We start from the raw sequence: 115,343 nt of genomic DNA, 5'->3' as shown, positions 1-115,343 counted from the left end.
GAGGGGCTCATCCTCGATCTGCGCACGGCCGTGTTCGATCATGTGCAGCGCATGCCCGTCGCGTTCTTCACACGTACTCGTACGGGCGCGCTGGTCTCCCGGCTCAACAACGACGTCATCGGCGCCCAGCGCGCCTTCAGCAACACCCTGTCCGGCGTCGTCAGCAACCTCGTCACCCTCGTGCTCACCCTCGCCGTGATGCTCACCCTGTCCTGGCAGATCACCCTGCTCGCCCTCGCGCTGCTCCCCGTGTTCGTGCTCCCCGCCCGGCGGATGGGACGCCGCATGGCCCGCATGCAGCACGAGGCCGCCGCCCTCAACGCCGCGATGGGCACCCGGATGACCGAGCGGTTCTCGGCACCCGGCGCCACCCTGATCAAACTCTTCGGCCGCCCCGAGGACGAGTCCGCCGAATTCGCCGACCGGGCCCGCCGCGTCGCCGACATCGGAGTGCGCACCGCCACCGCACAGGCGGCCTTCATCACCGCGCTCACCCTCGTCTCCGCCCTGGCCCTCGCCCTCGTCTACGGCCTCGGCGGCTTCCTCGCCCTGCGCGGCAGCCTGGACCCCGGCGCCGTCGTCGCCCTGGCCCTGCTGCTCACCCGCCTCTACGCGCCGCTCACCGCGCTCGCCGGGGCCCGCGTGGAGGTCATGAGCGCCCTCGTCAGCTTCGAGCGGGTCTTCGAGGTGCTGGACCTGACCCCGCTCATCGACGAGAAGCCCGACGCCCGCCCGGTCCCCGACGGCCCGGTCGCCGTCGAGTTCGACGACGTCCGCTTCGGCTACCCGGCCGCCGACAAGGTCTCCCTCGCCTCCCTCGAAGAGGTCGCGTCCCTGGACACCCGCGGCGGCGACGAGGTCCTGCACGGCCTCTCCTTCCGCGCCGAACCCGGACAGACCATCGCCCTCGTCGGCTCCTCCGGCGCCGGCAAGTCCACCATCGCCGCACTGCTGCCGCGCCTGTACGACACCGACGGCGGCACCGTGCGCGTCGGCGGCGTCGACGTCCGCGACCTGAGCGCCCGTTCGCTGCGCGACACCGTCGGCATGGTCACCCAGGACGGCCACCTCTTCCACGACACGGTCCGCGCCAACCTCCTGCTGGCCCGCCCCGGGGCGAGCGACACCGAACTGTGGGACGCGCTGCGCCGCGCCCGCCTCACCGACCTCGTCCGGTCCCTGCCCGACGGTCTCGACACCGTGGTCGGCGAGCGCGGCTACCGGCTCTCCGGCGGTGAACGCCAGCGCATGACCATCGCCCGGCTGCTGCTCGCCCGACAGCGCGTCGTCATCCTCGACGAGGCCACCGCCCACCTCGACAACACCTCCGAGGCGGCCGTCCAGGAGGCCCTCACCGAAGCCCTGGCGGACCGGACCGCCCTGGTGATCGCGCACCGGCTGTCCACCGTCCGCGCGGCCGACCGGATCCTGGTCGTCGAGGCCGGCCGCATCGTGGAGAGCGGCACCCACGAGGAACTCCTGGCCGCACAGGGCCGCTACGCCCAGCTGCACCGCACCCAGTTCGCCCGCCGGACGATGGACAAGGCCGCGTAGCCGCTACCGCGGGCCGGACACCCCGGCCCGCACCGGCAGGTCCTGCTCCGCCCAGACCACCTTGCCGTCAGGGGTGCGGCACGAACCCCAGCGCCGGCACAGCATGTTGATCAGCTGCAGACCCCGCCCGCTCTCGTCGCTCACGTCCGCGTGCTGGATCTGCGGCAGGTCGGGGCCGGAGTCGGAGACCTCCACCGACAGCCGCTCGTGCCGCAGCAGCCGCAGTTCACCCGGGGCGTTCCCGTACCGCAGGGCGTTGCCGACCAACTCGCTGACCACCAGCTCCGTCGTGTCGACCAGTTCCTCCAGACCCCACCGCTCCAACTGCTCGCGCACCGCCGCACGGGCCTGTCCCGCGGCCTTGCCGTCCGGCGGCAGCGGGCGCACGTACACGTCGCACTCCGGACCGAGCGGAAGGGCGAGGGCCGCCAGGACGATCGCGTCGTCCGACCGGTCACCGCCGATCCGCTCGGCGACCGCCCGGCATTCGGTGCCGTCGGCGGGCAGGCCCTCGCCCACCGCCACGCGCAGCCGCTCCAACTGGGTGCCCAGATCGGCCGTGCGCGATCTGACCAGCCCGTCCGTGAACAGCGTCAGCCGGGTCCGCTCGGGCACCCGCCGCTCGACCACGTCGTACGGGATCACCCCCGCCCCCAGCGGCGCCCCCGCGGGTACCTCCAGGAACGCGGAGGCACCGTCGGGCCCGGTCAGCAGCGGCGGCGGGTGACCGGCGCTGGAGACGCGGAAGGTGCCGCCGTACGGGTCGTACACCGCGCACAGACAGGTGGCGACCTGGTCCTCCTCCAGGTCGCGGGCGGCCAGGTCGAGGCGGGCCAGCAGCCGCTCGGGCGCGATGTCCAGCGCCATCAGGGTCCGGGCCACCGTCCGCAGCCGGCCCATGGTCGCGGCGGCGGCCAGACCACGCCCCATCACGTCGCCCACCATCAGGGCGGTTCGCCCGCTGGGCAGCGCGACCACGTCGAACCAGTCGCCGCCCACCGCGGCCGGGTCCGTCGCCGGGTCGTAGCACGAGGTCACGTCGAGCCCGGGAGTGCTCGGGCTGGACCGCGGGAGCAGGGCCCGCTGCAGCGTCACCACGTGCTCGCGCTCGCGCCCGTAGAGCCGGGCGTTGTCGATGTACACGGCGGCCTTGGACGCCAGCTCCATGGCCAGGGCCACGTCGGTCCGGCTGAACGGCGCCCGGCGGCCCGCCCGTACGAAGTCGGCGAGCCCCAGCAGCACCCCGCGGGCGATCAGCGGCACCGCCAGGTAGGAGTGGACGCCCGCCCGGCGCATGATGTCCGACGACTCGCGCGAGGGCGCGATCACGGCGAAGTCCGCCCGCGTCATCCGGGTCACCAGCACCGGCCGGCGGGTGGTGAGGCACCGCTGCCCCAGCCGGTCGGCGGTGTGCACCGACAGCTCGCCCACGGGGTCGGGCGCGAGGTTCAGGCCCTCGACCTCCGACACCGCCATGGCCCTGAGCCGCGGCGCACCCCCTCCGGGGACCCGGTCGCCCTCCTGGAACCGCAGGACCGAGTCCAGCAGGTCCACCGCGGCGCCGTCGGCAAGCTCCGGCACGGCGAAGTCGGCCAGTTCCTCCGCCGTCCGCCGCACGTCGAGCGTGGTGCCGATGCTCAGGTCCGCCGCGTTCAGCCAGGCCAGCCGGCGTCGCGCGCCCAGTGCCTCCGTCATCGACCGCAGCGCCCCCCGCGCCGCCCGGTGCCCGCTGACGAGGGGATTCGGGGGGCGCCGCACCCCGCTCAGCCACGGTCGCTCCCGCACGCCTCGCCTCCTCCCACGGCCTCCTGCCCCGATTCTGCCTCGCCCCGGACCGAGGGGCGACGGCGAGGCCCCGATCGGCGGGGGAGCGCCGACCGGGGGACCGGCCCGGGACGGCTCAGCCGCGCAGCCACACCGCCGTGTCGACGGGCAGCCGGCCGTCCTCGTCCAGCGGCCGGCTGGCGAGCAGCAGGGAGCGGTGCGCGGGCAGCTCGACCGGGGCGGCCGACAGGTTGACCACGCACACCAGACCGCCGGGGCGACGGAACGCGAGGACGCCGTCGGGGGCGGGCAGCCAGTCCAGCGGACCGTCACCGAAGCCCTCGGTGGAGCGCCGCAGACGCAGCGCCTCGCGGTAGAGCGCCAGCATCGACCCCGGGTCCGCGGCCTGCCGGTCCGCCGCGTACCGCGCCCAGCCCTCCGGCTGCGGCAGCCAGGGCTCGTTCTCGGAGCCGAAACCGCAGTACGGGGCGTCGGCCGCCCAGGGCAGCGGTACCCGGCAGCCGTCCCGGCCCGGATCGGTGCCGCCGGAGCGGAAGTGCATCGGGTCCTGGATGCTCCCGCGCGGGACGTCGGCCTCGGGCAGGCCGAGTTCCTCCCCCTGGTACAGGTAGACGGATCCCGGCAGGGCCAGCGTGAGCAGGGCGGCCGCGCGGGCGCGCCGGGTGCCGAGGGCCGGGTCGGTCGGGGTCCCGAACGCCTTCTTGGCGAAGTCGAATCCGGTGTCCTCGCGGCCGTACCGGGTCACCGTCCGGGTCACGTCGTGATTGCACAGCACCCAGGTGGCGGGGGCGCCGACCGGAGCGTGCTCGGCCAGCGTGTCGTCGATGGTGCGCCGCAGCTGTCCCGCGTCCCAGGGGCAGGACAGGAAGTTGAAGTTGAAGGCCGTGTGCAGTTCGTCGGGCCGCAGATAGCGCGCGAAGCGTTCGGCGTCGGGCAGCCACACCTCGCCCACGAAGACGCCCCCGTACTCGTCGGCGACGGTCCGCCAGGAGCGGTAGATGTCGTGCAGCTCGTCCTGGTCGATGTACGGGTGCGGGTCGACGCCCTCCACGAAGTCCGCCAGCGCGGGGTCCTTGGCGAGCAGCGCGGCGGAGTCGATGCGGACGCCGGCCACCCCGCGCTCGAACCAGAACCGCAGGATCTCCTCGTGCTCCCGGCGCACCTCCGGATGGGCCCAGTTGAGGTCGGGCTGCTCCGGCGTGAACAGGTGCAGGTACCACTCGCCGTCCGGCACCCGGGTCCAGGTGCGGCCGGAGAACTGGGAGGGCCAGTCGTTGGGGGGCAGTTCACCGTTCTCGCCGCGGCCCGGCCGGAAGTGGAACCGCTCCCGCTCCGCGCTGCCCGGACCGGCGGCCAGCGCCGCCCGGAACCACGCGTGCTGGTCGGAGACGTGGTTGGGCACGATGTCGACGATGGTGCGGATGCCCATCTCCCGTGCCTCGGCGATGAGTTTCTCGGCCTCGCCGAGGGTGCCGAAGGCCGGGTCGATGGTGCGGTAGTCGGCGACGTCGTAGCCGCCGTCGACGAGCGGGGAGACGTACCAGGGCGTGAACCAGACGGCGTCGACCCCGAGTTCGGCGAGGTAGGGCAGTCGCGCTCGGACGCCCGCGAGGTCACCGGTGCCGTCGCCGTCGCCGTCGGCGAAACTGCGGGGGTACACCTGGTAGATGACGGCGTCGCGCCACCAGTCTTCGGTGCGGTGCGAGGTGGGGGCTGCCACGTGACGGTCCTTTCGGGCAGGGTGGATCTTCGCCGCCGGCCCGGACAGTGCGGGGCGTCGGACGGGCCGGCGGCGAAGGCTGACGGGACGAGCCGGCGGGTCGGAAGAGGAGGAGGGCGGGGCGCGGTGCCTCAGCCCTTGAGCCCTCCGGCGGTGAGTCCGCTCATGATGTTGCGCTGGAAGATCAGGAAGATGATGAGCGTGGGCAGTGAGGCCATGGTCAGCGCGGCGATCAGCACGTTGACGGGCACACCGTTGGACAGCGAGTAGATCCCCACGTTCAGGGTCTGCCTGGCCGGGTCGGGCAGGGTCAGCATGGGCCACAGGAAGTCCTTCCAGACGCCCACGATCGCGAAGATGGACACCACGCCGAGGATCGGCCGCGAGATCGGCAGGACGATCGACCGGAGGGTGCGCATCGGGGAGGCGCCGTCCATCGAGGCGGCGTCGAGCAGTTCCCTGGGGATCGAGTCGAAGAACCGCTTCAGGAGGAAGATGTTGAAGGCGTTGGTCACCGAGGGCAGCCAGATCGCCCACGGCGTGTTCAGCAGGTTGCGTTCGAAGATCGGCACGTCGAGCACCGTCAGGTACTGCGGCACGACCAGGACGGTCGCCGGGATCATCAGCGTCGCCAGCATCATGCCGAGGATGGCCTTGCCGAAGACCGGCCGGAGCTTGGACAGCGAGTAGGCCGCCGCAACGTCGAGCACCAGCTGGAAGGCGAGCGCGCCGAACGCGTAGTACAGCGTGTTCCCCAGCAGGCCGGCCAGGTCCATGACGTTCCAGGCCTGCGAGTAGTTGTCCGGTTCGAAGGACTCGGGGACCAGCGTCGGCGGCGTCCGGACGACCTCCTGGGTGTCCTTGAACCCGCTGGAGACCATCCAGTACATGGGGCCCAGGAAGACCACGGTGAACAGCGTGATCACACCGCCGAACGTCACCCAGTAGAGGACCTTGCCGCGGGGCCGGGCGAGCTGGGCCGGCGAGATGAGCGTGCGTGTGGACATCGGTGGATTCCCCCGGCCTACTCGTCCTCGGCGCGGTTGAGCTTCACGTACGCCGCCGAGAAACCGGCCAGCAGCACGAGGAGCAGCAGGCCGAGGGCCGCCGCGGCGCCGTAGTTGTTGAAGTTGAAGGCGTACTGGTAGATGAGGTAGACGACGGTGGTGGTCGAGCCCTCCGGCCCGGCCCCTCCGGTGAGCAGGAAGGGCTCCACGAAGACCTGCATGGTGGCGATGATCTGCATCAGCAGCATCAGCGAGAGGATGAGCCGCGTCTGCGGGATCGTCACGTGCCAGACCTTGCGCAGCAGTCCGGCCCCGTCCAGCTCCGCCGCCTCGTACAGCTCGCCCGGGATGCCCTGGAGCGCGGCGAGGTAGATGAGCGCCGCGCCGCCCATGTTCATCCACGTCGACGCGATGACCACGGACAGCATGGAGAGGCCGGGGTCCTGGAGCCACTGCTGCTCGGGCAGCCCGACGGAGCCGAGCAGTTCGTTGAGCAGCCCGTAGCCGGGGTCGTACAGGTACTTGAAGAGCAGGACCGCGGCGACCGGCGGGAGCATCACCGGCAGGTAGACCAGCAGCCGCAGGTACCCCTTGCCGTGCCTGAGTTCGTTGATGACGAGCGCGACGACGAACGGCACCGCGAAGCCGAGGACCAGGGCCAGCACGGTGAACAGCAGCGTGTTGCGCCACGCCTGCCAGAAGGCCGGGTCGTTGAAGACCGTTCGCAGGTTGTCCAGGCCGACCCAGGAGACCTCGCCCTGGTCCGTCTTCTGGAAGGCGAGGAGGAACTCCCGGACCATCGGATACCAGGAGAAGAACGCGAAGCAGAGGACCGCTCCGATCAGGAAGCCGTGCGCGGCGAGGTTGCGCTTCAGGCTCCTGCCGAAGGACCCGCCGCGCGGGGGCGGGCCGTCCACCGGCGGCTGGGCGTGGCGGGCTCTCGCCGCCTTGCTCGGGGTCAGGCTGGGGGCCGACATCGTCGCTCCTTGGGGCTGATCTCATGGGCCCCGGGGGGCGGTGCGGCCCGCCCCCCGAGGGAGCCGGTCACTGCGTGGCCAGAACCTGGTCGACCTGCTTCTCCGCGCTGGAGAGCAGCTTGTCGATGTCGGCGTCCTCGTTGGTGAGGATGCCGGACATCACGTTGTCCAGGACCTTGTAGACCTCCTGCGCCTTCGGCGGCTCGGCCATGCCCGGCACCGGGTTGTCCATGAAGGTCTTGAAGTTCTCGACCGGCATCGTGGCGTGCTCGATCCGGGCCGCGTCGTCCTTCGTCTTGGACTCGTTCAGCCAGAAGTTGGGCTGCGGGAGGCCGACCGGGAGCTTGTCGGTCTTCTTGCGGGCCCAGTTGAACTGCCCCTCACCGACGGTGAGGTTCTGGAAGTTCAGCCAGGCGACGGCCGCCTTGATCTTGTCGGCGGAGATCCCCTTCTTGATCATGTAGCTGTTGCCGCCGGCCAGGGTGTTCTTCTCACCCGGGATCGGGCCCATGCCGAAGTTCTCGTAGTCCGCGCCGAGTTGCTGGACCATGTAGGTGATGTCGTCCGGCGCGGCGAGGAACATGCCGAGCTTGTCGGTGGCGATCTGCTTCTGGAGGTCGCCCCACTTGAGCAGCTGGGTCTTGCCCATGCTCTCGTCCTCCCAGCGCATGGCGTGGAGGTTCTCGGCGACCTGCTTGCCCGTCTCGTTGTTGAACGCGGCCTTCTTGCCGCTCTCGTCGACGACCTGGGCGCCACGGCTGTACATCTGGGCGGTGAAGTGCCAGCCACCGGTGTTGCCCGCGCTGTACTCGCCGAAGCCGGCGATGCCGTCGCCCAGACCGGCGATCCTCTTCGCGGCGGTGCGGACCTCGTCCCAGGTGCGCGGCGGGTTGTCCGGGTCGAGTCCGGCCTTCTCGAAGAGCTTGCGGTTGATCAGCAGGCCCATGGTGTAGTTGCTGGTGGGCAGCCCGTAGAGCTTGTTCTCGTGCTTCAGCGAGCCCAGGACGTTCGGGTCGATGTCCTTGAGGGCGGGGACGGTCTTGTCGTTGACGTACGCCGTGATGTCCTCGGCGCCGTCGTTGTCCAGCACCTGCGGCAGGTCGGTGAAGTACGTGTAGAAGACGTCGGGCTGCGACTTGGCCTTGAGCATCGCGGTGAAGCGCGGCGGCTCCAGGCACTGGCCGGGGGTGGAGCGGCCCTCGATGGTGACGTTGGGGTAGGTCTTGTTGAACTCCTTGACGTCCTCCTTCCACTCCTTCAGCTCGGCCGCCTTCGCCGTCGGCGGCATGCAGTCGATGGTGATCGTGACCTTGGTCTTCGGGTCCAGCGGAGCAGCCGGGTCGGAGGACCCGCTGCCGCCTTCGGAACCGCCGCCGTCGTCACTGCTGCTCGTGCCGCAGGCGGCCAGAGCGGTCAGGGTGAGAGCGGAGACGAGCGTGATGGCGCCGGCACGGCGAGTACGGCGGAACCGAGCACTTCTCATGGGTGGTCCCCTTCGGGCATGAACGTGGAAGGCGCCCCACCGCCGATGCGTTGTGGGGCGCCGCTCACTCAACCACCGCGAACAAGTGAACGCAATATCTCGCGCTGATTTCGTAATTGCTTGACAGTCGACCGAAGAAGTTGAGGATCCGCTACCGGGCCCCAACCTGCGCGGTGGAGCCCCGAACCACGAGTTCCGGTTCGAAGAGCAGCTCCCTGTGCGGGACTTCGGTGCCTTGGATCTGGGCGCAGAGGAGGTCGACGGCGGCGCGTCCCATGGCTTCGATGGGTTGGCGGACGGTGGTGAGGGGTGGTTCGGTGCAGGTCATGAAGGCGGAGTCGTCGTAGCCGATGACGGAGACGTCGTGGGGGACGTGGAGTGCGCGTCGTCGGGCGGCGCGGACGGCGCCGAGGGCGAGGGGGTCGCTGGCGCAGATGATGCCGGTGACGCCGCGCTCCAGGAGGCGGGTGGCGGCGGCCTGGCCGCCTTCCAGGGAGAACATGGCGCGTTCCACGAACTCGTCCGGCAGTTCGGCGTGCGCGGCCGCGGCCGCTTCCCGGGCCGCGGCGAGTTTCCTGCGGGACGGGATGTGGTCGGACGGGCCGAGTACCAGGCCGATGCGCTCGTGGCCCAGGGATGCAAGGTGCCGCCAGGACTGCTCCACGGCCACCGCGTCGTCGCACGCGATGCACGGGAAGTCCAGATCCGGGATGGAGGCGTTGATGAGCACGACGGGGATGTTGCGCTCGGCGAGCAGCCGGTAGTGGTCGTGCGGGGCGTCCGCCTGCGCGAACAGACCGCCGCCGGCGAAGACGACGCCGGAGACCTGCTGCTGGAGCAGCAGCTCGACGTAGTCGGCCTCGGAGACGCCGCCCTTGGTCTGGGTGCACAGCACCGGTGTCAGCCCCTGCTGGGCGAGCGCACCGCCGATGACCTCGGCGAACGCGGGGAAGATCGGGTTCTGGAGTTCCGGCAGCACCAGCCCCACGAGCCTCGCTCTCTCGCCCCGCAGTTGGGTGGGCCGCTCGTAGCCGAGGACGTCCAATGCGCTGAGCACGGCCTGCCGGGTCGCGTCGGAGACCCCGGGCTTGCCGTTGAGCACCCGGCTGACCGTGGCCTCGCTGACCCCAACCTTCTTCGCCACCTGAGCAAGTCGTCGCGTCACAAACGCAAGACTAGCGCAAGCCTCTGCAAGAGGCTTGCGCCAGTCAGTATCCTGACCGACAAGGGCCGGTGCGGCCCGCTCGGTCTACGGGTTGCGGTTGATCTTGAAGGTGGACGTCGTGTTCCGGACGTCCACGGCGTTGCCCTCCAGCCTCAGACCGTTGAACGTGACCTCGCCGACCGCGGGTCCCTGCCCCGGCTCGGGCATCTCGTTGGCCCAGAGGCCGAAGCCGGACTTGGCGTCGAACGCGTCACCGCTCTTGCGCGCGCCGGTGACGGACACGTCGGTGAAGACGGTGTCCTTGATCGGGAACTGCGGCTGCCCTCCCACGTAGTTCGTCTGGAACATGATGCCGCTGTACGTCGGGTCGACGATGTCGACGTGGTTGACCCGGATCCCCTGGAACACCTTCGACGCGGAGAACACCCAGATGCCGGGGAAGGTCTGCTGTCCCCAGAAGTGGCCGCCGGCCCGGACGATCGAGATGTTCTCGAAGGTCGTCGGATCGGTGCCGAAACCGTTCATCGGGTAGCCGAAGTCCAGCGAACTGATGGTGATGCCGGAGTAGACCAGGGTGTCCGCGATGTGGATGTTGCGGAAGGTGTTGTTGTAGCCGCCGTAGACGGCGAGACCCGCGGCACGCCAGGTCAGCGTCGTCGAGAGGTTCTCGTACAAATTGTTCTTCATGTCCGCGCCGCCGGCGTCGATGGCCGAGAACAGCGCGAAGCTGTCGTCACCGGTCGCCCGGGCGTCGTTGTTGGACACCAGGTTGTCGGTCGAGCCGTTGGTCATGTTGACACCGTCGGCGAACATGTTGCGGATCCGGGAGTTCTTGATCGTGATCCGGTCGGTGTTGGCGCCCCAGTAGAGGCACACCATGTGCTCGTTCCAGATGTTGTCGATCACGATGTCCGACACGTTGGAGAAGTCGAACACCTTGCCCGGACCGTCGATGCGGCTGGTGTAGTTGCCGAAGTAGGCGAAGTTCGCGAACGACGACCCCTTCGCGCTCGCCTCGGCCCGGAAGCCGACGTCGGTGTTGTCCTGTGTCGTGGGCGCGCGGAACTTGGTGAACCACGGACCGGCGCCCACCACCTTCACCGCCTTGCCGTACACCTGGAACTTGCTCGACGTCTGGTAGTCCCCGGCCGGCAGGTACACACCGACCAGCTTGCCGGAGGTGTCCATGCGGACCCGGTCGAGCGCGTTCTGCACGTCCTGGTGCGTGAACCCGGCCGGCACCGCGTACGCCGCGGGGTCGGGGTTGGCCACCGGGGTGACCTGCTCCAGGTTGACGAAGTCGATCGCGTAGTCGGTGTTGTTCGCGGCGTCCTTCTGCAACCGGATCCTGCTGCCCGCCGGGACGGTCTCGCCCAGCATCAGATGCGCCTCGTCGTAGATGTGACGCGGCGCGCCCGCACCGGGGGAGTTGCCGGGCGATGCCTCGTTGCCGTAGAGCCAGGCGTACTTCGAGGTCAGCGGCAGCGCCTTCTTCATGACGCCGTCGACGTAGACGTTGAGCGTGGAGTCGATGCCGCCGCCGCCCGGCGCGTCCGGGATGGAGAAGCGGGTCATCAGGGTGTTGGTGGCGGCCCGAGTGGTGAACTCGACGTACTCACCGGTCGCGTCGAGCTCGACCGCCTTGCGGCCGGAGGCCTCCCCGGCGATGTCGCCGATGGTCCGGTTCGGTCCGGCCACGGTGGCACCGCCGCCGGCCGTGCCGTCCTCCGCCTCGTACATGTCGTACGGCATGTTGGCGCCGCGCCCGACGAACAGCGGCTGAGTGGAGGTGTTGTTCTCCCGCTTGACCGGCAGTTCGTTGGCGTCGTCGGCCACCTTCACCTTCACCGTGTACGAGCCGTTGGCCGCCTTCCAGGGACCGAGGCTCACCGCGGGACTCGTCGAACCGGCGGCGATGACACCGGAGTGCGCGCCGGTCAGCGTCTTGACGGTGGCGCCGTCGGAGTCCACCAGGGTGAGCGTCACCCCGTGGCCGCTGCCCGCGGAGTCCTGGGTGCCCTGGTTGCGCAGCGCGACCTTGAACGTGACGTCGTCACCGGCGGCCGGGCTGGAGGGGGAGGTGGTGACGGTCGCGGCGACCAGGTCGGAACTCTGGACCGGCTTGACGACCAGCGGCTCCGGACGCGTGTAGGTGTTGTTGGTCTCGTTCTGCTCGATGATCTCGCCGGCCTCGTCGGCGACCGCGCTCAGCTCGTACGAGCCGGCGTCGCGCGCCCCGATGGAAGCGCTGACCGTGCTCTGCGCACCCGCCTGGAGCGCGCCCACGGAGGCGGTGGCGACCTTGGTGTCACCCAGCCGCAGGGCGACCTTGCCGGCCGGACTGGCCGCGGCGCCGCTGTTGCGGACGGTGGCCGACACGGTGATCTCGTCTGACTCGACGGGCGAGGCGGGCGAGGTGGCCAGCTGCGTCACCTCCAGGTCGGGGTTGGGCGCGGCGGCGCCGATCACCTGGAACTCGGCGACCTGCCCGGCCGTCGCCCCCGTGTTGGAGGTGAACCTGAGCTGCACGTCGGCGACCCGGCCGTCGACGGGCACGGTCACGCTGTTGCCGCCGCTCGCCGGGTCGAAGACGTAGTCCTTGGCGGCCACCAGACTGGTGAACCCGGAGGCCGCCTGCTCGCGCCCGAGCACCTGGATGTTCTGGGTGCGCTTGGACCAACCGGTGTCGGGGTTGAGCTTGAGCACGACCGCACTGATGTCGGCGTTGGCGCCGAGCTTGACGGTCAGCGTGTTCGGGTAGCTGCCCGCAGCCCCCTCCCAGTAGGTCGACGTGCTGTTGTCGTTGGCGTTCTCGGCGACGTACGTGTGGATCACGGACGAGGCGCTGATCGGCTTGCCGACGGCCAGGTTCGAGCCGTCCCGGGTGCCGTTGCGGAGGACGGAGTTGCTGTCGCCCGACACGTTGCCGGCCGCGTCCCTGGCCCGCACGAAGTAGGTCACGTTCGCGGTGACGGGCTGTGTGTCCGTGTAGGTGGTGACGTCGCCCGCGACGCTCTTGCGGAGCTTGTTGTCGGCGTAGATGTCGTAGCCGGTGACGCCCTTGTTGTCGGTGGAGGCGCTCCAGGTCAGCTTCACCTGACCGGCGGCGGGCTCGGTGAGGGCGAGGTTCGACGGCGCGGTGGGCGCCTGCGTGTCGCCGTCGTCGCCGCGCCGGGTGACCGTGTTGCTGTTGCCCGACACGTTGCCGGCCGCGTCCTTGGCCCGCACGTGGTAGGTGACCGTCGCGTCGCCCGGGCGGGTGTCGGTGTACGTGGTGACGTTCCCGCCGACCGAGGTCAGCAGGTCGCCGTTGGCGTAGACGTCGTACCCCGTGACGGCCGTGTCGTCCGAGGACGCGTTCCAGGTCAGCCTGATCTGCCCGGTCGCCGGCTCGGTGAGGGCGAGGTTCGCGGGGGTGGTCGGTGCCTGGGTGTCACCGCTCGCCGGGCCGTAGACCTCCAGCTCGGAGACCTGGGCGGCCGGCTGGCCGGTGTTCGCCGTCACCAGGACGCGCAGATGGCGGGCGGTCGTGGCGTCGAAGGCGACGGTCGCCGACTGGCCGCCCGCCGCGTCGAAGGTGTACGCCTTGGCGGCGGTCAGGTCGCTGAAGTCCGTGCCGTTCTCGCTCGCCTGGATCTTCAGGGTCTGGCTGCGGGCACCCCAGCCGTCCGGCAGCCGCAGCACCACGCGGTCGACCCTGCGGGAGGCGCCGAGGTCGGCCTGGATCCACTGCGGCAGAGCGTTGTTGGCGCTCTCCCAGTAGGTCGCCTTGTTGCCGTCGTTGCCGTTGCCGGCCGTGTACGGGCCCGTGGAACTGCTCGCTGTCAGAGTCCGGTTCGCGGCGAGGTTCGTCGACGACTCCCCGGCGGCGTGCACCTCCAGTTCGGAGAGCTGCGCCGCCTGCCAGCCGGTGTTGGCCGTGATCTCGACCCGCACGAACCGCGTCCTGGTCGCGGGGAAGCTCACGGTGACCGTGTTGCCCGACCCCGGGTCGAAGCGGTAGGTGGCGGAACCCTTCAGGGTGCTGAAGCTCGTACCGTCGGCGCTGCCCTGGAGGGCGAGTGTCTGGTCGCGGCGCTCCCAGCCGGCGGGCAGTCTCAGGACCACCTCGTCGATCCGCTCCGTGCTGCCGAGGTCGGTCTGGACCCACTGCGGGAGGCTGCCGCCGCCGCTCTGCCAGTACGAACCCTGGTTGCCGTCGGTGATGTTGGCGGCGCCGTACTCGCCGTGCGCGCTGCTCGCCGCCGTGGCGTCCCCCACGGCGATGTTGGGCCCGCCTGCCGCCGTGGCCGACAGCAGGGGGCCGCCCAGCGCCAGGAGACTGGTCGCGACCACCGTGCACAGCGCACGTGATCTCCAGTTCCGGATTCTCATCTGTCCCCGATCTCCGCCTCGTTCCTGAATGTTCTCTGTCATTTACGTGGAGCGCTCAGAGAGTTGCAGAGAACTGTTGAGTCGTCTACAGGATGTGCGGCATCAACTCGGCGCACAGTGGACCGGAGCGGCCGCGGTGAGGCACGGGGAAGTTCCGGATGACGTCTCGGATCAGCGACTTTCACGGGCTCCGTCGGAGAACCGCAAGCCGCTGTCATTTCCCGCAAGGAATTTGCGGGCGGGGAGCGGGTGAGAGGTCTGCGGTCAGTCGGCCGACGGCTGTGCCGTGGAGCCGCGGACGACGAGTTCCGGTTCGAAGAGCAGCTCGCCGTGCGGGACTTCGGTGCCTTGGATCTGGGCGCAGAGGAGGTCGACGGCGGCGCGTCCCATGGCTTCGATGGGTTGGCGGACGGTGGTGAGGGGTGGTTCGGTGCAGGTCATGAAGGCGGAGTCGTCGTAGCCGATGACGGAGACGTCGTGGGGGACGTGGAGTGCGCGTCGTCGGGCGGCGCGGACGGCGCCGAGGGCGAGGGGGTCGCTGGCGCAGATGATGCCGGTGACGCCGCGTTCCAGGAGGCGGGTGGCGGCGGCCTGGCCGCCTTCCAGGGAGAACATGGCGCGTTCCACGAACTCGTCCGGCAGTTCGGCGTGCGCGGCCGCGGCCGCTTCCCGGGCCGCGGCGAGTTTCCTGCGGGACGGGATGTGGTCGGACGGGCCGAGTACCAGGCCGATGCGCTCGTGGCCCAGGGATGCAAGGTGCCGCCAGGACTGCTCCACGGCCACCGCGTCGTCGCACGCGATGCACGGGAAGTCGAGGTTCTCGATCGACGCGTTGATCAGCACCACCGGGATGTTGCGCTCCGCCAGCAGCCGGTAGTGGTCGTGCGGGGCGTCCGCCTGCGCGAACAGACCGCCCGCGAAGACCACGCCCGAGACCTGCTGCTGGAGCAGCAGCTCGACGTAGTCGGCCTCGGAGACGCCGCCCTTGGTCTGGGTGCACAGCACCGGCGTCAGCCCCTGCTGGGCGAGCGCTCCGCCGATGACCTCGGCGAACGCGGGGAAGATCGGGTTCTGCAGCTCGGGCAGCACCAGCCCGACCAGCCGGGCCCGTTCACCCCGCAGCTGGGTGGGCCGCTCGTAGCCCAGGACGTCCAACGCGCTCAGCACGGCCTGCCGGGTCGCGTCGGAGACCCCGGGCTTGCCGTTGAGCACCCGGCTGACCGTGGCCTCGCTGACCCCAACCTTCTTCGCCACCTGAGCAAGTCGTCGCGTCACACACGAAAGGCTAACGCAAGCACCGCAAGCGGCTTGCTCGGCGGTCGCATTGGGCCGGCTGCGCACTGATTCGGATGGTATGCACCGCTCAGTCCCAAGTGACCCGCGCGAGGACCGGAAGGTGATCGCTGCCGGTGGCGGACAGGGTGCGGATCCGGCCGACCGTCGCGGAGCGCGCCATCACCTGGTCGATCCGGGCCATCGGGAAGGCGGCGGGGAAGCTGAGGGCGACGCCCCGCTCGGGCACGTTCAGCTCGCTGGTCAGCGGATCGAGCGCCCGGTCGTCGACGGTGCCGTTGAGGTCGCCCAGCAGGACCAGCCTGCGCGACCGCTCCGCCGCGACGGCGTCGCCGAGCAGCCCGGCGCTCTCGTCCCGCCAGGACGACGCGAGGCCGGAGAGTCCGACCCGGACCGACGGCAGGTGCGCGACGTACACGGCGACCTCGCCGCGCGGTGTGTGCGCCACGGACCGCAGTCCGCGCTCCCACTCCTCCGTGATGCCCCGCGGTCTGATGTCCAGCGGGCGGGCCCCGCTGAGCGGATGCTTCGACCAGAGTCCGACCGTGCCCCGGACCGTCCGGTACGGGTAGTCCCGGGCGAGGGTCTTCTCGTAGACCGCCCGGGCCGGCGCCACCAGCTCCTGGAGCGCTATCAGGTCGGGCTCCGCACCGGCCAGTGCGCGGGCCGTTCCCGCCGGGTCGGTGTTCTCGTCGCTGACGTTGTGCTGCACCACCACGAGGTCGCCGGCACCGGGGTCCGGCGCGGGCAGCAGCAGCGGGCCGAACTGGTACGCCCAGGCGCCCACCGGCAGCAGCAGGGCGACCAGCGCGAGAGCCGAACGGCGCAGCAGGGCCGGCGGGAGCAGCACCACGACCAGCACGCCCAGCCACGGCAGGAAGGACTCCAAGAGGCTGCCCAGCCCGCCGGGCCGGTCGGGAACCAGGCCGGGGAACCCCAGCAGCAGGGCGGTGAACACCGCCACCCCGGCCGCCACCCGCCCGCGCCGCCAGCTCCACCCGCGCTTCGCCCGCTCGGTCATCGCTCCTCGTTCCGTCGTCCTCGCTGTCAGGACGACGGAACCGGTGGATCGAGTTCCGGGCGATGGAAGCTTTCAGCAAGTCTTGCTGAGAGGGCGTCACATCTCGGGTGCGGAAGAGGTGTCCGAGGGGTTGACCACTCCTGACGGTGCCCATACGGTCACCACCGCAACCTCTTGCAGTCATCTTTCAGAAACGCTTTGCAAGGGTGTCGACTCCCCAGTCAGCCGTCGGCAGACACCCCGGACACCCGCACCCGCACCCGCATCCTCACACGGGAGATTCCATGTACGGGAGCACCAACAGAGCGCGCAGAACCACCGCCGCGGCACTCGCACTCGCCGCCGCCGCGGCCGGCAGCCTCCTCGCCACCGCCCCACCGGCCCAGGCCGCCCCGCCGGGCGACAAGGACGTCACCGCGGTGATGTTCGAGTGGAAGTTCAGCTCGGTCGCGAAGGCGTGCACCGACACCCTCGGCCCCGCCGGATACGGCTTCGTCCAGGTCTCCCCGCCGCAGGAGCACATCCAGGGCGGCCAGTGGTGGACCTCGTACCAGCCGGTGAGCTACCGGATCGCGGGCCGCCTCGGTGACCGCGGGCAGTTCAAGAGCATGGTCGACACCTGTCACGCGGCCGGCGTGAAGGTCGTCGCCGACGCGGTCGTCAACCACATGTCGGCCGGCAACGGCACCGGAACCGGAGGGTCGTCGTACACCAAGTACACGTACCCGGGTACCTACGCGTCGAGCGACTTCGACAACTGCACCGTGCAGATCAACGACTACCGCAACCGCTTCAACGTCCAGGAGTGCGAACTGGTCGGCCTCGCCGACCTGGACACCGGTGAGGACCACGTCCGCGGCAGGATCGCCGCGTATCTCGACGACCTGCTCTCCCTCGGTGTCGACGGCTTCCGGATCGACGCGGCCAAGCACATGGCCGCCGGTGACCTCGCCGACATCAAGTCCCGGCTGAGCAACCCGGACGCGTACTGGAAGCACGAGGCCATATACGGGGCCGGCGAGGCCGTCTCCCCGAGCGAGTACCTCGGCACCGGCGACGTCCAGGAGTTCCGCTACGCCCGCGACCTGAGGCGCGTCTTCCTGGGCGAGAACCTCGCGAACCTGCGGAACTTCGGCGAGGGCTGGGGCTACCTGCCCTCGGACAGGTCCAGCGTCTTCGTCGCCAACCACGACACCGAGCGCGGCGGCGACACCCTCAGCTACAAGGACGGGGCCGCCCACACCCTCGCGCACGTCTTCATGCTGGCCTGGCCCTACGGCAGTCCCGACGTCCACTCCGGCTACGAGTTCACCGACCGCGACGCCGGTCCTCCCGCCGGCGGCCAGGTCGACGCCTGCCACAGCGACGGCTGGAAGTGCCAGCACGCCTGGCGGGAGATCTCCGCCATGGTCGCGCTCCGCAACGCCGCCCGCGGCCAGGCCGTGACCGACTGGTGGGACAACGGCGGCGACCGGATCGCCTTCGGGCGCGGGTCCAAGGCGTACGTCGTCCTCAACCACGAAAGCACCCCGCTCACCCGCACGTTCCAGACCTCGCTGCCGGCCGGCGACTACTGCGACGTCCAGACCGGCAGGGGCGTCACGGTCGACACCGCCGGCCGCTTCACCGCCACCCTCGCCGCCGGAACGGCCGTCGCGCTGCACGTCGGCGCCCGCACCTGCGACGGCGGACCCGATCCCGACCCGGTGACCTCCGGCGTCTCCTTCGCCGTGAACGCCACCACCAGCTGGGGCCAGAACATCTACGTGACCGGCGACCGCCCGGAACTCGGCAACTGGAACCCGGGCAACGCCCTCAAGCTCGACCCCGCCGCCTACCCGGTGTGGAAGCGGGACGTGGAACTCCCCGAGGGCACGTCGTTCGCGTACAAGTACGTCCGCAAGGACGATGCGGGCAACGTGACCTGGGAGAGCGGCGCCAACCGCACCGCGACGGTGACCTCCACGAGGACCACCCTGGACGACACCTGGCGCAACTGACCCCCGTCACTCCGGGAGCATGGGAGAGGGCCCCGCGGACGCGCGTCCGCGGGGCCCTCTCCCATGCTCAGCCTTCGACCCAGCCGTGCTTCCTGCCGTACTCGACCAGCCGCTGCCGGAGCCGCAGGATCTGCTCCCCGGACAGCGACGGAGCCGCGCTCAGCATCAGTTCCGTCATCTCGTGGGTGAACTCCGAGGCGCGCAGCACATCACACGTCGGCTCCTCCGCCTCGTGGAACGTGGGAACCGCCGAACGCACCGGTGCGGCGGCAGGCGGCGCCCCGTCGGCCAGCTGGACGGACGACGCCTTCAGCCCGCGGTCGCCCTCCTCCACCTCGAACTTCACCCAGGCCCCGGAACGCACGGACGTCTCCGGGATCAGCAGATCATTGGCGTGCAGGAAGACGTCCTCCCCGCCGTGCTCGGGGGCGATGAACCCGTAGCCCCGCACCCCGTCGAACCTGACAACCCTGCCTACCGCCATCTCAACCACACACCTCGTCGCACCGCTTCGGCCCTGACAGCTCCACCGGATCGTAGCGCCCCGGCGGCCGTCACCCGAGCGTTATGTCTAACTGCTATCTATTGGTGGTCGCAGAGGAGGGCGGTCTGATGCAGGACGTGGTGCTGGCGCTGCTGGTCAAGGAGCCGTCGCACGGCTACGACCTGCGCAGGCGGCTGGCGGCGGCGCTCGGACCGTTGGGAGCGACACTGAACGCGGGGCAGATCTACGTCACGCTCACCCGTCTGGAGAAGGCCGGAATGGTCGTCCAGGAACGTGAGGACGTGCCGGTGCGCGGCCCGCGGCGCAAGGTGTACGCGCTGACCGCGGCCGGGCAGGAGCGGGCGGCCGCGTGGATGACCGAGGGCGGCGGGCCCAAAGCGGACGTGGCGGAGTTCCATCTGAAACTGGTGGCCGCCGCTGTCTCGGGTCTGGCCGACCCGGTCGCGCTCGTCGAGGCACGGCGGCGGGAACTGCTGCGCACGCTCGCCGAGGCTCAGCACGCCGCTCTCCTGGAGGACACGGATTCAGAGGCCGGGCTGCTTCTGGGGGGCATCGCGCTCCGGTTGCAGGCCGATCTGCGCTGGCTGGAGGCGTGCGAGCGGACCTGGTCCACCCGCGCCCCGCAGGGGAAAGGCGGAGCATTCGGATGACGAACGACGGTCGGCGGGTCAGGGGCCGGTCACGGCGAGGGGGCGTGGACGACGGCCCGGGCCCGGCACCGGTGGGGCACGGGCCAGGCGTCGAGGGCGACGTGCGCGCACCGGTACTGCGGGCCCTCCGTCTGACGCGGGTCTACGGTGAGGACGAGAGCGCGGTGCGCGCGGTCGACGGCGTCGACCTCGACGTACCCGCCGGACAGACGCTCGCCGTGACCGGCCCCAGCGGCTGCGGCAAGTCGACGCTGCTCCAGCTCCTCGGCGGGCTCGACCGGCCCAGCGACGGCGAGGTCTGGCTCGGCGGCCGGCGCATCGACGAGCTCGGCGAGCGGGCGCTGGCCAGGCTGCGGCGCCGCGCCGTCGGCTTCGTCTTCCAGGACTTCCATCTGATGGACGAGTTGACCGCCGCGGAGAACATCGAGCTGCCCGCGCTGCTGGCCGGCGCCTCGCCGCGCGCCGCCCGGAACCGCGCCGTCGGACTCCTGGACCGGGTCGGGCTCACGGACCGGGCCCGGCATCTGCCCTCGGAGCTCTCCGGCGGCCAGCGGCAGCGGGTCGCCATCGCCCGTGCCCTGGTCAACGAGCCGCTGGTGGTCCTCGCGGACGAACCCACCGGCAACCTGGACAGCGCCGCGACCCACGACATCCTGCGGCTCTTCGACGAACTGCGCGCAGGCGGGCAGACCCTGATCACGGTCACCCACGACGAGCGGGTGGCCGCCACGGCGGACCGCGTCGTCTCCCTGCGCGACGGCACGCTGGCCGGCGACACCCGCCTCGCCGTCGGCGGCAGCGGCAACGCGTTCGGCGCGCTGCTGAGCTGGGAGGGCTGACCGTGGGACGCCTGCTGCTGATCTGGCGTCTGGCCGTGCGCGACATGCGCCGCCGTCCCGGTGAGTCGGTGATGTTCGTGGTCGCCGTCACCGCCGCCATCGCCTCGCTGACCCTCGGGCTCTCGGCCAACGACGCCGTCACCACGGCGTACCTGAAGACGCGCGAGGCCACCGCGGGCCCCGACATCGTCGCCATCACGACGGCCAAGGACCCCTCCGGCCTGGCCGGACGGCTGGAGCGGACCCCCGGGGTGGCCGAGCAGGCCGATCCGGTCTTCGCCTTCGAGACCGAGATCCGGACGAACGGCCACACCGCGCGCTCCGCGATCGAGGGACGCGGTGACCAACCGGCCGAGGTCGACCAGCCGCTGGTGACTTCCGGTTCGTGGGTGCGTTCCGGCGGCGCGGTGGTCGAGCGGGGCTTCGCGCAGACGCTGGATCTCCACGTCGGCGACCGCGTCACGATCAGCGGGCGCGACTACCCCGTCGTGGGTCTCGCGATCAGCGCGGCCACCCCGGTGTATCCGTGGAACGACTGGGCGCAGGGGCCCGGGACGTCCGACTACGGCGGCGGCAGGATCTGGCTCACCGCCGCCGACACCCGCGCCGCCGCGGGCGACACGCCGGGCGTCCACCTGTTCCATCTGAAGCTGAAGGACCCGGCCGCGACCCTGAGATGGCGGGAAACCGTCTTCACCGACGAGCGCAGGGGCTCCGAGTGGGTCAACACCCACCACTGGCAGGGCATTCTCCGTACCGACGCGAGCATGATCAAATTCGCGCAGCCCGCCCTGGTCGTCGGCGGCTGGCTGCTCGCCTCGGCCGCCCTCGTCACCCTCGCCGCGCTCGCCGCCGTACGCGCCACCCGTGACAACCGTCGTGCCGGGCTGCTCAAGGCCGTCGGCGCGGGCCCCGGTCATGTCGCCGCCGTCCTGCTGGCGCAGTACCTGCTGCTGACCGTGGTGGCCACCGCCCTCGGGCTGACCGCCGGGACCCTGGCAGCACCCGAACTGGCCGATCCCGGGGCCGGGTTGCTCAACACCGTCAGCGGCCCGGCCACCGACACCGTCGTGGCCGCCGTGTTCCTCGCCGTCCTGGTCTCGCTGGCCGGCACGCTCGGCCCCGTCGTCCGCGCCGCCCGCTCCAGCACCGTCCACTCCCTGGCCGGCTCGGCGCAGCTGTCCACCCACCACCCACGGCTGAACGCCATGACGGCGTACCTGCCCACCGCGCTCCTGGTCGGGGTCCGGCTGCTCGCCCGCCGCCCCGGCCGCGCCGCCCTGACCGCCATCGGTACGGCGACCACCAGCCTCCTGATCACCGCGGTGCTCGCCTTCCACGCGGCACCGGACACCAGTACCGCCTACGCGCCGGACAACCCCCTCGCGGCGCGCAACCTCGTGACCAGCCAGGCGCTGCACGGCGTCACCCTCGTCCTGGTGGCGCTGTCCGCGCTCAACACGATCTTCCTCGGTTGGAGCACCGCCGTGCAGGCCCGGCGCGCGCTGGCCATCACCCGAACCCTCGGCGCCACCCCCCGCCAGGTGGTCACGGCCCTGTGCGCCGCCCAACTCCTGCCCGCCCTGCCCGGGCTGGTGGTGGGCATGCCGAGCGGACTGCTCGTGTACTGGCTGGTGAGCCCCGAGATGGCCATGCCCCCGACGACATGGCTGCTCGCCGCAGCACTCGGCGTCCTCCTGGCCGTCGGATCCCTGACCGCCCTGCCCGCCTGGACCCACACCCGCACCCCGGCCGGCCGCGCCCTCAACGCCGAACCGGCCTGAGAACCGACGCAGTTCCGCATCGCTCAGCTCCGGCTCGGCCGCCTCGGCGGAGTCCTGGACCGACGCCGGGCGGCCGGCGCCCGGCACACCGGGACCACTGCTGAGGAGCGGGGGCGACGAAGGCCGCCTCGCCGGGGCAGCCGAACGCCGAAACGCACCCGCGCGGTCTCCGGCCCCCGGACCCGCCACCGGTCCGGGACGCGCGTGCTCGACTCCCGCCGCCCCCGGCCCTGGTCCCCGGCGTGGAGGAGGAGACGCGAGGCTCCGCGGACTAGTCGTCTTCGTCCCGGCCGCTCAGTCCGCGTCGGAGCTGCGGGCGGTCAGGATGCGGACGGTGCGTTCCCCGGTGTGTCCGTCGCGGCCGTGCCAGCAGCGGAAGTTGTCCAGGACCAGGATGTCGCCCTCGTCGAGGCGGAAGCGGGGGAGGGACGGTTCGACGTCGAGTACGGCTTCGGTGAGGCGGTCGAGCTGGGAGGAGACGTGTTCGCCTTCGGGGTCGCGGTGAACCGGCACCGCTCCGTCCGTGCGGCGCACGACGCGGCGTCCGGTACGGGTGAACTCGACGTGGCGTCCGATCCTGGGAGTGGCGGGCAGCCCGCGCAGGTCCGCCCAGGCGCCGTACAGGTCGACGTCCGTGCTGGTGAGGAAGGTGTGCAGCGCGGGGTCGGTGGTGGCGAGGTGGTCGACGAACGCGTAGGCGTCCAGCGCGAAGGAGTCGCCTCCCTCGGGTGCCGGGCGGGCGCACTGGACGAGGACGTGGTCCTCGTCGGGGTGGCGCCTGCGGTGGGGGACTCCGCCGATGTCGACGACGACGTCGAAGCTGTCGGCGTGCAGGTGGACGGGGTTGCCCGGGTGAGAGGTGCGGACCCGTTGCGGGTACAGCTCGCGGAGTCGGTCGCCGACGACCTGGGCGGCGGCGACCACCAGGGCGTCGGGCGTGTTCTCGTGGCCGGTGAGGATCACCGCCCCGTCCCGGGCGAGCAGTTCGCGTGCCATCCCTGCGTTCCCGTGCGGGATGCGACCGGGGGCGACGCCCGGACCGGAGGTGGAGGGCGGGCGGTGGGTCTGAGCGGGTGCGTGCATGGCTCCAGGCTGCCCCAACAGGGGCCGTTCGTCGTGGTCGTCAGGGGGTGTCGTCGCGCGTGGCGTCGGTGAGCACGGCCCGCCCTCCGGCGTACTTCCGACCGCTCACGTCCACTCGCTTCAGCGTCCGGCGGCCTCCACGCGGTGGCGGCCCGCCCAGCCGGGTGAGGCCGCGGTGATCCGCACCACGCCGACCGCCTCGCGTCCGGTCCCGGGCTTCACGCCGGTTGCCAGATTCTGGAGAGCGCCTGAGGGGTGAGTACCTGCGCGGGCGGGCCGTCCGCGACCAGTCGTCCGTCGCTGAGGAGCAGGCAGGCGTCGGCGGAGCGGGCGGCCTCGAGATCGTGCGTGGCCTGGACGACGGTCGTGCCGTCGGCGACCAGAGCGGTCAGCAGAGCCGTGATCCTCTCCCGGGCCTCGGGGTCGAGGCCGGTGGTCGGCTCGTCCAGGAGCAGCAGGTCGGACTGCTGGGCGAGGCCCTGCGCGATCAGGACGCGCTGGCGCTGGCCGCCCGACAGCTCACCGAGCTGGCGGGCGCCGAGGCCGGTGACGCCGAGCCGTTCCATGGCGTGGTCGACCGCGGCCCGGTCCTGCCGGGTAAGCCGCCGCCACAGTCCCCGCTCGCCCCAGCGGCCCATCTCCACGGTCTGTCGCGCCGTGAGGGGGAGCGCGTCGCCGACGGCGCCGCGCTGTGGGACGAAGGCCGGTGGTGAGCCCTTCGCGTACCGGAGCTGCCCGGAGGTGGCGGTGATCACTCCGGCCAGCACGCCCAACAGCGTGGACTTCCCGCTTCCGTTCGGCCCGACGAGTGCGGTCATGGCCAAAGCCGGTATTTCCGAGCTGAGTTGGCGGAGTACGGGACGACCCGGGTAGCCGGCGTTCAGCTCGTGGAAGCGGACGCGCGCGTTCCCAGGATCGCCGTCCAGTGGCGACGGGGGGATGTTGTTGAACATGATTGTCATTGTAGGGTCTTCGTATGGAGTGGTTGACGGCCCCCTTCGAGGTGGCCTTTGTGCAGCGGGCCCTGTGGGCCGGGATCCTGGTGTCGGCGATATGCGCCCTCGCGGGGACGTGGGTGGTGCTGAGGGGGATGGCCTTCCTCGGCGACGCCATGTCCCACGGACTGCTTCCCGGCGTCGCGGTCGCCTCGCTGCTCGGGGGCAACCTGCTGGTGGGGGCGGTGATGAGCGCGGCCGTGATGACCGCGGGCGTCACAGCCCTCGGCCGCACCCCGCGGCTGTCCCAGGACACCGGTATCGGCCTGCTGTTCGTCGGCATGCTGTCGCTCGGCGTCATCATCGTGTCGCGCTCGCAGTCCTTCGCGGTGGACCTCACCGGCTTCCTCTTCGGTGACGTCCTGGCCGTGCGTGAGAGCGACCTGCCCCTTCTCGGTGCGGCCCTGCTGCTGGCGCTGGGCGTCTCGGCGCTCGGGCACCGGGCCTTCCTGGCGCTGGCGTTCGACGAGCGCAAGGCCCAGACGCTGGGCCTGCGCCCCCGGCTCGCGCACGCCGTGCTGCTGGGACTGCTGGCCCTGGCCATCGTCGCTTCCTTCCACATCGTGGGGACGCTGCTCGTCCTGGGCCTGCTCATCGCCCCGCCTGCCGCGGCCCTGCCCTGGGCGCGCGGCGTGAGCGGAGTCATGGTCCTGGCCGCGGTGGCCGGCGCCTGCGCCACCTTCGGCGGCCTGCTCCTGTCCTGGCACCTGGGCACCGCGGCCGGAGCCACCGTCTCGGCCCTCGCGGTCGGCCTCTTCTTCCTGTCCCACCTGGCGTCCGGCCTCCGGCACCGCCGCCGTGCGCTCCGTGCCGGCGTCCCCGCCCTGGCGGTCACCTTGGCCCCGAGCGCCACCCCGTCCCGACCGAACGAAACCTGAGGCAATCCCCTTGTTCGTCCGAAGAAACGTCACATCGCTGGCCCCGGCGCTGGCGTCCGTGGCCCTCCTGACCGCCGGATGCGGGGGTCAGGACGATGCCAGGTCCGGCTCCGAGAGTCCCGCTTCCTCCGCCACCCCGCACGGTTACGTGGAAGGCGCCACCGAGGCGGCCGAGCAGCAGTCCCGGCTCCTGCTCGGTGATCCCGAGACCGGCGACACCCGGGTGCTGGACCTCATCACCGGCAAGGTGCACGACACCGCCCGCAGGCCCGGGGTCACCGCACTCACCACGGACGGCCGCTTCGGCTACTTCCACGGCACGGACGGCACCCAAGTCCTCGACAGCGGCGCGTGGATGGTCGACCACGGCGACCACGTGCACTACTACCGCGCGAAGATCCAGGACGTCGGCGAGCTCCCGGGCGGCACCGGCACGAGCGTCCGCAGTGACGCGGGCGTCACCGTGGTCACGTCGGCCGACGGGAAGGCGGGCGTGTACCGCCGCGCAGAGCTGGAGAAGGGCGCCCTCGGCACCCCCGCCCGGCTCCCGGGTACCTACGCGGGTCCCGTCGTGCCGTACGCCGAACACCTCGTCGCCCTCACCGGCGGGAGCGGCGGCCCCGCCGAGGTCGCCGTGCTCGACCGGGCGGGCAAGCGCGTCGCCGGCCCGGAGGCGGAGTGCGAGGACCCGCAGGGCGACGCGGTCACCCGGCGCGGGATCGTCCTCGGCTGCGCCGACGGCGCCCTGCTCGTCCACGAGGACGACGGCGCCTTCACCGCCGAGAAGATCCCCTACGGCAAGGATGTGCCGAAGGCGGAGCGTGCCGCGGAGTTCCGGCACCGTCCGGGCAGCAGCACGCTCACGGCACCCGCGGGCAAGGACGCCGTCTGGGTCCTGGACGTCACCGAGGGCGCCTGGACCCGGGTGGAGACCGGTCCCGTGGTCGCCGCCAACACGGCCGGCGAAGGCGCGCCCCTGCTGGTCCTGGAGACCGACGGTGCCCTGCACGGCTACGACATCTCCACCGGCAAGGAGACGACGGTCACCGAACCCCTGCTGAAGGACATCCCCGAAGCGGAGCCCGGCGGCCCCGCGACGCCCGTGATCGAGGTGGACCGCAGCCGCGCCTACCTCAACGATCCCGAGGGCAGGCGCGTGTACGAGATCGACTACAACGACGGCCTCCGGGTGGCCCGCACCTTCCACCTGGACGTCCGGCCGTCCCTGATCGCGGAGACGGGCCGATGAGCGTACGCGTGGGTGCGGCACGGGTCCGTGCCCTGCTGGTGACCCTGATCAGCTTCTTCGTCCTCGCCGCCGCGGCCACCGGCTGCGCGGGCGGCGACGACGAACGGCCGCGGGTCGTGGTGACCACCAACATCCTCGGCGACATCACCCGGCAGATCGTCGGGGACGAGGCGGACGTCAGCGTCCTGATGAAGCCCGACGCCGACCCGCACTCCTTCGGCCTGTCGGCCGTCCAGGCCGCGGAACTGGAGAACGCGGACCTGGTCGTCTACAACGGGCTCGGTCTGGAGGAGAACGTACTGCGGCACGTGGAGGCGGCCCGCGCGTCCGGCGTTGCCACCTTCGCGGCAGGCGAGGCGGCCGATCCCCTCACCTTCCACACCGGGCAGGAGGGCGGCCCCGACGAGGAGTCCGGGGAGCCCGACCCGCACTTCTGGACCGACCCCGACCGGGTGCGCAAGGCCGCCGGCCTGATCGCCGACCAGGTCGCCGAGCACGTGCACGGCGTGGACGAGAAGACCCTCCGGAGCAACGCCGCACGCTACGACGGACAACTCGCCGACCTCACCACCTGGATGGAGAGAACCTTCGCCGCCGTACCCGGGAACCGGCGCGCCCTGGTCACCAACCACCACGTCTTCGGCTACCTCGCCGACCGCTTCGGCTTCCGCGTGATCGGCGCGGTCATCCCCAGTGGCACCACCCTCGCCTCACCCAGCTCCTCCGACCTGCGCTCCCTCACCCAGGCCATGGAGCGGGCCGGTGTGCGCACCGTCTTCGCCGACTCCTCCCAGCCCACCAAGCTCGCGGAGGTACTGCGCCAGGAGATGGGCGGCGACGTCGACGTCGTCCCCCTCTACTCCGAGTCGCTGACCGAGAAGGGCAAGGGCGCCGGCACCTACCTGGAGATGATGCGCGCCAACACCTCGGCCATGGCCGGGGGCCTCACCGGCGACTGAACAAGCCTCCCCGCGGCCCGGCGAACCGAACACGCCGGCCGTTCCACCACACGACCCCGCGCCCTCAGGGCCGGAGAGGAAAGACACAAGATGAACAGGTCGACACGCGCCAGAACGCTCACCGGCACGGCACTCGCCCTGGCGACGGCCATGGCGCTGACCGCCTGTGGCGGAGGCGACGACGCCTCGTCCGACGCCGAGCCGAAGAAGCAGACCAAGAGCAGCGAGGCCGCCGCCGTCAGGAACCCGGTCGTCGCCTCCTACGACGGGGGGCTCTACGTCCTCGACGGCGAGACCCTGAAGCTGGCGAAGACGGTCGAGCTGCCCGGATTCAACCGGGTCAACCCGGCCGGCGACGAGGACCACGTCGTCATCTCCACCGACAGCGGCTTCCGCGTGTTCGACGCCGCCCGCCAGGAGTTCACCGACGCCGAGTTCAAGGGCGCCAAGCCGGGCCACGTCGTGCGACACGGCGGCAAGACGGTCCTGTTCACCGACGGCACGGGCGAGGTGAACGTCCTCGACCCCGCCGACCTGGCCGGCGGCAAGCAGCCGACCACCCGGAGCTACACCTCAGCCGAGCCCCACCACGGCGTGGCCATCGAACTGGCCGGCGGCGAACTCGTCACCACCCTCGGCACCGAGGAGAAGCGCACCGGCGCACTCGTCCTGGACAAGGACGACAAGGAGATCGCGCGCTCCGAGGACTGCCCCGGCGTGCACGGCGAGGCCGCGGCCAAGGGCGAGGTGGTCGGACTCGGCTGCGAGGACGGCGTCCTGCTCTACAGGAACGGCAAGTTCACCAAGGTCGACGCCCCCGGCGACTACGCCCGCACCGGCAACCAGTCGGGCAGCGACGCCTCCCCGATCCTCCTGGGCGACTACAAGACCGACCCCGAGGCGGAGCTGGAGCGGCCGACCCGCATCTCGCTGATCGACACCCGCACCGCGAAGATGAAGCTGGTCGACCTCGGCACCAGCTACTCCTTCCGCTCCCTCGCCCGCGGCCCGCACGGCGAGGCCCTCGTGCTCGGCACCAACGGCGTCCTGCACGTCGTCGACCCGGAGACCGGCAAGGTCGAGAGGAAGATCGACGCCGTCGGCGACTGGACCGAGCCCCTGGACTGGCAGCAGCCCAGGCCCACCCTGTTCGTCCGTGACCACACGGCCTACGTCTCCGACCCGGGCAAGCGCCAACTGCACTCCTTCGACCTGGACTCGGGCGAGAGGCTGACCTCCGTGACGCTGCCGAAGGGCACCAACGAACTGTCCGGGACGGTGGCCGGTCACTGACCGGTCCCGTTCCAGGGATCCACGGACTGCTGAGCGGTCCGAGGGGGAACGCCCGCCGGCTCGTGTTCCGGCGGGCGTTCCGTACCGCCCTCACCAGGCCACCGGAAGGCTGGTGCCGGTGGCCGGACCGAGGCGTTCCTCCCGTGCCCCCGGGCAACGCGGTCCCGAGCCGACGGAGATGGGCGCGCGAACCCTGCCGCGCGCCCACGCGCCGGCCTCAAGCTTCGCGGACAGCCCGAAGGACGAGCCGCTCGGCGTTCTCGTCGTAGGCTCGCCCGTCGAACCCACCGAAGATCTCCACTCGGCGGAACCCCGCCTCCTCGGCCATCCGCCGCAGTTCCACCGCGCTGTACACGAACCACGTCAAGGTCGCTCGCGTCACCCGTTCGCCCCTGACCAGCACCCACTCGCTGCGCAACCGCGCCCACTCGTCGATCGCCGTGTCGGTCTGCACCATCACGTCGTCGCCCCGCCGCACCACCTTGGGCGGGGTGACCCTGCGGGCCAGGAGCTCCTTCCCGGCGAGGTCCAGGACGAGCGTGCCGCCGGGCGCCAGACAGGTGTGCATGGTGCGCAGTACGCGCGCGTTGTCGGCAGGGTCCTCGAAGTACCCGAAGGAGGTGAACAGGTTCAGGACGACGTCGAAGCCGCCGGGTTCGCTGTACTCGCGTGCGTCGGCCCGCACGTACGTCACGTCGGCCCCGGCGTCGGCCGACCGCTTGCGCGCCCGGTCCAGCATGGCCGGGCTCCGGTCGACCCCGGTCACCCGGTGACCCCGGCGGGCGAGCGGCACGGTGAACACTCCGGGACCGCAGCACAGGTCCAGGACACGTGACCCTTCCGCGAGGGCGAGCAGGGGAGAGGTGCCGAGCAGTTCCTCGGCCTGCTCGTAGCGCTGCTCGGAGAAGAGGAAGTCGTGGAACTCGGTCCAGAAGTCATCGTCCTGGAATCCGCCCGTCCGTGTCATCGCGCGTCAGTGCTCCTTCATGGTTGTCGTCGGGGACAGGGCGCCGCGCCGTGCGGTGGCGCACCGTGAGCAGCAGAGGGGGAAGCAGCAGACATTGGGCGGCCGCCAGCAGCCAGAACCAGCCAGTGTGTCCGGCCCGTTCGCCGAAGCCGTACAACTGCCCGCCCAGCACGCCGCTCGCGCAGGCGCCCAGGCCCGACGCCAGCCGCTGTTGGCCGAAGACCACGGCGTCGGAGCGGCGGCTGCGGCGCAGCGCCTCCAGGTCGTTCTTGAGGAAGAGCACGATGTCCCCGAGGGTGATCAGCGCGCCACCCGCCAGCAGTGCCGCCCGGGTGCCGGCCGCCAGCACGGCCATGCCCGCGGCCAGACCCGTGAACCCGACCGCGAGGGCGAGGGCGTACGGCATGCGCCGGATCAGGCCCGACGCCAGCGGCTGGACGACGATGACCAGCGTGAAGCAGAGCAGCAGCACCATGCTGTAGAAAGCGCCGGAGGCACGCTCGACGGCGTACACCGCCAGGAAGTGCTGGAAGTGGAAGTAGAGGTAGAAGGCCAGCGCGTTGGCGGCGAACGGCAGGAGTGCCAAGCCGGCCAGGAGCCCCGGGGAAGCCGTCCCCCGCGACGCGGTGTGACCCCCGCTGTCCGCGCCGTCGCTCCCCGGCAGCCGCGCGTGTCCCGCCGTGACCGCGAGGAACAGCGCCGTGACGGCCGCGAACAGCCAGCCGGGCGACGACAGGACGAACGGTCCGGCGATGAGCGGGCCGACCGCCATCCCGGCGTTGAGCGCCGCGTTGCCCGCCGACAGGAAGGCCGGGCGGCGCTCGTCCTCGACGCCGTGCACCAGGTACGCCTTGTTCGCGGGCAGGTACAGCGCGGCACCGCAGCACGTCAGGACCAGCGCCCAGATCGCGAGCGGCGGCCAGCGCAGGGCCGCGAGGAACCCGGCGAACCCGGCGGTGCGCACGACCAGTGCCCACACCATCGTGCGGCGCAGCCCGATCCGGTCCGCGAGGGCACCGCCGACGATGCCGCCGGAGAACTGCACGAGCGATGCCGCGGCCAGGACGACGCCGACCGTGCCCAGCCCCATCCCGAGACGCTCGTGGAGGAACACCGACATGAACGGCAGGACCATGAAGCTGCCGAGCGGAATGAGGAACGAGCTGAGGAGGAGGAACCGCAGCGGACCGGTGAGCGGGAACAGCGAGGCCCGCGGGCCCGGCCGCCGGGTGGTGCGCTCACCCACCGGGCGCGTCCCGGCCGGGCGGGACGGTGCGTACACGCAGGGCGTTGGCGGCGGCCACCGCGCGGTGGGTGGCGAGTTCGGCGGTCTCCGCCTCCGCGTACACGATGCCCGCGTATCCCCGGCTGTCGCCCAGGTGCTCGATGAGTTCGCCGGCCTGCTTGGTCGGGTACCAGGCGGGATTCCCCGGCATGCCGGTGAGCCGGTCCAGCCCGGTGACGCCGGTGAACACGCCGGGAACGGCCGGGTAGCCGAGGACGAAGGCGACGGCCGGGCCGCCGGGAAGGTCCACGTCCATGAGACCGGGGCGGCGGCCGACCGCTGCCTCGACCATCGCCTCGTACACGTTCACGCCGAGGCTCCGGCACAGGCCTTCTCCGACCAGCGCACCCCCGATGCGGGGATTGACCTCCACCACTTCCGGGCCGTCGGCGGTCAGTACGAACTCCACGTGCGCGAAGCGGTCGGTGTAGCCGATGGCTTCGAGGACCCGGTCGAGCCAGCGTTCCAGAGACGTCGCCTGCGGCGCCGGGAAGGCGACCGGGAAGGCGGTGATCTCCTCCCGGAAGTGCGGCTCGGGTGACATCAGCCGGCTGGACACCCCCAGCAGGCGGGTCCGGCCCGCCCAGGTGAGCGTTTCGGCGCTGTACACCGGGCCGCTGAAATACGGCTCCGCGAACAGGCGTCCCTTCAGCTCCCGACCGGACGCCTCCACCAGCGCCGCGTCGAGTTCACCGTCGTCGCGCACCAGCCACACGTTCTGGCTCCCGGTGCCCGCGGTGTCCTTGAGCACGAGCGGCAGCCCCGCCTCCTTGAGCAGCAGCCTGCGAGCCTCGCGGTCCGGGTCGGCGCCCTCGACGGCCCTCGCCCGGGTGAGACCCGCATCGTGCAGCCTGTTGCGTACGGCGGCCTTGTCCCGGGTCAGCCGCAGGACGGCGGGGTCGAGACCGGGCATGCCGAGGCGTTCGGCGAGGGCGGCGCCGCTCAGGGTCCAGGTGTCGGTCGAACTGATCAGACCGCCCAGCCGCGGGATGCGGCGGAGATGAGCGGCGACCCGCTCCACGTCGAACGTGTCGGTCACGACGACTTCGAGGGCACCGGCGGGCAACCGGTCCAGTTCGTAGGCGTAGTAGGCGGGATCCCGGGTGAGGAGCACCAGGCGTTCACCGAGCCGGTCGGCGGCGCGGACCAGATGGCCGAGGCCGAACGTCAGGGACTCCAGGCAGGCCACGGTCATGCGTCATGCTCCTTCCGGTCTGCCGGGCAACTGGTGCGCTGCCACGTCATCCTCGACCAGGGCATGGTCATCTCCTGCGGCCTGCGGACCTCGACGGGTTTCAGCGCAGCCGGGTCCAGAGCCTCCGAGTGCCGGGCGAACACGCGCTCCACGTAGCGGTGTCCGGTGTCGGCGCCGATCACCAGGTGCGTTCGGTCGGGATGGCGCCGGCTCTCGTACGTCGCCGTGAGATAGCCGGCACCGGTGGACAGCCCGGCGAACACCGCGTGCTCGCGCAGCAGGGCGACGGCACCGGACATGGCATGGGTGAAGTCCAGCCAGTGCACGGTGTCGTAGAGATGGTGCCGGACGTTGTCGAAGGCGATGGACGAGCCGATGCCGGCGATGATCGCCTCGGGATCGTGATGGTCCTGGCTGCCGAAGGTGACGCTGCCGAAGGGCTGCACGCCGACCAGACGCACCGAGGGGTCGGTGCCGCGCAGGCGCTCGACGATGCCGCCGGTCGACGCTCCGGAGCCCACCCCGCCGACGACGGTCAGCGGTGCGTCCGGGAATTGAGCCGCGATCCGGTCGGCGACCTCCTGGTAGCCGAGGTAGTGGACGTCGTCGTGGTACTGGCGCATCCAGTGGTGTCCGGGACGCTCGGCGAGGATCTCGCGCACCCGTCGTACTCGCAGTTCCTGGTCGAGCTTCAGGTTCCGCGACGGTGTGACCTGTTCCACGGTGCTGCCGAGGATCTCCAGTTGGGCGAGGGTGGTGGCGTCGACGGTGGTGGACGCGACGATGTGGCACCGCATGCCGTACCGGTGGCAGGCCAGGGCGAGCGCGTAGGCGTAGATGCCGCTGGAGCTGTCGATCAGCGTCTGCCCCGGACGGACGGTGCCTCGGTCCAGTAGATGGCGGACGGCGGCCAGAGCCGAGTAGATCTTCATCGACTCGAACCGCAGCAGGACCAGTCCGTCGGTGAGCCGGACGAGGTCCGGGGCTTTCAGGGCGTCGGCGATGTGGGGGTGGATCACCCGTAGCCTCCTTGGGCGAAGGTGCACTGGTGGCCGAGCGAGCGGAAGAACGCGGAGAGGTCGGACATGACCTGTGCGCCTGGGCGCGAGGCGAAGAGATAGCCGGCCAGGCAGCCGGTGTGGGCGACGAAGACGCCGTCGGCGCCGAACCGCTCACGATGGGCTTGCAGGCTGCCGAAGGTGGCCTTGGGCAGAACCTCCTGGGACAAGGCGGCGCTGACCGTCGCGGCACGGGCGACGGCGGCCGGGTCACCCGAGTCGAAGCCCTTCACCAGATCGGTCAGACACCGCTGGTACTCCTCGCCGCGGCGCCGGTAGTGGTCCAGTAGCAGAGGAGTGACGGCGGCGGTGTCCACCGTGCCGGGTTCCGTGACGTAGGCGGTGTGGAAGCCGACATCCGGTCCCAGCCGCCGCACCACCCGGTGCCGGCCGCTGAGGTACAGGGCGAACTCGTCGAGGAAGACGCTGTCGGAGCGCTCGATCCGCGCGAGGACGCCGCGCATCACCTCCGTGTCGTACGGCAGGGAGAAGACGCGGAACAGGCAGCGCAGCGTCGCCACGATGTCCGCCGTCGAACTGGCCATACCCACGCCCACCGGCAGTTCGGAGTGGGTGTGCCAGTCACCGGGCGGCAGAGTGACGCCGTAGTGGTCCAGGAAGAGCCGGACCGCCTCCACCGACTTCGTCCCGAGCGGCGGCGCGTGCGGCGGAGGACCGGCCGCCGTCCGCGGAGTGAAGTAGACCCACGAGTGGCGGTCCACGGGAAAGGAGACCACCGCGATCTCAGGATCGGCGCCCACCCGCAACGGGCCTTGGTACAACTCACCCAGAGTGCCCTGGCAGACACCGGACACCGTGCCGCCGTCCATGTCCGGCTCCCGGGGGCGGTACGGCCGACGCGAACCGGCTGGGTCCCGCACACCATCCTCCTCCGTACCGGGCCTTGAACGCCGACCGGGAAGGAGGCGCGGCCACCCGTACGAAGTACGACCGCTCTACCGCCGACCCAGTCCACGAGGTCACGTGCACAGCCCGCGGGACGCGGGCGCAGTGGCAGGTCTTCGGACTCGCGGGCACGTCCGCCACAAGGGCGGACACCTACCGGCCGTCTCTTCCCCGGCCCTGGTGCGGGCCCAGTGACATCGACGGCTTCCGTTCCCACTCACCGCTGCGGGACAGCCCCGGATTCGCACCGGGTTCCCTCTTGCGTCGCGCCACCGGGCGCCCGGCCGGGCGGGAGGCGCGAACCGACTGCGGACATCAGCGTACGGGCGCTCCGGCGCCGGCGACAGTGCGGCTTCGACGGTTGTCTTGAATGTGGAGGGCGGAACGAACGGTGTCCCCCCCACGCGGTTCTGGTTCGGACACCGTCGTGGCCATGCCGTTCAGCGCTGGTCGGTGGCGAGCTCCGCGTAGCCCCAGTCGCGTTCGCGGCAGCACCACTTCGCCCGCACCGGCCGCGGCGTGCGGCTGCCGGCCATCGTCAGCCGTCGTCCGTTCCGTGAGGAAAAAGCGGGCAGAGAGCCGCGGACGGCGAGGCCGGCGCCCTGCTGCTGGCGGCCGACGGACCGGTCACCGCCAGGTGCGCCCTGTTCGACTGCTTCTGGGAGGCGGCCACCCTCTCGGACATTCCCCGGACCGGGCCCGAGACCGCGACGCCTGCGGACTGACCCGCCAGGAGGTTGAGGTGGTGCGCATGCTGAGCCAGGGACTCACCGACGAGACGGTCGCCAAGCACTTCAGTGTCTCCGCCCGTACCGCCCGCCTTATCGCGGCCGAACTGATGGACAAGCCGGGCGCCCGCAGCCGCTTCCAGGCCGGCGCCCGCGCGGTCGCGAAGGGCTCGCTCAGCGGCGAGGAGTAGCGGAGCCGGGGACGGACGGCTCGGCCGATCGAACGCGGGTCGGCCCGGCGAGCCCTGGAAAACGGCACCCCGAGAGACGTGGTCTGCCCTCGGACGGAGAGTGCGGTGTGGAAGGTGACCGCGGGCTCGTCGTCGCGCGACCGACACCGCAGGCCGACCATGAGAGTCCGGGATGGAAGAACGGGAGAAGACGACCTCGTTCGGCAGCGCACCCCGCCACCGTGAAAGACGGCGGCTGCCGACGAGCGCTGCCGAGTCGAGGAGGACGTCCGCTCCGTCAGAGGAGAATGGTGAAGACCTCCGTGCCGGTCCGCTCGTCGAGGCTCGACGTGAGGCAGCCAAGGACGTCCAGGTCGACGGTTGTCACCTCGCGTATGACCGCGGAACCTTGCGCGTAGCCGGATGTCACGGTGCCTGCCCCGGTCACGATGGTCTGGTTGGCTACCCGGACGACGGTCGGCACGGTGAGGGCGACGGTGCTCGTCTGGCCGTTGGCCCAGTGGTAGACGATGACGCTGGTCGGCAGAACCGTGTCCGTCAGCGGTGGGATCAGGCAACTGGCCTGCTCGTTGAAGGAAGCGGACGAGGTACCCGTGAGGAAGGGACCACCTATGCACGTCAGTTCCTCGTTCACGCTGACATCGGTGATCCGCGGCAGGGGGCCCAGTGGGGGTGCGTAGGTCTGTTTGGCTGCTCCGGTGCAGACCACGGTGGCGGCGGCCTGGTCCTGCGCGGCTTGCGCTGCCCCTGCAGGAAGAAGGACAGTGCCGAGGAGAACGGCTGAGGAGAGCGAGAGCAGTCTGCGAATACGGGACATGAACCGGCCTTCCGTTGGCTGGGAAACGCGACACATGTGGCGCGGGGGAGGGTGCTGCCCTCGCTGTAGGTGATCGAGGTGACCCCGTCGTCGACCGGGCACGAGCCATGGGAACAGTGCGACCATGCTGCCCCTGTTGGGACAAGCGGTACATAGTCCTTTCAGGGGGCTCGTGCACCCCCTCGACGGCGCACACCCCGTGCGAAAGCCCGCGCCTCGGGTGCCTCGGCGGGGACCTGAGCCCTGGTGGCGGGAACGCACGGAGCGCGGTGACGGCGACTCCGCACCGGAGGCACAACACGCCTCACCAAGTGAAGGCGGGCTCTGCGAAAGGGGCGTGCACGGCGACGGTGGACTGGGACAGGATTCTGCGGGCACTCGACGCCAGGGCACCGCCGGTGTCCAGGTCGAAGACGACGCGCGCTCCTGGGAAGAGGCTCTGCCGTAGTGAGGCCGGGAAGTCCACGCGCGAGACGAGGTTCTCCGCCATGGCCCGAGGCACCGTGTCACCGTCCCGGTACACCCGGCCGCCGGCAGCCGAGTGCACGGGCATCGTAGCGGGGTGCCGCTCGTAGGAGGCCACGACGGCGCTGAGCGCTTCTGTCTGACGCGACAGGCTCGGATGGTGCGAACCGAACGGCACAGGCGTGACGACGGCTTGGACGCCCATCGCTGATGCGGCCTCACGCAGAGCACGTCCTTCACCTCCCGGGACGGTGACCACCACGGAACGGTCGTCGAAGACCAAGGCTGTGCTCGCGTCACGAACCCCGCTTCGTAGGATGATCTTGTCGGCCTCCTCGCACGAGCACTTCAAGGCGACCATCCGGCCCGGGCAACTGCGCTGCACTTCAGCGGCCTTGAGCGCCAGATGCGCTCCGTCCCGAAGGCTGAAGACCCCGGCGGCCGTCATGGCGGCGAAGTCCCCGGCACTGACGCCGAGCACGACTGCCGGCCTCCCGTGAGCATCACAGAGCGCCTGGTGGGCTGCGAGAGACGCGACGAAGGAGGCGAGTTCGAGGGATCCCGTCCGCTGCAACTCCTCGACTGACGGTGGATCGGCTTCGGTGAGGAAGCGTGACAACCTCGCTCCCCCCTCGGCGGCGGACACCTCGTCCGTTTGCTCTGTGATACGGGCGAAGGCATCAGCGAAGCGCTCACTGCGGCCTGCTGCCGCGGAGATGGCCGCGGGCGCGAAGGTGCCCTGGGGTGGGAAGACGTGGACGGACGCGCCGGCGAATCCAGTTGCCGGCTCCCGCGCTGACTCGATCACGACGCGTCTCCTCGCGAAGGGGGCGACAGCGTCTCCCGCTGCTTCCCGGACAACTCGGAGATGGCTGAGGCGATCTGGTCACCCGCGGACTCGGAGTCCACCTCCAGGGCGTTCAGCAAGTTCGCGAGCATGACGTAGTAGCCGGTCAGCATGATCAGTTCGACCGCCTGCCGCTCGCCGAGGGCTTGACGCAGTGCTGACACCGTCGCGTGATCAAGCGTGTGCTCCCGCACCAGCTCGCCGGTCGCCGCCAGTGCGACCTCCTCGTCCTCCGTGAGCCCGTCGATGTGTACGGTCCCTTCCACGGTGGCGGCGGTCTGCTCAGGGGTCATGCCACATCGTTCGGCGACAGGGGTGTGTTGCGCCTGTTCGTACGCGCAGCCGACGCGGCCCGCAACGGAAAGGATCACAGCCTCGCGCAGGCGTGCGGGAAGGCTGGTCGCCGAGAGCAGGGCCACCCCGAGGTCGATGGCGGGCTCAGCCACCGCCGGCGCGTGGGCGAGCATACGGAACACGTTGAGAGGCACTGGGGTGCGCGTCAGCACCGCCTGGGAGCTGCGTTCGTCAGGATAGGGAAATCGAGCCATGCCGTTCTCCGTCTCTGGTGTGAGGGCTGCCTCCCCCCACCGGTGATCTCCCCCCACTGTTCGGGGCGCGGAGACCCCTCGGAAGGTGCGCCTGCGTCGTCGAGGCTGCGGAGCCGGACGCACGATCACCGGCCTGTGGTGTTCGGCTTGCCGATCCGGGCGACCACACACCACCCCGGACACAGGGAGGCGTGAACGTGATGAACGTCTTCACCTCTCCGTCGGCGCCGGGCCCCACGGACCTCGCCGCGTCTTGGCCTTCCGCGCCGTACACGATGAACTCACCCCAGGTGAACCGTCCGGTGCTGCCCAAGGCGTCCCTTCACGCGACCAGCGGGCCTCACCGGAAGGAAAGCGACTCCCTGCTGCGTCGTAGCGATCACAACGCCCAACTCGTCGACCCGGTGACCGAGTCCCGCACTACTGCCACGGGACGGCGGTGAGGTAGAGGGGGAAGTCCGCTGACGTCGGTCAAGCAGACGTCGACCGAGCCGGCTTCATGCTGTCTCAGTTCCGTCAGAAATTACGTGGCACGACAGCGAGCCGGCTGGGGCTTGCTCAGATGCGGAGAAACCCACGCGGTTTCGCGCGCAGCAGGTCGGCGTTCCTCGATTTCTGGACAGCGAGACGTTCGGGGCCGGGGCGAACCGATGAGACCGGCGGCCCTCACCTCGCTGCCTACCCCTGGAAGTCGCCCTGACCGGGGCTCCCACACCCCGTAACACGGGAGTACGAGTGAACGCGATCAGCGGCGATCGTGAGAAGCCGTTGCCTCGCTCGCTGCGCGCAGAGGAGAGGCTTCACGGACACCGGCGTCCGATCCGGATCCGGGTCCCTCGATCGGGTTCCGCCGTGATCCGTCGCAGTCGGTACGGCGGCCCCCGGCGAGGGATGCACGGCGGACCAGGACGGCGACGTGGTCGTAGAACGGATCATTCATAGGGCCATCGTCCAGCCCGCGGTGGTCGGCGTCTCGTCCTGCGCCTCCCTCCGGGTGACCGGTACGCCCTCCGTGAGGGCTTGGCGGCCGTTCAACGCGTGCACGCATGAACTGGGGTCCGGGAGGTGTGGTGGGCGCACGCGAGGAGCGATGCTGTGGTGCGGCGGCCGGTACGACTCGGGCGTTCATTCGAAGAGAGGGTCTCGAGGTCGGTTGCCCGGCGACAGAGACAAACGTCCGGGCGGACCATCGACTGGGAAATGCCGGAGCTGCGAAGAATCCGGTCGGCTTACGGCACCTCGACCGTGGAGTCGTGGGGAGCGTCCGCTCGCAGTGGCCGGATCGCTTGAGGTGTTGCCGACGTCACTCACTTGACATGTGAGTGGACTACTCGAAGGACGGTCCGTGTCATGCGCAAAGCTTCCGCTTCTCTTCTGGCCGCTTCGGCCCTCGTGGCCGTTGTCTCCCTCCCCGCTGCGCCCGCGACAGCGGCTGAGGACGACAACGGTGTTGTCACCTGTCCCCTGGGGGCGCAGAACACCTCCTACACGCCCGGACTCACCCTCACCGCGCCCGCGCCGCTCGTTGACGTCCACTCCAGCGGCACGCTGGGGCCATGCGTCTCCACCGATCTCCAGCACACGGCGGGGACCTACACCTTCCACGGCAGTGGCAACCTCAACTGTCTGGGTGGGAGCAGCGCCGGAACCGGAAGGATCGACTGGGCCGATCCCGGCACACAGCCGTCCCGGTTCACCTTCACCAGTTCGCTGGCCCTGCGTCCCAACGGCACCACGGTTCTCGTTGCCACCGGCCCGATCACCCAGGGCGACTACACGGGCCGCACGATCGTCAACACGGTCGTCATCACCAGCCTCGACCTCCTCGCCTGCACGACAGCAGGCGGGCTGACCACCACCTCCGGTCCTTTCCTGGTCACGGTGTTGTGACGAAGCAACGGCCGGTCGGTCCGCCACCGAGGACGCACCTTGCACGGCCGCGGCCGACCGTTCACGAAAGGGAGCAGCAATGCACAACCCACCCGGACGAATCCTCCGCAAGCTCCTCATGGTGGCCAGAACGGCAGCGCCCGCCGCGCTGTGCATGGCCGTCCCGCTCGGCGCGACGCCGGCCGCCGCATCGGAGACCGCGGCTGCTGCCCTGGTGACCTGCGTCGGACAGCAGGTCACCGACTACAGCCCGGGCCTCCACCTCACCCAACCTCGGAACGTCGTCTACCAGGCCGATGGAACATACGCCTCGTGCCCTCTCAACGACGGAGTGAGCGGGGTGACCTACAGCGAAGGCGGAGCGGTGACAGGCGCCACCTGCCTCGCCTTCCCCAGCACGGCCACGGCGACCTTGACCTGGAGCAACGGGCAGCATTCCACTGTTCAGGTCACGGGCACCGAGATCGACGTCGCCGGGGCCACCCAGGTCTACGTCTCCCTGGGCACGGTGACGTCGGGCCGCTACGCCGGGTCGCTGGTGAACGTGACCACGGAGATCATCCCGGACCTGAGCAACCCGCTTCCGTGCCTGAACCCGACCGGCCTCACACACGTCAGCGGACTGTCCACCCTCGCCATCCTCTGAGCGCTCGGACCCGGGTGAGAGAAGCCAGACCTCTATCGCAGGGAGGCTGCGATGTACCGATTCCTCAGACGCTTCACAACAGCCGGCGCGACGCTGCTCGTCACGGCCCTCAGCCTGGCCATGACGAGTGGCACCGCTCAGGCGGACGACCCTCCTCTGGCCACGTGCACCGGCGTCACCACCGCCCATCACGACCCAGGGGTCACCTACACGCCCGCGGACATCGACGTGGAGATACACACGAGCGACACCTGTGTGCTGCCCTTGCTGGAGACGGTGCGGCACGACGAACACTTCGTCTCACCCGGCCTGTCCTGTCTGAACCTGCTCAACGGCGGTCCGGGCTCAGTAACACTGCATTGGGGCAACGGACAGCAGAGTGTGTTCCAGTACAGCTCCCAAGTCACCTCCGCCAACGGCGTCACCACGGTCACGCAGACCGGAGTGATCACCAGTGGACGCTTCGCCGGCCACAACGCCGTCGAGACGCTCGTGGGTGCCTCTCTGAACCTCACCGCCTGCCTCAGTGGCGGCATCACCGGCTACTCGTTCAACTCCGCCCTCGTCATCGTCTGACGCCATCCGTACCAGCGCCGCCACGCATGTCTCACACTGCTGGGCAGCGGTGCCGGAGCTCGGTGTGCAGGTGGGCTGCCTACGCGGGGGGAGGACTCCGGCACCGCGCGGCGCGGGTCGGGTGCGAGGGAGGGTCGGGACCGGCGCTGTGAGACCGCGACGTCGTGGCCCTTGCGTCCAGGTGGGCGCAGGGTGTCGGTCCCCACCGCAGCGCTAAGAAGAGGAATCCGACCATGTCCGAGAGTGAACCCGTCGTTCTGCTCGACGAGCGTGGAAACGCGGTGGGCAGCGCCCCCAAGGACCGGACGCACAACAGCGACACTGCCTTGCATCTGGCCTTCTCCGTCTACGCCTTCGACGAGGCCGGACGCCTTCTCATGTCGCGCCGGGCCCTCTCGAAACACACCTGGCCCGGTGTGTGGACCAACAGCTTCTGTGGTCACCCCCTGCCGGGTGAGGCCTTGGAGGACGCCGTACGGAGACGGTCGACGGCGGAACTCGGCACAGATGCCGAACGCATGGATCTCCTCATCGGCGCTGTTCGCTATCGATCCGTCATGGAGAACGGCATCGTGGAGAACGAATTGGGGCCCGTCGTACGGGTTCTGCTCTCTCGGCCCCCGTCACCCAGTCCCCGAGAGGTCGAGTCCATACGGTGGGTGCCGTGGGAGGAAGTACTTCGGGAAGCGAATCAGGACCCGACAGCTCTGTCGCCGTGGAGTGTGATCACAGTGCGACGGTTGGGCCGCCTGGGTCCGGAGCCCTGGAAGTGGCCCGTGGTGAACGACGTGGAACTGCCCCCGGCGCTGCGAAGTCACCCGTAGGGCGAGCGGCCGGCACCCGTGCTCGATGGTCGTACCGCCGGGAGGGGCCCTTACTGCAGCAGCGCGCGTGGATCGGACCTTCCTGTGATCGTCACGCTCGGCCGGGGCCCAGGCCGTGCTCGAGTCCAGATCCAGCCGATCGCTGTCGCTCTTCAGGAGGTCCTGCAAGTACGGCGCCTCACGGTCCAGCAGCAGCGGAGCGATCGGGTCGTGGCCCTGTGCGATGACCACCTCGTCGACGGCGTCCACTGCCTCTGCGGCCCTCGGTAAGCGGAAGACCCAGCTCGCCATTGAATTCTCTGGCCGTTTCGGCCGAGTTCAGAGAGCGCGGAAATCCCGCGTAGTCTCCGGTGTGCGCGAATATCTCGATCACTTTGTCCGGCGGGTATCCCGAGGCGATGGGCGATGCGAAGACGTGTGGTCAGTTGCTCCTCCGCGCCACCGAGTGATGCGATGATCGCAAGCGTGACCAGCTCGCGCTCCTCGTGGCTCATCGCCGGCCGACTGTGAAGTTTGCCGAACACGACGTCGATCACCAGGTCGGCCACATCGTCGCCGACTGGGCCGAGTGCGTCGACAAAGTTCTGGGCCGCCTCCTCTCCTGCTACGTTTTCCGCGACGCGATAGGCCGCAGATGTCTCGGAAGATCATACTGGGCTTCCCTCGATGCCACTTCGTGGCAGCACTTCCGGTGCGAATTTCGGGCAGGCGAAGAGAGTGGACCCGGGTTCACGGTGTGCCCCCGGCCGCTTCTCACCGGAAGGCATGCACCGCGTCTCACCCTGAGCGTGCGTTGCACACCCCGGACACGCCGACGAGGCGTGTGCATGTTGAACGCGGAGGGGTTCGGCACCGCTGAAGCCCTGCTCCGGTGAGTCGTGTGCCGGCGGCTCGCTCCGGCCGGAAGCCCATGGCGGTCGACGCAGGGCCGACACCTCCACCTGCGCCATCAAAGATGAGTCAAAGGTGCGGGTTCGAGCATGTATGGACGGCTTCGGGAGAAGACAGGTAGCAAGGGCTCGGAGAGGGAGCATTCCGCCACCCTTCCTGCATACGGAGCCCCGGTGGCAACCTCGCGGTCCCACGCCGACTGATCGTCGACCGACTCACACGGCTTTTGCGCCGACGACCGTTCCTCCAAGGCCCTCAGCCGCACATGGGGTGTGCACCCTCGCGTACGGGTGTCAACGACTCGGGGCAGTGCGCGCGCTGCCCCGACCGGGCCATTGGCACAGCTCGCACCACAAGCACGATGAAAGCTGTTCAGTCCGTACGCCGGTAGCGGTTGCCGAGTCGTCACGGCAGAACTGGATGTGAAGGAGGGGGATCATGCCACGCCGTCGCACACGCAATGCCTTACTCGCGCAACTGCTGGCCGAAGCGAATCTGAGCGCCGCGCAACTGGCGAGGGACGTCGACCGCCTGGCGGCTGCCCAGGGAATGTCCTTGCGCTACGACCGGACAGCGGTGGCCCACTGGCTGGCCGGCTCCCGGCCGAAGGCTCCGGTTCCCGAGTTCGTCGCCGAAGCTCTGACCCGACGGACCGGGCGTCCGATCAACCCGGAGGAGACGGGCCTGGCCGAGACCGCCGCCGACGACGGGTGGGAGGACGAGGTGGAACGTGGGCGACCGGGGGACCCGCTCCGCGGCCTGGTGACCCTGGCGAGAGCCGACGCCGATCCAGCACAGCGTCCGAGGCTGGTGCGTGTCGTCTTCAGACAGTCCGTCCCGCCCGGTCTCGAACCGGTTGGCCTCCCGAGGGACGTCGGTCCTGGCGTCCGCGGCGCTCAGGTCAGTGAAGCCGACGTGGTGAGAGCCAGGTACATGTCGGACCAGTTCGCCAGGAACTGGTCTCTGTTCGGAGGAGGGCACGGTCGATCCTCGTTCGCCTCGTATCTGAGTGAGGACATCGGTCGGCTGCTGATGAAGCCGGCGTTGCCGCTGCTACGCAAGGACCTACTCTCAGTCACCGGCCAACTCGCCCACACCTTGGGCGACATGGCGGCGGACGCCGGCCACGCGGGACTGGCACAGCGTTACTACTACGCAGCACTGAGGACCGCGGCCGAGAACCAGGACTGGCGTACGCGCGCCATCACGCTCAGGGCGTTGAGCGTGCAGGCGGTCCGGGTGGGTGCGCTGTCCTACGCGATCGACCTCGCCGACAGGGCGATCACCGCCGCGGACGTCGAGAACGGCGACGACCTACGGGCGTTCGTGCTCGTGCAGCGTGCTTATGTCCGGGTGCTGTCCGGTGAGTCCCGCACCGTCTACCGGGACATGGACACGGCCGAGGCCTGCCTGGACCGGGCCCATTCCCGCCCCGGGCCCTTCACCTGCTACCCCAAAGCCGGAATGGCCTACCGGAAGGGGCTGGTTCTCCTGCGCCTCGGCGACACCCCGGCGGCCCTTGACGCACTGAGGTACGCGGCCGAGGACCGCCCTTCGCACGAACGCCGTCGAAGAGCGCTCAGCCAAGTGCGCGTCGCCCTCGTCCTGCTGGACCTGGGCCAGGTCGACGAAGCCTGCGTGTACGGCCGCCTGTTCATGGAGGAGTATCCCTTCCTCCGCTCCCAGCGGTCAGCCGTGCTCCTGAAGGAGCTGCAAGCACGGCTCGTACGCTTCCGGCGCGTTCCGGAGGCCGTTGCGCTGATCAACAGGATTTCGCACCTCGCCGCCGGGCCGGGCACGGTCCGGTCCGGGGCACGCGCGATCGACACGTCCGACTGAACGGCCGGGCGACGCCGGGCGGACGGCCAGGTGTTCAACGCGTTCACGCCCGCCGTCTCACCGGGGCGTGTGACGAGGCACCTCCGGGACAGTCGCACTGCATGGCCGCCGCGGGCCGGTGAAGCGAAGGAGTCGCTCGGCACCGAAGCCGGTGACGAAGCCGAACGAGGCCCGCCGGCCTTGCTCCTCCGCCCGGAGCCTCGACGGGATGGCCCAGAGCCTCCGACGGAGCCGGAGCGAGGACACAGACGAGAGACCGGAACAGGAGGCGCATACCGTGAACGACCCGTGCCATGCCACCGAGCAGCAAGAGCCCCGCGCGGCGCAGGCAGAGGCCGGCCCGCGCGCACCACACTCCGCGCCGGCGACAGGGAAGCTGAGCGCCGAGGAACTGCTGACGACGACCCGGTCGGTACGGCGGCGTCTGGACCTCGATCGTCCGGTCGACATCCGTCTGGTGCACGCTGCTCTGTCGGATGCGTTGCAGGCGCCCAACGGCTCCAACGACCAGCCGTGGCAGTGGGTTGTGGTGGCGGACGCCGTGAGCAGGCGCCGACTGGCCGAGTGCTACCGGAGGGCGGCCCAGCCCTATCTGGAGGCGATGGCGGACCAGGCCGCCGAGTCACCGGAACGCACCGGCGTCTGGCGAGCGTCGGCGCATCTGGCGGAGCACCTGCACCGCGTGCCTGTCCTCGTGGTGCCCTGCCTGAGCCTGTCACCCGGCGACTTCGAGGAGAGGTTCAGGAAGCTGGGGTTGCCTGCCCCGGTGGATCACGTGGCGCACTCCGTGTACTACGGGTCGATCTGGCCCGCCATGTGGAGTTTCATGCTCGCCCTGCGGTTGCGCGGCCTGGCCTGTGCGGTGACGGCACTGCACCTGGCCCGTGCCCAGGAGGCCGCTGAGGTCCTGCGTCTGCCGGAACACGTCACCCAGGCGGGACTCATGGCCGTCGCCCATCCGAAGGGCACGTCCTTCCGCCCCGCACCCCGCAGAGGTGTCGACGAAGTGGTGCACCAGGACTTCTGGCGCTCCTGACCCCTTGCGCTCCACAGAACGCGACGAACGAGCCCATCGCCAGGAACAGGACGGACACGGCATGGTCGACCAGGACAAGGACATCGAGATCGAGGTATCGCCGGCCGACACTGCCGTGGGGGTCGACGGTCCCTACGCCTCGGCCCGACGGGTCGTCGTACGGGAACTCGACGCAATGCTCTCCCATGTCGACGATCGGTCCTGCGCCGGCCTCGCCACTGCGCTCCGCGACTCCAGGAGGATCTTCGTCGCCGGAGCCGGACGTTCCAAGCTCTCCGCGGAGGGCTTCGCAATGCGTCTGATGCACCTGGGCCTGTGCGCGCACGTAGTGGGCGACGTCACCACTCCGCCGATCGGCCCCGACGACCTGTTGGTGGTGTGCAGCGGCTCAGGAGAGACCCCCACCACGGTGATGACGGCGGAGACCGCCGCGGACGCGGGCGCCAAGATAGCCGTCGTGACCGCGAGCGCCGACTCACGTCTGGCCCGGCGGGCCGACCTGTTGGTCCACCTGGCCGAGTACGGCCAGGACCACGAGTTGGACCGGTCCGTTCAGTTCGTCGGCACCCTGTTCGAGCAAGGGGCCCTTCTGTTCTTCGATTCCCTCGTCCTCGCCTACGAGCGGCTGCACAAGGTCGACCCGCGGGACATGCTCGCCCTGCACACCAACCTCGAATAGGCACGGGATACAAGTGACCACACCAGTCTCGCTGACCAGCACCAAGATGAACCTCGGCCTGCGGCAGACCGAACAGTGGATCGACGACGTCCTCCTGCCCAGAGCCAACCCCTTGGGACGGCTGCGCTTCTGCGTGTGCCTGCCTCACCCGCTTCTTCCTGGCGGAGTGCGACGCGTAAGGGGCACCGGCATGACGATCGGGGCCCAGAACGCGTGGTACGAGGAGGGAGCGGTAACCGGAGAGGTCTCCGCCGACCTGCTGGCAGAGATCGGCTGCACACACGTGATGGTCGGACACGCAGAGCGTCGCCGCCTGTTCGGCGAGGACGACCGACTCGTCGGACGCAAGGCGCGGGCGGCCGCGCTCGCCGGCCTGACCCCGGTGATCTGCGTCGGTGAGGAAGAGCGCTCAGGCCCCGCGGAGACCGTGGCCCGCGTCCACCAACAGGCGACGACCGTCCTGGGCTCCCTGCCCACCGGTGCAGCGGCCGTCATCCTCTATGAACCCGTCTGGGCCATCGGCGGCGCGCGGAGCGCCGAACCGCACCAGGCGGCCGCAGTGCTGGACGCCCTGCGCCAAGGGGCACCCGACCATGTCAGTCTCAGTGTCATCTACGGCGGCGCTGTCACGGCGGGAACCTATTCCGCCCTCCGCCGGCTGGCTCCCTGGGACGGGGTGGCACTGGGCAGGGCCGCCCAGGACGGTGCGATGCTCGACGACGTGCTGAGCGAACTTCTCGCTGCGCCGAGGCACGAACCGGGCAGCGGTAGGTGACCGTTGGGCACGAACAGCGAATGGGTGTGGGAGTACGAGGGGTACCGGCCCGAGGAGGAAGGTATTCGCGAGACGCTGTGCGCCCTCGGCAACGGGGCCTTCGGCGTACGCGCGGCCGTGCCCGGCGAGGAATCCGAGGGGCCTCACTACAGGGGTACCTACGCGGCCGGGTGCTACGGGCGTACCTCCCTGTCGGTGGAGGGGCGAACGGTGCAGTGCGAGGCCATGGCCAACCTGCCCGATTGGCTGTGGACGCGCCTGCGGCCTCTTACCGGAGACGAGGACGACGAGCCCTGGCTGTCCGTCGACAGCACCGAGATCCTGAGCCACCATCTCAGGCTCGACCTCCGTAACGGAGTGCTGACCCGCCTCGTCCGGTACCGAGACCTTCGGGGAAGGCGGACCCGAGTGGCACAAGCGGTCCTGGTGAGCATGGACGACCCGGCTCTGGCTCTGGTGAGGACCGAGGTCACCGCGGAAAACTGGCAGGGCGTCCTGGAAGTGGAGTCTGCCCTGGACGGTTCCGTTCGCAACAGCCAGGTGGACCGATACCGCGCTTTCGGGGGGCACTACCTCACCGACTTCCACTGCGCTACCCGGGCCGACGAGCACATTGTGACCGTGGGTTGCCGAACCGTGGGCACCGGAGTGTCCGTCGGCGTCGCGGCCGCAACCGCGGTCCTGAGGGAGAATGCCGCCCGGCCGTCAGTCAGATCCCTGGACGCGGACAGCACTCGCCCTCTGCGCCCGCGTACACTGCTGCGCCTGCCGGTGGCACGTGCGGGCAAGGTCGAGGTGGTCAAAACTGTCGCCCAGCTGACCTCCCGAACACTCTCCCCGGAGGACGTGGGGGAGCGAGCGGCCGAGAGAGCGGCTTCGGCACCACACCCCGCGGAACTGTTGGCCCGTCACCAGGAGGCCTGGCGGAAGCTGTACCACCGGTCCCCACGACCGAGCCCCTCCGTTCCGAAGCAGGTTCACCGGCTGCACCAGTTTCACCTTCTGCAGACGACGTCCCCCCACATCGCCGGTCTGGACGCAGGCTTTCCGGCCCGAGGACTGCATGGAGAGGAGTACCAGGGACGCGTCTTCTGGGACGAACTGTTCGCCGTGCCATGGCTCTCTCAGCAGTGGCCCCGCACAGCCCGCGCCTTGCTCGACTATCGGTACCGCAGGCTCCCCGCGGCCCGCGCCGCCGCGGCGAAGGCGGGCCTCAGAGGTGCGCTGTACCCCTGGCAGAGCGCGGCGAGCGGACACGAGGCGACCCTGCCGATCGTCGCGAATCCGCTGAGCGGCCGCTGGACCGCCGACCACAGCGCCCTCCAACGGCACATCAACTCCGCCATCGCGTACAGCGTTGACCAGTACGTCCGTCTCAGCGGCGATATCGCCTACCTGCACGCACGAGGGGCGGAAATGATTCTCGAGACGGCCCGTATGTGGGCTTCCTCGGCAGCCCAGCACTTCGACGGTCGCCGCTACCACCTCGTGGGCGTCATGGGACCGGACGAGTACCACGACGGGTACCCCGGATGTCCCGTGCCGGGGTTGGAGGACAACGCCTACACAAACGTCACGGCTGCCTGGACGCTCATCCGGGCTTATCGACTGTGGTGCGCTATGCCCGGGCAGCACCGGGAGCGACTGACGGCGCTGCTCTCCATGGCGCCGGACGAACCGCGGTGCTGGCTGGAGATATCGCGCCGGTTACACATTCCTTTTCATGAGGGAGTCATCAGCCAGTTCGAAGGATGGGAGGACCTGGCCGAGTTCGACTGGAACGGCTACCGCTCACGTTATCCGGACCTCAGAAGGCTCGACCGCATTCTCGAGCGCGAGGGGGATCACCCCAACCGCTATCGGCTGAGCAAACAGGCCGACACCCTCATGCTCGGCTATCTCTTCACTCCGGAGGAACTGATGGCCCTCCTCCAGCACCTGGGGTATCCCGCAACCACGGACACCTGGCAGCGCACCGTCGATCACTATCTGCCGCGTACCACTCATGGGTCCACCCTCAGCGCCGCCGTGCACGCCCATGTACTCAATGCCATCGAGCACCCGGCGGCCGCGGAGTTCGTCCGTCGGGCGCTGCGAGTCGACACGGACGGCGCCGACCGCAGCGGAACGTCCTATGGCGTTCATCTCGGTGCCATGGCGGCTGCTCTCCGTCTCGCCACGGAGAAGGAGACCGGTACCCGTACGTGAGGTGACCCCTCTGGTCGCTGCACTTCCGTTGCGTGCTGCGAGCAGGAGGTCGGCGAGGGCGTCAGACCCTGGCGCGCGTCTGCGGCAGGGTAGGCAACAGGGCTCCCGTGCAGCTGAGTTGAGACGTCGAACACTTCCCTCAACGGCACGGGAGCTTCGTGCGGAGCGGTCCCCACCTCGGCCGCGTCGGCGTCACCCGGTCAGTGCCCACGCGAGAACGCTCACTCAGAGAGACACTCTCAAGGTGGGCGGGGTTTCACGCCGGGTGGCCGCCGCCTCATGGGGACTGGTCATACGGATGTGACTTCCATCGTGATGAGGTTGTAGATGCAGAGTGCGCCGGTGACAGGTTGTCCCGCATCAAGCGGTGGGTGGCCGACTTCACCGTCGCGTTCGTCGTGGATCTGTTCTCCCGGGCGATCGTCGGCTGGTCCGCCTCTACCAGCAAGCGGGCCAAACTCGTCCTGGACGCCCTCGACATGGCGCTGTGGCGCCGGGATCGCGCCGGAACTCCCTTTGGTCCAGGGCTGGTTCATCATTCCGATGCGGGCAGACAGTACACGTCGTTCGCGTTCACCGCTCATCTCCTCGAGGCCGGCATCGATGCTTCGATCGGCACCGCCGGCGAAGCCCTGGACGACGCGCTCATGGAGTCCCAGATCGGCCTCTAGCAAGACGGAGTTGATCAAGCCCCGTCGGCCCTGGCACGGTCTGGCCCGACCGGGCAGTCCGACGAGGGCGTGGACCGAGGAGACCAGGACGGCACTGCCGCGGCAGTTCCAACACCGCGCCGCTCTCGCTGACCGTGGACAGCCAGAGCCTGATCCGGGACGGCGTGCCCTGGATTCCGGTCATGGGGGAGTTCCACTTCAGCCGCTACCCGGCCGTCGAGTTGGCGCGAGGAACTCCTCAAGATGAAGGCGTGCGGCATCAACCTGGGAGGGAGGTGAATGAGACCGCTACCTGAACTTGCGGTTGCCGCGGCAGCTGTATGGTGCCCCGTCGCACAGTGACCCGGTGGGCCCGAATGCCATGTGAATCGGCTGGCCAGAGGCCGGCGCTTGGCAGAGACCGGTGTTGTGGCGCTTCGGAATAGGGCCGGGCGCCACGGCAGGTGGGTACGGCCCACCTGGCAGTGAGCATGCCTTGAGACGGATGAAGCCCCCTGCCGGGGGCGTTGACCGTCCTCCAGGCCGACGCGGAGGGTGGCTCCGTGCTCGACCAGTGCGCACCTGGCGCGTCGTCAGGTAAGTCAGCATATGGTCAGCATGAGTCTGGCCCAGTCTGGGGACAGACGCTCCAGCGGATGCCTGGTCGACGTCGGTGCAGCGGCTTGGTCTGGGGGCGTACGTCGACGATGAGCCAGTCGTAGAAGAACCCGAGGTCCGTCATGCGCGTCGGCATGTGGCGTCGTACGAAGCTGTGGGCGCCGTCCGCTCCCACGACCCAGTCGGCGGTCAGCTCGTGCCGTCGGCCGGTGACGTCCTGAGCGGTGACGGTGACGCCCCGCTCGTTGTGGACGAGGCCGACGGCTTCGTGGCCGCGCAGGACCGTCACCTCCGGGCGAGCCTCGACCGCCTCGGCCAGGGCCCGTTCCAGGTCGGGCTGGTAGGTCATGGAGGCGCGCGGCCGGCCGGACGGTCCCGGCCCCGACCAGTCGAAGCGCAGCAGGGTGGCGCCGTCCGCATTGCGCCACTCGTAGGTGTCGGCCGGCTCCGACAGCGTGTCCAGGCGGTCGCCGAGACCGGCGTCGGCGAGCAGGCGGGCCACTTCGTCGTCGAAGTGCACGGCGCGCGGCAGGGGGTAGGGGGTGGGCCACCGTTCAAGGACGGTGACCCGCCATCCGTCCCGGGCCAGGTACAGGGCCGTGGTCAGGCCGACCGGGCCGGCCCCGACGACGAGGACGTCGCTGTGGCCCGGATCGGCGGTGTGCTGGTGCATGGTGGTCGTCCTCACTGCGCCGGTGCGTGGGCGCCGGTCATCAGGGCCGCGAGGTCCTCGGGGGCGAGGAAGGAGGCCGGCGGGGGCGGGCCCCAGGAGTAGAGGGCCTGGGCGTTCTCCTCGAAGACGCCCGGCTTCCACAGGGCGTCGTCGACGATGCAGTCGAGGTCGGAGTAGTACTCGGAGAAGGTGCCGGCCGGGTCCTTGAGGTACCAGAAGAAGTTCGAGCCGATGTGGTGGCGGCCCAGGCCCCAGGTGTGGCGGTCGGGGTCGGTCTCCAGCATGGCGGTGGCGCCGCGACCGATCTCGTCGATGTCGTCGACCTGCCAGGAGGTGTGGTGCAGGAAGGCGACGGGTGCCTGCTGCACGAGCACGTTGTGGTGGTCGGTGGAGCAGCGCATGAAGGCGGCCATGCCCCTGACGGTGTCGCTGACCCTGAACCCGATGCCTTCCAGGAAGAAGCGCTGGGAGGTCTCCTGGTCGGTGGAGCCGAGGACAACGTGCCCGAGCTTGCGGGGGCGGACCTTGTCCTCGCGCAGGATGCCGGGTGCCCGCTCGTGCAGGCGGGCGGTGACGCCGGGCGCGTTGTACGGGGCGACCGGGGCCGGACTCTGCGACAGGCGCGGGGCGAGCTCCACGCGGACCAGGACCTCGGTGCCCGGGTCGACGGCCGTCACGCTGTCGGGCGTGCGGTGTGCGGGAACGTCCAGCCGGGCGAGGGAGGCGGCGACCCGGTCGAGGTCGTCGGGGTTGTCGGCGCCCACGCCCAGCTCGACCAGGCGGCGCCGGGACGCGTGGACGATGCGCAGCTGCTCCCCGCCGTCGACGGTCGAGAACGTGCGGGGTGCCTCCGCGGGAATGCCGGAGGTGTCGGAGGCAGGGGTGAGGCCGAAGTCGGCGTAGTAGGCGGCCGTCCGCTCGACGTTCGGCACACCCATGACGATCTGGGTCAGTCGGTGCAGTGACATGGTTCGCGGCTCTTTCGGATCGGCGGGACGGCGCGGTGCGGACATCGGGGTCGACGGTCGGCGCACGGCCTCGCGGGCGGGTCAGGGGGCGAGCATCGGGTTGCGCAGGGTGCCGATGCCCTCGATCCAGGTGACCAGGACGTCTCCGGGGGCGAGGAACTTCTGCGGGGTGCGGGCGCCGCCGACACCGGCCGGGGTGCCGGTGAAGATCAGGTCGCCGGGGAGCAGGGGGCACACGGCCGACAGGCGGGCGACGAGTTCGGGGACGTCGAAGACCATCGCGGAGGTGCGGCTCTTCTGCAGGACCTCGCCGCCTTCGAGCCGGCAGCCCAGTTCCAGGTCGTCCGGGTCGGCGAACTCGTCGGTGGTGACGAGTTCCGGGCCGATCGGGGCGAAGCCCGGGTGGGACTTGCCGAGGGAGAACTGCGGTGCGGGCCCCGTCAGTTGCAGGCGGCGTTCGGAGAGGTCCTGCCCCACGGTCAGCCCGGCCACGTAGGACCACGCCGTCTCACGGGTCGCGTGGTGGCAGTGCCGGCCGATGACGGCGACGAGCTCGGCCTCCCAGTCGACCAGGCCGTCGGGCAGGGTGACGGCCGCCTCGTTGCCGGTCAGGGAGGTGCGGAACTTGGTGAACACCGCCGGTTCGGTCGGTACGTCCAGCTTCGACTCGGCGATGTGGTCACGGTAGTTCAGGCCGACCGCGAAGATCTGGGCGGGCCGGGGGACCGGTGGTCCCCACACCGTGCGGGTGTCCGTGCCGACCACAGGGGCCTTGGCGGCCTGCGGTGACGCCAGGAACTCCCCGGCCCAGGAGGAGAACGCCTCCCATTCGGTCAGCGCCGACTGCGCGTCCGGGCCGAAGCGGCCGCCACTGGCCTCCGCGGCGTCGATGTAGCCCTCCGGGCCCTTGATCACCAGTCGTCCGTCGATGTCTGCCAGGCGCATGAGGCCCTCCGTGCTGTGCGGGATGTCCGTTCGAAGTCTTGCCTCGCATTTTCGATAAGGCAAGAGATTAACGATAATTTCTACGAGTGTCGTTTCTCTGTTACGGTGCTCAGTCATGGCTGGTGAGAAGGCGACTAGAGGCGGCATCGTCCACGCGCGGATTCGCGAGGACATCTTCCAGGGCGTACTGCGGCCCGGACAGCGGCTGCGTCTGGTGGAGCTGGCGCAGCGCTTCTCGGTCAGCCAGTCGGTGGTGCGCGAGGCCCTCACCCGCCTGTCCGAGCAGGGCCTCGTCCATGCCGCGCCGCAGCAGGGCTTCAGCGTGGTCACCGTGTCCCTGGACGATCTGAACGACCTCACCGAGGCCCGCGTCGAACTCGAGACCCTGGTGCTGCGCCGGGCGATCGAACGCGGGGACATCAAGTGGGAGGCGGCCGTGGTCGCGGCCCACCACCACCTGGCCGCCCTTGACCCCGTGCGGCCGGACGGCACCTTGGACAACGACTGGTTCACCGTGCACGAGCGCTTCCACCAGACCCTGCTGGAAGCGTGCGGCAACACCCGGCTGCTGGCCGCCGCCCTCAGCCTGCGGGACGCGGCCACGCTGTACCGGCGCTGGTCCCGGCCCGTGGGCCACGACGTCGACCGCGACGTGGCGGGCGAACACCAGCAGCTCGCCGACGCCGTGCTGCGCAGGGACGCCGACGGTGCGGCCGACCTTCTCGCCCGGCACATCGACCGTACCTCCGAGGCCCTGCGCACGGTGATCGAGAAGGACCCCGCCGCGGTCGTGTAGCCCGGCCGGGCATCCCGTACAAGGCGCCGGCCGCAGCATTCGGGGTGGCCGGGACCGGCGGCGGGCCCGGTCGTGCGGTACGGCATACGGTGGCACCGTACGACGCGGTACCGGCCCGCTGTCGATCGGCGCGGCAACGCAGCGCAGGCTGCTCTCACGACGGCAAGGACGGCGTCATGACGGCTCACCAAGAACACGGTTCCTCCAGCTGGATCCACCGGCTCACCCCCGATCACGCGGACGACCGAAACGCTCCCGGCACTGTGGACGCGCCACCCGCGCCGGCCAGCTCGCCGCAGGGCCTCGCCGAGGCGACCGAACGGCTCGGACCGCGGCCTGTCGCCTGGGCGGTCGCGGTCGGTCACGAACTGGCCCGCGTCATCACCCGCGAGGTCCCGGAACTGGGCGGCGGACCGGGCCCCTTCGAAACCCTGCGGATGGGCACCGAGGCCGCGACACTGCACACGCTGCTCCTGCTCGCCGGCCCCGAGTCCGACCGGGCGATGCCCGAGGAGTCCCTCATGGGAGACCGTGAGTTCGCCCGGCGGCGCCTGGGCCTGGACAAGGTGCTGCGCGGCATCCGGGTCGCCCACGCGGCCCTGACCGACGCCCTGATGACCGCGTGTCAGGAGCTGGTTCCACCGTCCGAACGCGCGGAGCAGTTCCGTCGCATCTCCGAGCTGCTGTTCGACTTCATCGACGGGTTCGCCTCCCGGATGACCGCGGAGTACCTCGCCGAGCACGACCGGTGGCTCACCAGCGGCGCCGCCGCCCGCGAGGAGACCGTCCGCACGATCCTCGACGGACAGCCGGTGCGGCAGGATGGCGCGAGCGAACTCCTCGGCTACCGGCTGGAAGGACGTCACCTGGCCGTCGTCGCCTGGTGCGGCGACCAGGCCGGTGACGCCACCGGGGATCTCCAGCGGGCGGCGACCGAACTGCTGCACCTGCGCGGCTGCGCCTCGACGCTGGTCCTGCCCACCGGCCGGACCACCGTGTGGGCGTGGGGCGAGCCACAGGCCGCGCCCCCAGCCGCCCCGGCCTCCGGAGAAGTCCGTCCCACCGAAGGCGTCCGCCTCGCCTGCGGCTCGGTGCGCCACGGGCTGCCGGGGTTCCGCCAGTCGCACCACGACGCGCTGCACACCGCCCGGGTCATGCGGATCAACCCGCACGGTGTGGGCCCCGTCGTCGACTACCCGGACGTCGAACTGGCGGCCCTGATGTCCACTGACCTGCCCGCCCTGCGCCGCTTCGTGGGCGACCGGCTGGGCGCGCTGGCGGTGGACAGCCGGCCCGCGGACCAACTGCGCCGGACCTTGCGCCTGTACCTGCGCAACGAGCGCAGTCTGACGGTCGCCGCGGCCCAGCTGCACGTGGCACGCAACACCGTCACCTATCGGGTCAAGCGCGCTCAGGAATTCCTCGGCCATGATCCGGCGGCCCGGCTGCCCGAGGTGATGACGGCGCTGGAGGCCGCGCACACGCTGGGGTCCGCGGTACTCCGGCCGGCGGAGAACGACTCGCACGACGGCCCTCGCTCCTGACGATCCGCTCAGATCAGGGGGGTGACCTGCTCCTGGATGCCCAGGAGTGACCGCCCGTACAGCTCGCCGGCGATGGCCGGGTTGATCACCGCGTGCCGGCTGCCCGTCTCCTGGTCCCGCCAGATCCGCTGCAGCGGGTTGGCTTCGGCGAAACTGCCGGCGCCCTGGACGCTCAGCAGCAGATCCAGGGCCTCGCGGGAGCGGCGGGCCACGTACCCGGTGTCCATCCGCACCCGCGCCCGCGTCTCGAACGGCATGTACTCGCCCCGCGCCGCCCAGCTGTCGATGTCGTCGGCGGCCCGCATCAGGTGCAGCCTGGCGGTGTCGATCAGCTGGGCCGCCTCGGCCAGCTGGATCTGCGTCGAGGGAGACTCACTGGCCTTCTCGTAGAAGGTGTACGAGATGCCCCGGCCCTTGGCGAGGGCGGCCGTGACCACGTCCATGCCCGCCTGGGCCAGGCCCACATGGGGCCCTGCCAGGACCAGTGCCAGCACCGGAACCAGAGCGGACCGGTACAGTGCCTCGTCCTTGTGCTCGGTCGGGTAGGCCCCCTGCACCCCCTGGGTCACCGACAGGATGCGGTGCGCCGGCACGAAGACCTCGTCGGCGACGAGGGTGTTGCTGCCCGTGCCCCGCATGCCGGCCACGTACCAGGTGTCCTCGATCGTCAGCTCGTGCATCGGGATGAGCGCGGCACCCTGGTCGATCTGCTGGCCGGCGGCGTCCACGACGGGAACGCCGAGCGAGGCCCACTGGGAGTGCAGGCTGCCCGAGGCGAAGCCCCACCTGCCGGTGACGACCAGCCCGCCCTCGACCGCCCGCGTGGTGGCGCTGGGAGCCAGGACCCCGCACACCCGCGCGTCCGGGTTCTCGCCCCAGACCTCCTGCTGCGCCCGCTCGGGGTAGAGGCCGACCATCCAGTTGCACACGTTGACCAGCGTCGTCACCCAGGCCGTCGACCCGCACCCGCGTGCCAGCTCGGAGGTGATCTCCAGGAAGGTCCGGAAGTCCGTCTCGTGGCCGCCGAGGCGCCGCGGCACGGTCAGGCGGAACAACCCGGCCTCGGTCAGCGCCGCGATGTTCTCCTCCGCCACCATCCGGTCCGCTTCGGTGCGGGCGGCGTTCTCCCGCAGCAGGGGCACCAACGCTGCCGCGCTCTCCTTGAGCGCTGCGGCGGACTGGGGCGTCGTCTGCGGGGCGGCTGCGGTCGTGGTCATGGGATCCTCCCGGGTTGCGCGGCTCAGGCGGCGCACCTCACCTTGCGAGGTGCCGCTACCGGGATTCCACGCCGGGCCCGCGCGCCTGTCCTGTGTCCGGGACCGCAGAGTTGGTCGCGCGGATTGGGCCGTCGGACCAGTTCGTCCGCGGTTTGCGCCCGGCGCCCAGGACCGCCCGCCCGGCTTGGGCGCCCGGCCCAATGTCATGGGGCGGCAACCGTGGCTTCACTGGGGAAAACCCGCGCCGCCGACGCCGCGTGCGACCACAGGCGGCACGGCCCGGCTCCCGCTTCCCTGGAGGTCGCTGTGTCCGTTTCCGCCTTCGCCCCCGCCGCGACAGACCTGCCCGCCACGACGGCCGACCCCGCGGTGTTCCGCCGGGTGCTCGGCCATGTGCCGACCTCCGTGTGCGTGGTGACCGCCGCGACGCCGGAGGGCCCGGTGGGCGTCACCGTGGGCAGCTTCACCTCCGTCTCCCTCGAACCGCCCCTGGTGGTGTTCTACTGCGGCCGGAACTCGGCCAGTGCCGCGGCGATCGTCGACTGCGGTCACTTCTGCGTGAACGTGCTGACCGAGGACCAGCAGCGGGTGTGCGCGGCCTTCGCCGGACGGACGGCGGACCGGTTCGCCACCGGCGACTGGAATCTGACGGCCGGCGCGGCACCGCGCCTCGGCGGGGCGGCGGCCTGGGTCGAGTGCGACGTCGAGGACAGCTTTCCCGCCGGTGACCACGTGGCGATCGTGGGCCGGGTGCGGCGGCTGGCCGCAGCGAGCGGCCGCCACAAGCCCTTGATCTTTCACCGCGGCCAACTGGTCCGCCTGGACCGGGCCTGTGGCGTACACGCACCCACCCGCGCCTTCGACTGGTGGGACATCTGAGGTGTCGTCCGCACGGTGAGCCCATCGACCACCCGCCACGACGGCGCCCACGGGAAGGCCCGGCCCACCCGCGCGGTCTCGTCCGCCCGCGCCCTCATGGGCGCGCGTCCGTCCCTCCGTAGGGGATCGCACGAGGGCCGTCCTGCGAGAGCCGCCGGGAAACGGCACGGGCCGTAGCCCGCACGGCCGGGCCGTAACCCGCGTCCGGGAAACCTGGGCTGGGTGCCACGACCGACAGCGCCGCCACCACCTCGTCGCCGTCCCGCACCGGCGCGGCCACGGTACTCAGCCGCCAGGGGCGGCTCTGACGGCCGAGGGCGTGGTCGCCACGCCGTACCTCAGCGAGCGCACGGCGCAGGTCGGCCGGGGTACGGATGTCGTCGTCCCCGTCCCCGGGCTCGTAGGCGGCGATGGCCCGGTCCTGGACGGCCGGCGGTGCGAAGGCGAGCAGCACCAGTCCCACGCCGGTGGACGTCAGGGGCAGGCGGCCGCCCACCCGGTAACGCACGGGACTGGCGTCGAGCGCCGACAACCGCTCGACGAGCAGAGCCTCCCCCTGGTCGCGCACGGCGAGCAGCACGTGCTGACGGGTGACGTGGAAGAGGTCCTCCATGAACGGCATGGCCACGGACCGCAGCCCGTGACCACGAGGCGCCAGGGACGCGGTCTCCAGCAATCGCAGCCCCACGACGAAGCGACCGTCGTCGAGACGTTCCAGCGCACCCACGTGAACGAGCGACCGGGCGAGCCGCAGCGCGCTGCTGCGGGGGATGCCGCTGCGCTGTGCCAGGTCGGCGAGGGACAGCGCACGGTGATCACTGTCAAAGGCGTTGAGCAGGGCGAAGGCCCGGTCGATGACCGGTTGCCCCTCGGCGGGCCGGCCTCCGCGCCGCGGCCGCGCACCACCGTCAGAACCAGGTGTTTCATTCATCGGAATCACTCATGCCAATGTACGGCCTCCCTTCCTACGGTGGTAGCCGTACGGAACAGCACCCCAGGAGCCCCGCATGACCTCGACCGGACTCATCGACGTCCACGCCCACTTCGTCACCGACACCTACGTCGCCGCGGCCCGGGCGGCCGGTGTCGAGCACCCCGACGGAATGCCCGGCTGGCCCACGTGGAGCGTCGAACAGCATCTCGACCTGATGGAACGATCGGGGATCGAGAAGTCCTACCTGTCGATCTCCTCCCCGGGCGTGCACTTCGGCGACGACGGCGACGCACGGGCTCTCGCGCGGGAGGTCAACACGTTCGGTGCCCGGATCCGCACCGAGCATCCGCAGCGGTTCGGGCACTTCGCCTCCCTCCCGCTGCCCGACGTCGAGGGCTCGCTCGCCGAGGCCGCCCACGCGCTCGACGAGCTCGGCGCGGACGCGGTGGCGGTGGAGACCAACCATCACGGCCTCTACCTCGGCGACCCCCGGCTCGAACCGCTGTGGGAGGATCTCGACCGCCGCGGCGCTGTCGTCTTCGTCCACCCCACCTCACCGCCCCACGCCGAAGACATCGTCCTGGGGCGGCCGCGGCCGATGCTTGAGTTCCTCTTCGACACCGCCCGCGCCGCGAGTGACCTGCTCTTCCGCGGCGTGCTCGCCCGTCATCCGCGCATCCGCTGGGTCCTGACCCACGGCGGGGGAGTGCTGCCGCTGCTCGCCGACCGCATGGAACTGTTCCGCACCCTGCTGGGCGGCGACCCCGGGGACGCGCCGAGCACCGTCGAGCAGCTGGGCCGCCTCTGGTACGACATGGCCGGAACGCCCTTCCCGCGCCAGATCCCGGCGCTCGACGCGGCATTCGGTACGGAACGTCTCCTGTACGGCAGCGATTACTGCTGGACACCCGCTGACGCGGCCCTGGCCCAGGTCGAGTCCGTCGACTCGGCCGTACAGCCGTCCGCCACCGACACCTGGCGGGACCTCACCACCCGCAACGCACGCCGTCTGTTCACCACGAACGCGGCATGACCGCCCGCCGGCCGAAGGAACGGGCGGCCGGGCCGCAGCGATCACAGCAAGGAGCGACATGAGCAGGTACGTTGAGCCGTCCGCGATCAACGGGCGGGTGGTGCTGAGGGGCGTCACCGTCGTCGACCCGCTGGACGGGAGCCGCACCCCGGGCCGGGACGTGGTCGTCGAGGGCGGCCACATCACGTCGGTGACGACGACCGGCGCGCCGGTGGCCGACGCCCACGTGGTGGAGGGGCGGGGCCGATTCGTCGTCCCGGCGTTCATGGACATGCACATGCACGCCCTGAACACTCCGGAGGACGTCGACGGCACCTATGCGCTGATGCTCGCCGGCGGTGTCGTCGGCTTCCGCCAGATGTCGGGCAGCAGGACACTGCTGAAGTCCCGGCGCGAGGGCACGCTGCCCCGGCCGACCGGCGCACCGGCGCTCAAGGCGACCGCCGGCGACCTGCTGACCCCGCTGAACGCGAGCACGGTCGAGTCAGCGGTGCGGGCCGTACGGGAACAGCACCGGGACGGCGCCGACTTCATCAAGGCCGGTGCCACCACCCGGGTCACCTTCATGGCCGCCCTCGAGGAGGCGAACCGGCTCGGCATCCTGCTGGGCGGTCACCTGCCGTCCGATCTCGACCCCCGGGAGGCCGCGCGCGGTGGTGTCTGGTCGATCGAGCACCTGGGCCCAGGTGTCACCATGTTCGCGGCGTCTTCCTCCCGCGAGGCCGAGGTCCGGGCCAAGAACGCCGCCCGGAAGCTCCCGCCGATCCCCAAGGTGAAGTTCCCCGGTGCCGACAAGCTGGTGATGAAACTCGTCAAAGGCATGGCGGTGAACCCCGCGACGAGCACGTCCGAAACGGAGGCCCACGCCTACGAGCTCGCCGACGGCTCCTACGACCAGCACAAGGCGGAGGAGCTGGCCGCCCTGTTCGTCGAACACACCACCTGGCAGTGCCCGACCCTGATCCGGGTCCACACGCAGCAGTTCGGCGACTCGCCGGAACACACCGCGGACCCGCGACGCCGCTACATGGCACCCGAGGAGCTGCGTGCGTGGGACAAGTCGGCGAGGAAGTTCTCCAGGCTTCCCGACGCCACCCGCGAAGCCCTGCGCGGCCACTGGGCCGCGCAGCTGCGGATGACCAAGACCTTCGCCGACGCCGGAGTCCCGATGGTCGCGGGTTCCGACGCGTGCGGGGCGGCGGGCATCATCCCCGGCTTCGCCCTCCATGACGAGTTCGACTATCTTGCCGAGGCCGGACTGGACCCGCTGACCATTCTGCGGATGGCGACGACCGAACCGGCCCGCTTCCTGGGCGAGGAGGGCGCTTTTGGCCGGGGCATTCCCGGCATGTCCGCCGACCTGGTGCTCCTGGACCAGGACCCGCTGCGGGACCACACCGCCCTGCACCACATCGCGGGCGTGATGCGGGACGGCTCCTGGTGGTCCCGCGCCGACCTCGACGCGGTGCTGGAACGAGTCGCCGCCAAGCCCGGCGCTCACTGATCCCGGCTCTTCACCGCGCCTTCGGCGCCACGGCGGCGCTCGTCCGCGGTCGACCGTGCGGACGATCCGCCGACCGACTCCGGCCCGGAGACCCGCGATCCCCTCGCCCGGCACGCCATGACAATCCGGTATGACATGACAAGAGGAACACCCATGACGGACATCGACGTCGTCACCCAGACCGTACTGCTGGAACGCCAGGGACGTGACCGGGGCTGGTGGGACCAGATGCGGGCCTGTTACTGGCCCGACTCCATCGTGACTCTCAGCTGGTACCGAGGGGACGGGCCGGGGTTCGTGGACGCCTCCGAGGCCATGTCCGGGCGCGGGGACGCGAGCGTCCACCGCCTGTCCCCGCCCACCGTCCGGATCGTGGGTGACCGAGCGTTCGTCGAGACACCCGCCGGCATCGAGGTGCGGACCGAGGTCGACGGCGTCACCGCCGACCTCGTCTCCTACACCCGCATCGTCCACCGCCTCGAACGACGCGACGGCCGCTGGGGCATCGTCGCGCTGGACTGCGTCTACGAGCGCGACACTCTCCACCCCGCTGTCCCGGGCGGGCACATCACCATTCCCCGCGAGGACCTCGCTCGCCACCGCGCGCCGTACGCGCTCCTCGCCTGGCACCTGGCCCGGCGCGGCTACGACGTGGCCACCGACCTGCTCGGCGACGACCAGCCCGAGCGCACGGCGGCCTTCTACACCGAGACACTGAAGTGGCTCCGCGGCTGAGCCTGCCCGGCCGGGGGCAGCCGGACAGCGCCGAGTCAAGGTGGAGGACAACCCGGCCCACGTGGCGGCGGCGCTCCTGTGCTGGACATCGCGCCTGACATCGCGACGATCGCTCCGAGTTGAACTCACGAAGCACGGGCCGCGGTCGGCATCAGCCGCGCGGTGTCAGTACTCGTGCGTAGGTTCCGACGACGTTTGACAGGTCTGCGGTATGTGGACGCGGAAAGGGGCTCGCTCGGTTGATGGTTCATCAGGTAAGTCAGCATTCGGTCAGCATGAGCCGCAGAGCGTTCCCGGAGAATTGCCCTAACAGTCGTCGGAGACGGCGTGAAAGCCCAGGTGGGGGCCGTATCTCCTGACCGGAGCGATGTTCCTCACAAGCATCGTTCGGCGCGTGCCGGTGTACAGTCGAGACCGCCCTTGACCTGGAGGAAGTAGGCAGGGAGCCGTCTCAGAGGAGTCCAAAGTGCTGCGTACTCTGTTCAAGTCCAAGATCTAGCATCTGGGCGTTTGTGCAGGTCAGAGGCATAGTAGGGCCGCTCAGGTCAGCAATTGGTCAGCATCGGGTGCGAGGGCGTCCTGGGTTGCTGACCTGGCGATCGCCGCGGCGGGGGCCTGGGTGCAGATGCCCGGCTCCTGTTCGGAAGGTGCGTCGCGTGGCTCGTCAACTCGCCTGCGGTATGGGGTCGTTCTCCAAGGGCTGCGGCTGTGCCAGGCCGATGCGGAGGCCGCACCCATACACGATCCGTTTCCGCAGCGGTCTGGGGAAGCAGGTCGAGAAGGGCGGGTTCGGCACGCAGGATGACGCGATCGATGGGCCTCACGCAGATCTATGCGGAGAAGAAGCGCGGCTCCGTCTGTCGCGGAAGCGAGCCGGGAGCTGGGGCAGAAGACGGTCGCGGAATTACCTGAAACAGGCTCTGGCTGGAGGGCCTGTGGTTCGCAAGCCGCTACCCGGACACCGACGTCGCCCACAAGAACCTGCGGCTGTACGTGGAACGGCTGCGGGACGTCGTCACGGGCGTCGCCCGCGGTGACGGCCCGCAGTAGGGGGCCGGTTCAGAAACTGACCGACTGGAGGGCGCCCAGGCCAACGTCCGCGTAGGAGTGCTTGCCGGAGACGAAGATGTTGACGCCGTAGTAGTTGAACAGCCAGCAGGCGAAGGCGGCCAGGGCCAGGTAGGCGGCCTTGCGGCCCTTCCAGCCGGCGGTGGCGCGGGCGTGCAGGTAGCCGGCGTAGGCGACCCAGGTGATGAAGGACCAGGTCTCCTTGGGGTCCCAGCCCCAGTAGCGGCCCCAGGCGTCGCCCGCCCAGATGGCGCCCGCGATGATCGTGAACGTCCACAGCGGGAAGACGGCGGCGTTGACGCGGTAGGCGAACTTGTCGAGGGAGGCGGCGGAGGGCAGCCGGTCCAGGACCGAGTTGGCGAAGCGGCCGGGGGTGCCGCCGGAGGCGAGCTTGTTCTCGAACGAGTCCTTGAAGAGGTACAGGATCGTGGAGACCGCGCCCACGTAGAAGACCGCGCCGCAGAAGATGGCGGTCGAGACGTGGATGTACAGCCAGTACGAGTGCAGGGCCGGGACGAGCTGGTCGCTGGCCGTGTACAGGACCGTGACGGCGAGGCCGAGGCCGAGCAGGACGGTCGTGGCCAGCGGCAGGCCGAGCCAGCGGACGTTCTTTCGCAAGGCGAGCAGGACAAGGTACACGCCGACGGCGACCGTCGTGAGCGTGATGTTGAACTCGTACATGTTGCCCCACGGCGCCCGCTGCACCGACAGGGCGCGACAGACCACGCCACCCGCCTCGATGGCGAAGGCGAGGACGGTCAGTGAGATGGCGATGCGTCCGTAGAGGTCGCCCTTCTCGGTGCCGCCGTGCGCGCCGGGACCGTCGGGCACGTCACGGGAGCCGGAGGCGGAGCGCACCACGACCTGCGGCCGTTGCAGTACGGCGGTGCCCCCGGCCTTCTTCACGGTGACGGCCGGGCCGGACGCCGCCTTGGTGGCTGCGCCGGCGGTGAGTGCGGCGGCGGTACGGCCGACCTTGCTGCGGCTGCCGAAGAGCCACTCGGTGATGTACGCGAAGAAGGCCAGGGTGTAGACGGCCATCGCGGAGTAGATCAGCGTGTTGCTGACGTTCGCGAGATGCTCGTTGGTCGCGGCGGCGAGATTCACTTCTTCTCAGTCTCTTCGGCAGTGACGGCGTGGGTGTCGGGGGGTTTGGGGATGGCGCGGTTCTCGGGGTTCTTCGGCGCGGCGGGCGCCCCCGGCCCGGTCCTGTTCCTGGAGGACGAGGAACCCGACTGCCCTGCCCCCCCGCAGCACTGGCGGCGATGCCAGGAGCCGATTCGGCGGCGTTCTCGCCGGTCGACGCAGCTGTCTGCCACGCCTTCCGGTTCGGCCTGCCGAGATCGGCTCCCCGCAGCGCTGCCTACTGGGCACCCTTGTCGGCGTGCCCTCCAAGCCGCTGTGCGACCCGCTCGGCTGTCTGCTGGCCCGTAAGCACGGCGCCGTTCATGGTTCCGGCCCACTCGCCGGCGGTTTCTACCCCGGCCCAGTGGATGCGCCCGTGAGGCTCTGTGAGGGCGCTGCCGTAACTGACGGATGCATAGGGGGCTACAGCAGGGTTCGGCCCTCCCGGGGCGAACGGTTCGGACGCCGGGCCCCAGCAGTGGTCCACGTAGTCGATGGGGGTGCTCGCCTGAGCGCCGTACAGCCCGACGAGCTGGTCGATCACCCGGCGACGTCGATCCGCCGAGTTGAAACCGTCGAATACGCGAGGGTCGCAGAAGGCCATCAGGACGCCTGGTCCGCTGTCATCGGGCGAAACGTCGAAGGTGATGAAAACGGTACCGGTGTCGGTCAGTGCCTCACCCGAAAGCCCGCTGCTCCGCCAGAAGGGCTTCTCGTAGGCGACGAACGCCTTGCTCAGTGTGCCCAGACGCCAGGTCTTCGCGAGCCCTTCCGCCTTGTCGGGCAGGGCAGGCTGGAATTCGATATCGACGCGGTGCGAGGGGGCGGCGGTGACGATGGCGTACTTGGCGTTGATCACTTTCGAGTCGGTACTGACCGTGACGCCGCTGTCGTCCTGGGTGATTCGTCGAACAGGGGCACCGACGACAACCCTGTCGCCGAGTTGCTCGGCGAGCCTCACGGCGATCTCCTGAGTGGTTTCGGTGATTCGCTCCTCTTGCTGACCGCCCTCGACGCTGAGCATGTGCTCCACGCCCCCTGCAGCGCGAATGTAGCGCAACGCGTGCAGCAGAGAGACATCCCCCGGGCTGCAGCCCCACTGCACCTTGGTGAGGATGGTCATCAGCGCCCGCGTGCTCGTTGTCGCCTGCTGCTGGTCGAGCCATTCTCCGAACGAGACCGCGTCGAGCCGGCCGGCGTCCGGGGATTCCCAAGCCGCATCGACGTTGATGGTCGAAGTCAGTTCCGCCACCGCCATCTGAATACGGGCCAAGTCTTCCAAGGCTTCGGGTGAGACCTCGGGAAAGGTGCCGGTGTAGGTGCTGCGCTGTCCGTCCATCCACAGGACGTTGTCGCCCTCGTCGAACTGACTGGTCGTGGTGCACCCCAACCGGCTCGCGAGGTCTCGGATCGCAGTGTGCCGCTGTGCGACCCACGTCGCGCCGAGGTCCACCTTGACCCCGGCCACTTCGCCTGAGAACGCTCGGCCTCCGACGCGGTCGCGACCTTCCACGACCAAGACCGACACGCCCATGTTCCCCAGCCGTTCTGCGGCGGTCAGGCCGGCGAAGCCGGCGCCGACGATCACGACGTCGACTGCTGTTTCCTCGGTTCCGCCCTTAAGAGAGTTCGACATGCTTTCCTCCTTCACTCACGCGGTCTGCGTATTGTGAGATGTATTGGGTGATCGGGTCAGTAAGGGATTTCGAGACTGCTGTATGCCGCGCCAGGTATGGTGACGTGCCACGCCTGAATCCGCGGCGCCTATGTCAGTTTCCGACTCCTCCTTGGACGCGGTTCCGACGTTTCCACCGTCCCAATTGTGGAGTCCAGCTGCAACAGAAAAGTGCACCTGTCTCGGTCGGGGCGAGTGCACGATGCACCGACCTCCTCCTGAGTTCGGAGCATCACCGATTGACGAGCGATGTGGCACGTCATACCTCGCCACGCCCGAAGCCTGTGGCTTCATTCGAACAATTCGGCGATCGTGAAGTTGCTCGCCGTCCGGTCTCGTAATGGAACACCGGCTTCGGCTGATTTCTGATCCCTCGAAAAAAGTCAAAACAGACTTGAGTGGCTGCCCTGTCGGCGCGGGGTGGCCGAATAATCCGGGTCGGCCGCGTCGTGCCTGGTGATCCGGACTCCACCCCGCCGTGCTCAGGGGGTGAGTACGAGGCGGATCGGGTCTCCGATCTTCTTCTCCAGCCGGGCGACGGCGTCCGCGGCTTCGGCCAGGGGGACGTGGGCGCTGACGGAGGGGCCGAGGTCGATCCGTCCGGCGGCGGCCAGCGCGACGAGCTGTTCCACGTGCTCGGGTTCGGAGCCGTAGTGTCCGCGGATCTGCCGGACGTTGAAGCAGAAGTCGATGCTGTCGGCGACGCTGACCGGCTCCGGGGTGAGGCCGGCGAGGACCAGGACGCCGTTCGGGCCGAGCACGGTGCCGGCCTGGGCGCGGGCAGCTCCTACGCCGGCGAAGTCGAAGGCGACGTCGATGCCCCGCCCTGCCGTCGCCCTTCGCACCGCCTCGGTGAAATCTCCGGCCGTGGGGTCCAGCGCCTCGTCGGCTCCGAACAGGAGGGCGCGCTCGCGGGCCGAGGCCAGCGGGTCGACAGCGATGACTGGGGCGGCTCCGGCCAGGCGGGCGAGCCGGATGCCGTGGGCGCCGAGACCTCCGGCTCCCCAGATGCCGACTGCCTGCGCGGGGCGGACCGCGCCGGTGTCGACGATCGCGGCGTACGGGGTGGAGACGGCGTCGGGGATGATCGCGGCCTGGTCGAACGGCAGGTGGTCCGGGATGGGGAGCAGGGTGTCCTCCCGGGCGAGGGCGTACTGCGCCCAACCGCCGTCGTAGTCCACTCCTCGAGTCAGAGGCTTGCGGCAGGTCATGTAGCGCAGGCAGTCGGCGCAGTCGCCGCACGCTTGACCGGCCTGTAGTACGACGCGCAGGCCGGGGGTCCAGTCGCCCTTGACGCCGGGGCCGACGGTATGGACGACACCGGCCACCTCGTGGCCGGGGGTGAGGGCACCGGAGTCCCTGACGGTGTCCACGGGGTAGAAGGGGCTCAGGCTGCCGTCGATCAGATGGATGTCGGACAGGCAGACGCCGGCGGCCCGCACTTCGACGAGGACTTCGCCCGCGCCGGGAACCGGGATCGGGACCTCTTCGACGGCGAAGGTGCGGGTGTCCAGGCGAAGCCGCCCGGCCAGCATGGTGTTCATGCGCAAACCTCGATGTGCTCGGGAAGAAGCGCACGCCTGCAGCTCAGACGCACGACATGGTCACATGACCATGTCGATTAACCGTGTCTGTTGACGAGGTCGCCTGTCAAGCGGCCGCCCCCGGACGTTCGTATCGGATTCCAGGTTCCCCAGCCGCCTGTGTCCTTCGATACAGTCACCTGACATGTTCGACTGACAAAGTCGTGTGTAGATTGGTTGGTGACCGCTGGAGAGAAACGAAAGGCACGCTCATGACTCAGGTGTCCGTAGGTGCGGCGCGGGCGATCCCCGAGCGCCCCCCGCTGCCCCTCGTAGGCCACGCGCTGAACCTTCCTGCGGGCGCGGACTTCCTGGCCTACCTGCTGAAGGAGTTCAGGGAGTTCGGGCCCGTGTACCGGCTGCGGGTCTTCGGGAGGGACACCGTCATGATCGGCGGCCTGGACCTCGTGACCGAACTGTCGGACGAGACCCGCTTCCGCAAGCACGTTCACGCCGACCTGGTCGAGGTCCGGGCCCTGGCCGGGGACGGTCTGTTCACCGCCTACAACCACGAACCGAACTGGCGCAAGGCCCACGACATCCTGATGCCCGCGTTCTCGCTCGGCGCGATGCGCAGCTACCACGCCCCCATGCTCAAGGTCGCCCGCTCGCTGATCGGCAAGTGGGACCGGCTCGCCGGGGTGCAGTCGGTGGATGTCCCCGACGAGATGACCCGGCTGACCTTCGACACGATCGGTCTGTGCGGCTTCGGCTACGACTTCCAGTCCTTCCGGCGCAACGACCTGCACCCGTTCGTCGACGCGATGACCCGGGCCCTCGTCTTCGCCCAGGAGAAGGGCGAGTCAATCCCGGGCTCCGAGTTCTTCAAGAGGAAGAAGGTCGAGCAGTTCCGGAGGGACGTCGACCTGATGACGGACCTCGTCGACGAGGTGATCAAGGAGCGCCGTGCCTCCGGCGACACCAGCACGGACGACCTGATGGGGCTGATGCTGCACACCGAGGACCCCGCCACCGGCGAGCTGCTGGACGACGTCAACATCCGCCACCAGGTGATCACCTTCCTGATCGCAGGCCACGAGACCACCAGCAGCGCGCTCTCCTTCGCCCTCTACTACCTCACCAAGCATCCGGAGGTGCTCGCCCGGGCCCAGGCCGAGGTGGACGCCTTGTGGGGTGACACCGACGACCCGGATCCCGGGTACGGCGACATCGGCAAGCTCGCCTACATCCGCCAGGTGCTCAACGAGAGCCTGCGGCTGTGGCCGACGGCGCCCGCGTTCGCCGTCGAGCCGATCGAGGACACCGTCATCGGCGGCAAGTACCCCGTACGCAAGGGCGAGTCGCTGATGGTGATCACCTCGGCCCTTCACCGTGACGCGGCCTGGGGGGAGAACGTCGAGCTGTTCGATCCCGAGCGCTTCACCCCCGAGCGGGAGGCGGCCCGCTCGGTCCACGCCTTCAAGCCGTTCGGCAACGGCGAGCGGGCCTGCATCGGCCGCCAGTTCGCGCTGCACGAGGCCACCCTGCTGCTGGGCCTGCTGGTGCACCGCTACCGTCTGATCGACCACACCGACTACCAGCTGAAGATCAAGTCGACGCTGACCATCAAGCCCGACGGCTTCAGCCTCCGGCTCGCCCGCCGCACCAGTGACGAACGGCGCCTGCCCGCCGTGACGGCGGCGGATCCCGTCGCGGGCCGGACCACCACCGTGACGCGCCGTGCGAGCGGCACCGCGCTGACCCTGCTGCACGGATCCAACCTCGGCACCTGCGCCGGCATCGCCCGCGACCTCGGCGGCGACGGCGAGGAGCACGGCTTCGTCCCGTCCGTCGCCGCCCTCAACGAGTACACGGAAAGACTGGCCGGCACCGAGGGCCCCGTCGTCATCGTCGCCGCTTCCTACAACGGCCGCCCCACCGACGACGCAGCCGAGTTCGTCGCCGCTCTGGAGAACCTCGCCCCCGGCTCGCTCACCGGCCTGCGGTACGCCGTCCTCGGTGTCGGCGACCGCAACTGGGCGGCGACCTACCAGCGCATCCCCACCCTGATCGACGAGCGTCTGGCCGCCGCCGGCGCCGTCCCGCTTCTGGAGCGCGGCGCCGCCGACGCATCAGGTGACTTCGGCGGAGTGGTCGACCAGTGGACGGCGGACCTGTGGGCGGTCCTGCTGGACGAGTACGGCGAAGCGGTCGCCGGCGAGGCGGCGGGTCCCGCACCGGAGGCGGAAGAAGAAGGGCTGTACGAGCTGGAGGACACCTCGGAGTCGGTCCTCGGCGGTCTCGCCGAGCGCCACGGCGTCCAGCCGATGGAGGTCCTCGAAGCGTACGAACTCGTCGACACCGACCACGAACTCGGACGCTCCAAGCGGTTCCTGCGGCTCCGTCTGCCCGAGGGCGTCAGCTACCGCACCGCTGATCACCTGGCCGTCCTGCCCAGCAATCCCGAGGCCCTCGTCCAGCGTGTCGCCGACCGCTTCGGCCTCGACCTGGACCGCACGGTCCGGCTGCGCGCCCGCCGTCGGAGCCGGGGCGCGCTGCCGGTCGACCGGCCGCTGACCCTGCGCCGCCTGCTCACCGACTTCGTCGAGCTGCAGGACCCGGCCACCCAGGAGCAGGTCGCCGTGCTCGCCGAGCACACGTCCTGCCCGCCTGAGAAGCAGCCGCTCACCGTCTTCGCCACCGCCGATGCCGAGACCTTCCGGGAGCAGGTGTCCGTCGCGGGGCTCAGCGTCCTGGACCTCGTGGAGCGCTACCGTGCGTGCGAACTGCCCTTCGAACGCTTCCTGGAAATGCTGCCGGTGCTGCGCCCCCGGCACTACTCGATCTCGTCGTCCGCCGCGGCCCGGCCGGGTGAGGCGGACCTGATGGTGTCGCTGCTCGCGGCGCCCCACCGGTCGGGGGAGGGCGCCTTCCGGGGCATCGCCTCGCACTTCCTGCAGACGGTGAACGCGGGCGACGTGATCCAGGCCCGGGTCCTGCCGTGCAGCGAGTCCTTCCGCCTCCCCGAGGACACCTCCGTACCGGTGATCCTGATCAGCGCGGGTACCGGTCTCGCGCCCTTCCGCGGCGCGGTTCTCGACCGCCACCACGCCGGCTCGACCGGGACCCTGCTCTGCTACTTCGGCTGCGACCATCCCGACGTGGACTTCCTCCACCGGGAGGAGTTCGAGGCGGCCGAGGCGGCCGGCGCCGTCAGCATGCGTCCCACCTTCATGCACGCGCCCGAGAACGGCGCCCGCTTCGTCCAGGAGCGCATCGCCCGCGAGAGCGAGGAGGTGTGGTCGGTCCTGGAGTCCGACGGGCGCGTCTACATCTGCGGCGACGGCCGCCGTATGGCACCGGCCGTACGGGAAGCGTTCATGGCGCTCTATCGTGAACGGACCGGTGCGAGCGATGAGCAGGCCGTGGCATGGCTCGCGGCGCTCGTCGAGTCCGGGCGCTACGTCGAAGACGTCTGGGCCGGCTGAGTCTCACGCGTAGGCAGAGACGGTTGGGGGCGCACCTTCCAGGTGCGCCCCCAACCGTCTTCACGTCGTGTCAGGCCGTCGGCACGTCCGGGAGGTCGAGGCCCCCCTTGGCCAGCGCCACGGTCGCGGCTACGAGTGCCCTCAGACCCGTCCGCTCCGTGGCCTCGTCCGGCACGCTCAGCAGGACCTGCATGGTGAGTCCGTCGAAGCCGGAGAGGAAGAACCGAGCCACTGTTTCCGGGGACTCGGCCAGTTTCTGTCCCGTCCTGTCCGCGGTTTCGGCGATCACCTGTGCGGTCACCTCGATGACCCGCTGGTAATGGCTCTGCCGGGCCTCGTTGAGCCCGGGCACACGCAGGGCGAACATGGTCAGTTCAGTGAGCAGCTGCTGGTGCGACGTCGGCTCACGCACAGTGCCCCACAAGGCCCCCGCCAGGGCGCTGAAGGTCCTCTCGAAGCCCGCGTCCTCCGGCGCCGCCCGCTGCACCTGCGCGACCAGCTCGTCGGTGATCTGGTCCATCACCGCCCGGTAGAGATCCTCCTTCGTGCCGAAGGTGTAGTGGACGGTGGCCTGTGCGACGCCGAGCTCCGCGGCGATGGCACGGGTGCTTCCCGCGGCGACGCCCTCCCGGGTCATGAGGTCGATGGCCGCCTTGATCAACTGGGGGCGGCGCTCCGCCGCGGAAACATGAGCCATACCGTCCAGTATATCGACTTAGTCGATCGATCAAGTCGGTGTGATCGAGGGCTGTGTCACCGGCCGGGCGAACGCCCTCGTCGCACGCGCGTCACCCGTGAGGCACGAGCGGTGTTTAGTTCGCTCGATGGTCGGATCCGCTGCCCGCGGGGAGAGCCTGTTCGGCCCAGATGACCTTTCCCTCACGACTGTGTCGTGCGCCCCAGCGATCGGTGAGCTGGGCCACCAACAGCAGGCCCCGGCCGCCTTCGTCGAAGATCCGGGCGCGGCGCAGATGCGGGGCCGTGCTACTGGCGTCGGAGACCTCGCAGGTGAGCGTCGACTGGAGGATCAGTCGCAGCTGGATGGGGCTCTTGCCGTAGCGGATCGCGTTCGTCACCAGTTCGCTGACGGCCAGCTCGGTGGTGAACGACATCTCCTCCAGCCCCCAGGCCGCCAGTACGTCGGACGCGAAGCGGCGGGCTCCGGATACGGCTGCTGGATCGGACGGCAGGTTGATCGCTGCGACATGGTCGGGATCGAGGGCTCGGGTCCGGGCAATCAGCAGGGCGACGTCATCGGCGGGTCGGCTGGGCAGCAGAGCGGCCAGCAGCTGGTCGCAGGTCTCCTCCAGCGACTCCGGCGCCGAGGTGAGGACATCGTGCAGTGTGGTGAGTGCGACATCCACGTCACGCGTGCGGTCGGCGATCAGCCCATCGGTGTGCAGGACCAGCAGGCTGCTCTCCCGCAGTTCGAACTCGGTCGTCTCGAAGGGGAGTCCGCCCAGGCCGAGGGGCGGACCGACCGACACCTCGGGCAGCTCGACCACGCTGGAGGTCCGGGTGTCCTCGCCGGTGGTCGAGGGGGTCACCACGGTCGGCGGGACATGGCCGGCACTGGCGACGGAGCATAGACGGGAGACGGGGTCGTAGATCGCGTACAGGCAGGTGGCGCTGGTCTCTCCCTCGTCCCGTGACTCCTCGCGCTGCATCCGGATGACCACGTCGTCCAGATGCGTGAGCAGCTCATCGGGCATGAGGTCGATGTCGGCGAAGGCGCGGACGGCTGTGCGGAGTCGACCCATGGTGGCGGCGGCGTGCAGGCCGCGTCCGACCACGTCGCCGACGACGAGCGCGACGCGGGCCCCGGACAGCGGAATCACGTCGTACCAGTCACCGCCCACACCCGCGCGGGACCCGGCGGGCAGGTAGCGCGAGGCCGCTTCGACGGCCGACTGTTTCGCCGTGTGTCGCGGCAGCAGGGTTCGCTGGAGGGTGAGCGCGGTGGAGCGCTCACGGGTGTACCGGCGGGCGTTGTCGATGGACACCGCTGCCCTGGAGACGATCTCCTGCGCCAGCAGGAGGTCGTCGTCGTCGAACGGAGCCGAGGTGCGATGGCGTGAGAACTGCACCAGGCCCAGTGTCTCCCCACGGGCGTGCAGCGCTACGAGGAGAACCGAGTGGAGGCCGAGGACGCGCAACGCCTGATTGTGGGACTCGGACGGGGCCATCCACATGGGCATCCCGGCCCTTCCGACGCGGTGCAGGACGGATCGTCCGGTGGCCAGTGTGCGAGCCGGTTCCGAGTCGTCGGGGTAGGAGTGGGCCTCACCGATGCGGAGCAGGGACTCCGGACAGCCGTCGAGGACGGAGCGCTGGGCGACTCGGCGCTGCGTCAGACCCTCCGGTGAACCCGTGCCCTGTTCGTCGAGGGCGGAGTCGAACAGGTCGACGGTGACGAGATCGGCGAACTCCTCGGTGCACACCTCCGTCAACTCCTGTGCGGTGCGGGTGACGTCGAGTGTGGTCCCGATCTGCTTGCTCGCCCAGTTGGTGAGGGCGAGTCGGCGCTGGAGCAAATGGTCGCGCTCCTCCTGGTAGGCGGCGACGACCTCCTCCGAGGACCGGTCCACGTAGTCGAAGCCGATCGTGATCAGCCTCATCGCGGCGAGGTGGATCATGTGCCAGTCGCTGGTGAGGCGGGGAGCTTCGGCCTGGACCATTTCGAGCAGGCTGAGGTGGCCGAGCCGGTAGCCACGCAGGAGTCTGCTCACCGGGATCCCTCGCCGGGCGTAGAGGCGACCTACTTCCAAGACGACCGAAGGGGCTTTCGGCGCGCTCACGTCAGGTTGGGTCTCCAGGAGATCCAGAATGGTGGTGACGTGCTGGGCTGTCTCCTCCAAGGTCAGAGCCGCGATCTCCCCTTCCTCCCGCAGTTCGGGGAGTTCGCCGTTCAGGCGCTGGAGCATCAGGCCGGCCAGCTTCTCCGCCTGTGTCCTGAGGTGGCGGGCCAGCTGACCAAGGAACGCATCGACGTCGGTTCCCATAGTGTGAATGTACGGGAAGCCCTTGACGTACGCCCCTCGTCAGTGAGGGCCAGCCCCTCAGCTGTCTCGCGCCGGGGTTCGACGCGCTCGACTGACCGGCTCACCCGTACGGGCGTCCGGGGACGCACTCGGCCAGGGGCGCTACGCCAGGCTGGTGAGGCAGAACGGATCAGAGCCCCTTCAGGAGACGGCCATAGACAGGACACGAAAGGCACGGCCGCGGGCCGGGCTGGCAGCCCGGCTGCTCGCGCGGTGCGCCATGGTGGCGGCAACCGCCGCCGTGGCAGTGCTGCTGCTCGCGCTGAGCGGGGGCGGACTGCTCGTGGTCATGGCCGGGATCCTCGGGTTCGTGGTCTGCGCCGCAGGCATCTGGTGGCTCGTGGCCCGGCGCGGTCTCGTGCGGCTGCTCGGCGCGTTCGTGGCCGTCGCGGCGCCGGCCGGAGTGCTCGTGTTCTACGCGCGGAGCGGTCTGTGGCTGATCGCGTTGATCTCCAGCCTGTGCTGGGCGACGGCGGTGACCTGCGGCCGCACGGCGCTGCACCGAGCGCGGCCGCCCCGGTCGCAGCGGCCCGTACGCGCACGTCCGCCGAGGCGGGCGGTGCTGATCATGAATCCGAAGTCGGGCGGTGGCAAGGTCACCCGCTTCGACCTCGTGAAGCGGGCGGAGCGACTGGGCGCGCGGGTGATCCTGCTGGACCCGTCAGCCCCGGTCGACGTGGGCGGACTGGCCCGAGAGGCCGTAGAAGACGGTGCCGACCTGCTCGGTGTCGCCGGTGGCGACGGTACTCAAGCACTGGTCGCGGCCGTCGCCGCCGAACACGGACTGCCGTTCCTCGTGATCTCCGCGGGTACCCGCAACCACTTCGCCATGGATCTCGGCCTCGACCGCGCCGACCCGGCCCGCTGCCTCGATGCCCTGACCGAAGGAGAGGAGATCCGGGTCGATCTCGGCGACGTCTCCGGTCGTCCCTTCGTCAACACGGTGTCCTTCGGCGTGTACGCGGACATCGTGCAGAGCCCCGAGTACCGCGACGACAAGACGGGTACCGCACTGAAGCTCATGCCGGACCTCTTGGCCAAGGAGGGCGCGCGACGACTCGACGCGCGCGCGGACGGTACCCGGCTCGCGGACCAACAGGCGCTGTTGATCAGCAACAATCCGTACGCTTCGCCCGACGAACTGAGCGGCGGCGGGCGCCGGCCCGTGCTCGATGACGGGGAGCTGGGCGTGATCGGGATCAGGGTGGCGAACGCGGCCCAGGCGGCACAGCTGGCCCTGTGGGGCTCACAGGCGCCGGGGCTCACCGTGACGACCGCGCGGCGGGTCGAGGTTACGGCCGGGGGCCCGCAGTCCCCAGACACGGGGGGCGGTCAGGAGGCGCAAATTCCGGTGGCGGTTGACGGGGAGGCGCTGTGGCTGCGCACACCGGTCGTGTGCTCGGTACGGCCCCGCGCGCTACGGGTGCTGCTGCCACGCGACCGCCCCGGCGCACCGCCACCAGCGCCCCCGGTCGACTGGCGGAAACTGCTCGCCCTCGCGTGCGGTCCCGTGCGCGGCCCGGGCCCGTGAGTTGCTCGGGTCGGTCCTCAGAGACCGAGGTAGTCGCCCAGGTCGGCGTAGTCGACCTGCCACAGGCCGGGCGAGCCCTTCGGGTACTGGGACCGGAACCCGAGGATGCGCTGGACACGCGGCGAGAGCGTCTTCGCGACCTCCATGCCGACCAGGAAGGGGTACGCTTCCTCGCCGGTGAGGAAGCCCGGATTGAAGGCGAAGGCCAGGGCCCGCCGGTACTCGTCGCCGGTCTGGTTCGCGCCGCCTCCGTGCGCGGTCTTGCCGCTGAACAGAAGGGCGTCTCCGGCGTTCATAATCGCGGGAACTGTCTGCTCAGGAGTTCCGCGATCCTCGAAGTCGCTCCAGTGGTTGCTCCCGGGGATGACTCGGGTGGCTCCGTTCTCCTCCGTGAAGTCGGTCAGGGCGATCAGGAAGTTGAGGGTGACCTCTGGACCGTCGGGCCCCATCCCGATGAAAGGGAACCAGTTCTCCAAGTCCCGGTGCAGCATCTGCGCCTGGCTGCGGGGGCCGATCTCGATCACTTGCGCGGTGGTCATCCAGTACGTGCCCGACTCCGGGAGGAAGGTCCGGTCGCAGACCTCGTGGACCAGGGAGTGCTCGAGGATCTCGTTGCGGAACGTGGCGCTGTGCGTGACCAGGTTGGTGAGTCGCTTGGTGTTGCTGCCGTGGAACGCGGCCACCATTTCGTTCTCGTGGGTCGAGCCGGGGCGAAGAGCCTGCAGCGGCGGCTCGATCTCGGCGTTGAAGCGGTTCATCTGCTCGTTCGTCAGGAAGTTCCTGACGACGACGCCTCCGTCGCGGGTCAGGAGCGTGAGGATCTCGTCCGTCGGCGTGTCAGTCTCCACCGACGTAAGGGTCTGACGCTGCTTCTGTGTGGTCATGTGCCTTCTCTCCCTCAATGTCCTTGCTGTTCCCGTGGTTGGTGGCGCTACTTTCGCCAGCCACGACCGCCGTCGAGAACGACAGCGAGCACCTGCCTTGCTCGGGCGCGGTGCACGATGCACACGCCGGCGCGGCGCCGCTCTCCCGCGGTTGTCGAGTCAGGAGCCGGCGCCTGTCATGACTCCGTGCCTCCCTCAACGCCGTGCGCCGGGTTCGTGCGGCCCCCTCCCACGGCCGCGCGCTGCCGAGCCATCCGAGGAGGAAGGCTGCCGGGACGGAGATCAGCCCGGGGGTGTGAAGCGGGATCAGGTTGAAGTCCTGCTCCGGCAACAGCGCGTACTTCGTCCCGGACACCGCGGGGGAGGTGAGGGTCAGGAGTGCGCAGAGGGACAGCCCTCCGTAGACGAGCCACAGAAGCCCTCGGCGGTTGAAGCCGGTCCACAGGAAGGAGTAGACGAGTGCGGGGAACACACAGGTGGCCGCGAGACTCAGCGAGAAGGCGAGGAGGAATTCAATGGGGTAGCGGTACAGGGCGGTGGCGAGGAGAAGGCTGACGACGCAGAGCGCGACAACGGACAGTCGCATGACGGCGGGCTCTCCGATGCCGATCCTGGAGCGGCCCTTCTGCCCGAACAGGTCGCGGGCCACGGAGACGGCGGCGGCGAAGGTCACGCTCGCCACGGCTGTGAGGACGGCGAGAAAGGCGACACAGGCCACGAGGACGATGACCACGACCCGGCCCGTGGAGTGGTGGGGGAGGACCTCCGATGCCAGGAGGATCGGGGCTCCCTGCCCCTTCACGTCGACGACCCCGATCTGTCCGCTGCCCACCACCGCGGCAGCGGCGACACCGGCCGTGATCAGGAGCAGGTAGAAGAGGCCGGTCAGCCCTACGGCGACGCTCGATGAGCGTCGCGCGGCGGACGCGTCCCGACTGGCGCTGACCCGCAGGAGCAGGTGGGGCATCATCGCGGTGCCGAGGACGACGACGATGTGGTCGCTGATCGTGCCGAGCGGACCGAAGTCGGCGGTGTGCGCCCACAGCCCGGGGCTGAGGTAGTCATCCGGCGACATGCTCTTGTCCATGGCGGCCGACAGCAGCGATTCAGGACTCCAGTCGAACAGGCGGAGCGCCAGCAGGGTCAGTGCGGCGAGCGTCGCCAGGGCTATGGGCACCTTGGCGACCTGTATGAAACTGGTGCCGCGCAGATCCGCCACTCCTGCGAAGCATGTGATGAGGAATCCCATCAGTACCGTGCACACCACTTGGGCCGTCTCGGTCGGCATGCCGATCAGAAGTGCGGCGGTGATGCCGCCGGCCCGCAGCTGGACCATGAGCAGGGGTATGGCGATGCACAGCGTCACCACCGCACCGGCGATCCGCGTTCCCGGTCCCTCGGCACGCAGGGCGAACAGCTCACCGAGGGTGTAGCGGCGGGTCGCGCGAATCCTGGAGGCGAGGAGCAGGAAGACACCGAGTGCGAGGGCACTGTCGACGGCGGTCGAGACACCGTCGTACCCGAACAGGGCGATCGCTCCCGGCAACGAGACCAGGATGACGACCGTGATCTGTTCCCCGGCCATCGCGACGCCGTTGAAGACGGGCGGGAGAGACCGGCCGGCGACGTAGAGGCGTTCCGGATCGTCGTCCTGAGTGGCGAGGGTGAAGACCCACAGGAGGCAGAGGCCGATGAAGACGAAGAAGGCGGTGATGACCGCGCCCCTCGCGGCGGAGCCGATGAGGTCGGGCGAGCCGGCGCTCAGGAGGTACGTCGTCACCACGTGCCCCCGACCGAACGAGAGGCAGCGGTCGTCGCCGGGGCAGGCTCGCACGAGGACGCGGCCCGGCTCTCGTACCACCACGTCCCGCCGACGAGGACGAGGAGCTGCGTGAGCGCCCACGCCGTGCCGAGGGTGAGGCGTCCGTACACGGAGACCTCACCGAGGGTTGTGGAGCAGGAGAGCAGGACACCTACGGCGAGCGGCAGGGCGTTGACAGTGACCAGCACTCGTGTGTCACGGGATGAATGCCGGGAGGAAGCGGAGGGCACGAGATCTCTCTCTGAAGATAAGGGAAGACGGACACAGCGCGACGGGTCGTGGAGACGGTCGCAGCCGTTGAGGACGAGCGTTGGATTCGGGTGGCCGTACCGGGACGCGTGTGGTGTCAGCGGCGAGTGGTCGCCGTCAGGCCGGCGTATCGCCCCGCCTGCTCCAGCAGTCGGGGGACACCCGTTTCGAGCGACGGCCCGAAGGTCTTGTCGTGGGGACGCTCCCCACGCTGCCAGCGGGTGTAGATGGCCTCGCAGAAGATCGCTGCCTTCCACAGTGCGAGGGTCTGGTACCAGGGCAGCGGGGTCAGATCGAGGCCCGTGCGGGACTCGTAGCGCTCTGCCAGTTGGCGCCGGGTGAGGTAGCCGGGCGACCGTGTCACCCGGGTGAGTTCGAGCGGGGTGGCAGGGCTGCCGGCCTCGGAGTAGGTGGCGGTGAGGTAGCCCAGGTCCGCGAGCGGGTCACCGAGCGTGGCCATTTCCCAGTCCAGGATCGCGAGGACCCTGGCCGGCGCCTGGGGTGCGAACATGAGGTTGCCCATGCGGTAGTCGCCGTGCACCACCGATGCCGCCTGGCTCGTCGGGAGGTTACGGCCGAGCCAGTCCCCGATACGCTCCACCGCGGGCAGGCTGCGTGTGGTGTTGACCTCCCACAACCCGTGGAACCTGTCGACCTGGCGCCGGAGATAGCCCTCGGGGAAGCCCAGGGAGGCTAGTTTCGCTCCGGTCACGTCGATGCTGTGCAGGGCGACGAGGGTGTCGACGACCGCCTCGCCGGTGGCCCGGCGCTGTTCGGCGGGGGAGAGGCGGGATGGGATCGTGTCGGTGATGACGATCCCGTCGAGCCGGGACATGAGGTAGAACGGCACCCCCAGCAGCGACGCGTCCTCGCATACCGCGACGATCTCCGGCACCGGCACCCCGGGGCCGTCGAGGATCCTCTGGATGCGGGCCTCGCGCACCATGTCGTGCGTCGATTTGGGCAGCGGCGGGCGCGGTCCACGGCGTAGGACGACGCACTCGTTGCCTCGGTGGAGCAGGTAGGTGATGTTGGAGTGGCCGTCGCCGATGCTCTGCCACGCGAGCGGGCCGCTGCCGATGCCGTGTGCGTCGAGGAAGCCGGCGACCGCGTCGAGGACGAGGAGCGGCGGGCTGTCGAGGTGACGGGAACTCTCCCAGCTCGCGACGACCTCCACGCCTTCGGGGACGGTGTGCATCACGAGCCTCCGTTCCGGCCCACGACAGCGTCGCCCCGGTACCGCTCACCGGCCTGGACCGCTGCGCTGCGGCCGGCCGATGCCCGGCGGGCGATGGCCCACCGGTGGGTCTCGTTGGAGCCGTCGTAGATCCGGAACGGGCGGACCTCGTTGAGGTACTGCGCCAGTGGAAGCCCGTCGGAGACCCCGTCCCCTCCGCAGATCTGGACGGCACGGTCGACCACCCGGAAGACCGCCTCCGAACAGTGCACCTTCGCCACCGACGACATCGCCGAACCCGCCTTCGGGTCACTGTGCAGCAGAGCCGCGGTCTTGGCGATGACCGCGTCGGAGGTCTCGATGTCGATCACCGACTCGGCGATGAGGTGCTGCGCCAGGCCGAGCGAGTCGATCGGGCCGCCGAACAGCTCACGCCGCGCGGCCCGGTCCAGCGCGATGTCGTGCGCCCGCCGCGCCAGCCCCAGCCACCGCATGCAGTGTGTGAGACGTGCGGGTCCGAGCCGTACCTGCGCGTACCGGAATCCCAGTCCCACCTCGCCGAGCACCGCGTCGTCGGCAACGAAGCAGTCTTCCAGGTGGAGGTGCGGGTGACCGCCGTCGATGGAGCGGTCGACGGTGTGGATCGCCTCGCCGACCCGGATTCCGGGGTTCGTCATGTCTACGAGGAACATGGTGGCCCCTTCGGGGGAGCCGTCGACGGCCGGCGTTCGCGCCATCACGATGCAGAACCCGGCACCGACAGCCCCGCTGGTGAACCGCTTGTGGCCGTCGATGATCCAGCCGCCGTCGGTGCGCACGGCTGTGGTCCGCAGCGCCGCCGGGTCGGATCCCGCTCCGGGGTGGGGCTCGGTCATGCCGAAGCAGGACCGGACGTCCCCGGCCGCCAGGGGCGCGAGGTAGTGCTTCTTCTGCTCTTGGGTCGCGATGAGGTTGAGCATGTGCATGTTCCCCTCGTCGGGTGCCATGCAGTTGAGCGCCACGGGACCGATCGGCGAGTAGCCGGCCTCCTGCAGGATCGGTGACCAGTGCTCGATGGGCAGGCCCTGTCCGCCGTACTCCGTCGGCACGAGCGGCGCGAAGACACCGGCCTCCTTCGCCGCGGCCTGCAGCCGGTCACGGGTGGTCTGGTCGAGACGTCCGCCCGGTGCGGGCTCGGCGTCTATGACGACCTCGCGAACGAACCGGTGAGTGCGCTCACGCAGCTCCGCGATCTCCGGCGGAAGGTGAGGGAAAGTCATGGATGTCCTTTGTCGGATGGGCGCGGTCGTCACGCGGTGCCGCCGTCGACCGTGAGGCCGCCGTCGACGGTGAGGATGTGGCCGGTGACCCAGGAGGAGTCCTCCGAGGCCAGGTACGCCACGGTGGAGGCGATGTCGGTAGGCACGCCCGGACACCGCAGGGGGCGGTCGGCGGCCACCTCCTTGCCGACGGCGGTGATGGTGCTGCTCCAGGGAAGAGCACAACGATCAGTCCGTGGAGGGTGGTACCGGTCCGGCGACGTCGATGCGGCGTAGTTCGGCACGCCGGATCTTGCCGCTCTGCGTCTTGGGCAGGTCGGCGAGGAAATGGACCTCGCGGGGACACTTGTAGGCGGCCAGACGATCCCGGGCGAAGGCGATCAGCTCCTCCGCCGCGGCGGTCAGGCCCGCCTTGAGCGAGACGTAGGCGACGACGGTCTCACCGCGGTACGCGTCCGGCTGCCCGACGACCGCGGCCTCCAGCACCGACGGGTGCTCGTACAGAGCGTCCTCGACCTCGCGCGGCCAGACTTTGTAACCGGACACGTTGATCTGGTCCTTGAGCCGGTCCACCAGGTAGACCCAGCCCTCCTCGTCGATGACGGCTACGTCACCGGTACGGAGCCGGCCCTCCGGCATCGTCTGGCGGGTGACTTCGGGCTTTTCCCAGTAGCCGGGCACCACCTGCGGCCCGCTCAACTCCAGTTCGCCCTGTTCCCCGCTCGGCACCGGATTGCCGTGCGGGTCCACGACGCGCGCGGTGAGGTGCGGCAGGGGCTTGCCGATGGAGAGCGTGCCGCTCGGCGGATGCACGGGGGCCCTGTCCCCCGGAGGCACGGCGATGACGGCGGACGTCGTCTCGGTCATCCCGTAGCCGTTGTGGAGGTAGACGCCGAATCGCTCCTGGAACCGCTCGACTGTGGCCGGGGGGATCGGCGCGCCGCCGGAGTACAGGGCCTTCACCGACGCGAAGTGCTCCGGTCCGGCCTGCGGCAGCTCGTAGAGGGCGTTGTACGCGGTGATGGAGCCGATGGTGTAGGTCACCCCGTGCTCGGCGAAGGCGTCCAGGGCTACTGCGGGGTGGAACCGCCCCGTGAGGACGAGCGTGGTGTCGGTGAGCAGGGAGATCGTCGCGTTGACCACCGCGCCCGTGATGTGGAACAGCGGGGCCATGGCGAGCACGACGTCACCGTCGCTCACACCCATCCACGACGCGCACGTCGCCACCACGCTCAGGACGTTGCCGTGGGTGTTCATGGCACCCTTCGGCGGCCCCGTGGTTCCCGAGGTGTACGTCAGGAACGCGACGTCGTCGCGGGTCAGCTCCACGGGTGAAGGGCTGCGGCCCTCGAACTCGCCGATCAGGGCCGCCAGGTCGCCGTCCGGTGCCGGAGCGTGACGCTCCGTCGTCATGAAGACCCGCGGATCGTTCCTCGACTGGTAATCCAATGCCGACGTGCTGACCAGCCATCGGACCGTGCTCCCCGCCAGCGTGCCGAGCGTCTCGTGGACGTCCGAGTCCGCACAGACGACCCCGACCGCCCCGGAGTCGTCGACGATCCGGCGCAGCTCCTGACGCCGGTACATCGGATTGAGCCCCAGTGCCGTGGCCCCCAGCTTCCACAGGGCCAGCAGCACCAGCGCGTACTGCGGAAGGTTCTGCAGGTACACGCCGACCCGATCACCCCGACCGGTTCCGCGGGCCTGGAACGCTGCGGCCAGGGCGTCCGACGCCGCGTCCACCTCCCGCGCGGACAGAGCACCGTCGAAGAATCGGAGCGCTGTGCCGTCCGGGTTCCTCGCCACGCGTGCCTTCCAGGCGGCCACGAGCGAGTCGGGGGCCGCGCCCGTCCCCGTACCGAACCCGCCGGGGAACGTGCCCCGCCACCGGCCCTCGTCCACTGTCATCTGCCGTCCTTCCCACCCGTGTCCATGCGCTTGGCGTGCCGGTCACGTGAGTTCGCGCTTGAGGATCTTTCCGGTGGACGTCATCGGCAGGGTCTGCACGATCTCCACGATGCGCGGGTACTTGTAGCCGGCCATCTGCTCCCTGCCCCAGGCGATCAGCTCCTCGGGACGGGCCTCGGCGCCGCGGTCGAGGATGACGAACGCCTTGATCTCCTCGCCGTGGCTCTCGTGCGGCACGCCGACGACCGCAGCCAGGCTGATCGCGGGGTGCGTCATCAGGACCTCCTCGATCTCACGCGGGTACACGTTGAAGCCGCCGCGGATGATCAGGTCCTTCGCCCGGTCGACGATGTAGTAGAAGCCGTCCTTGTCCCTGCGGGCGAGGTCGCCGGTGCGGAACCAGCCGTCCCTGACTGCTTCGGCGGTGGCCTGGGGGCGGCCGTGGTAACCCTTCATCACGTTGTGGCCCTTGACCGCGATCTCCCCGATGACGCTGCCCGTGCCGTCGTCCTCGACCTCCGACCAGTCCGAGTTGACGAGCTTGAGCTCCACGCCCCAGACCGGCACGCCGATGGAGCCGGGCCGTGGCTCTCGCGCCGGATCGCTGAAGGTCACCACCGGAGAAGTCTCGGAGAGGCCGTAGCCCTCCAGAACCCGGACCCCCAGACGCTCCCCGACCTGCTTGATGATCTCGGCAGGGAGAGAGGCTCCGCCGGAGACGCCTACTCGCAGGTTCTTCGCGATCCTCGCGACGTCGACATCGTCGGTGAGCGCCTGCAACAGGCCCCACCACATGGTGGGAACGCCCGCGAAGAAGGTGATCTCCTCCCGCTGCATCAGAGAGACCGCCTGCCGGGCGTCGAACCGTGGCAACAACACCAGGGTGCTCGCCGTCGAGAAGCCGGCGTTCATCTGCACGGTCGCGCCGAAGGAGTGGAACAGCGGCAGTACGACCAAGTGGGTGTCCAGGGCGGGACGGTTGTCCAACAGCCGGTTGCACGCCAGGGCGTTGAGAACCAGGTTGGCGTGGCTGAGTTCGGCACCCTTCGCCTGTCCTGTCGTACCACTCGTGTAGAGCAGCACAGCCGGGTCGTCCCCCGTGGTCCCCATGCTGTCGAACGTCGTCGCGCTGCCCTGCAGCGCGGCGCCCATGGTCTCGACGCCTTCGATCGGACTGTGCGCCTCGGGATCGGCGGTGACAAGGAAGAAGTGCTCGCAGCCCGCGGTCTCGGTGAACCCGGCGTGTCCCTCCGCACCCATCGGCAGGCCCGCGTCCCCCTCGAAGCAGAAGTACGCTTTCGCCTTCGAGTCGGTCAGGTGGTAGGCGATCTCCCGGCTCTTGAGCAGGATGTTGAGCGGTACGACGACGGCGCCGGCCTTGAGGATCCCGTAGTAGACGATGGGGAACCAGGGCACGTTCGGACAGCTGAGCGCGACCTTGTCGCCGGGCCAGATGCCGCGGTCGACCAGGAGGTTGGCGACCCGGTTGGCGGCGGCCTCGACCTGGGCGTAGGTGAGGCGGGTCGTGCCGAGGACGACGGCGTCCCGGTCCGGGTGTGTGCGGGCGGAGTCCTCGAGCAGGACCGAGAGGTTCAGCATGGTGTCTTCCGGGAAGGTGGGCCGGGCCAGGCCGCGGGGGAACTGAACACGCGGCCTGGCCCGGAGCGGGTGGGGATTGCACGCGGCTGGATGCGGACGTCACAACCGTCGCAGCAGCCGGTCGAGGACCTCGGCCGTCGCCTCGATGTCGGCGGCGGTGTGTGCCGTGCTGATGAAGACCTTGCCGGACGGCATGAACAGGAAGCCTTGACGCAGCATCTCTTCGAGGATCACGGTCCAGAGCCCGCTGGTCCCGTGGAGTCCGGTGGCTCCACCGGCGGGGACGTACTGGAGGAGCGAGCCGACCCGGTTGAAGCAGCCGAAGTCGGCAGATGAACCGAGAGCGCCGCCGACGAGGGCTTCGAACTCGGACGAGGTCCGTTCGAGCAGCTCATACACCGAGGGATCGGCCAGGACGCGCATCGTCGCCGTCACGGCTGCCAGTGCGACCGGGTTGGCGTTGAAGGTTCCGGCGTGCACGACGCCGGCCGTCACCTGATCGACCAGTTCGGCCCGGCCGACGACGGCGCTCTGGGTGAAGCCGCCGGCCATCGCCTTCCCGAAGACGGACAGGTCGGGCAGCACACCGTACTTCTCGGCCGCCCCGCCCCGTGCGATCCTGAACCCGGCGATCACCTCGTCGAAGACGAGGACGACACCGTGCCGGTCGCAGAGGGTTCGCAGCGTCGACAGAAACTGCGGTGAGGGTACTTCGACGCCTGCGTTGCTCATCACCGGGTCGACCAGTACGGCCGCGATGTCGCGCTCGACGGCCTCGCCCAGCAGGCGCTCGGCCAGCTGTACGTCGTTGAAGCGCGCCACGACCAGGTCGTCGAGGACGCTTGCCGACTGTCCCGGTCCACCGGGGGTTGCGGGGCGGTCGCAGTCGTCCTCGGACATCCCGGCGTACACGGTGTCGTGCCAGCCGTGGTAGCTCTTCGCGAACTTGAGGACGCGGCGCCGCCCGGTGGCGGCGCGCGCGAGGCGCAGCGCCACCTGCACCGCCTCGGTCCCCGTGTTGCTCCACAGCAGTCGCTCGCCGTGCGGCACGGCCTCGAGAACCGCTTCCGCCGCGAGGTACTCGAGCGGGTGGCCGGTGCCGACGACCTGCATCTTCGCCGCCACCTGCGTCACGGCGGACACCACGCGCGGGTCGCCGTGACCGAGGACGAGCGGGCCCCAGGCCATCACGTAGTCGACGTACCGGTCGCCGTCCAGGTCCCAGACGTACGCGCCCCGCGCCTCCCGCACGAAGAGCGGATGGGGAGGCATCGCGGCGCGCAGGCCCGACCCCACACCCCCGCCGACGCTGCGGCGGGCTCGCTCGAAAGCCGAGCGTGATGATTCCAGGGCCATGGGATCGCCCCTGCCTTTCAGTACGTGATCACCGAGCGGATGCCGATGCCGCGCTTCATCTGGTCGAACGCCTCGTTGATGTCCTGGAGACCGATCTCGCTCGTCACGAGGGAGTCCAGGTCGATGCGGTTGTTCATGTAGTGGTCGATCAGCATGGGGAAGTCGGAATCCGGCTTGCTGGAGCCGTAGTTCGAGCCGATGAGCGACAGTTCCTGATCGGACATGACGAAGGGGTCGATGGAGATCCTCATGCCGTCCGCCACTTGCCCGGCGACTACCGCCGTGCCGCCTCGGGCCAGGACCTCGTAGGCGGACTCGATGGTGCGGGGCAGTCCGATGGCCTCGATGGCGATCTCCACGCCGCGTCCGTCGGTGAGTTGGTGCACCCTGTCGGCGACATTCTCGCGGGCGCTGTTGATCAGGTCGGTCGCACCGAAGACGCGTGCCTGCTCGAGCTTCTCGTCGGAGATGTCCGCGGCGATGATCCTCCGGGCGCCTGCGAGCCGGGCCCCCTGGATCGCGTTCAGCCCGACGCCTCCGCAGCCGAGGACCAGCACGGTGTCGCTCGGCCGCACGCCGGCCGTGTTGACGGCCGCGCCGACGCCGGTGGTGACGGCGCATCCGACCAATGCCGACTGCGGGAACGGGGCGTCGTCCCGGATCGCGATCGCGGCGGACTCGGGCACGAGGGTGTACTGGCCGAACGTTCCGAGGCCCGCGAAGCTGTAGACGTCGCCCTCGTCCACGGACGTGATCCGGGTCCGGCCGTCGAACGAGAGGTGGTTCGCCGAGTGTTCGCTGACCATGTCACACAGGACGGGCCTGCCGCTGATGCAGTAGCGGCAGCGGCGACATGAAGGCGTCCAGGACAGCACGACGTGGTCGCCCTTGCTCAGGGTCGTGACACCTTCGCCGACGCTTTCGATGATCCCGGCCCCTTCGTGGCCGAGGATCATCGGCGAAGGGACCTCCCAGTCGCCCACGAGCACGTGCAGGTCGCTGTGGCACACTCCGCTCGCCTTGAGCCGCACCAGCACCTCGCCGGGCGGAGGCGTCGAGGGAAGATTCACTCGTTCGATGGTCAGTGGTTCGTTCGGCGTCCTGAAGACAGCGGCGTCGAATTCGATGGTCATGGCGGTCTTCCTTCTGCGCGGTGCGGCGATCACGTCCGGGCGGTGCGGATGAGCTTCTTGTTGGCGAACTCGTCGATTCCGGCCCGCCCCAGTTCGCGGCCAAAACCGGACTGCTTCACCCCGCCGAAAGGCAGTTCCGCGCCTTCGAGGCCGACGCCGTTGACGAAGACCATGCCGGCGTCGATCCTGTCGGCGACGCGCAGCGCCTGCTCGGTGTCCGTCGTGAACACGTAGGAGCCCAGCCCGTACGGGGTTCCGTTCGCCAGCTCGACGGCCTCGTCCTCGGATCCGACGCGGTAGACGGTCGCCACGGGGCCGAAGAACTCCTCGGCGGCCGACGCCGACGTCGGCGAGACGCCCGTCAGAACGCCGGGCGGGAAGTACGCTCCTTCGCGCTGTCGTGCGGAGACGAAGGTCGCCCCGTCGGCGACGGCTCGCTCGACCTGCTCCTCGAGGTACTCGGCGGCGGCGACCGAGGAGAGCGGCGTCAGCCCGTCGGTCAGGGCGAGCACCTTCTCGGTGAACTTGTCGAGGAAGGCGTCGTAGAGGTCCTCGGCGACGATGAAGCGCTTCGCGGCGTTGCACGCCTGCCCGGTGTTCTCGAACCGCGTCTCGACCGCCGCCTGGACCGTGGCGTCGAGGTCGTCGGTCGACAGCACGATGAAGGGATCCGAGCCGCCCAGCTCGAGCACCACCTTCTTGAGGCTGCGCCCGGCCTTCTCGGCGACCTCCGCGCCGGCCCGCTCCGAACCGGTGAAGGAGACGCCCTGCACCCTGGGGTCCGCGATGGCCCGAGCGATCTGCTCGCCGGTGGCGTGGACGTTGACGTAGGCGCCCCGGGGGAAGCCCGCGTCCGTGAACAGATGCTGGAGCGCCTCGGACGACTCCGGACACTGCGACGCGTGCTTGAGCACGATGGTGTTGCCCAGCGCGAGGTTGGGCGCGGCGAACCGGGCCACCTGGTAGTACGGGTAGTTCCAGGGCATGATCCCCAGCAGCACGCCGACCGGCTGGCGACGGACGAGAGCGGTGCCCTCTCCTTCGAGGAGCTCGATCGGTTCGTCGGCGAGGAACTTCTCCGCGTTCTCTGCGTAGTACCTGTAGATCGAGGCGCTGAACTCGACCTCCGCGACGGCCTCGTCCACCGGCTTGCCCATCTCCCGATGGATGATCTCGGCAAGTTGCGCGCCGCGCTCGTCGTGGAGGGCGGCGACGGTGTTCAGCAGCTGGGCGCGCTGTTCCACGGAAGTCCGCCTCGACCACTGCGCGTAGGTTTCCGCCGCCGCGTCGACGGCCCCCGCCACGACCTCGTCCGTCGCGGTCGGGTACTCCTTGACCAGCTTTCCGCTGGCGGGGTCGACCACCGCGTACACGTGCCTCTTCGCCATGCTGACTCCTTCTTCGTTCTCGGGGTTCATGCGAGGGTTCCGGTCGTGCGGACCGGGTTCGCGTCAAGGGCCGCGTTGTGGTCGTGCAGCGCGCGGTAGGCACGGAAGTAGACGAATCCCTGGGTGCCCCACGTCGCCAGTGCGGCGGTGTAGAAGATCGTGCGGTCCGCGTCGTCGAATGGCAGGGGGAAGAAGTCGTAGGTCAACGCGATGGTCGTTCCGGCGGTGGTGACCAGGCCGGTCCAGATCGCGAGCCGTTTTTCGCCCGCCTTCCAGAGCCGGTTGGCGAAGTACCCGAGGAAGACCGCCGTGAGGAGGTTGGCAGCCACGTAGAACACGGCGACCCAGAACGCGATGCCGCCGGTGTGCAGGTCCGCGCCGTGGAACTGCCGGAGGAAGAGACCGGCCACGGTCGCGACTCCGAACACGGCGACGTCGACGCCGAGGCTCGGCTTGTAGCGGTGGGTGACCTTCATCAGGCCCATGATCAGAATGAGCGTGATGCCGATCGATCTGGAGAAGGCGTCGAGGAAGTACGCCACGTCGTACAGGACGCTGTCGCTCTTGGCGCCGAGCAGTGACCAGAGCAGGAAGTTGGTGCCCGACGTCGCGACGACCATCCATTCGAGGCCCAGGAGGTAGTTGCCGTAGCGGCGGATGAACTTCCAGCCGTAGAAGTAACCGGCGAAGATCATCCACAGGTCGGCCAGCAGGAACAGCGTCTCCCTCATCGGGACGCCCCCTCTCGGACGTCGCGGGCCAGGAGGGTGACGATGCTCTCCGCGGTGCGCTGGCCCGTCAGAACCGCGCCGTTCATGGTTCCGGACCATTCCCCGGCGGTCTCGCTGCCGGCCCAGTGGACGCGCCCGTGAGGCTCGGACAGCGCCTTGCCGAAGCTCGTGGTCGCATAGGGGGCGACCGCGGGATTGGGGCCGCCCGGGGCGAAGGGCTCCGCTCCCCAGCGGTGATCCACGTAGTCGATCGGGGCGTGGGCCTGCGGACCGTAGAGGTCGGCGAGCTGCTGGACGACCCGGTCGCGCCGGGTCTCGGGGCCGAAGCCGTCGAAGACGCGCGGATCGCAGAAGGCCATCAGCACGCCCGGTCCGCCGGGGGCGGGGGACACGTCGAAGGTGATGAACACGGTTCCGGTGTCGGTCACCGCCTCACCGGAGAATCCCTCGGCCCGCCAGAACGGCTTCTCGTAGGCCACGAACGCCTTGCTCAGCACGCCCATGCGCCAGGTTCGGGTGAGCCCTTCGCCCCGCTCGGGCAGTGAGGGGTCGAACTCGATGGCGGCGCGGTGCGCCGGCGAGGCCGTGACGATCGCGTACCGGGCATGGATCTCGCCGGAATCGGTGCTGACGGTGACGCCGTCGTCGTCTTGGGTGATGCGTTGCACCGGTGTCTCCAGGCGCACGCGGTCGCCGAGCCGATCCGCCACCCGCTTGGCGATCTCCTGGGTGGTCTCGACGATCCGGTCCTGCTGCTGACCGCCGTCGACGTCCAGCATGTGGTCGAGTCCGCCCGCCGAGCGGATGTAGCGCAGCGCGTGCAGCAAGGAGACGTCGCCCGGGGTGCATCCCCACTGCACCTTGCTGATGACGGTCATCAGCGCGCGGGTGCTGGGGAGCGCGTTCTTCCGGTCGAGCCACTCGCCGAACGAGATGGCGTCGAGCCGGCCGGCCCCGGGCGTCTCCCAGGCGGCGTCGACATCGATGGTCGCGACCAGCTTGTTCACCGCCGTCTGCATACGGGCCATGTCCACCAGGGCCAAGGGGGAGACCTTGGGAATGGTGCCGCTGTAGGTGCGACGCCGCCCCGTCATCCACAGCACGTTGCGGCCCTGGGCGAACTGGTCGGTCGTGGTACACCCCATCCGGCTCGCCAGGTCCCGGACGGCGGTGTGGCGCCGTGCCACCCACGTCGCTCCGAGGTCGACCTTCACGCCCGCCACCTCGCCGGACAGCGAACGCCCTCCGACCCGGTCGCGGCCTTCCACGACCACGACGGACCGTCCCGTGCTCACCAACCGCTCGGCAGCGCTCAGTCCTGCGAAACCGGCACCGACGACCACGACGTCCACCGTGGTGCCCTTGGTGCGGGGCTCACGAGATCCGGACATGGCTTCCTCCTTCACCCACGCGGTTCGCGTGCTGCGAGACGTAGGTCGTGATGGGGTCGACGAGGGCCTCGGGGATGTGGTGACCCATGCCAGGGATGACCACGTGCTGCGCTGAGCGGATCGCCCGGACTGTCGCGGCGCCACCACTCGGGTCGACCAGCGGGTCCCGATCGCCGTTGATGACCAGGGTCGGGGCCGTGATCCTGCTCAGATCGGCCGTCCGGTCTCCGGAACGCTGGATCGCCTGGATCTGACGCGCCGTGCCGGCTGCCGGCTCACCGGCGCTGCGATCCCACCCACGAGCCGCGATGACGGCCTCGGCCGCGTCGTCGATGGGATGGTCCGTTCCCGCGACATGCCGGGTGAGTCGCAGGTGAGCACGGACCGCCGCCGTTCTGTTCCTCGCAGGCGGGGCGGCGAGGAGCCGGATCGTCGACAGAGCCGGCCGGCCCACCTTCTTCGCCCCCGTGGTCGAGTAGAGCGAGGTCAGCGACATCACGCGCTCGGGCGCCGCGGCCGCGATCGTCTGCGCGATCATCCCGCCCATCGACCGCCCCACCAGGTGCACCCGCGAGATCCCGAGATGGTCGAGCACGCCGATGCCGTCCTCGGCCATGTCAGCCAGCGCGTACGCGTCGCCGCGCGGACGCGCCGCGATCTGACGCCACAGCCCGGGAGGGGGAGCGGCGACGAACGTCGACTTACCGACGTCCCGGTTGTCGATCGCGACGACCCGGAAACCCCGGGTGACGAGCGAGCCGACGAACGAGTCGGACCAGAAGGTGAGGTCTTCGCCCAGCCCCGCGATGAGCAGCATCGCGGGGTCGTCCTTGGCGCCGTGTTCCCGGAAGCAGATCGTCATCCCGGACGGCAGAGTCGCGTACCGGTCGGGGCTCGTCTCAGGCATGGGTGGCTCGCCGCCCGTCGGACGACTGCGCGGCGGCCCTCCGACGGGTGCCGAACTCGAGGTTCTCGTCGGCCACCGGGCCGCGGAGCGCCCTGGCGTCCTCGGGGTAGGACATCGCCATCCGCCAGGGCTTCTCGGGGCCCTGCTTGGGCAGGAGCTTCTCGCCGCGCTTGGCGTACCCGGCCTGAAGGTCCATGACGGGCCTGCGATTCGTTCCCGACGGCGCGACCGGAACCACCGTGTCGTACCCGCGGGAGTCCATGTGCCGGACCAGGTCGATGAAGTAGCGACACATCAGGCTCACCTTGAGCGTCCAGGACGAGGTGGTGTAGCCGATCGCCATCGCCCAGTTCGGGATCCCGCTCAGCAGCATGCCGCGGTAACAGAGCGCGTCCGCGATGTCGATCTGGCGCCCGTCCACCACGATGGGCATGCCGTCAAAGAGCCGCAGGTTGAGCCCCGTGGCGGTGATGATGACCTCGGCTTCCAGTTCCTCGCCCGACGCCAGGACGATTCCGCGCTTGCTGAAACGCGCCACGGCATCGGTGACGACGGAGGCCCTTCCTTCCTTGATCGCGTCGAAGAAGTCCCCGTCCGGTGCCACGCACAGCCGTTGGTCCCACGGGTTGTACGGCGGGTTGAAGTGCTTGTCGACGTCGAAGCCCTTGGGAAGGCGCTTGACGTTCTCTCGCCGGATGAACGCCCGCCCGGCCTTGGGGAAGGCCCGTAGGCCCTTGACGACGGCGTGTTCGGTCCAGATGTTCTTGAACCGCGTCATGGCGTACCCGCGCTCTTCTCCGAGCAGCTTCGTGAGCGCCAGGGCGACCCTGTCGACACGGGGGAGCGCCATGACGTAGGTGGGGGTGCGCTGCAGCATCGTCACGTGCCGGGCGGCGCCCGCCCCGGTGGTCATGGCCGGCACCAGCGTGATCGCGGTCGCGCCGCTGCCGATGACGACGACCTTCTTGCTGCCGTAGTCGAGGTCCTCCGGCCAGTGCTGCGGATGGACGATCCGGCCCTCGAAGTCGTCCCGCCCCGGGAACTCCGGTGAGAATCCCTCGTCGTACCGGTAGTAGCCGGTGGCGGCGAAGACCCATCCGGCGTGGATCGTCCTGGTCCGGGTCGCTCCCGTGGCGGGGTCCGACGTCTGGACGGTGAGGGTCCACCGTGAGTCCGCCGTGGACCACTCCGAGCGGACGACCCGGTGGCCGAGCTTGAGGACGCGCTCCAGGCCGTTCTCCTCGACGGTCTCGTGCAGGTAGTCCTTGATGAGGGGAGCGTCGGCGATCGCGGCTTCGTGGCGCCAGGGCTTGAACGCGTATCCGAACGTGTGGAGATCGGAGTCCGAGCGGATGCCGGGATAGCGGAACAGGTCCCAAGTGCCTCCGATGTCGTCGCGCGCTTCCAGCACGGCGAGCGACTTGTCGGGGAGCTCCCGGCTGAAATAGGTGGCCGCGCCGATCCCGGAGATCCCGGCTCCGATGATCACCACGTCGAATTCCTCGACGGCGTCCAACACCTCAGCTGTCATGACGTTTCCTCGCTGTTCCTGTGGCGGTCACCTCACTGTCGCGAGCCGCGACCGCCCCCGAGAACGACAGCGGGCACCTCCTTCGACACGGCTCGGTGCACGATGCACAGGAGGGCCGGCCCGCTGCGCCCATACGGTGTCCGACGTTCGGGCCGAGGCCCCGGTCCAGCCCGCGGCCCGGCCCTTCCGGGAGCCGACCGGCCGGAGACGGCCGTCCAGAGGCCGGTCGTGCCGCAGCCGTTGCGGCAGCAGGACCGGCGTGATAGAGGTTTGCCCCCGGAGTTTAGTGCTACTAAACGTCTCGTCGAGGTCGTGCGCGGAGGTCGAGCCGGCCGTGCTCACGACCTCGTCGCGCGTCGGGCCACACGGATGTGTCGAGCCGAAGGGCAATCGCCCCCGTCACTCCCGCGATCGCGGCCGAGTGGAAACGGCCGACGAACCGGAACCCGTACGAAGCCAAGTCTTCTCGGGCGGGAAGACGCGCCTCCTGCCGCCCTGGCCCAGCCCGCTGTGTGGGAGCCGCACCCGTTCGTTCGCGCAGGCGTACCGCTTCATGCACTCCTTCATCCACCCATGACGAGCCGGTACTGGCCCGTGAGCCGAAAGGTGGTCGCGATGACCGACCTCTCCAAGACAGGTCACGCCGAAGCACCCGGCGGTGAAACAGGGTTGGACAACCCGCTCCACCGTGGGCTGGGCGTGTCGCAGATCGTTTTCATGGTCGTCGCCGCGGCGGCACCGCTCGGGCTGGTGGCCGGCGGGGTGCCGCTCGCCTTCGTCGTGAGCGGCAGCCCGGGGATGCCGCTGTACTTCGCGCTCTCCACCGTGCTGCTGCTGATCTTCGCGGTCGGCTTCACGCTGATGGCCGGACGGGTACGCAACGCGGGCGCCTTCTACGCCTATGTCCAGGCGGGGCTGGGCCGGATACCCGGTCTCTCGGCCGCGACCCTCGCGCTCTTCTCCTACACGCTGCTTCTCGTCGGGGTGAACGCCTATGTCGGCGTCGCGACGAGCAACGTCGTCCAGCGGTACGCCGACGTCGGCTCCCCGTGGTGGGCGTGGGCGCTCGTCTCGCTGGGCGTCATCGCCTTCCTCGGCTACCGCGACATCGAACTGAGCGCCAAGGTGCTCGGTGCCGTGCTGGTGCTGGAATCCATGCTGCTCCTGGTCCTGGACCTCGGCATCGTGGGCCACGGCGGCGCCCACGGCCTGACGGCCGAGCCGGTGTCGCCCCCGATCATGGGCACCGGCTCCCTGGGACTCGGCGTCATGTTCGCCCTCTTCGGGTTCATCGGCTTCGAGGCGACGGCCGTGTTCCGCAACGAGGCGAAGGACCCCGACACCACGGTCCCGCGGGCGACTTACGTCGCGATCCTGGTGATCGGAGCCTTCTACGCGTTCACCGTGTGGGCGATCGTGGTGGGTGCCGGCGTCGACGCCGTGGTCGGAGCCGCGCAGGCCGACCCCGAGGGCCTGGTCCTCACGCTGACGCGGAGCTACGTCGGGTCCGTCTGGGCCGATACCATGCAAGTACTCCTGATCACCAGTCAGTTCGCCTGCGTACTTGCCTTCCACAACGTCGTGACGCGCTACCAGTTCGCGCTGTCCCGGGCCGGCGCGCTTCCGGGGGCACTGGGCGTCGTCCACCCCTTGCACCGTGCGCCGTCGGCGTCCTCGGCCGTCGCATCGGCGGTCGCGTTCGTCACGACGCTTGTCGTCGCCGGGCTCGGCCTCGACCCGATCGGGGACCTCTACGCCTGGTTCTCCGGAGCCGCCACCCTCGGCGTCGTCCTGCTGATGGCTGCCACCAGCCTTGCCGTCATCGGCTTCTTCCGGCGCGCCGACGGGCGGCAGCCGGTGTGGCGGACGGTCGTGGCCCCGGGCGTCGCCTTCCTGGGCCTGGCCTGTGTGGTCTGCATGATGGTCGCCAACTTCCCGCTCCTCGTCGGCACCGTCACGGGCGCCTGGGTGATCGGCGGGCTCGTCGCCCTCTCGGCCGTGGCCGGCGCGGTGCAGGCCCTCGTCCTGCGAGCGCGCCGACCGGCTGCCTACGAGCGACTCTGAGCGACTCGCCGGTCAGCTCATGGGCCGCAGCGGGCGCGGCCGGGCTGTGCACCGTGCATCGTCCCCGGGGGAGGCCGGTGCACGGTGTCGTTCTCACCGCGGCCGTGGCCTGTGACAGTGGGATACGAGGCAAACGCCACCGGCGAAGTCCGGTTTCGCCGAGCACCGTGTCGTGGGTGGGCCGACCGGGGCGCCCAGAGGAGTGACGTTGAAGAATCGAACTGTCGTGGTGGGGCTCGGCGCCACTGGCCGGGCCATCGCTTCTTCCTTGCTACGGCGCGCGGACGTGGAGATCGTGGGAGCGGCGGACCGGGACCCCCGCGTGGCTGGTCAAGACCTCGGAGTGCTCCTCGGTGGCGTCGCGAACGGTGTCGTCGTCGTGAGCGACCCGGCCGAGCTGCCCGCCGCCGACCTCGCGATCGTGGCGACCGTCTCGGATCTGGACAGGGCGGCAGACGTCCTGCTGCCGCTGCTGGAGTGTTCGTACAACGTCCTGAGCATCTGCGAAGAGTTGGCCCATCCATGGCGGAGCCACCCCGATCTGGCCCGACGGCTCGACGACACGGCCAAGGCGCACGGCGTGACCGTCCTGGGCAGCGGGGCGAACCCGGGGGTCCTGATGGACACCCTTCCTCTCCTCCTGACCGTACTGACTCAGCGCGTGGAGAGGGTGCGGATACGCCGACGGACGAACATGTCACGCTACGGCGCGATCCTGTCGAAGTTCGGCCTCGGCTTGACCACGCGCGAGTTCGCGACGGCTCGCGGCCGGGGCGAGGTCGTCGGGCACCACGGCTTCGAGCAGGCCGTGGGGGCGCTCGCGGCGGGGCTCGGATGGGATCTCGACTCGGTGGACGTGGGAGAGGTCGAACCCGCTGTCGTGACGACTTCGCCGCGCGTCGGGGACCACATGCGTATCGAACCGGGGCAGATCGCGGCGGTCACTCACGCCGCCCGGGGCGTGCTCAAGGGCGACGTGGTGATCGATCTGGAGATCACGTTCGGGTTCTTCGAACCGGCCGACGAGGTGGTCGCGGGCGATGACTACCGGATCGTCGGAGAGGAGCAGGTAGTCGACCTCCGCTCCTCCGTGGGCTTCGATTCCTTCCTCAGCACCATCGCGGCGGCGGTCAACGCCTCCACCGCGGTCGTCGAGGCGCGTCCCGGTCTCCTCTCGATGGGGGACCTGCCTGCCCGTTCGGTCGCGGCCAAGGGAGAGCGGCGAGCGGGCCGGGCCTCGCTCGGGGCCACGACTTCTCAGGACTGAGACGCAGAAGACGGAGAACCTCCTGTTCGCCGTCTTCACGCGTCTCGCCGAAGAGCCGCCCGCCACGGTCGATCCGCCGGACGGGAACGGGGGGCTCGGGCGTGCTGCCGAGCACGCCTCGACGCGGAGCACGAAGTGAGGCGGACGCCTCACCTGGAAGGAGATCGGGACGACATGAGGACCGACAGCACGAAGTACACCAGCTTCACCGGCTGGATCGACCCGCCGGACGACGTGCAGCCCGCGCTGGACGGCGATCTCACCTGCGACATCGCCGTCATCGGCGGCGGCATGGGTGGCATGGCGGCTGCGCTGCGCCTCGCGGAGCGCGACCAGGACGTCGTCCTGCTGGAGGCCGAGTTCTGCGGCTACGGCTCGGCCTCGCGCAACGGCGGTCAGATCGCCGGGGCACCGGGTGGCGACCTGCGGATGCTCAGCCTCCAGTCGCCGAAGAAGATGCCGGTCATGGCCAAACTGGCGGAGCACGCGGGCCATTATGTGGAAGACCTCATCAAGACGCACGACATCGACTGCGACTACGTGGCGAACGGCCTGGTGTGGGGTGCGGTCTCACCCCTCATGATGCTCAGGGTGCGGACCCAGGCGGCGATCCTGCGCGCCTTCGGTGGGGGCGGGACCGTCGGCAGCAGGGAGGAACTCGGCCTCCCCGCCGGCTTCGTGGGCGGGATGCGGGAATCCATCGGCGGGATGCTGAACCCGGGCAAGCTCGCTCGTGGTGTGCGTCGCGCACTGCTCGCCTCCTCGGCCAAGGTCTTCGAGCAGTCGCGAGTGAGCGATGTCCGGCGGACCGGCAGCACCGTCGAGATCACGACACCGCACGGCACCGTGCGGGCCAACAAGGTGCTGCTCGCAACCAGCGTCTACGGCGGCGAGTGGGACATCACCCCCAAGAACCTCGCGACGCCGCTGTACGTCATCGAGATCGAGTCGGAACCCATCGCGCCGGAGCGACTCGCCGCGCTGGACTGGACCAGTCGGTCCGGCATCATCACCCAGCACCAGTTGATGACCCACTACCGGCTCACCGAGCGCAACACCATCGTCTGCGGGGTCCGCAAAGCGCAGCGAGGCCAGACGTACCCGCTCCCGGACCGGGTCCCGGACCCCGGTGTCGTGCGGGACATGGGGAAGGATCTGGCCAACCGGTTCCCGTCGCTGTCCGACGTGGCCGTCGAGCGGGCCTGGGGCGGTTGGATCGGCATCAGCCCGGACTGGCTGTCGGTCGCCGGGCAGGTGGGCGACAACGTCTTCTACGCGATGGCCTGCAACGGCCACGGCCTCTGCCAGGTGCCGTACGTGACCCATCAGCTCGCCGACTACATCGTCGACGGAGAGATGCCGGAGGACCTCGCCGGCATCTGGTCGGACGCCTCGAAGTACTCGAAGTCGATGTCATTGCTGATGCAGCCGCTCGTTCTCCGGGCCATCTGGGGGCTCGACCGTTTCAACGACTTCTTCAACGGCAGCAGGACGCTGGCCCGGCGGGCGCTCCGTCGTGGCAGGCGCGGGGGTCACTGAGGGTTCGGGCGACGCCTGCTCCGTGACGGCGCGGTGTGAGATTGCCACCCGCTACGACAAGACCGCCGAACTCCGCGAAGCAGCCGTCGCCTCGCGTCACTCCTGATACGGGCCGGCATTCGACGCCGTGATCTGGGCGGGCCCTCGCGCGGCGCGCAGCAGGGGAGGCGACAGGACCCAGAGGACCTCGCTCACCGTCGTACCCGGATTGTCGAACTGGTGAAGCGTCTGTCCGGAGAACGAGGTGGACGCCCCAGCCGACAGCGTCCGGGTCTCGCCCCCGACGATCAGACGGGTCGAGCCGCTCAGCCCCATCGCGAAGATCGTGGTGGTGTCGAGCCGATAGGGGCCTCCGGTGCCCCCGCCCGGCTCGATCACGGAACGGAAGACCTGGAACGCCGTGCTGTCGGCAGGTGTGAGCAGGTACTCGGTCACGCCCTCACCGCCCATGTCGATCCGGCTTCCACCGTCCATGACGTGCTCGTCGGGGTATGCGAACAGCTCCCCGACCCCGATCCGCAGCACCTCGCAGACGCGCAGCAGCGTCGGGACGGACACGCTGGTGAGCCCACGCTCCAGCTGACTCAGAAAGCCCTTGGTGACCTCTGCCCGGTGCGCGACCGCCGTCAACGACAACCCGCGGTCGAGCCTGATCTTCCGCAGCTGCGCGCCTGTGGACGCTTCGAGGGCGGTGGCGCCCCTTTCCGCTCCCTCTGCTGTCCCGCCGTCACCGATGGACATGCTGTGCTCACCGCCCGTCCCGAGGCCGAGGTCGGGTGCCTGTCAGGTGACAGGCCGACCCGGACGAGTCCTCTCCGTGGCACGAGGCTAAGGCATGCGCGCCAACGGAGTCGGTGCGCCCTCGTGAAGAGGGCGACGGCGTCCAAGCCCTTGTGGCGCCACCGAGGGCGTGGTAAATCTGCCGCCGTTTAGTGGTGGTAAACGGCAGCCGACGGCCCGCGCCTTCGCCGTCGGTCAGGCCGCCGGCAATCCCATCACTGTCCGTGACACGGCATGTCGGGAGCCTCGGCTTCCCCGAGAGCAGAGGGACACTGAGAACATGGAAGAGCTGTGGCCCCCGCCCTCCCATGAGGTGGCCGATGCGATCAGGTCACTGTGCCAGCGCCTGCTGACGGAAACCGACGCCCTGATCGCATCATTCGCAAGGCCCTCCCTCGAGGCCCAGAACGATCCAGCCCTCTTGGCGGACGCGTCGCTGGTCGAGGAGGATCTGGCGCTCAACCGCTCCGATCTCGTCCAATGGCTGACCGCGAACGTCCAGCAACCGGGGCGGCGGGTGGAGCCCTACGTCGGCTCGAGGACCACGGCCTACATCAACGATCTCGTCTCCCGGGGCATCGAACCCGACTTCGCCGTCGCCTGGCGCGTGGCGCTGGGGATCGGCTGGCGGGGATGGCTGGAGGAATGCGTGGCGGACTGCGCCGACTCCGACCTCCTCGTGGGCGTTCTGGACGTGACGGGGAAGTCGCTCGTGCAGTACGCCCTCGACTCGGTCGCGGCCCTGCGCCAAGCCGGCCTCGCCGCGGCGATGGGCAACACGGACGCCGAGGGGATCGCACTCATCCAACTGATCGCCGGCGGGGCGCCGATGGCGGAGGACCTCGCCGAGAGGCGCCTGCGCCACCGGATGGCGCGGTGGCACGTGGGCCTCGTGCTGTGGATCGACGATCCTCAGCAGGCCGACGCCCTGGACGTGGCGATCGCCGCCGTGCGCTCCGTCGCCGGAGGCCGGAGCGCCCTGGTGGCGCGCGCCAGCGCCACGTCACGGTGGATCTGGCTCTCGGAAGAGGTCGTTCCGGACCTTCACCACGTGGAGAAGGACCTCGCGGCGACCGACGAGGTCCGCGCGGCGGTGGGAAGGCCGGGACGCGGACTCGAAGGATTCCGCTCCAGCCACCAGGACGCCCTCGCGGCGCAGGCGCTGGTCATCCGGCTGGGGTCCGACCGGCGATTCACGCCCTACGCCGACGTCGAGCTGATCGACGCGCTCACGAAGGATCGTTCCGGCGCACGCAGGTTCGTCATCAACACCCTCGGACCGTTGACCGAAGCCGACACCGCTCTACGGCAGGCCCTCCTCACCTACGTGCAGTGCGGCTTCAACACCACCCGGGCAGCAGCCAACCTCTACGCGCACCGCAACACCGTCGAACGGCGGGTCTCGCGGGCCAACGACCTCTCGGCCGTCAAGGTGGAGGACAATCCGACCCACGTGGCGGCGGCGCTCCTGCTCCTGGACCTCGCGCCCGACATCGTGGCGAGCACGCCGAGCTGAGGCCATCCGCATGCATGGCCTGAAGAGGCCGCCGAGGACACCACGAAGGCCCCGGCGGTAAACGGTCTCGCCCGATGAGAGCGAGGTACCTCACAAACATCGGACGGGTGCGTCGATGTAGAGTCGAGGCCGCCCTTGACCTGTACAAAGCAGGCAGGGAGCCGTCTCCCAGGAGTCCAACATGCTGCGCACCATGTTCAAGTCCAAGATCCACCGCGCCACCGTCACCCAGGCCGACCTGCACTACGTGGGATCGGTGACCATCGACGCCGATCTGCTCGACGCCGCCGACCTGCTGCCCGGGGAACTGGTGCACATCGTGGACATCACCAACGGGGCCAGGCTGGAGACGTACGTCATCGAGGGGGAGCGGGGGTCCGGGGTGGTCGGGATCAACGGGGCCGCCGCGCATCTCGTGCACCCCGGTGACCTGGTGATCGTCATCAGTTACGCCCAGGTGACCGACGCCGAGGCGCGGGCGCTGCGGCCGCGGGTCGTGCACGTGGACGGCGACAACCGTATCGTCGCCCTGGGTGCGGACGCGTCCGAGCCGGTGCCCGGTTCGGACCAGGAGCGCAGCCCGCAGGCCGTGTCGGTCTGACGTACCGATCAAGGGGACGAGGAGCGTGGCCGTGAGCGACATCGAGATCCGTGACGACCGGGCGGCGGGCCGGCTGGAGGCGCTCGAGGCCGGCGAGGTCGTCGGCCGGGTCGAGTACTTCGTCCTGGACGCTCCCGAGCGGGCCCTCGTCCCCGTCCACACCATCGTCGAACCGGCCCACGAGGGCCGGGGCATCGCGGGCTCGCTGGCGCGTGAGCTGTACGCCCTGGCACGCCGTGAGGATGTCGCCGTCGCCCCGCTCTGCCCCTACGTCGTGAAATGGGCCGAGCGCCACCCCGAGGAGGCGCCCGCCGCCGATCCGGAGCTGCTGCGCGCGGCCAAGGAGTGGCTCGTGGCGAATCCCGAGCGGTTCTGATCAGGCGCAGGGGACACACGTGCTGGCACTGCTGCACACCTCGCCCGTCCACGTCCCGGTCTTCGACGCCCTGCGCGACGCCGCGCACCCGGGTCTCGAGCTGCGGCATCACGTCGACGCCGGATTGCTGGACAGGGCGCGGCGCGAGGGGCCCGAGGCGGTGACGGACGCCGTGCGTGGCGTGTTGCGGCGGGCCGTGGGGGAGGGGGCGAGGGCCGTGCTGTGCACCTGCTCCACCATCGGTGCCGTCGCCGAGGGTGCCGCCGACGAGGCCGGGGTGCCCGTGCTGCGGGTCGACCGGCCCATGGCCGCCGCCGCGGTGGCGGCCGGTCCACGTGTCCTGGTCCTCGCCGCACTGGAGAGCACGCTCGCTCCGACGGCGGCCCTGGTCGAGGAGGAGGCCCGGCGCGCCGGCCGTGCCGTGCGGCTGCGGACCCGACTGGTCGCGGGAGCCTGGGCGCGGTTCGAGGCCGGTGACACCGAGGGCTTTCTGCGGCTGGTGGCCGAGGCCGCCGACGCCGTCACCGGTGCCGACGTGATCGTCCTGGCCCAGGCGTCCATGGCGCCGGCCCGGGAGTCGGTCCGCACCCGCGTTCCGGTGCTCGCCAGCCCCGCGCCCGGACTGGACGCCGCAGCGGAGGCGGTGCGCCACGGCCACCTGGGCCCGGGGGTTCATGCGGGGGAGTGAGTGCGGCGGCGGGCGTCGGGTAGGCGGGGGACAAGTCCAGAGCCGACGTCGACGACTGGCCGGAGGACAGCGCCATGACGAACCCGTATCCGGATCCCGTTCCGCCGGGGCCCACTCCGGGGCCCACACCAGGTCCGGACCCGGAGCCCCCACAGCCGCACCCCGACCCGGTGCCGCCGCCGAGCCCGGGCCCGGAACCGACCCCGCCGCCTCCGCCTCCGGGGCCCGGTCCGGAACCCACACCGCAGCCCCCGGGCCCCGGCCCGCAGCCGACACCGCAGCCGCCTGGGCCTCCCGAGCCCTCGCCGTCACCGATCCCGCCGGGACCGGAGCCGGTGCCCAACCCGGAACCGGGACCGCCCCTCACCTGAGGGGCGCCCGGGCCGACCAGGGGCAACCAGGGGCGACAAGGGGCGACAAAGCGAAGGGCCGGTGGACGAGTCCCACCGCGGTCTCACTCTGCGGTCTGACTCCGCGGTCTCACCGCGGTCCCACCGCGGCCGTCCACCGGACCCTTCGGCCTGCCACCGCCCCGCGCCGCGCGTTACGCCGTGACCTCCGACCGGTCCCCGCCCCACAGCGTGTGGAACGCGCCGTCCCGGTCCGTCCTCCGGTATGTGTGCGCGCCGAAGAAGTCCCGCTGCCCCTGCGTCAGCGCCGCGGGCAGCCGCTCGGCGCGCAGCGCGTCGTAGTAGGCGAGGGCGGCGGCGAAGCCGGGCGTCGGCACACCCTGCCGGGTCGCGGCGACCAGGACTTCGCGCCAGTCGTCCTGAGCGGCGGCGATCTCCTGAGCGAACGTCTCGTCCGACAGCAGGCTCGGCAGGTCGGGACGGGCGTCGTACGCGGCGCGGATGCGGTCCAGGAAGGCCGCGCGGATGATGCAGCCACCGCGCCAGATCGCGGAGACCGCGCCCAGGTCGATGTCCCAGCCGTACTCCTCACTGCCCGCCGCGATCTCGTGGAAGCCCTGCGTGTACGAGACGATCTTCGACGCGTACAGGGCCTGCTCGACGCGGTCGGCGAAGGCGGCCGCCTCCGACTCGCCGAGCGCCGACGCCTTCGGACCCTCCAGCCCCCGCGAGGCCTCCCGCAGCGCCGCGTGCCCGGACAGGGACCGGGCGAAGACGGCCTCCGCGATACCGGACACCGGCACGCCCAGGTCCAGCGCGATCTGCACCGTCCAGCGGCCCGTGCCCTTCTGCTCGGCCTGGTCGACCACCACGTCCACGAACGGTTTGCCGGTCTCCGCGTCCACGTGCGACAGCACCTCGGCGGTGATCTCGATCAGGTACGAGTCCAGCCGGCCGGTGTTCCAGGTGCGGAAGATGTCGGCGATCTGCGCGGGGGAGTACCCGGCGACGTCGCGCAGCAGCTGGTACGCCTCGCCGATCAGCTGCATGTCGGCGTACTCGATGCCGTTGTGCACCATCTTCACGAAGTGCCCGGCACCGTCGGGGCCCACGTGCGTGACGCAGGGCGCCTCGTCCGCCGCCTTCGCGGAGATCTTCTCCAGCATCGGGCCCAGCGACCCGTACGACTCCTTCGAGCCGCCCGGCATGATGCTCGGGCCGTGCAGCGCGCCCTCCTCGCCGCCGGAGATGCCCGTGCCGACGAAGTGGATGCCCTGCTCGCGCAGTTCGCGTTCCCGGCGCCTGGTGTCCGCGAAGTGGGCGTTGCCCCCGTCGATGATCATGTCGCCCGGCTCCAGGAGCGGGGCGAACTCCTGGATCACCGCGTCGGTCGGGTCGCCGGCCTTGACCATGATCACCAGGCGTCGGGGCCGCTCCAGCGCCGTCACGAACTCCTTGGCGGTCTCGGTCGCGACGAAATCGCCCTCGCCGCCGAACTCCTCCACCAGCGCGTGCGTGCGCGACGCCGTGCGGTTGTGCAACGCGACCGTGTAGCCGTTGCGGGCGAAGTTGCGGGCGAGGTTGCGGCCCATGACCGCGAGACCCGTGACGCCGATCTGCGCTGTACTGCTCATTGGGATGGCTCCTAGTGACCTTGGTGTCGGTGGTGCCGGTCGTGTCCGCCAGTATGGCCGGTTCCGCCCCGTGACCATCCTGACGTGCCCGTTCGCCGGTCGCACTTTCTGGCCCGGCGGACTCCAGTACGCACGGAACGCGCTCCGCGCCTCAGCGGGCGGGCGGCGCATCCGGCCAACGGGGGTCCGTTCCACGCCACTTGGCGGGACGAACCGGCCGATTGCCGTCTTGTCATGGCCTGTTCGCGGCGCTTACTTTTGCCCCTCCTGACGCATGTCGAGGGGGACCTCCATGGCCGTACGCGGCCGGCACCGCCGGTATCAGCCGAACAGGATCAACCGCGCCTCACTGACCGTCACCGCGGGCGGCGCCGGTCTGGCCCTCCCGCTCGTCGGTACCGGCACGGCCCAGGCGGCCGACGTGGAGACCTGGGACAAGGTCGCCGCCTGCGAGTCCACCAACGACTGGGACATCAACACCGGCAACGGCTACTACGGCGGGCTGCAGTTCACCCAGTCCACCTGGGAGGCCTTCGGCGGCACCCGGTACGCCCCGCGTGCCGACCTGGCCACCAAGGACCAGCAGATCGCCATCGCCGAGAAGGTGCTCGACGGACAGGGGCCCGGCGCCTGGCCGGTGTGCTCGCAGCGGGCCGGGCTGACCCGGGGAGGCGGCACACCGGACATCCGGCCGGCCGGGGGAGCGGGGGACGAGAAGTCCGCCGGCACGCCCTCCGAGAAGTCCGCCGAGAAGCCCGCCAAGAAGCCCGCCCCCAAGGCGGACTCGGTGAAGGACATCCAGCCGCAGACCACGCCGCAGTCCCGGGCCGGCAAGGGCCGCATGTACACGGTGGTCACCGGCGACACCCTCTCCGGCATCGCCGACACCCACCGGGTCGGCGGCGGCTGGCAGGGGCTGTACGAGGCCAACCGCGACGCCGTCGGAGCGGATCCCGACCTGATCCTGCCGGGTCAGCGCCTGTCGCTGCGCGGCGGGTCGGCGGGCACCGCCCCCCGCACCGACTCCGGGACCGCCGCGCCGCGGCCGGAGCAGGAGAAGCCACGGGAGCGGGAGAAACCGCGGGAGAAACCGCGGGAAAAGAAGCAGGAGAAGCCGCGGAAGCAGCAGGAGCGGGAGCAGCGGAAGGCCCCCGGGAAGTCCTCCCCCGACAGCGGCACCAGCAAGGCCAAGGCCGAGGCCAAGACCAAGGCCAAGACCGAGACCAGCGAGGACAAGGCCACCGCGCACCGTGCCGTCGTCGCTCCCGTCGACGGCGCCGTCGGCACGCCCTACCACCAGTCGGGTTCCTCCTGGTCGAAGGGCTACCACACCGGCGTCGACTTCCCCGTCCCCACCGGCACCTCGATCAAGTCGGTCGCGGCCGGGCGGGTCGTCAGTGCGGGCTGGGGCGGTTCCTACGGGTATCAGGTGGTCGTCCGGCACAGCGACGGCCGCTACTCGCAGTACGCCCACCTCTCGGCGATCTCCGTCCGGGACGGACAGTCGGTGGGCGCCGGCCAGCGCATCGGACGTTCCGGCTCCACCGGCAACGTCACGGGCCCGCATCTGCACTTCGAGGTGCGGACGGGGCCCGGTTTCGGTTCCGACGTCGACCCGCTGGCGTACCTGCGGGCCGGAGGGGTCAGGATCTGACCCGGACCCGGTGGCGGCTGATCATGGGCGGCGGCACGAACGGGCCGCCGTAGAAGGGGCCGTAGGAGAGCAGGGCGTCGTCGCTCTCCGCCCGGCCCCGTGCAGCGTGCAACTCCGTCGCGGGGTCCTTGGCGGGGGCGGCCGCCGGCACCGGCGGTGACACCGGGGAGGGCAGCAGGACCTTCTCGGACAACCGCGCCACCGGAACGCCCGCCGCCTCCGCCGCGACGGATGCCGGGACCGGACCCGTCGGTACCGCGACCGCGCCGGACGGCACCGCGACCGCGGCCGGCGGCACCGCGGCCGGCTCAGCCCCGTCCGCTTTAGGAAGGGCCGCGGGCCGCTCGGCTTCCCGCGCCTCGCCCTCTCCGGCGGACGCCGACTCCCGTGCGATCCGCTCCGTCGTCAGCAGGATCAGTCCGCCCGCCGCGACCACGCCGCAACTCAGGGCGAGCGCGGTGCCGGTGGTGCCGTACCGGAAGGTTTCGCCGAACATCGTGATGCCGACCACCGCGGCCACCACCGGGTTCACCACCGTCAGCGTGGCGAGCGGGGCGGCGAGGCCGGCGCCCCGGTAGGAGGCCTGCGACAGCACCATGCCCGCCGTGGCGAGCACGCCGATCACGGCCATGGACGGCAGGTCGGCGGCGGACACCCCGCCGCTCCAGTCGACCGCGACCGTCTTGGTGAAGACCGAGGACATGCCGAACGCGATGCCGGACGCGACCGCCAGCAGGATGCTGCGGACCGCCGGGTGCCGGTGCGCGGCCCGCGCGGCGATCATCAGCGCGACGATCACCGCGCCGGTGACGACGGCCGCGCCGATCCGCTGAGCCGTGTCCAGCGACTGCGCGTCGGCCGCGCCGACCAGGGAGAGCAGACCGGCGAGTCCGACCGTGGCCATGAGCGCGCCCCGCCAGGCCGTCGCGCCGGCCTTGCGGCCCACGAACAGCGCCGCCATGGGCAGCGCGAAGACGATGGTCAGCGCACCCAGCGGCTGCACCAGGCTGAGCGGACCGAGGGCGAGCGCCACGACGTGCAGCAGGCCGCCGAGGCCGTTGAGCGCGACCGCCGCCCACCAGCCGGGCCGGCGCACAGGGGCGTACTGGGCGGCCGAGGAGGACGCCGCGACCTGCTCCTGCACGATCGCTCCGCCCGCGTACGCCACGGCGGAGACGAGCGACAGCAGCACGGACAACGCGAGGGCGCTCATCGGCTGATCCTCTGCGTGAGGCGGGGGCGCTGGGCCCGGCGCGGCGAACGGTCGTCTTCCATGGACAACACGATGCCGCCTCAGGGTCTTCCCGTCGTCGTCCCTGAGACTTCATTGGGTCCTACTACCGATGGAGTACGACGACCCCCTCGTCCTCCCCAGGGTGGGCGACTTTCGTCAGGTACCCCTGGTCGCGACCCCTACGGGGCTTGATAGTACTGCTCTCCGTGGACCTCGACCCCGCCCTCGCCGCACTCCGCCCGCTCGGCGGCTTCTTCGTCCTGCACGCGTCCCGGCCGTCTCCGCCCCGGCCCCTTCCCACCCTCGCGCACGCCTATGCACCGGATTACGGGGACACCGGCCCGGACGTTCATGTTCCGGTTCAGCCCGGCCCGCAGGGCGACCTCGTGGCCGACCCCCTCGCCCACCGCGTCCGGAGGGTGTCGGACGCCCTGCGCGCCCCCGAGGCCCGAGTCGCCGCCTCCGTCGCCCAGCAGGGGCTCGCGGCCCGCCTGTGGTCGGTGGCGCTGGCCTGCGCCGCCCTCACCGGCCGGGTCCCCGACCTCGCCCCGGACCTGCTGCGCTGGGACCCCGACGCCACCGCGCCCGACGACCTCTGGCTCGCCGAGGTGCGGTCCGCGAGGCCGGCGGACACCACCGCCCTCGCGGACGTCGTGCTCACCGCCCACCTGGTGCCCCTGACGGCGGCGGTGCACGACAGGTACGGCGTCGCCACCGGGCTGCTGTGGGGCAACGCGGCCTCCGCGCTGGCGGGCGCCGGCCGGGAACTGGACCGCTGGGCCCGCCGGCACGGTCGTACGGACACGGCCGGGCGGGCCGAGGCCCTGACCGCCGGACTGCTCGACCATCCCCTGCTCGCCGGGACCGGCACCCTCACCGGCACCGCCTTCCGGCGCCGCAGCTGCTGCCTGTACTACCGGGTGCCCGGAGCGGGCGTGTGCGGCGACTGCTGCTTCCCGCAGCCGCCGGGATCGCGGCAGCCGGAGTCCCGGCAGCCGGAATCGCGGCAGCCGGGAACGCCGCCGCCGGGGTCCTCCCGGTCTCCGCAGGCCCCGCGCTCTTCCTAAGGCGCCGCGTCTGGGTGACCATGAAGGGACCAGCCGCGAAGACGGGAGGTTCCGGGTGCGTGTGGGACTGCTGACCCGGGAGTACCCGCCGGACGTGTACGGGGGCGCGGGTGTCCACGTCGAGTTCCTCGCCCGGGAACTCGCCCGCCTCGTCGACCTCGACGTGCACTGCTGGGGCGAGGGCCGCACCGACGGCGTGCTGCGCCACCGCCCCTGGTCCGCGCTCGACGGCGCCAACGACGCGCTGCGCACCTTCTCCGTCGACCTGGCCATGACCGCCGCCCTGGAGGGCCGCGAACTGGTCCACTCCCACACCTGGTACGCCAACCTGGGCGGCCACCTCGCCAAGCTCCTGTACGGCATCCCGCACGTGGTCACCGCCCACTCGCTGGAGCCCCTGCGCCCCTGGAAGGCCGAGCAACTCGGCGGCGGCTACGAGCTGTCCGGCTGGGCCGAGCGCACCGCCGTCGAGTCCGCCGACGCCGTCGTCGCCGTGTCCGGGGCGATGCGCGAGGACATCCTCGGCTGCTATCCCGCGCTGGACGCCGCCCGCGTGCACGTCGTGCACAACGGCATCGACACCACCCTCTACCGGCCCGACCCCGGCACCGACGCCCTGGACCGGATCGGCCTGGACCGCTCCCGGCCGTACGTCCTGTTCGTCGGCCGCATCACCCGCCAGAAGGGCGTCCCGCACCTGCTGCGCGCGGTGCGGGACATCGACCCGGCCGCGCAGGTCGTGCTGTGCGCCGGCGCCCCCGACACACCCGAGATCGACCAGGAGTTCCGCGACCTCTACGCCGGGCTGAGCCGCGCCCGTGAGGGCGTGCACTGGATTCCGCGCATGCTGCCGCGCCCGGAGGTGATCCAACTCCTCACGCACGCGGCGGTGTTCGTCTGCCCTTCCGTGTACGAGCCCCTGGGCATCGTGAACTTGGAGGCCATGGCCTGCGGCACGCCGGTCGTGGCCTCCCGGGTCGGCGGCATCCCCGAGGTCGTGGCGGACGGTGAGACGGGCGTGCTCGTCCCCCGGACCGAGGGCCGGGACGACGCGTTCGAGGCGGGCCTCGCGCGGGCGCTGGACTCCGTCCTGGGCGACCCGGCGACCGCCCGGCGGATGGGCGAGGCGGGCCGCGAGCGGGCGGTGGAGGAGTTCGGCTGGGACGCCGTCGCCCGCCGCACGGTCCGGCTCTACGAGGAGATCCTCAAGCAGGCTTAGGCGTCCCGCCCCGGGGCAGCCGAGGGTGAACGAGGGTGAGGGGAGCGGCCCATGCGTCGTGGAGGTCCTTCGGTGCTCGGCATCGTGCTGGCGGGCGGAGAGGGCAAGCGGCTGATGCCCCTGACCGCGGACCGCGCCAAACCCGCGGTCACCTTCGGCGGCACCTACCGGCTGGTCGATTTCGTCCTGTCCAACCTGGTCAACGGCGACATCCTGCGGATCTGCGTCCTCACGCAGTACAAGTCGCACTCCCTGGACCGGCACATCACCACCACCTGGCGGATGTCCAGCCTGCTCGGCAACTACGTCACGCCGGTCCCCGCGCAGCAGCGTCTCGGCCCGCGCTGGTACCTGGGCAGCGCCGACGCGATCCTCCAGTCCCTGAACCTCGTGCACGACGAACAACCCGAGTACGTCGCGGTGTTCGGCGCCGACCACGTGTACCGGATGGACCCGCGGCAGATGGTCGCCCAGCACATCGAGTCCGGTGCCGGCGTGACCGTCGCCGGGATCCGCGTCCCGCGCGGCGAGTCGTCGTCCTTCGGCGTGATCACCCCCGGCTCCGACGGCCAGACCGTCACCGAGTTCCTGGAGAAGCCCGAGAACCCGCCCGGACTCGCCGACGACCCCGAGTGCGTCTTCGCCTCGATGGGCAACTACGTCTTCACCACCAAGGCCCTCGTCGAGGCCCTGCACCGGGACGCCGGGGACGAGAACTCGGTGCACGACATGGGCGGTTCGATCCTGCCCCAGCTCACCGACCGGGGCGAGGCCGCCCTCTACGACTTCAGCGCCAACCACGTGCCGGGGGAGACCACCCGGGACCAGGGCTACTGGCGGGACGTGGGCACCCTCGACGCCTACTACGACGCCCACATGGACCTGATCGCCGAACGGCCCGCGTTCAACCTCTACAACCGGGACTGGCCCGTCTACACCCACTCCGCGCAGCTCTCGCCCGCCCGCTTCAACGCCGGCGGCATCGCCAGCGAGTCGATCATCAGCGCCGGCTGCCTGATCCGCGGACAGGTCACCCGCTCCGTGCTCTCGCCGGGCGTGGTGGTCGACCCGGGTGCGGTGGTCCAGGGCTCGGTGCTGCACGACAACGTGCACATCGGCCGGGGCGCGGTGGTGCGCGGGGCGGTGCTGGACAAGAACGTCGACGTGCCCCCGGGAGCGACGATCGGCGTCAACCCGGACCGGGACGGTGAGCTGTACACGGTCTCCAAGGGCGGCGTGATCGCGCTCGGCAAGGCGCAGCGGGTGCCCTGACGGCCGGGCGGTCGTCGGGCCCCGGGGTGGCGGCCCCTGGGGCTGTTGTCATGTCCCTGGACGCGAAGCGGAATCCGTGTTGTCATGCCTCTGCTGCTGTTACATCGTTGTATGACATCGATGTCAGGAGCCCTCGGCCACACCCGTTCCCAAGGAGAGGGTCCGTGCGCACCAAACGACTCAGAGACAAACTCGCGCTGCTCCTCGTCGCCGCGCTCGGCGCGGCGGGTCTCGCCGCCGTACCGGCCGCGCACGCGGCGGACGCGGCCGCCGACGAGATCCAGGGCCTGAAGGGCGAGTACTACACCCAGTCCGCCCCCGGCGCCTTCGACTTCCACGAGCTCAAGGCCACCGGGTTCGACCCGCAGGTCGACTTCGGCACCCTGGAGCCGCGACTCGCCTTCGCCACCGGGCAGTCGGACGACGTCAGCGTCCGCTGGACCGGCAAGCTCGTCCCGGAGACGACCGGTGCCCACACCCTCTCGATCACCGGGGACAACGGCTTCCGCCTCTGGGTGGGAGGCCGGCTCGCCGTCGACCACTGGGTCGACGACTGGGACCGCGAACAGACCTCAGCGCCCGTCGAGCTGACGGCGGGGCAGTCGTACGACATCAAGCTGGAGTACTTCGAGCACTTCGGCGGCTCCAACCTGCACCTGCGCTGGACCGAGCCCGGCGGCGCCAAGGAGGCGATCCCGCAGTCGGCCTTCCGCCTGCCCGACGGCTTCGACTACAACGGCGCCACGGCGACCGCCGTCCAGTCCACCGGCCGCACCCTCCGGCTGGACTTCGCGAGCCCCCTCGCCGCCGCCCCCGACGGCCTCACCGACCACCTCGAAGCGGTGATCGGCGGCGCCAAGTGGCCGCTCGGCGAGAGCAAGGTCGACCCGGCCGACCCCAGCGCCCTGCTCGTCGCCCTCGGTGAACCCGTCGTCGGCAACAAGGACGGCGACGCGCCCGGCACCGCCGACGTCCGCTACGACGGCGAAGGCGGCCTCACCGATGCCGAAGGCAACGTTGTCAACGCCTTCTGGAGCAGTGGCGGCAACCACTCCACCTACGAGCTGCGCACCGACTGGGCCGACGAGGTGGGACCGGACAACGCCCTCCCGGAGTACCCGCGCCCGCAGTTGACCCGCGACGAGTGGCAGAACCTCAACGGCCGCTGGCAGTTCGCCGCCGCCGAGGCCGGTGAGACTCCGCCGGTCGGCGAGGACCTGAAGGAGCGCGTCCTCGTCCCGTACCCGGTGGAGTCCCAGCTCTCCGGCATCCAGCGGCACGAGGACCGCATGTGGTACCGCCGCACGTTCACCGTGCCCCGCGACTGGCACATCGGCTCCGGACAGCGCCTCAAGCTCAACTTCGGTGCCGTCGACTGGCAGTCCGAGGTGTACGTCAACGGCACGAAGGTCGCCGACCACAAGGGCGGTTACGACAAGTTCAGCGCCGACGTCACCGACGCGCTGAAGCCGGGCCGCACCCAGGAACTGATCGTCGGCGTCTACGACCCGACCGACGCGGCGGACGGCGAGAACCCGCCGGTCGGCAAGCAGCGCCTGGACCCGAGCGGCATCTGGTACACGCCCAGCTCCGGCATCTGGCAGACGGTCTGGATGGAACCGGTCGCCCGCGACCACGCCGAATCCCTCAAGCTGACCCCGCACGTCGACGGGGCGGCGGGCACCCTGACCGTCGAGCCGAAGGGCGTGCGCGACGGCGTTCCGGTCAGGGCGACGGCGTACGCCGGGCACCGCAAGGTCGCCACGGTGAGCGGCCGTACCGGTGAGCCGCTGACCCTGCGGATCCGCGACCCGCGCCTGTGGTCGCCCGACGACCCGTTCCTGTACGACCTGAAGGTCACCGTCGGACACGACCGCGTCGAGAGCTACTTCGGGATGCGCTCCATCGCCGTCGAGAAGGTGGACGGCGTACCCCGCACCGTGCTCAACGGCGAACCGGTCTTCATGATGGCCACCCTGGACCAGGGCTTCTGGCCGGACGGCCTGCACACCGCGCCCACCGACGAGGCCCTCGCGTACGACCTCGAGCTGCACAAGCGACTCGGCTTCAACTCGGTGCGCAAGCACATCAAGGTCGAACCCGACCGCTGGTTCTACTGGGCCGACCGGCTGGGCCTGCTGGTGTGGCAGGACATGCCCGCGATGACCGCGGGGAAGAACCCGTCGTCCGCCGCCCGTGCCGAGTACGAACGCGAGATGAAGGAGATGATCGACGAACACGTCAGCCACCCGTCGGTCGTCATGTGGGTCACCTTCAACGAGGGCTGGGGCCAGTACGACGTCAAGCGCGTCGCCGAACAGGCCAAGGCCTGGGACCCGACCCGCCTCGTCAACAACCAGTCGGGCCTGAACCTGGGGGCCGACGGCGGCGCCGGCGACATCATGGACGAGCACGGCTACCCGAGCCCCGCACTGCCGCCGTCCCCGGACGGCGAACGCGCCCTGGTCTCCGGCGAGTACGGCGGCCTGGGCCTCGCGGTACCGGGGCACGCCTGGTCCGTGCAGCAGTCGTACGTCGACGTCGACCCGCAGACCTACACGGACGACTACCTCACCAAGCTCGACGAGGTCCGCGCGCTGGTCTGCCGGGGTGCCAACGGCGCCGTCTACACCCAGATCTCGGACGTCGAGGGCGAGCTGAACGGCCTGACGACGTACGACCGCAAGGTCCTCAAGCCGGACGTGGAGCGGGTGAAGGCCGCCCACGAGGCACTGATCCACGACGCGTCGCAGCCCGCCCCGGCGGGCTGCACCGGCTGAGCACCCGCACCACGAACCGCACGGCAGAACCTCCGGAGGGCACGGCACATGAGAGTCACCCGGCGTCTGCGGCTCTGCGTGGCCGGGGTGGTGGCAGCGTCCGCGCTGCTCACCGCCCCGGCGGCGCAGGCCGCCCCGACGACCGACCAGCACCTGACCGACCTGGTGAACCCGTTCATCGGGACGGAGAACGAGGGCAACACCTATCCCGGCGCCGCCGTGCCCTTCGGCATGGTGCAGTTCTCGCCGGACACCGGCCACAACACCGGCTACGACCACTCCGACACCCACATCCGCGGCTTCTCCCTGGTCCACCTCTCCGGCGTCGGCTGCGGCCTCGGCGGTGACCTGCCGGTGCTGCCGACCACCGGCGACGTCACCGAGACGGACTACGCGAAGTACGCCGCCTCCTTCAGCCACGACGACGAGGAGGCGAGTCCCGGCTACTACCGCGTCGGCCTCGACTCGGGCGTCGAAGCGGAGCTGACCGCCACCGGACGCACCGGAGTGCAGCGCTACACCTTCCCGGCCACCGGCAAGGCTAACGTCCTGCTCAACGCGGGCCAGTCGCTGCACAAGAACATCTCCACCAAGGTCGAGGTGCTCGACAGCCGCACCGTCCGGACCGCGATCACCGGCAGCGGCTTCTGCCAGGACACCGAGCCCTACACCGTCTACACGATCACCCGCTTCGACCGGCCCTTCGCCTCCCACGGCACCTGGGACGACGGCACCGTGACCGCGGGCTCGAAGACCGGCGGCGACGGGGCCTACGTCCGCTTCGACACCACGAAGGACCGCACCGTCGAGGCCACCACCGCCCTGTCCTACGTGGACGCGCGGGGCGCGGCGCTCAACCTCCGCGCCGAGGGCGGCCGCTCCTTCGACACCGTACGCCACGGCGCGCAGCGCACCTGGGAGAAGCGGCTGGACGACGTCCGGGTCCGGGGCGGCGACGACACCCTGCGCCGCACCTTCTACTCGTCCCTCTACCGGTCCTTCCTGGCGCCCAACGTCGGCAGCGACGTCGACGGCCGCTACACCGGCTGGGACCAGGAGGTCCACCGCGCCCAGGGCTTCACGTACTACCAGAACTGGTCCCTGTGGGACACCTACCGCACCCAGTCCCAGCTCCTCGCCCTCCTCGCGCCCCGTGAGGCGCGGGACATGGCGATATCCGTCATCAAGATCGACGAGGAGAGCGGCTGGCTGCCCAAGTGGGGCTACGGCACGGTCGAGACCAACATCATGACCGGCGACCCGGTGACGCCCTTCCTCACCAACGCCTACCAGCAGGGCCTGCTGCACGGCTGGGAGGAGCGGGCCTACCGCGCGCTCAGGAAGAACGCCGACGGGGTTCCGCCCGCCGACTCGCCGGCCGTCGGCCGGGAGGCCAACCGCGAGTACCTCGCCGACGGCTTCGCGCCGTACGTCAAGGGCCGCCCGCACGCCAAGCCCGGCGACTCCGACTACGACCACGGCGCCTCCGCGACCCTGGAGTACGCCCTGTCCGACGCCATGCTCGCGCGGATGGCCGGCGACCTCGGCCACCACGCGGACGCGAAGCGGTACGCCGAGCGGGCCCAGAGCTACAGCCACGTCTTCGACCCCTCGACCGGGTTCTTCCGCGCCCGCGACGCCGAGGGCGCCTTCACCGGTCCGGCCGACCCGGCGCAGAGCGAGGGCTTCCACGAGGGCACGTCCTGGCAGTACCAGTGGCTGGTGCCGCAGGACCTGCCCGGCATGATCGACCTCATCGGCGGGACCGAGGCGGCCAACGGCCGGCTCGACTCCTTCTTCGCCTACGACCAGCTGCTCGCGGACCCGGCGAGGACCGCCCGCGAGGTGTGGGTGAACGGGCCGTACGACTACTACAACGCCGACAAGTACAACCCGCAGAACGAGCCCGACCTGATCGCCCCGTACACCTATCTGTCGACCGGGCAGCCCTGGAAGACCACCGACGTGGTGCACGCGGCGCTCACCCTGTTCACGGACACGCCGACCGGCATGACCGGGAACGACGACCTCGGCACCATGTCCGCCTGGAACGTGCTGTCCTCGATCGGGATCTTCCCGATCCAGCCCGGCTACGACACCTGGGGCCTGTCCACCCCGGTCTTCGACCGCGTCGACCTCACCCTCGACCGCCGCTACTACCCGCGCGGCGCCCTGACCGTCACGGCGCCCGGCACCTCGGACACGGACCGGTACGTCCAGTCGGCCCGCACCGACGGCTCGGCCTACGCCCGGACCTGGCTGACGACCGACGCCCTGCGCTCCGTCCGGTCGCTCGCGTTCACGGTCGGCCCGCAGCCGTCCGGGTGGGGAACCTCGGCAGAGGCGGTGCCGCCGCCGCTGACGTGAGCACAGACGCCCCATGAGTCCCAGCAGTCCCGCCCCTGCCAAAAGGGGCGGGACTTTAATCTCCTGTTAACTGTGCGTAGCTTGATCGTACTTGACCGTAATCGTCGGAGGACGATGGACTGCTTGTCCATCCGTCGTCGACGCGTCGTCCCTGCGAGGCAGACCCTTGACTCCCGATCCGCTCGCTCCCCTCGACCTGGCGTTCTGGAACATCGAGTCCCCCGAGCACCCCATGCACCTCGGCGCGCTCGGCGTCTTCGAGGCCCGGTCGCCCACCGCCGGCGCCCACGCGGCCGACCTGCTCGCCGCCCGCGCGCCCGCCGTGCCCGGACTGCGGATGCGGATCCGGGACACCTGGCAGCCGCCGCTGGCGCTGCGCCGCCCGTTCGCGTTCGGCGGCGCCACCCGCGAACCCGACCCGCGTTTCGACCCGCTCGACCACGTACGGCTGCACGCCCCGACCACGGACTTCCACGCCCGGGCCGGCCGCCTGATGGAACGGCCCCTGGAACGCGGCCGGCCGCCGTGGGAGGCGCACGTCCTGCCGGGCGCGGACGGCGGCTCCTTCGCCGTGCTGTTCAAGTTCCACCACGCCCTCGCCGACGGCCTGCGCGCCCTCACCCTCGCCGCGGGCGTCCTCGACCCCATGGACCTGCCCGCCCCCCGCC

General features: G+C 70.3%; 90 protein-coding genes and 1 riboswitch (1 of these 91 running past the window's edge). Of the genes, 42 read left to right on the top strand and 48 right to left on the bottom strand.

Features of this window, described 5'->3' with window-relative positions; genetic code table 11:
- Positions 1-1,554: the 3' portion of an ABC transporter ATP-binding protein gene (locus tag DMH12_RS02205; RefSeq protein ID WP_185832104.1), read on the top strand. Its footprint begins 327 nt before the window's first position; only the last 1,554 of its 1,881 coding nucleotides appear in the window; the start codon falls outside the window, past its left edge; the stop codon is at positions 1,552-1,554.
- A gap of 3 nt (positions 1,555-1,557) precedes the next feature.
- On the opposite strand, the gene DMH12_RS02200 is transcribed toward DMH12_RS02205, so the two are convergent.
- The 9 genes from DMH12_RS02200 to DMH12_RS02160 all read right to left on the bottom strand — a co-directional run bounded on the left by DMH12_RS02200 (position 1,558) and on the right by DMH12_RS02160 (position 16,379).
- Complete coding sequence (locus DMH12_RS02200) at positions 1,558-3,339, bottom strand: SpoIIE family protein phosphatase (RefSeq protein WP_125489811.1); 1,782 nt, start codon at positions 3,337-3,339, stop codon at positions 1,558-1,560.
- A 115-nt stretch (positions 3,340-3,454) separates the two neighbouring features.
- Positions 3,455-5,059: a glycoside hydrolase family 13 protein gene (locus tag DMH12_RS02195; protein ID WP_125489810.1), complete on the bottom strand. Its 1,605-nt coding sequence runs from the start codon at positions 5,057-5,059 to the stop codon at positions 3,455-3,457.
- 131 nt (positions 5,060-5,190) lie between these two features.
- On the bottom strand, positions 5,191-6,066 hold the full coding sequence (locus tag DMH12_RS02190; RefSeq protein WP_125489809.1) for a carbohydrate ABC transporter permease: 876 nt from the start codon (positions 6,064-6,066) through the stop codon (positions 5,191-5,193).
- Positions 6,067-6,083: 17 nt separating this feature from the next.
- A complete protein-coding gene (locus tag DMH12_RS02185; protein ID WP_125489808.1) occupies positions 6,084-7,043 on the bottom strand; it encodes a carbohydrate ABC transporter permease in 960 nt (319 codons plus the stop codon).
- A 67-nt stretch (positions 7,044-7,110) separates the two neighbouring features.
- Positions 7,111-8,526 carry an extracellular solute-binding protein gene (locus tag DMH12_RS02180; RefSeq protein WP_125489807.1) on the bottom strand — a complete coding sequence of 472 codons (1,416 nt, stop codon included), beginning with the start codon at positions 8,524-8,526 and terminating at the stop codon, positions 7,111-7,113.
- Positions 8,527-8,677: 151 nt separating this feature from the next.
- Positions 8,678-9,691 carry a LacI family DNA-binding transcriptional regulator gene (locus DMH12_RS02175; protein WP_125489806.1) on the bottom strand — a complete coding sequence of 338 codons (1,014 nt, stop codon included), beginning with the start codon at positions 9,689-9,691 and terminating at the stop codon, positions 8,678-8,680.
- Positions 9,692-9,775: 84 nt separating this feature from the next.
- Positions 9,776-14,065, bottom strand: a complete 4,290-nt coding sequence (locus tag DMH12_RS02170) for a discoidin domain-containing protein (protein ID WP_125489805.1) — start codon at positions 14,063-14,065, stop codon at positions 9,776-9,778.
- A gap of 264 nt (positions 14,066-14,329) precedes the next feature.
- Complete coding sequence (locus DMH12_RS02165; protein WP_125489804.1) at positions 14,330-15,340, bottom strand: LacI family DNA-binding transcriptional regulator; 1,011 nt, start codon at positions 15,338-15,340, stop codon at positions 14,330-14,332.
- An 88-nt stretch (positions 15,341-15,428) separates the two neighbouring features.
- Positions 15,429-16,379, bottom strand: a complete 951-nt coding sequence (locus DMH12_RS02160) for an endonuclease/exonuclease/phosphatase family protein (RefSeq protein ID WP_185832103.1) — start codon at positions 16,377-16,379, stop codon at positions 15,429-15,431.
- 284 nt (positions 16,380-16,663) lie between these two features.
- Here DMH12_RS02160 and DMH12_RS02155 point away from each other — a divergent pair, with 284 nt between their 5' ends.
- Positions 16,664-18,379, top strand: a complete 1,716-nt coding sequence (locus tag DMH12_RS02155) for a carbohydrate-binding module family 20 domain-containing protein (protein WP_125489803.1) — start codon at positions 16,664-16,666, stop codon at positions 18,377-18,379.
- A gap of 67 nt (positions 18,380-18,446) precedes the next feature.
- On the opposite strand, the gene DMH12_RS02150 is transcribed toward DMH12_RS02155, so the two are convergent.
- Entirely contained in the window at positions 18,447-18,863 is a 417-nt protein-coding gene (locus DMH12_RS02150) for a cold-shock protein (protein WP_125489802.1), read from the bottom strand.
- A gap of 128 nt (positions 18,864-18,991) precedes the next feature.
- On the opposite strand from DMH12_RS02150, the gene DMH12_RS02145 reads away from it, so the two are divergent.
- Genes DMH12_RS02145 through DMH12_RS02135 form a run of 3 tightly spaced genes read left to right on the top strand, consistent with a single transcriptional unit; the run spans position 18,992 to position 22,157 of the window.
- On the top strand, positions 18,992-19,534 hold the full coding sequence (locus DMH12_RS02145; RefSeq protein WP_125489801.1) for a PadR family transcriptional regulator: 543 nt from the start codon (positions 18,992-18,994) through the stop codon (positions 19,532-19,534).
- Positions 19,531-20,373: an ABC transporter ATP-binding protein gene (locus DMH12_RS02140; protein ID WP_125489800.1), complete on the top strand. Its 843-nt coding sequence runs from the start codon at positions 19,531-19,533 to the stop codon at positions 20,371-20,373. Before DMH12_RS02145 ends, DMH12_RS02140 begins: the two co-directional genes overlap by 4 nt.
- Before the next feature lie 2 nt (positions 20,374-20,375).
- Complete coding sequence (locus DMH12_RS02135; RefSeq protein WP_125489799.1) at positions 20,376-22,157, top strand: ABC transporter permease; 1,782 nt, start codon at positions 20,376-20,378, stop codon at positions 22,155-22,157.
- A 294-nt stretch (positions 22,158-22,451) separates the two neighbouring features.
- On the opposite strand, the gene DMH12_RS02130 is transcribed toward DMH12_RS02135, so the two are convergent.
- Together DMH12_RS02130 and aztA are read right to left on the bottom strand one after the other, a co-directional pair.
- The gene (locus tag DMH12_RS02130) at positions 22,452-23,153 is read right to left on the bottom strand and encodes a TauD/TfdA family dioxygenase (RefSeq protein WP_125489798.1); all 702 of its coding nucleotides are present in this window, start codon (positions 23,151-23,153) and stop codon (positions 22,452-22,454) included.
- Positions 23,154-23,458: 305 nt separating this feature from the next.
- The gene (aztA, locus tag DMH12_RS02125; RefSeq protein ID WP_185832101.1) at positions 23,459-24,202 is read right to left on the bottom strand and encodes a zinc ABC transporter ATP-binding protein AztA; all 744 of its coding nucleotides are present in this window, start codon (positions 24,200-24,202) and stop codon (positions 23,459-23,461) included.
- 14 nt (positions 24,203-24,216) lie between these two features.
- On the opposite strand from aztA, the gene aztB reads away from it, so the two are divergent.
- The 4 genes from aztB (at position 24,217) to aztD (ending at position 28,614) form a co-directional block, all read left to right on the top strand.
- Positions 24,217-25,113, top strand: a complete 897-nt coding sequence (aztB, locus tag DMH12_RS02120; RefSeq protein WP_125489796.1) for a zinc ABC transporter permease AztB — start codon at positions 24,217-24,219, stop codon at positions 25,111-25,113.
- A 10-nt stretch (positions 25,114-25,123) separates the two neighbouring features.
- Entirely contained in the window at positions 25,124-26,362 is a 1,239-nt protein-coding gene (locus tag DMH12_RS02115; protein ID WP_125489795.1) for a hypothetical protein, read from the top strand.
- Complete coding sequence (gene aztC, locus DMH12_RS02110; RefSeq protein ID WP_125489794.1) at positions 26,359-27,321, top strand: zinc ABC transporter substrate-binding protein AztC; 963 nt, start codon at positions 26,359-26,361, stop codon at positions 27,319-27,321. Before DMH12_RS02115 ends, aztC begins: the two co-directional genes overlap by 4 nt.
- A 90-nt stretch (positions 27,322-27,411) precedes the next feature.
- Positions 27,412-28,614, top strand: a complete 1,203-nt coding sequence (gene aztD / locus DMH12_RS02105) for a zinc metallochaperone AztD (protein WP_125489793.1) — start codon at positions 27,412-27,414, stop codon at positions 28,612-28,614.
- 217 nt (positions 28,615-28,831) lie between these two features.
- On the opposite strand, the gene DMH12_RS02100 is transcribed toward aztD, so the two are convergent.
- The 5 genes from DMH12_RS02100 to DMH12_RS02080 are packed head-to-tail and all read right to left on the bottom strand — an operon-like array spanning position 28,832 to position 33,949.
- Positions 28,832-29,581, bottom strand: coding sequence for a class I SAM-dependent methyltransferase (locus DMH12_RS02100; RefSeq protein WP_125489792.1), 750 nt, complete (start codon positions 29,579-29,581; stop codon positions 28,832-28,834).
- Positions 29,550-30,827, bottom strand: coding sequence for an MFS transporter (locus DMH12_RS02095; protein ID WP_125489791.1), 1,278 nt, complete (start codon positions 30,825-30,827; stop codon positions 29,550-29,552). The genes DMH12_RS02100 and DMH12_RS02095 overlap by 32 nt, the downstream gene beginning before the upstream one ends.
- Positions 30,820-32,061, bottom strand: a complete 1,242-nt coding sequence (locus tag DMH12_RS02090; RefSeq protein WP_125489790.1) for an ATP-grasp domain-containing protein — start codon at positions 32,059-32,061, stop codon at positions 30,820-30,822. Before DMH12_RS02090 ends, DMH12_RS02095 begins: the two co-directional genes overlap by 8 nt.
- Positions 32,058-33,080 carry a cysteine synthase family protein gene (locus DMH12_RS02085; RefSeq protein ID WP_125489789.1) on the bottom strand — a complete coding sequence of 341 codons (1,023 nt, stop codon included), beginning with the start codon at positions 33,078-33,080 and terminating at the stop codon, positions 32,058-32,060. Before DMH12_RS02085 ends, DMH12_RS02090 begins: the two co-directional genes overlap by 4 nt.
- The gene (locus tag DMH12_RS02080) at positions 33,077-33,949 is read right to left on the bottom strand and encodes a hypothetical protein (protein ID WP_125489788.1); all 873 of its coding nucleotides are present in this window, start codon (positions 33,947-33,949) and stop codon (positions 33,077-33,079) included. The genes DMH12_RS02085 and DMH12_RS02080 overlap by 4 nt, the downstream gene beginning before the upstream one ends.
- Positions 33,950-34,132: 183 nt before the next feature.
- A riboswitch (cobalamin riboswitch) is annotated at positions 34,133-34,299 on the bottom strand.
- Positions 34,300-34,776: 477 nt separating this feature from the next.
- On the opposite strand from DMH12_RS02080, the gene DMH12_RS38900 reads away from it, so the two are divergent.
- Positions 34,777-34,944 (top strand): hypothetical protein, encoded by a 168-nt coding sequence (locus DMH12_RS38900; protein WP_185832100.1) that lies wholly within the window; start codon positions 34,777-34,779, stop codon positions 34,942-34,944.
- 277 nt (positions 34,945-35,221) lie between these two features.
- On the opposite strand, the gene DMH12_RS02070 is transcribed toward DMH12_RS38900, so the two are convergent.
- The 3 genes from DMH12_RS02070 to DMH12_RS02060 all read right to left on the bottom strand — a co-directional run bounded on the left by DMH12_RS02070 (position 35,222) and on the right by DMH12_RS02060 (position 37,621).
- Positions 35,222-35,761 carry a hypothetical protein gene (locus DMH12_RS02070; protein ID WP_125489786.1) on the bottom strand — a complete coding sequence of 180 codons (540 nt, stop codon included), beginning with the start codon at positions 35,759-35,761 and terminating at the stop codon, positions 35,222-35,224.
- A 304-nt stretch (positions 35,762-36,065) separates the two neighbouring features.
- Positions 36,066-37,034, bottom strand: coding sequence for an acyltransferase domain-containing protein (locus DMH12_RS02065; protein WP_125489785.1), 969 nt, complete (start codon positions 37,032-37,034; stop codon positions 36,066-36,068).
- Positions 37,031-37,621: a carboxymuconolactone decarboxylase family protein gene (locus DMH12_RS02060; RefSeq protein ID WP_125489784.1), complete on the bottom strand. Its 591-nt coding sequence runs from the start codon at positions 37,619-37,621 to the stop codon at positions 37,031-37,033. Before DMH12_RS02060 ends, DMH12_RS02065 begins: the two co-directional genes overlap by 4 nt.
- Before the next feature lie 1,350 nt (positions 37,622-38,971).
- Here DMH12_RS02060 and DMH12_RS02055 point away from each other — a divergent pair.
- The 10 genes from DMH12_RS02055 to DMH12_RS38895 all read left to right on the top strand — a co-directional run bounded on the left by DMH12_RS02055 (position 38,972) and on the right by DMH12_RS38895 (position 49,656).
- On the top strand, positions 38,972-39,511 hold the full coding sequence (locus tag DMH12_RS02055; protein WP_125489783.1) for a hypothetical protein: 540 nt from the start codon (positions 38,972-38,974) through the stop codon (positions 39,509-39,511).
- Between the two features lie 79 nt (positions 39,512-39,590).
- Positions 39,591-40,157, top strand: a complete 567-nt coding sequence (locus DMH12_RS02050) for a hypothetical protein (RefSeq protein ID WP_125489782.1) — start codon at positions 39,591-39,593, stop codon at positions 40,155-40,157.
- A 51-nt stretch (positions 40,158-40,208) separates the two neighbouring features.
- Positions 40,209-40,733 (top strand): hypothetical protein, encoded by a 525-nt coding sequence (locus DMH12_RS02045; RefSeq protein WP_125489781.1) that lies wholly within the window; start codon positions 40,209-40,211, stop codon positions 40,731-40,733.
- 233 nt (positions 40,734-40,966) lie between these two features.
- Positions 40,967-41,557: an isopentenyl-diphosphate Delta-isomerase gene (gene idi, locus DMH12_RS02040; protein ID WP_125489780.1), complete on the top strand. Its 591-nt coding sequence runs from the start codon at positions 40,967-40,969 to the stop codon at positions 41,555-41,557.
- A 1,329-nt stretch (positions 41,558-42,886) separates the two neighbouring features.
- Entirely contained in the window at positions 42,887-44,287 is a 1,401-nt protein-coding gene (locus DMH12_RS02035) for a tol-pal system YbgF family protein (RefSeq protein ID WP_125489779.1), read from the top strand.
- 277 nt (positions 44,288-44,564) lie between these two features.
- Positions 44,565-45,323 (top strand): nitroreductase family protein, encoded by a 759-nt coding sequence (locus tag DMH12_RS02030; RefSeq protein ID WP_221763099.1) that lies wholly within the window; start codon positions 44,565-44,567, stop codon positions 45,321-45,323.
- Between the two features lie 61 nt (positions 45,324-45,384).
- Positions 45,385-46,002, top strand: coding sequence for a 6-phospho-3-hexuloisomerase (gene hxlB / locus DMH12_RS02025; RefSeq protein WP_125489777.1), 618 nt, complete (start codon positions 45,385-45,387; stop codon positions 46,000-46,002).
- A 13-nt stretch (positions 46,003-46,015) separates the two neighbouring features.
- Entirely contained in the window at positions 46,016-46,777 is a 762-nt protein-coding gene (locus DMH12_RS02020) for a triose-phosphate isomerase family protein (protein ID WP_125489776.1), read from the top strand.
- Positions 46,778-46,780: 3 nt separating this feature from the next.
- On the top strand, positions 46,781-48,985 hold the full coding sequence (locus DMH12_RS02015; RefSeq protein ID WP_125489775.1) for a glycoside hydrolase family 65 protein: 2,205 nt from the start codon (positions 46,781-46,783) through the stop codon (positions 48,983-48,985).
- A gap of 371 nt (positions 48,986-49,356) precedes the next feature.
- Entirely contained in the window at positions 49,357-49,656 is a 300-nt protein-coding gene (locus tag DMH12_RS38895) for a DDE-type integrase/transposase/recombinase (protein ID WP_185832099.1), read from the top strand.
- A 592-nt stretch (positions 49,657-50,248) separates the two neighbouring features.
- Here DMH12_RS38895 and DMH12_RS02005 read toward each other — a convergent pair.
- From DMH12_RS02005 to DMH12_RS01995, 3 genes are all read right to left on the bottom strand, one after another.
- Positions 50,249-50,926 (bottom strand): FAD-dependent oxidoreductase, encoded by a 678-nt coding sequence (locus DMH12_RS02005; protein WP_260473987.1) that lies wholly within the window; start codon positions 50,924-50,926, stop codon positions 50,249-50,251.
- An 11-nt stretch (positions 50,927-50,937) separates the two neighbouring features.
- Positions 50,938-51,894 carry a VOC family protein gene (locus DMH12_RS02000; protein ID WP_125489773.1) on the bottom strand — a complete coding sequence of 319 codons (957 nt, stop codon included), beginning with the start codon at positions 51,892-51,894 and terminating at the stop codon, positions 50,938-50,940.
- Positions 51,895-51,975: 81 nt separating this feature from the next.
- Positions 51,976-52,839: a fumarylacetoacetate hydrolase family protein gene (locus DMH12_RS01995; protein ID WP_125489772.1), complete on the bottom strand. Its 864-nt coding sequence runs from the start codon at positions 52,837-52,839 to the stop codon at positions 51,976-51,978.
- A 115-nt stretch (positions 52,840-52,954) separates the two neighbouring features.
- On the opposite strand from DMH12_RS01995, the gene DMH12_RS01990 reads away from it, so the two are divergent.
- Together DMH12_RS01990 and DMH12_RS01985 are read left to right on the top strand one after the other, a co-directional pair.
- The gene (locus tag DMH12_RS01990; protein ID WP_125489771.1) at positions 52,955-53,635 is read left to right on the top strand and encodes a GntR family transcriptional regulator; all 681 of its coding nucleotides are present in this window, start codon (positions 52,955-52,957) and stop codon (positions 53,633-53,635) included.
- Positions 53,636-53,811: 176 nt separating this feature from the next.
- Positions 53,812-55,179, top strand: a complete 1,368-nt coding sequence (locus DMH12_RS01985; RefSeq protein ID WP_125489770.1) for a CdaR family transcriptional regulator — start codon at positions 53,812-53,814, stop codon at positions 55,177-55,179.
- An 8-nt stretch (positions 55,180-55,187) separates the two neighbouring features.
- Here DMH12_RS01985 and DMH12_RS01980 read toward each other — a convergent pair whose 3' ends face one another.
- Positions 55,188-56,396 (bottom strand): acyl-CoA dehydrogenase family protein, encoded by a 1,209-nt coding sequence (locus DMH12_RS01980; RefSeq protein WP_125489769.1) that lies wholly within the window; start codon positions 56,394-56,396, stop codon positions 55,188-55,190.
- 306 nt (positions 56,397-56,702) lie between these two features.
- Between DMH12_RS01980 and DMH12_RS01975 the strand changes: the two genes are divergently transcribed.
- A complete protein-coding gene (locus tag DMH12_RS01975; protein WP_260473983.1) occupies positions 56,703-57,275 on the top strand; it encodes a flavin reductase family protein in 573 nt (190 codons plus the stop codon).
- Positions 57,276-57,369: 94 nt separating this feature from the next.
- Here DMH12_RS01975 and DMH12_RS01970 read toward each other — a convergent pair whose 3' ends face one another.
- Positions 57,370-58,206 (bottom strand): IclR family transcriptional regulator, encoded by an 837-nt coding sequence (locus tag DMH12_RS01970; RefSeq protein WP_125489768.1) that lies wholly within the window; start codon positions 58,204-58,206, stop codon positions 57,370-57,372.
- Between the two features lie 76 nt (positions 58,207-58,282).
- Between DMH12_RS01970 and DMH12_RS01965 the strand changes: the two genes are divergently transcribed.
- From DMH12_RS01965 to DMH12_RS01955, 3 genes are all read left to right on the top strand, one after another.
- Positions 58,283-59,242, top strand: coding sequence for an amidohydrolase family protein (locus DMH12_RS01965; protein ID WP_125489767.1), 960 nt, complete (start codon positions 58,283-58,285; stop codon positions 59,240-59,242).
- Between the two features lie 58 nt (positions 59,243-59,300).
- Positions 59,301-60,746, top strand: coding sequence for an amidohydrolase family protein (locus DMH12_RS01960; protein ID WP_125489766.1), 1,446 nt, complete (start codon positions 59,301-59,303; stop codon positions 60,744-60,746).
- A gap of 153 nt (positions 60,747-60,899) precedes the next feature.
- On the top strand, positions 60,900-61,481 hold the full coding sequence (locus tag DMH12_RS01955; RefSeq protein WP_125489765.1) for a nuclear transport factor 2 family protein: 582 nt from the start codon (positions 60,900-60,902) through the stop codon (positions 61,479-61,481).
- 1,059 nt (positions 61,482-62,540) lie between these two features.
- Here DMH12_RS01955 and ccsB read toward each other — a convergent pair.
- The 3 genes from ccsB to DMH12_RS01935 form a co-directional block, all read right to left on the bottom strand.
- The gene (gene ccsB, locus DMH12_RS01945) at positions 62,541-63,656 is read right to left on the bottom strand and encodes a c-type cytochrome biogenesis protein CcsB (protein ID WP_125489764.1); all 1,116 of its coding nucleotides are present in this window, start codon (positions 63,654-63,656) and stop codon (positions 62,541-62,543) included.
- Positions 63,657-63,912: 256 nt separating this feature from the next.
- Positions 63,913-65,310, bottom strand: a complete 1,398-nt coding sequence (locus DMH12_RS01940; protein ID WP_125489763.1) for a flavin monoamine oxidase family protein — start codon at positions 65,308-65,310, stop codon at positions 63,913-63,915.
- Between the two features lie 521 nt (positions 65,311-65,831).
- On the bottom strand, positions 65,832-66,893 hold the full coding sequence (locus DMH12_RS01935; protein WP_125489762.1) for a zinc-binding dehydrogenase: 1,062 nt from the start codon (positions 66,891-66,893) through the stop codon (positions 65,832-65,834).
- Positions 66,894-67,144: 251 nt separating this feature from the next.
- Here DMH12_RS01935 and DMH12_RS01930 point away from each other — a divergent pair, with 251 nt between their 5' ends.
- On the top strand, positions 67,145-70,360 hold the full coding sequence (locus DMH12_RS01930) for a bifunctional cytochrome P450/NADPH--P450 reductase (RefSeq protein WP_125489761.1): 3,216 nt from the start codon (positions 67,145-67,147) through the stop codon (positions 70,358-70,360).
- A gap of 70 nt (positions 70,361-70,430) precedes the next feature.
- On the opposite strand, the gene DMH12_RS01925 is transcribed toward DMH12_RS01930, so the two are convergent.
- The gene (locus tag DMH12_RS01925) at positions 70,431-71,057 is read right to left on the bottom strand and encodes a TetR/AcrR family transcriptional regulator (protein WP_125489760.1); all 627 of its coding nucleotides are present in this window, start codon (positions 71,055-71,057) and stop codon (positions 70,431-70,433) included.
- A 115-nt stretch (positions 71,058-71,172) separates the two neighbouring features.
- Complete coding sequence (locus tag DMH12_RS01920; protein ID WP_125489759.1) at positions 71,173-73,362, bottom strand: SpoIIE family protein phosphatase; 2,190 nt, start codon at positions 73,360-73,362, stop codon at positions 71,173-71,175.
- A 259-nt stretch (positions 73,363-73,621) separates the two neighbouring features.
- Between DMH12_RS01920 and DMH12_RS01915 the strand changes: the two genes are divergently transcribed.
- Positions 73,622-74,932 carry a diacylglycerol kinase family protein gene (locus DMH12_RS01915; protein ID WP_125489758.1) on the top strand — a complete coding sequence of 437 codons (1,311 nt, stop codon included), beginning with the start codon at positions 73,622-73,624 and terminating at the stop codon, positions 74,930-74,932.
- 17 nt (positions 74,933-74,949) lie between these two features.
- Here the strand turns inward: DMH12_RS01915 and DMH12_RS01910 are convergent, their stop codons facing one another.
- The 15 genes from DMH12_RS01910 to DMH12_RS01840 form a co-directional block, all read right to left on the bottom strand.
- On the bottom strand, positions 74,950-75,816 hold the full coding sequence (locus DMH12_RS01910) for a phytanoyl-CoA dioxygenase family protein (protein ID WP_125489757.1): 867 nt from the start codon (positions 75,814-75,816) through the stop codon (positions 74,950-74,952).
- A complete protein-coding gene (locus tag DMH12_RS01905) occupies positions 75,770-77,596 on the bottom strand; it encodes a sodium:solute symporter family transporter (protein WP_260473981.1) in 1,827 nt (608 codons plus the stop codon). The genes DMH12_RS01910 and DMH12_RS01905 overlap by 47 nt, the downstream gene beginning before the upstream one ends.
- On the bottom strand, positions 77,593-77,826 hold the full coding sequence (locus DMH12_RS01900) for a hypothetical protein (RefSeq protein ID WP_125489756.1): 234 nt from the start codon (positions 77,824-77,826) through the stop codon (positions 77,593-77,595). The genes DMH12_RS01905 and DMH12_RS01900 overlap by 4 nt, the downstream gene beginning before the upstream one ends.
- 158 nt (positions 77,827-77,984) lie before the next feature.
- On the bottom strand, positions 77,985-79,085 hold the full coding sequence (locus DMH12_RS01895) for a phosphotransferase family protein (protein WP_260473980.1): 1,101 nt from the start codon (positions 79,083-79,085) through the stop codon (positions 77,985-77,987).
- Positions 79,085-80,323 carry an acyl-CoA dehydrogenase family protein gene (locus DMH12_RS01890; RefSeq protein ID WP_125489754.1) on the bottom strand — a complete coding sequence of 413 codons (1,239 nt, stop codon included), beginning with the start codon at positions 80,321-80,323 and terminating at the stop codon, positions 79,085-79,087. The genes DMH12_RS01895 and DMH12_RS01890 overlap by 1 nt, the downstream gene beginning before the upstream one ends.
- A 29-nt stretch (positions 80,324-80,352) precedes the next feature.
- On the bottom strand, positions 80,353-80,607 hold the full coding sequence (locus DMH12_RS39560; protein WP_260473979.1) for an SDR family oxidoreductase: 255 nt from the start codon (positions 80,605-80,607) through the stop codon (positions 80,353-80,355).
- Positions 80,552-82,231, bottom strand: coding sequence for a class I adenylate-forming enzyme family protein (locus tag DMH12_RS01880; protein WP_125489753.1), 1,680 nt, complete (start codon positions 82,229-82,231; stop codon positions 80,552-80,554). Before DMH12_RS01880 ends, DMH12_RS39560 begins: the two co-directional genes overlap by 56 nt.
- A 42-nt stretch (positions 82,232-82,273) precedes the next feature.
- Complete coding sequence (locus DMH12_RS01875; RefSeq protein ID WP_125489752.1) at positions 82,274-83,830, bottom strand: long-chain fatty acid--CoA ligase; 1,557 nt, start codon at positions 83,828-83,830, stop codon at positions 82,274-82,276.
- A gap of 99 nt (positions 83,831-83,929) precedes the next feature.
- Positions 83,930-85,186, bottom strand: a complete 1,257-nt coding sequence (locus DMH12_RS01870) for an aspartate aminotransferase family protein (RefSeq protein ID WP_125489751.1) — start codon at positions 85,184-85,186, stop codon at positions 83,930-83,932.
- 17 nt (positions 85,187-85,203) lie between these two features.
- Positions 85,204-86,319: a Zn-dependent alcohol dehydrogenase gene (locus DMH12_RS01865; RefSeq protein WP_125489750.1), complete on the bottom strand. Its 1,116-nt coding sequence runs from the start codon at positions 86,317-86,319 to the stop codon at positions 85,204-85,206.
- A gap of 29 nt (positions 86,320-86,348) precedes the next feature.
- The gene (locus DMH12_RS01860) at positions 86,349-87,707 is read right to left on the bottom strand and encodes an NAD-dependent succinate-semialdehyde dehydrogenase (RefSeq protein ID WP_125489749.1); all 1,359 of its coding nucleotides are present in this window, start codon (positions 87,705-87,707) and stop codon (positions 86,349-86,351) included.
- A gap of 26 nt (positions 87,708-87,733) precedes the next feature.
- Positions 87,734-88,438 carry a transporter gene (locus DMH12_RS01855; protein WP_125489748.1) on the bottom strand — a complete coding sequence of 235 codons (705 nt, stop codon included), beginning with the start codon at positions 88,436-88,438 and terminating at the stop codon, positions 87,734-87,736.
- A complete protein-coding gene (locus tag DMH12_RS01850) occupies positions 88,435-89,829 on the bottom strand; it encodes a flavin monoamine oxidase family protein (protein ID WP_125489747.1) in 1,395 nt (464 codons plus the stop codon). Before DMH12_RS01850 ends, DMH12_RS01855 begins: the two co-directional genes overlap by 4 nt.
- Positions 89,813-90,646, bottom strand: a complete 834-nt coding sequence (locus tag DMH12_RS01845; RefSeq protein WP_260473978.1) for an alpha/beta fold hydrolase — start codon at positions 90,644-90,646, stop codon at positions 89,813-89,815. The genes DMH12_RS01850 and DMH12_RS01845 overlap by 17 nt, the downstream gene beginning before the upstream one ends.
- An 82-nt stretch (positions 90,647-90,728) precedes the next feature.
- Entirely contained in the window at positions 90,729-92,267 is a 1,539-nt protein-coding gene (locus DMH12_RS01840; RefSeq protein WP_125489745.1) for an NAD(P)/FAD-dependent oxidoreductase, read from the bottom strand.
- 699 nt (positions 92,268-92,966) lie between these two features.
- On the opposite strand from DMH12_RS01840, the gene DMH12_RS01835 reads away from it, so the two are divergent.
- From DMH12_RS01835 to DMH12_RS01825, 3 genes are all read left to right on the top strand, one after another.
- A complete protein-coding gene (locus DMH12_RS01835; RefSeq protein ID WP_260473977.1) occupies positions 92,967-94,331 on the top strand; it encodes an APC family permease in 1,365 nt (454 codons plus the stop codon).
- A gap of 208 nt (positions 94,332-94,539) precedes the next feature.
- Positions 94,540-95,598, top strand: a complete 1,059-nt coding sequence (locus DMH12_RS01830) for a dihydrodipicolinate reductase (RefSeq protein WP_260473976.1) — start codon at positions 94,540-94,542, stop codon at positions 95,596-95,598.
- Between the two features lie 174 nt (positions 95,599-95,772).
- On the top strand, positions 95,773-97,137 hold the full coding sequence (locus DMH12_RS01825; RefSeq protein WP_125489743.1) for an FAD-binding oxidoreductase: 1,365 nt from the start codon (positions 95,773-95,775) through the stop codon (positions 97,135-97,137).
- A gap of 96 nt (positions 97,138-97,233) precedes the next feature.
- Here DMH12_RS01825 and DMH12_RS01820 read toward each other — a convergent pair whose 3' ends face one another.
- On the bottom strand, positions 97,234-97,878 hold the full coding sequence (locus tag DMH12_RS01820) for a helix-turn-helix domain-containing protein (protein ID WP_125489742.1): 645 nt from the start codon (positions 97,876-97,878) through the stop codon (positions 97,234-97,236).
- A 460-nt stretch (positions 97,879-98,338) separates the two neighbouring features.
- Between DMH12_RS01820 and DMH12_RS01815 the strand changes: the two genes are divergently transcribed.
- The 4 genes from DMH12_RS01815 (at position 98,339) to DMH12_RS01800 (ending at position 101,098) form a co-directional block, all read left to right on the top strand.
- A complete protein-coding gene (locus DMH12_RS01815) occupies positions 98,339-99,433 on the top strand; it encodes a CdaR family transcriptional regulator (RefSeq protein ID WP_260473974.1) in 1,095 nt (364 codons plus the stop codon).
- A gap of 181 nt (positions 99,434-99,614) precedes the next feature.
- The gene (gene panD / locus DMH12_RS01810; protein ID WP_122615393.1) at positions 99,615-100,034 is read left to right on the top strand and encodes an aspartate 1-decarboxylase; all 420 of its coding nucleotides are present in this window, start codon (positions 99,615-99,617) and stop codon (positions 100,032-100,034) included.
- Positions 100,035-100,065: 31 nt separating this feature from the next.
- Entirely contained in the window at positions 100,066-100,410 is a 345-nt protein-coding gene (locus DMH12_RS01805) for a GNAT family N-acetyltransferase (protein WP_185832098.1), read from the top strand.
- Between the two features lie 19 nt (positions 100,411-100,429).
- Entirely contained in the window at positions 100,430-101,098 is a 669-nt protein-coding gene (locus DMH12_RS01800) for an aspartate/glutamate racemase family protein (protein ID WP_125489739.1), read from the top strand.
- Between the two features lie 544 nt (positions 101,099-101,642).
- Here the strand turns inward: DMH12_RS01800 and gndA are convergent.
- Positions 101,643-103,082, bottom strand: a complete 1,440-nt coding sequence (gndA, locus tag DMH12_RS01795; protein ID WP_125489738.1) for an NADP-dependent phosphogluconate dehydrogenase — start codon at positions 103,080-103,082, stop codon at positions 101,643-101,645.
- Between the two features lie 292 nt (positions 103,083-103,374).
- Between gndA and DMH12_RS01790 the strand changes: the two genes are divergently transcribed.
- Complete coding sequence (locus DMH12_RS01790) at positions 103,375-104,736, top strand: transglycosylase family protein (protein ID WP_125489737.1); 1,362 nt, start codon at positions 103,375-103,377, stop codon at positions 104,734-104,736.
- Here DMH12_RS01790 and DMH12_RS01785 read toward each other — a convergent pair.
- Entirely contained in the window at positions 104,726-105,949 is a 1,224-nt protein-coding gene (locus DMH12_RS01785) for a DMT family transporter (protein WP_125489736.1), read from the bottom strand. The genes DMH12_RS01790 and DMH12_RS01785 overlap by 11 nt on opposite strands.
- Before the next feature lie 209 nt (positions 105,950-106,158).
- On the opposite strand from DMH12_RS01785, the gene DMH12_RS01775 reads away from it, so the two are divergent.
- From DMH12_RS01775 to DMH12_RS01745, 6 genes are all read left to right on the top strand, one after another.
- Positions 106,159-107,037 (top strand): (2Fe-2S)-binding protein, encoded by an 879-nt coding sequence (locus DMH12_RS01775; protein WP_399186418.1) that lies wholly within the window; start codon positions 106,159-106,161, stop codon positions 107,035-107,037.
- Between the two features lie 55 nt (positions 107,038-107,092).
- The gene (gene glgA / locus DMH12_RS01770) at positions 107,093-108,256 is read left to right on the top strand and encodes a glycogen synthase (protein WP_125489734.1); all 1,164 of its coding nucleotides are present in this window, start codon (positions 107,093-107,095) and stop codon (positions 108,254-108,256) included.
- A 51-nt stretch (positions 108,257-108,307) separates the two neighbouring features.
- Positions 108,308-109,528 carry a glucose-1-phosphate adenylyltransferase gene (glgC, locus tag DMH12_RS01765; RefSeq protein WP_125489733.1) on the top strand — a complete coding sequence of 407 codons (1,221 nt, stop codon included), beginning with the start codon at positions 108,308-108,310 and terminating at the stop codon, positions 109,526-109,528.
- Positions 109,529-109,692: 164 nt separating this feature from the next.
- Positions 109,693-112,308 carry a PA14 domain-containing protein gene (locus DMH12_RS01760; RefSeq protein WP_125489732.1) on the top strand — a complete coding sequence of 872 codons (2,616 nt, stop codon included), beginning with the start codon at positions 109,693-109,695 and terminating at the stop codon, positions 112,306-112,308.
- A 48-nt stretch (positions 112,309-112,356) separates the two neighbouring features.
- The gene (locus tag DMH12_RS01755; protein ID WP_125489731.1) at positions 112,357-114,675 is read left to right on the top strand and encodes a GH92 family glycosyl hydrolase; all 2,319 of its coding nucleotides are present in this window, start codon (positions 112,357-112,359) and stop codon (positions 114,673-114,675) included.
- A 166-nt stretch (positions 114,676-114,841) separates the two neighbouring features.
- On the top strand, positions 114,842-115,343 hold a 502-nt coding region (locus tag DMH12_RS01745), incomplete at its 3' end, for a wax ester/triacylglycerol synthase family O-acyltransferase (RefSeq protein WP_221763097.1).

Origin of the sequence: Streptomyces sp. WAC 04229 (assembly GCF_003947455.1) — a bacterium.
Classification (GTDB): Bacteria; Actinomycetota; Actinomycetes; order Streptomycetales; family Streptomycetaceae; genus Streptomyces.
Note: the sequence above shows the minus strand (reverse complement) of the source record. Positions and strands in the feature narration are given on the sequence as shown.

Coding starts and splice junctions, on each gene's coding strand:
- DMH12_RS02190 (WP_125489809.1), bottom strand. CDS start 6,066: ATGTCCACACGCACGCTCATCTCGCCGGCCCAGCTCGCCCGGCCCCGC.
- DMH12_RS02185 (WP_125489808.1), bottom strand. CDS start 7,043: ATGTCGGCCCCCAGCCTGACCCCGAGCAAGGCGGCGAGAGCCCGCCAC.
- DMH12_RS02180 (WP_125489807.1), bottom strand. CDS start 8,526: ATGAGAAGTGCTCGGTTCCGCCGTACTCGCCGTGCCGGCGCCATCACG.
- DMH12_RS02170 (WP_125489805.1), bottom strand. CDS start 14,065: ATGAGAATCCGGAACTGGAGATCACGTGCGCTGTGCACGGTGGTCGCG.
- DMH12_RS02160 (WP_185832103.1), bottom strand. CDS start 16,379: ATGACCGAGCGGGCGAAGCGCGGGTGGAGCTGGCGGCGCGGGCGGGTG.
- DMH12_RS02155 (WP_125489803.1), top strand. CDS start 16,664: ATGTACGGGAGCACCAACAGAGCGCGCAGAACCACCGCCGCGGCACTC.
- DMH12_RS02150 (WP_125489802.1), bottom strand. CDS start 18,863: ATGGCGGTAGGCAGGGTTGTCAGGTTCGACGGGGTGCGGGGCTACGGG.
- DMH12_RS02145 (WP_125489801.1), top strand. CDS start 18,992: ATGCAGGACGTGGTGCTGGCGCTGCTGGTCAAGGAGCCGTCGCACGGC.
- DMH12_RS02140 (WP_125489800.1), top strand. CDS start 19,531: ATGACGAACGACGGTCGGCGGGTCAGGGGCCGGTCACGGCGAGGGGGC.
- DMH12_RS02130 (WP_125489798.1), bottom strand. CDS start 23,153: ATGGCACGCGAACTGCTCGCCCGGGACGGGGCGGTGATCCTCACCGGC.
- aztA (WP_185832101.1), bottom strand. CDS start 24,202: ATGACAATCATGTTCAACAACATCCCCCCGTCGCCACTGGACGGCGAT.
- aztB (WP_125489796.1), top strand. CDS start 24,217: ATGGAGTGGTTGACGGCCCCCTTCGAGGTGGCCTTTGTGCAGCGGGCC.
- aztC (WP_125489794.1), top strand. CDS start 26,359: ATGAGCGTACGCGTGGGTGCGGCACGGGTCCGTGCCCTGCTGGTGACC.
- aztD (WP_125489793.1), top strand. CDS start 27,412: ATGAACAGGTCGACACGCGCCAGAACGCTCACCGGCACGGCACTCGCC.
- DMH12_RS02100 (WP_125489792.1), bottom strand. CDS start 29,581: ATGACACGGACGGGCGGATTCCAGGACGATGACTTCTGGACCGAGTTC.
- DMH12_RS02090 (WP_125489790.1), bottom strand. CDS start 32,061: ATGACCGTGGCCTGCCTGGAGTCCCTGACGTTCGGCCTCGGCCATCTG.
- DMH12_RS02080 (WP_125489788.1), bottom strand. CDS start 33,949: ATGGACGGCGGCACGGTGTCCGGTGTCTGCCAGGGCACTCTGGGTGAG.
- DMH12_RS38900 (WP_185832100.1), top strand. CDS start 34,777: ATGCTGAGCCAGGGACTCACCGACGAGACGGTCGCCAAGCACTTCAGT.
- DMH12_RS02070 (WP_125489786.1), bottom strand. CDS start 35,761: ATGTCCCGTATTCGCAGACTGCTCTCGCTCTCCTCAGCCGTTCTCCTC.
- DMH12_RS02060 (WP_125489784.1), bottom strand. CDS start 37,621: ATGGCTCGATTTCCCTATCCTGACGAACGCAGCTCCCAGGCGGTGCTG.
- DMH12_RS02055 (WP_125489783.1), top strand. CDS start 38,972: ATGCGCAAAGCTTCCGCTTCTCTTCTGGCCGCTTCGGCCCTCGTGGCC.
- DMH12_RS02050 (WP_125489782.1), top strand. CDS start 39,591: ATGCACAACCCACCCGGACGAATCCTCCGCAAGCTCCTCATGGTGGCC.
- DMH12_RS02045 (WP_125489781.1), top strand. CDS start 40,209: ATGTACCGATTCCTCAGACGCTTCACAACAGCCGGCGCGACGCTGCTC.
- idi (WP_125489780.1), top strand. CDS start 40,967: ATGTCCGAGAGTGAACCCGTCGTTCTGCTCGACGAGCGTGGAAACGCG.
- DMH12_RS02035 (WP_125489779.1), top strand. CDS start 42,887: ATGCCACGCCGTCGCACACGCAATGCCTTACTCGCGCAACTGCTGGCC.
- hxlB (WP_125489777.1), top strand. CDS start 45,385: ATGGTCGACCAGGACAAGGACATCGAGATCGAGGTATCGCCGGCCGAC.
- DMH12_RS02005 (WP_260473987.1), bottom strand. CDS start 50,926: ATGCACCAGCACACCGCCGATCCGGGCCACAGCGACGTCCTCGTCGTC.
- DMH12_RS02000 (WP_125489773.1), bottom strand. CDS start 51,894: ATGTCACTGCACCGACTGACCCAGATCGTCATGGGTGTGCCGAACGTC.
- DMH12_RS01995 (WP_125489772.1), bottom strand. CDS start 52,839: ATGCGCCTGGCAGACATCGACGGACGACTGGTGATCAAGGGCCCGGAG.
- DMH12_RS01990 (WP_125489771.1), top strand. CDS start 52,955: ATGGCTGGTGAGAAGGCGACTAGAGGCGGCATCGTCCACGCGCGGATT.
- DMH12_RS01985 (WP_125489770.1), top strand. CDS start 53,812: ATGACGGCTCACCAAGAACACGGTTCCTCCAGCTGGATCCACCGGCTC.
- DMH12_RS01980 (WP_125489769.1), bottom strand. CDS start 56,396: ATGACCACGACCGCAGCCGCCCCGCAGACGACGCCCCAGTCCGCCGCA.
- DMH12_RS01970 (WP_125489768.1), bottom strand. CDS start 58,206: ATGAATGAAACACCTGGTTCTGACGGTGGTGCGCGGCCGCGGCGCGGA.
- DMH12_RS01965 (WP_125489767.1), top strand. CDS start 58,283: ATGACCTCGACCGGACTCATCGACGTCCACGCCCACTTCGTCACCGAC.
- DMH12_RS01960 (WP_125489766.1), top strand. CDS start 59,301: ATGAGCAGGTACGTTGAGCCGTCCGCGATCAACGGGCGGGTGGTGCTG.
- DMH12_RS01955 (WP_125489765.1), top strand. CDS start 60,900: ATGACGGACATCGACGTCGTCACCCAGACCGTACTGCTGGAACGCCAG.
- DMH12_RS01940 (WP_125489763.1), bottom strand. CDS start 65,310: ATGTCGAACTCTCTTAAGGGCGGAACCGAGGAAACAGCAGTCGACGTC.
- DMH12_RS01935 (WP_125489762.1), bottom strand. CDS start 66,893: ATGAACACCATGCTGGCCGGGCGGCTTCGCCTGGACACCCGCACCTTC.
- DMH12_RS01930 (WP_125489761.1), top strand. CDS start 67,145: ATGACTCAGGTGTCCGTAGGTGCGGCGCGGGCGATCCCCGAGCGCCCC.
- DMH12_RS01925 (WP_125489760.1), bottom strand. CDS start 71,057: ATGGCTCATGTTTCCGCGGCGGAGCGCCGCCCCCAGTTGATCAAGGCG.
- DMH12_RS01920 (WP_125489759.1), bottom strand. CDS start 73,362: ATGGGAACCGACGTCGATGCGTTCCTTGGTCAGCTGGCCCGCCACCTC.
- DMH12_RS01915 (WP_125489758.1), top strand. CDS start 73,622: ATGGTGGCGGCAACCGCCGCCGTGGCAGTGCTGCTGCTCGCGCTGAGC.
- DMH12_RS01910 (WP_125489757.1), bottom strand. CDS start 75,816: ATGACCACACAGAAGCAGCGTCAGACCCTTACGTCGGTGGAGACTGAC.
- DMH12_RS01895 (WP_260473980.1), bottom strand. CDS start 79,085: ATGCACACCGTCCCCGAAGGCGTGGAGGTCGTCGCGAGCTGGGAGAGT.
- DMH12_RS01890 (WP_125489754.1), bottom strand. CDS start 80,323: ATGACTTTCCCTCACCTTCCGCCGGAGATCGCGGAGCTGCGTGAGCGC.
- DMH12_RS01880 (WP_125489753.1), bottom strand. CDS start 82,231: ATGACAGTGGACGAGGGCCGGTGGCGGGGCACGTTCCCCGGCGGGTTC.
- DMH12_RS01875 (WP_125489752.1), bottom strand. CDS start 83,830: ATGCTGAACCTCTCGGTCCTGCTCGAGGACTCCGCCCGCACACACCCG.
- DMH12_RS01870 (WP_125489751.1), bottom strand. CDS start 85,186: ATGGCCCTGGAATCATCACGCTCGGCTTTCGAGCGAGCCCGCCGCAGC.
- DMH12_RS01865 (WP_125489750.1), bottom strand. CDS start 86,319: ATGACCATCGAATTCGACGCCGCTGTCTTCAGGACGCCGAACGAACCA.
- DMH12_RS01860 (WP_125489749.1), bottom strand. CDS start 87,707: ATGGCGAAGAGGCACGTGTACGCGGTGGTCGACCCCGCCAGCGGAAAG.
- DMH12_RS01855 (WP_125489748.1), bottom strand. CDS start 88,438: ATGAGGGAGACGCTGTTCCTGCTGGCCGACCTGTGGATGATCTTCGCC.
- DMH12_RS01850 (WP_125489747.1), bottom strand. CDS start 89,829: ATGTCCGGATCTCGTGAGCCCCGCACCAAGGGCACCACGGTGGACGTC.
- DMH12_RS01845 (WP_260473978.1), bottom strand. CDS start 90,646: ATGCTGCTCATCGCGGGGCTGGGCGAAGACCTCACCTTCTGGTCCGAC.
- DMH12_RS01840 (WP_125489745.1), bottom strand. CDS start 92,267: ATGACAGCTGAGGTGTTGGACGCCGTCGAGGAATTCGACGTGGTGATC.
- DMH12_RS01825 (WP_125489743.1), top strand. CDS start 95,773: ATGAGGACCGACAGCACGAAGTACACCAGCTTCACCGGCTGGATCGAC.
- DMH12_RS01820 (WP_125489742.1), bottom strand. CDS start 97,878: ATGTCCATCGGTGACGGCGGGACAGCAGAGGGAGCGGAAAGGGGCGCC.
- panD (WP_122615393.1), top strand. CDS start 99,615: ATGCTGCGCACCATGTTCAAGTCCAAGATCCACCGCGCCACCGTCACC.
- gndA (WP_125489738.1), bottom strand. CDS start 103,082: ATGAGCAGTACAGCGCAGATCGGCGTCACGGGTCTCGCGGTCATGGGC.
- DMH12_RS01790 (WP_125489737.1), top strand. CDS start 103,375: ATGGCCGTACGCGGCCGGCACCGCCGGTATCAGCCGAACAGGATCAAC.
- DMH12_RS01785 (WP_125489736.1), bottom strand. CDS start 105,949: ATGAGCGCCCTCGCGTTGTCCGTGCTGCTGTCGCTCGTCTCCGCCGTG.
- glgC (WP_125489733.1), top strand. CDS start 108,308: ATGCGTCGTGGAGGTCCTTCGGTGCTCGGCATCGTGCTGGCGGGCGGA.
- DMH12_RS01755 (WP_125489731.1), top strand. CDS start 112,357: ATGAGAGTCACCCGGCGTCTGCGGCTCTGCGTGGCCGGGGTGGTGGCA.